This window comes from Rhizobium pantanalense (genome assembly GCF_030182525.1).
Classification (GTDB): domain Bacteria; phylum Pseudomonadota; class Alphaproteobacteria; order Rhizobiales; family Rhizobiaceae; genus Rhizobium.
Genome location: NZ_JAQJCH010000009.1, coordinates 1 through 114,011, shown reverse-complemented (window position 1 = coordinate 114,011; position 114,011 = coordinate 1). Strand labels below are relative to the sequence as shown.

General features: G+C 59.7%; 111 protein-coding genes (1 of these 111 running past the window's edge). 34 read left to right on the top strand and 77 right to left on the bottom strand.

What is annotated here, in order from left to right; genetic code table 11:
* Positions 1-1,047, top strand: partial view of a glycosyltransferase family 4 protein gene (locus tag PH558_RS22930; RefSeq protein WP_285206727.1) — the 3' portion only. It extends 96 nt beyond the left edge of the window; 1,047 of the gene's 1,143 nt are visible here — the last part of the coding sequence; its start codon lies off the left edge, out of view; the stop codon is at positions 1,045-1,047.
* Here the strand turns inward: PH558_RS22930 and PH558_RS22925 are convergent.
* Positions 1,000-2,466 carry a glucosamine inositolphosphorylceramide transferase family protein gene (locus PH558_RS22925; RefSeq protein WP_285206726.1) on the bottom strand — a complete coding sequence of 489 codons (1,467 nt, stop codon included), beginning with the start codon at positions 2,464-2,466 and terminating at the stop codon, positions 1,000-1,002. The two genes, PH558_RS22930 and PH558_RS22925, sit on opposite strands and share 48 nt — an antisense overlap.
* A 331-nt stretch (positions 2,467-2,797) precedes the next feature.
* Here PH558_RS22925 and PH558_RS22920 point away from each other — a divergent pair, with 331 nt between their 5' ends.
* Complete coding sequence (locus PH558_RS22920) at positions 2,798-3,400, top strand: hypothetical protein (protein WP_285206724.1); 603 nt, start codon at positions 2,798-2,800, stop codon at positions 3,398-3,400.
* Between the two features lie 83 nt (positions 3,401-3,483).
* On the opposite strand, the gene PH558_RS22915 is transcribed toward PH558_RS22920, so the two are convergent.
* The 13 genes from PH558_RS22915 to PH558_RS22855 all read right to left on the bottom strand — a co-directional run bounded on the left by PH558_RS22915 (position 3,484) and on the right by PH558_RS22855 (position 16,078).
* On the bottom strand, positions 3,484-4,320 hold the full coding sequence (locus PH558_RS22915) for a bifunctional allantoicase/(S)-ureidoglycine aminohydrolase (protein WP_095437330.1): 837 nt from the start codon (positions 4,318-4,320) through the stop codon (positions 3,484-3,486).
* Positions 4,321-4,409: 89 nt separating this feature from the next.
* Positions 4,410-5,000, bottom strand: a complete 591-nt coding sequence (locus PH558_RS22910) for an ankyrin repeat domain-containing protein (RefSeq protein ID WP_285206723.1) — start codon at positions 4,998-5,000, stop codon at positions 4,410-4,412.
* A 223-nt stretch (positions 5,001-5,223) separates the two neighbouring features.
* Complete coding sequence (locus PH558_RS22905) at positions 5,224-6,675, bottom strand: sensor histidine kinase (RefSeq protein WP_285206722.1); 1,452 nt, start codon at positions 6,673-6,675, stop codon at positions 5,224-5,226.
* Positions 6,672-7,346 carry a response regulator transcription factor gene (locus PH558_RS22900; RefSeq protein ID WP_285206721.1) on the bottom strand — a complete coding sequence of 225 codons (675 nt, stop codon included), beginning with the start codon at positions 7,344-7,346 and terminating at the stop codon, positions 6,672-6,674. The genes PH558_RS22905 and PH558_RS22900 overlap by 4 nt, the downstream gene beginning before the upstream one ends.
* Before the next feature lie 177 nt (positions 7,347-7,523).
* Positions 7,524-7,868, bottom strand: a complete 345-nt coding sequence (locus PH558_RS22895) for a type II toxin-antitoxin system RelE/ParE family toxin (protein ID WP_285206719.1) — start codon at positions 7,866-7,868, stop codon at positions 7,524-7,526.
* Positions 7,855-8,130 (bottom strand): ribbon-helix-helix domain-containing protein, encoded by a 276-nt coding sequence (locus tag PH558_RS22890; protein ID WP_285206717.1) that lies wholly within the window; start codon positions 8,128-8,130, stop codon positions 7,855-7,857. The genes PH558_RS22895 and PH558_RS22890 overlap by 14 nt, the downstream gene beginning before the upstream one ends.
* 87 nt (positions 8,131-8,217) lie before the next feature.
* Positions 8,218-8,874 carry a class II aldolase/adducin family protein gene (locus tag PH558_RS22885; RefSeq protein ID WP_285206918.1) on the bottom strand — a complete coding sequence of 219 codons (657 nt, stop codon included), beginning with the start codon at positions 8,872-8,874 and terminating at the stop codon, positions 8,218-8,220.
* A 40-nt stretch (positions 8,875-8,914) separates the two neighbouring features.
* A complete protein-coding gene (locus PH558_RS22880; RefSeq protein ID WP_285206716.1) occupies positions 8,915-10,294 on the bottom strand; it encodes an FGGY-family carbohydrate kinase in 1,380 nt (459 codons plus the stop codon).
* Entirely contained in the window at positions 10,291-11,349 is a 1,059-nt protein-coding gene (locus PH558_RS22875) for an ABC transporter permease (RefSeq protein ID WP_285206714.1), read from the bottom strand. The genes PH558_RS22880 and PH558_RS22875 overlap by 4 nt, the downstream gene beginning before the upstream one ends.
* Positions 11,342-12,376: an ABC transporter permease gene (locus PH558_RS22870; RefSeq protein ID WP_113409494.1), complete on the bottom strand. Its 1,035-nt coding sequence runs from the start codon at positions 12,374-12,376 to the stop codon at positions 11,342-11,344. The genes PH558_RS22875 and PH558_RS22870 overlap by 8 nt, the downstream gene beginning before the upstream one ends.
* Positions 12,369-13,862 (bottom strand): sugar ABC transporter ATP-binding protein, encoded by a 1,494-nt coding sequence (locus PH558_RS22865; RefSeq protein ID WP_285206710.1) that lies wholly within the window; start codon positions 13,860-13,862, stop codon positions 12,369-12,371. Before PH558_RS22865 ends, PH558_RS22870 begins: the two co-directional genes overlap by 8 nt.
* Positions 13,863-14,036: 174 nt before the next feature.
* Complete coding sequence (locus tag PH558_RS22860) at positions 14,037-15,044, bottom strand: substrate-binding domain-containing protein (RefSeq protein WP_285206709.1); 1,008 nt, start codon at positions 15,042-15,044, stop codon at positions 14,037-14,039.
* Positions 15,008-16,078 (bottom strand): LacI family DNA-binding transcriptional regulator, encoded by a 1,071-nt coding sequence (locus PH558_RS22855; protein ID WP_285206708.1) that lies wholly within the window; start codon positions 16,076-16,078, stop codon positions 15,008-15,010. The genes PH558_RS22860 and PH558_RS22855 overlap by 37 nt, the downstream gene beginning before the upstream one ends.
* Positions 16,079-16,254: 176 nt before the next feature.
* Here PH558_RS22855 and PH558_RS22850 point away from each other — a divergent pair, with 176 nt between their 5' ends.
* Entirely contained in the window at positions 16,255-17,151 is an 897-nt protein-coding gene (locus PH558_RS22850) for a sugar phosphate isomerase/epimerase family protein (RefSeq protein ID WP_095437319.1), read from the top strand.
* 61 nt (positions 17,152-17,212) lie between these two features.
* Here the strand turns inward: PH558_RS22850 and PH558_RS22845 are convergent, their stop codons facing one another.
* From PH558_RS22845 to PH558_RS22825, 5 genes are all read right to left on the bottom strand, one after another.
* Positions 17,213-17,935 carry a L,D-transpeptidase gene (locus PH558_RS22845; RefSeq protein ID WP_483314180.1) on the bottom strand — a complete coding sequence of 241 codons (723 nt, stop codon included), beginning with the start codon at positions 17,933-17,935 and terminating at the stop codon, positions 17,213-17,215.
* Positions 17,936-18,343: 408 nt separating this feature from the next.
* Positions 18,344-19,684: an SAM-dependent methyltransferase gene (locus PH558_RS22840; RefSeq protein WP_285206706.1), complete on the bottom strand. Its 1,341-nt coding sequence runs from the start codon at positions 19,682-19,684 to the stop codon at positions 18,344-18,346.
* 325 nt (positions 19,685-20,009) lie between these two features.
* Complete coding sequence (locus tag PH558_RS22835) at positions 20,010-20,783, bottom strand: SDR family NAD(P)-dependent oxidoreductase (protein ID WP_285206704.1); 774 nt, start codon at positions 20,781-20,783, stop codon at positions 20,010-20,012.
* Positions 20,784-20,794: 11 nt separating this feature from the next.
* Positions 20,795-21,520, bottom strand: a complete 726-nt coding sequence (locus tag PH558_RS22830; RefSeq protein ID WP_113409485.1) for an SDR family oxidoreductase — start codon at positions 21,518-21,520, stop codon at positions 20,795-20,797.
* A 182-nt stretch (positions 21,521-21,702) separates the two neighbouring features.
* Complete coding sequence (locus PH558_RS22825) at positions 21,703-22,680, bottom strand: tagatose kinase (RefSeq protein WP_285206703.1); 978 nt, start codon at positions 22,678-22,680, stop codon at positions 21,703-21,705.
* Positions 22,681-23,085: 405 nt separating this feature from the next.
* Between PH558_RS22825 and PH558_RS22820 the strand changes: the two genes are divergently transcribed.
* Positions 23,086-23,811 (top strand): SDR family oxidoreductase, encoded by a 726-nt coding sequence (locus tag PH558_RS22820; RefSeq protein ID WP_285206702.1) that lies wholly within the window; start codon positions 23,086-23,088, stop codon positions 23,809-23,811.
* Positions 23,812-23,921: 110 nt separating this feature from the next.
* On the opposite strand, the gene PH558_RS22815 is transcribed toward PH558_RS22820, so the two are convergent.
* Positions 23,922-24,161 (bottom strand): hypothetical protein, encoded by a 240-nt coding sequence (locus tag PH558_RS22815; protein ID WP_069610098.1) that lies wholly within the window; start codon positions 24,159-24,161, stop codon positions 23,922-23,924.
* A 184-nt stretch (positions 24,162-24,345) separates the two neighbouring features.
* Positions 24,346-25,116 (bottom strand): hydratase, encoded by a 771-nt coding sequence (locus PH558_RS22810; protein ID WP_285206701.1) that lies wholly within the window; start codon positions 25,114-25,116, stop codon positions 24,346-24,348.
* Between the two features lie 795 nt (positions 25,117-25,911).
* Here PH558_RS22810 and PH558_RS22805 point away from each other — a divergent pair.
* The 3 genes from PH558_RS22805 (at position 25,912) to PH558_RS22795 (ending at position 28,545) form a co-directional block, all read left to right on the top strand.
* On the top strand, positions 25,912-26,955 hold the full coding sequence (locus PH558_RS22805; RefSeq protein ID WP_113409563.1) for a helix-turn-helix domain-containing protein: 1,044 nt from the start codon (positions 25,912-25,914) through the stop codon (positions 26,953-26,955).
* Between the two features lie 155 nt (positions 26,956-27,110).
* The gene (locus PH558_RS22800; RefSeq protein WP_285206700.1) at positions 27,111-27,932 is read left to right on the top strand and encodes a sterol desaturase family protein; all 822 of its coding nucleotides are present in this window, start codon (positions 27,111-27,113) and stop codon (positions 27,930-27,932) included.
* Between the two features lie 295 nt (positions 27,933-28,227).
* Positions 28,228-28,545, top strand: coding sequence for a chemotaxis protein CheW (locus tag PH558_RS22795; RefSeq protein WP_285206699.1), 318 nt, complete (start codon positions 28,228-28,230; stop codon positions 28,543-28,545).
* A gap of 284 nt (positions 28,546-28,829) precedes the next feature.
* Here PH558_RS22795 and PH558_RS22790 read toward each other — a convergent pair whose 3' ends face one another.
* On the bottom strand, positions 28,830-29,279 hold the full coding sequence (locus PH558_RS22790; protein WP_285206698.1) for a hypothetical protein: 450 nt from the start codon (positions 29,277-29,279) through the stop codon (positions 28,830-28,832).
* A gap of 215 nt (positions 29,280-29,494) precedes the next feature.
* Here PH558_RS22790 and PH558_RS22785 point away from each other — a divergent pair, with 215 nt between their 5' ends.
* A complete protein-coding gene (locus PH558_RS22785) occupies positions 29,495-29,893 on the top strand; it encodes a DUF1236 domain-containing protein (protein ID WP_095437309.1) in 399 nt (132 codons plus the stop codon).
* Between the two features lie 394 nt (positions 29,894-30,287).
* Here PH558_RS22785 and PH558_RS22780 read toward each other — a convergent pair whose 3' ends face one another.
* A complete protein-coding gene (locus tag PH558_RS22780) occupies positions 30,288-30,947 on the bottom strand; it encodes a hypothetical protein (RefSeq protein WP_285206697.1) in 660 nt (219 codons plus the stop codon).
* Between the two features lie 281 nt (positions 30,948-31,228).
* Between PH558_RS22780 and PH558_RS22775 the strand changes: the two genes are divergently transcribed.
* Together PH558_RS22775 and PH558_RS22770 are read left to right on the top strand one after the other, a co-directional pair.
* The gene (locus PH558_RS22775; protein ID WP_285206695.1) at positions 31,229-32,662 is read left to right on the top strand and encodes a sensor histidine kinase; all 1,434 of its coding nucleotides are present in this window, start codon (positions 31,229-31,231) and stop codon (positions 32,660-32,662) included.
* On the top strand, positions 32,659-33,303 hold the full coding sequence (locus PH558_RS22770) for a response regulator (RefSeq protein ID WP_095437306.1): 645 nt from the start codon (positions 32,659-32,661) through the stop codon (positions 33,301-33,303). The genes PH558_RS22775 and PH558_RS22770 overlap by 4 nt, the downstream gene beginning before the upstream one ends.
* Here the strand turns inward: PH558_RS22770 and PH558_RS22765 are convergent.
* Entirely contained in the window at positions 33,297-33,776 is a 480-nt protein-coding gene (locus tag PH558_RS22765; protein ID WP_285206694.1) for a hypothetical protein, read from the bottom strand. The genes PH558_RS22770 and PH558_RS22765 overlap by 7 nt on opposite strands.
* A gap of 163 nt (positions 33,777-33,939) precedes the next feature.
* Between PH558_RS22765 and PH558_RS22760 the strand changes: the two genes are divergently transcribed.
* On the top strand, positions 33,940-34,524 hold the full coding sequence (locus PH558_RS22760) for a hypothetical protein (protein WP_285206693.1): 585 nt from the start codon (positions 33,940-33,942) through the stop codon (positions 34,522-34,524).
* Between the two features lie 281 nt (positions 34,525-34,805).
* On the opposite strand, the gene PH558_RS22755 is transcribed toward PH558_RS22760, so the two are convergent.
* The 10 genes from PH558_RS22755 to PH558_RS22710 all read right to left on the bottom strand — a co-directional run bounded on the left by PH558_RS22755 (position 34,806) and on the right by PH558_RS22710 (position 42,798).
* Complete coding sequence (locus PH558_RS22755) at positions 34,806-34,952, bottom strand: DUF1127 domain-containing protein (protein ID WP_083258017.1); 147 nt, start codon at positions 34,950-34,952, stop codon at positions 34,806-34,808.
* Positions 34,953-35,133: 181 nt separating this feature from the next.
* The gene (locus PH558_RS22750) at positions 35,134-35,604 is read right to left on the bottom strand and encodes an MEKHLA domain-containing protein (protein ID WP_285206692.1); all 471 of its coding nucleotides are present in this window, start codon (positions 35,602-35,604) and stop codon (positions 35,134-35,136) included.
* A 215-nt stretch (positions 35,605-35,819) separates the two neighbouring features.
* Positions 35,820-36,623, bottom strand: coding sequence for a phosphonoacetaldehyde hydrolase (phnX, locus tag PH558_RS22745; protein ID WP_285206691.1), 804 nt, complete (start codon positions 36,621-36,623; stop codon positions 35,820-35,822).
* 5 nt (positions 36,624-36,628) lie between these two features.
* Positions 36,629-37,774 carry a TIGR03364 family FAD-dependent oxidoreductase gene (locus PH558_RS22740; protein WP_285206690.1) on the bottom strand — a complete coding sequence of 382 codons (1,146 nt, stop codon included), beginning with the start codon at positions 37,772-37,774 and terminating at the stop codon, positions 36,629-36,631.
* 122 nt (positions 37,775-37,896) lie between these two features.
* On the bottom strand, positions 37,897-38,799 hold the full coding sequence (locus PH558_RS22735; protein ID WP_113409478.1) for a LysR family transcriptional regulator: 903 nt from the start codon (positions 38,797-38,799) through the stop codon (positions 37,897-37,899).
* Between the two features lie 295 nt (positions 38,800-39,094).
* Positions 39,095-39,268: a hypothetical protein gene (locus PH558_RS22730; protein ID WP_158225450.1), complete on the bottom strand. Its 174-nt coding sequence runs from the start codon at positions 39,266-39,268 to the stop codon at positions 39,095-39,097.
* Positions 39,269-39,360: 92 nt separating this feature from the next.
* Positions 39,361-40,320 carry an acyltransferase family protein gene (locus tag PH558_RS22725; RefSeq protein WP_285206688.1) on the bottom strand — a complete coding sequence of 320 codons (960 nt, stop codon included), beginning with the start codon at positions 40,318-40,320 and terminating at the stop codon, positions 39,361-39,363.
* A 993-nt stretch (positions 40,321-41,313) separates the two neighbouring features.
* Positions 41,314-41,913, bottom strand: coding sequence for a TetR/AcrR family transcriptional regulator (locus tag PH558_RS22720; RefSeq protein WP_285206687.1), 600 nt, complete (start codon positions 41,911-41,913; stop codon positions 41,314-41,316).
* 16 nt (positions 41,914-41,929) lie between these two features.
* A complete protein-coding gene (locus tag PH558_RS22715; protein WP_285206685.1) occupies positions 41,930-42,358 on the bottom strand; it encodes a hypothetical protein in 429 nt (142 codons plus the stop codon).
* Complete coding sequence (locus PH558_RS22710; protein ID WP_285206684.1) at positions 42,355-42,798, bottom strand: hypothetical protein; 444 nt, start codon at positions 42,796-42,798, stop codon at positions 42,355-42,357. The genes PH558_RS22715 and PH558_RS22710 overlap by 4 nt, the downstream gene beginning before the upstream one ends.
* Positions 42,799-43,417: 619 nt before the next feature.
* On the opposite strand from PH558_RS22710, the gene PH558_RS22705 reads away from it, so the two are divergent.
* Positions 43,418-44,149, top strand: a complete 732-nt coding sequence (locus PH558_RS22705) for a helix-turn-helix transcriptional regulator (protein WP_285206683.1) — start codon at positions 43,418-43,420, stop codon at positions 44,147-44,149.
* Here the strand turns inward: PH558_RS22705 and PH558_RS22700 are convergent.
* A complete protein-coding gene (locus PH558_RS22700; protein WP_095437295.1) occupies positions 44,139-44,798 on the bottom strand; it encodes an acyl-homoserine-lactone synthase in 660 nt (219 codons plus the stop codon). The genes PH558_RS22705 and PH558_RS22700 overlap by 11 nt on opposite strands.
* Before the next feature lie 431 nt (positions 44,799-45,229).
* Here PH558_RS22700 and paaG point away from each other — a divergent pair, with 431 nt between their 5' ends.
* The 4 genes from paaG to PH558_RS22680 all read left to right on the top strand — a co-directional run bounded on the left by paaG (position 45,230) and on the right by PH558_RS22680 (position 48,574).
* The gene (gene paaG / locus PH558_RS22695) at positions 45,230-46,018 is read left to right on the top strand and encodes a 2-(1,2-epoxy-1,2-dihydrophenyl)acetyl-CoA isomerase PaaG (protein ID WP_285206681.1); all 789 of its coding nucleotides are present in this window, start codon (positions 45,230-45,232) and stop codon (positions 46,016-46,018) included.
* Positions 46,015-46,458 carry a hydroxyphenylacetyl-CoA thioesterase PaaI gene (paaI, locus tag PH558_RS22690; protein ID WP_285206679.1) on the top strand — a complete coding sequence of 148 codons (444 nt, stop codon included), beginning with the start codon at positions 46,015-46,017 and terminating at the stop codon, positions 46,456-46,458. Before paaG ends, paaI begins: the two co-directional genes overlap by 4 nt.
* A gap of 105 nt (positions 46,459-46,563) precedes the next feature.
* Positions 46,564-47,874 carry a phenylacetate--CoA ligase PaaK gene (gene paaK / locus PH558_RS22685; protein WP_285206678.1) on the top strand — a complete coding sequence of 437 codons (1,311 nt, stop codon included), beginning with the start codon at positions 46,564-46,566 and terminating at the stop codon, positions 47,872-47,874.
* Between the two features lie 103 nt (positions 47,875-47,977).
* Positions 47,978-48,574, top strand: coding sequence for a TetR/AcrR family transcriptional regulator (locus PH558_RS22680; protein ID WP_095437291.1), 597 nt, complete (start codon positions 47,978-47,980; stop codon positions 48,572-48,574).
* Positions 48,575-48,597: 23 nt separating this feature from the next.
* On the opposite strand, the gene PH558_RS22675 is transcribed toward PH558_RS22680, so the two are convergent.
* The 11 genes from PH558_RS22675 to PH558_RS22625 form a co-directional block, all read right to left on the bottom strand.
* Positions 48,598-49,212 (bottom strand): acyltransferase, encoded by a 615-nt coding sequence (locus tag PH558_RS22675; protein WP_285206677.1) that lies wholly within the window; start codon positions 49,210-49,212, stop codon positions 48,598-48,600.
* Positions 49,213-49,731 carry an acyl-CoA thioesterase gene (locus tag PH558_RS22670; protein WP_285206676.1) on the bottom strand — a complete coding sequence of 173 codons (519 nt, stop codon included), beginning with the start codon at positions 49,729-49,731 and terminating at the stop codon, positions 49,213-49,215.
* A gap of 4 nt (positions 49,732-49,735) precedes the next feature.
* Positions 49,736-51,793 (bottom strand): phenylacetic acid degradation bifunctional protein PaaZ, encoded by a 2,058-nt coding sequence (gene paaZ / locus PH558_RS22665; protein ID WP_095437289.1) that lies wholly within the window; start codon positions 51,791-51,793, stop codon positions 49,736-49,738.
* Between the two features lie 69 nt (positions 51,794-51,862).
* Complete coding sequence (locus PH558_RS22660) at positions 51,863-52,618, bottom strand: Phenylacetic acid catabolic protein (protein WP_095437288.1); 756 nt, start codon at positions 52,616-52,618, stop codon at positions 51,863-51,865.
* A gap of 24 nt (positions 52,619-52,642) precedes the next feature.
* On the bottom strand, positions 52,643-53,719 hold the full coding sequence (gene paaE, locus PH558_RS22655) for a 1,2-phenylacetyl-CoA epoxidase subunit PaaE (RefSeq protein ID WP_095437287.1): 1,077 nt from the start codon (positions 53,717-53,719) through the stop codon (positions 52,643-52,645).
* A gap of 25 nt (positions 53,720-53,744) precedes the next feature.
* The gene (paaD, locus tag PH558_RS22650; protein WP_095437286.1) at positions 53,745-54,269 is read right to left on the bottom strand and encodes a 1,2-phenylacetyl-CoA epoxidase subunit PaaD; all 525 of its coding nucleotides are present in this window, start codon (positions 54,267-54,269) and stop codon (positions 53,745-53,747) included.
* A gap of 9 nt (positions 54,270-54,278) precedes the next feature.
* Positions 54,279-55,061, bottom strand: a complete 783-nt coding sequence (gene paaC / locus PH558_RS22645; RefSeq protein ID WP_113409467.1) for a 1,2-phenylacetyl-CoA epoxidase subunit PaaC — start codon at positions 55,059-55,061, stop codon at positions 54,279-54,281.
* The gene (paaB, locus tag PH558_RS22640; RefSeq protein ID WP_028745698.1) at positions 55,061-55,345 is read right to left on the bottom strand and encodes a 1,2-phenylacetyl-CoA epoxidase subunit PaaB; all 285 of its coding nucleotides are present in this window, start codon (positions 55,343-55,345) and stop codon (positions 55,061-55,063) included. Before paaB ends, paaC begins: the two co-directional genes overlap by 1 nt.
* Before the next feature lie 30 nt (positions 55,346-55,375).
* Entirely contained in the window at positions 55,376-56,380 is a 1,005-nt protein-coding gene (gene paaA, locus PH558_RS22635) for a 1,2-phenylacetyl-CoA epoxidase subunit PaaA (RefSeq protein ID WP_095437284.1), read from the bottom strand.
* 298 nt (positions 56,381-56,678) lie between these two features.
* Positions 56,679-57,569 carry a phenylacetic acid degradation operon negative regulatory protein PaaX gene (paaX, locus tag PH558_RS22630; protein WP_095437283.1) on the bottom strand — a complete coding sequence of 297 codons (891 nt, stop codon included), beginning with the start codon at positions 57,567-57,569 and terminating at the stop codon, positions 56,679-56,681.
* Between the two features lie 94 nt (positions 57,570-57,663).
* Positions 57,664-58,143 carry an Lrp/AsnC family transcriptional regulator gene (locus PH558_RS22625; RefSeq protein WP_095437282.1) on the bottom strand — a complete coding sequence of 160 codons (480 nt, stop codon included), beginning with the start codon at positions 58,141-58,143 and terminating at the stop codon, positions 57,664-57,666.
* Positions 58,144-58,261: 118 nt separating this feature from the next.
* On the opposite strand from PH558_RS22625, the gene PH558_RS22620 reads away from it, so the two are divergent.
* From PH558_RS22620 to PH558_RS22605, 4 genes are all read left to right on the top strand, one after another.
* Positions 58,262-60,340 (top strand): alpha-ketoacid dehydrogenase subunit alpha/beta, encoded by a 2,079-nt coding sequence (locus PH558_RS22620; protein WP_285206669.1) that lies wholly within the window; start codon positions 58,262-58,264, stop codon positions 60,338-60,340.
* A gap of 1 nt (position 60,341) precedes the next feature.
* On the top strand, positions 60,342-61,559 hold the full coding sequence (locus PH558_RS22615) for a dihydrolipoamide acetyltransferase family protein (RefSeq protein ID WP_285206668.1): 1,218 nt from the start codon (positions 60,342-60,344) through the stop codon (positions 61,557-61,559).
* A gap of 16 nt (positions 61,560-61,575) precedes the next feature.
* Positions 61,576-62,766 (top strand): aromatic amino acid transaminase, encoded by a 1,191-nt coding sequence (locus PH558_RS22610; RefSeq protein ID WP_285206667.1) that lies wholly within the window; start codon positions 61,576-61,578, stop codon positions 62,764-62,766.
* Positions 62,767-63,100: 334 nt separating this feature from the next.
* On the top strand, positions 63,101-64,426 hold the full coding sequence (locus PH558_RS22605; RefSeq protein WP_285206666.1) for an MFS transporter: 1,326 nt from the start codon (positions 63,101-63,103) through the stop codon (positions 64,424-64,426).
* Positions 64,427-64,502: 76 nt separating this feature from the next.
* Here PH558_RS22605 and PH558_RS22600 read toward each other — a convergent pair whose 3' ends face one another.
* From PH558_RS22600 to PH558_RS22545, 12 genes are all read right to left on the bottom strand, one after another.
* The gene (locus PH558_RS22600; RefSeq protein WP_285206664.1) at positions 64,503-65,867 is read right to left on the bottom strand and encodes an amidase; all 1,365 of its coding nucleotides are present in this window, start codon (positions 65,865-65,867) and stop codon (positions 64,503-64,505) included.
* A gap of 17 nt (positions 65,868-65,884) precedes the next feature.
* Positions 65,885-67,102 (bottom strand): ABC transporter substrate-binding protein, encoded by a 1,218-nt coding sequence (locus PH558_RS22595; protein ID WP_113409461.1) that lies wholly within the window; start codon positions 67,100-67,102, stop codon positions 65,885-65,887.
* Between the two features lie 16 nt (positions 67,103-67,118).
* A complete protein-coding gene (locus PH558_RS22590) occupies positions 67,119-68,168 on the bottom strand; it encodes a CobW family GTP-binding protein (protein WP_113409460.1) in 1,050 nt (349 codons plus the stop codon).
* Positions 68,158-68,490 (bottom strand): hypothetical protein, encoded by a 333-nt coding sequence (locus PH558_RS22585; protein WP_285206663.1) that lies wholly within the window; start codon positions 68,488-68,490, stop codon positions 68,158-68,160. Before PH558_RS22585 ends, PH558_RS22590 begins: the two co-directional genes overlap by 11 nt.
* Before the next feature lie 45 nt (positions 68,491-68,535).
* Positions 68,536-69,417, bottom strand: a complete 882-nt coding sequence (locus PH558_RS22580; RefSeq protein WP_285206661.1) for a polysaccharide deacetylase family protein — start codon at positions 69,415-69,417, stop codon at positions 68,536-68,538.
* Between the two features lie 33 nt (positions 69,418-69,450).
* Positions 69,451-70,554, bottom strand: a complete 1,104-nt coding sequence (locus PH558_RS22575; protein WP_285206660.1) for an ABC transporter ATP-binding protein — start codon at positions 70,552-70,554, stop codon at positions 69,451-69,453.
* Between the two features lie 78 nt (positions 70,555-70,632).
* Complete coding sequence (locus PH558_RS22570; protein WP_113409456.1) at positions 70,633-71,865, bottom strand: ABC transporter substrate-binding protein; 1,233 nt, start codon at positions 71,863-71,865, stop codon at positions 70,633-70,635.
* A 98-nt stretch (positions 71,866-71,963) separates the two neighbouring features.
* On the bottom strand, positions 71,964-72,731 hold the full coding sequence (locus PH558_RS22565; RefSeq protein ID WP_095437270.1) for an SDR family NAD(P)-dependent oxidoreductase: 768 nt from the start codon (positions 72,729-72,731) through the stop codon (positions 71,964-71,966).
* Between the two features lie 13 nt (positions 72,732-72,744).
* Positions 72,745-73,485: an SDR family NAD(P)-dependent oxidoreductase gene (locus tag PH558_RS22560; protein ID WP_285206914.1), complete on the bottom strand. Its 741-nt coding sequence runs from the start codon at positions 73,483-73,485 to the stop codon at positions 72,745-72,747.
* Entirely contained in the window at positions 73,485-74,330 is an 846-nt protein-coding gene (locus tag PH558_RS22555) for an ABC transporter permease (protein WP_285206644.1), read from the bottom strand. Before PH558_RS22555 ends, PH558_RS22560 begins: the two co-directional genes overlap by 1 nt.
* Positions 74,331-74,332: 2 nt before the next feature.
* The gene (locus tag PH558_RS22550) at positions 74,333-75,232 is read right to left on the bottom strand and encodes an ABC transporter permease (RefSeq protein ID WP_285206639.1); all 900 of its coding nucleotides are present in this window, start codon (positions 75,230-75,232) and stop codon (positions 74,333-74,335) included.
* A 48-nt stretch (positions 75,233-75,280) separates the two neighbouring features.
* Complete coding sequence (locus PH558_RS22545; protein ID WP_285206635.1) at positions 75,281-76,354, bottom strand: ABC transporter ATP-binding protein; 1,074 nt, start codon at positions 76,352-76,354, stop codon at positions 75,281-75,283.
* A gap of 553 nt (positions 76,355-76,907) precedes the next feature.
* Between PH558_RS22545 and PH558_RS22540 the strand changes: the two genes are divergently transcribed.
* Entirely contained in the window at positions 76,908-77,918 is a 1,011-nt protein-coding gene (locus PH558_RS22540; RefSeq protein ID WP_095437685.1) for a GntR family transcriptional regulator, read from the top strand.
* Between the two features lie 75 nt (positions 77,919-77,993).
* On the opposite strand, the gene PH558_RS22535 is transcribed toward PH558_RS22540, so the two are convergent.
* From PH558_RS22535 to PH558_RS22515, 5 genes are read right to left on the bottom strand one after another with little or no spacing between them, the layout of a single operon-like run.
* Positions 77,994-78,965 carry a 5-oxoprolinase subunit C family protein gene (locus PH558_RS22535; RefSeq protein WP_285206629.1) on the bottom strand — a complete coding sequence of 324 codons (972 nt, stop codon included), beginning with the start codon at positions 78,963-78,965 and terminating at the stop codon, positions 77,994-77,996.
* Positions 78,955-79,830: a 5-oxoprolinase subunit B family protein gene (locus PH558_RS22530; protein WP_285206627.1), complete on the bottom strand. Its 876-nt coding sequence runs from the start codon at positions 79,828-79,830 to the stop codon at positions 78,955-78,957. The genes PH558_RS22535 and PH558_RS22530 overlap by 11 nt, the downstream gene beginning before the upstream one ends.
* Entirely contained in the window at positions 79,830-81,215 is a 1,386-nt protein-coding gene (locus PH558_RS22525) for an acetyl-CoA carboxylase biotin carboxylase subunit (RefSeq protein WP_285206622.1), read from the bottom strand. The genes PH558_RS22530 and PH558_RS22525 overlap by 1 nt, the downstream gene beginning before the upstream one ends.
* Entirely contained in the window at positions 81,212-81,454 is a 243-nt protein-coding gene (locus tag PH558_RS22520; protein ID WP_113409448.1) for an acetyl-CoA carboxylase, read from the bottom strand. Before PH558_RS22520 ends, PH558_RS22525 begins: the two co-directional genes overlap by 4 nt.
* The gene (locus tag PH558_RS22515) at positions 81,441-82,247 is read right to left on the bottom strand and encodes a 5-oxoprolinase subunit PxpA (RefSeq protein WP_113409447.1); all 807 of its coding nucleotides are present in this window, start codon (positions 82,245-82,247) and stop codon (positions 81,441-81,443) included. The genes PH558_RS22520 and PH558_RS22515 overlap by 14 nt, the downstream gene beginning before the upstream one ends.
* A 259-nt stretch (positions 82,248-82,506) precedes the next feature.
* On the opposite strand from PH558_RS22515, the gene PH558_RS22510 reads away from it, so the two are divergent.
* On the top strand, positions 82,507-83,415 hold the full coding sequence (locus PH558_RS22510; protein WP_113409446.1) for a LysR family transcriptional regulator: 909 nt from the start codon (positions 82,507-82,509) through the stop codon (positions 83,413-83,415).
* An 84-nt stretch (positions 83,416-83,499) separates the two neighbouring features.
* On the opposite strand, the gene PH558_RS22505 is transcribed toward PH558_RS22510, so the two are convergent.
* From PH558_RS22505 to PH558_RS22455, 11 genes are all read right to left on the bottom strand, one after another.
* Positions 83,500-85,236, bottom strand: a complete 1,737-nt coding sequence (locus tag PH558_RS22505; RefSeq protein ID WP_285206621.1) for a pilus assembly protein TadG-related protein — start codon at positions 85,234-85,236, stop codon at positions 83,500-83,502.
* Positions 85,236-85,658, bottom strand: coding sequence for a TadE/TadG family type IV pilus assembly protein (locus PH558_RS22500; RefSeq protein WP_113409444.1), 423 nt, complete (start codon positions 85,656-85,658; stop codon positions 85,236-85,238). The genes PH558_RS22505 and PH558_RS22500 overlap by 1 nt, the downstream gene beginning before the upstream one ends.
* Positions 85,659-85,801: 143 nt before the next feature.
* The gene (locus PH558_RS22495) at positions 85,802-85,987 is read right to left on the bottom strand and encodes a hypothetical protein (protein ID WP_285206620.1); all 186 of its coding nucleotides are present in this window, start codon (positions 85,985-85,987) and stop codon (positions 85,802-85,804) included.
* Positions 85,988-86,197: a hypothetical protein gene (locus PH558_RS22490; protein WP_095437258.1), complete on the bottom strand. Its 210-nt coding sequence runs from the start codon at positions 86,195-86,197 to the stop codon at positions 85,988-85,990.
* 73 nt (positions 86,198-86,270) lie between these two features.
* Positions 86,271-87,071 carry an ABC transporter permease gene (locus PH558_RS22485; RefSeq protein WP_285206617.1) on the bottom strand — a complete coding sequence of 267 codons (801 nt, stop codon included), beginning with the start codon at positions 87,069-87,071 and terminating at the stop codon, positions 86,271-86,273.
* On the bottom strand, positions 87,068-87,922 hold the full coding sequence (locus PH558_RS22480) for an ABC transporter permease (RefSeq protein ID WP_285206615.1): 855 nt from the start codon (positions 87,920-87,922) through the stop codon (positions 87,068-87,070). The genes PH558_RS22485 and PH558_RS22480 overlap by 4 nt, the downstream gene beginning before the upstream one ends.
* Before the next feature lie 93 nt (positions 87,923-88,015).
* Positions 88,016-89,188 carry an ABC transporter substrate-binding protein gene (locus PH558_RS22475; protein WP_285206614.1) on the bottom strand — a complete coding sequence of 391 codons (1,173 nt, stop codon included), beginning with the start codon at positions 89,186-89,188 and terminating at the stop codon, positions 88,016-88,018.
* Positions 89,189-89,236: 48 nt separating this feature from the next.
* On the bottom strand, positions 89,237-90,334 hold the full coding sequence (locus tag PH558_RS22470) for an ABC transporter ATP-binding protein (protein ID WP_285206611.1): 1,098 nt from the start codon (positions 90,332-90,334) through the stop codon (positions 89,237-89,239).
* A gap of 1 nt (position 90,335) precedes the next feature.
* Positions 90,336-92,399, bottom strand: coding sequence for a hydantoinase/oxoprolinase family protein (locus PH558_RS22465; protein ID WP_285206606.1), 2,064 nt, complete (start codon positions 92,397-92,399; stop codon positions 90,336-90,338).
* A complete protein-coding gene (locus tag PH558_RS22460; protein WP_285206602.1) occupies positions 92,396-94,090 on the bottom strand; it encodes a hydantoinase B/oxoprolinase family protein in 1,695 nt (564 codons plus the stop codon). The genes PH558_RS22465 and PH558_RS22460 overlap by 4 nt, the downstream gene beginning before the upstream one ends.
* 98 nt (positions 94,091-94,188) lie before the next feature.
* Positions 94,189-96,756, bottom strand: a complete 2,568-nt coding sequence (locus PH558_RS22455; protein WP_285206599.1) for a winged helix-turn-helix domain-containing protein — start codon at positions 96,754-96,756, stop codon at positions 94,189-94,191.
* A gap of 469 nt (positions 96,757-97,225) precedes the next feature.
* Here PH558_RS22455 and PH558_RS22450 point away from each other — a divergent pair, with 469 nt between their 5' ends.
* Complete coding sequence (locus tag PH558_RS22450) at positions 97,226-98,524, top strand: peptidoglycan L,D-endopeptidase MepK (RefSeq protein ID WP_285206912.1); 1,299 nt, start codon at positions 97,226-97,228, stop codon at positions 98,522-98,524.
* Positions 98,525-98,551: 27 nt separating this feature from the next.
* Here the strand turns inward: PH558_RS22450 and PH558_RS22445 are convergent, their stop codons facing one another.
* Positions 98,552-99,250, bottom strand: coding sequence for a TetR/AcrR family transcriptional regulator (locus PH558_RS22445; RefSeq protein ID WP_285206597.1), 699 nt, complete (start codon positions 99,248-99,250; stop codon positions 98,552-98,554).
* A 133-nt stretch (positions 99,251-99,383) separates the two neighbouring features.
* On the opposite strand from PH558_RS22445, the gene PH558_RS22440 reads away from it, so the two are divergent.
* The 4 genes from PH558_RS22440 to PH558_RS22425 are packed head-to-tail and all read left to right on the top strand — an operon-like array spanning position 99,384 to position 104,439.
* Entirely contained in the window at positions 99,384-100,391 is a 1,008-nt protein-coding gene (locus PH558_RS22440) for an HlyD family secretion protein (RefSeq protein ID WP_095437249.1), read from the top strand.
* Between the two features lie 15 nt (positions 100,392-100,406).
* Positions 100,407-102,167 carry an ATP-binding cassette domain-containing protein gene (locus PH558_RS22435; protein WP_285206594.1) on the top strand — a complete coding sequence of 587 codons (1,761 nt, stop codon included), beginning with the start codon at positions 100,407-100,409 and terminating at the stop codon, positions 102,165-102,167.
* Positions 102,164-103,315 (top strand): ABC transporter permease, encoded by a 1,152-nt coding sequence (locus PH558_RS22430; RefSeq protein WP_285206593.1) that lies wholly within the window; start codon positions 102,164-102,166, stop codon positions 103,313-103,315. The genes PH558_RS22435 and PH558_RS22430 overlap by 4 nt, the downstream gene beginning before the upstream one ends.
* Positions 103,316-103,317: 2 nt before the next feature.
* The gene (locus PH558_RS22425) at positions 103,318-104,439 is read left to right on the top strand and encodes an ABC transporter permease (protein ID WP_285206591.1); all 1,122 of its coding nucleotides are present in this window, start codon (positions 103,318-103,320) and stop codon (positions 104,437-104,439) included.
* 162 nt (positions 104,440-104,601) lie between these two features.
* Here PH558_RS22425 and PH558_RS22420 read toward each other — a convergent pair whose 3' ends face one another.
* Positions 104,602-105,696 (bottom strand): GGDEF domain-containing protein, encoded by a 1,095-nt coding sequence (locus PH558_RS22420; RefSeq protein ID WP_095437245.1) that lies wholly within the window; start codon positions 105,694-105,696, stop codon positions 104,602-104,604.
* A gap of 576 nt (positions 105,697-106,272) precedes the next feature.
* Here PH558_RS22420 and PH558_RS22415 point away from each other — a divergent pair.
* The 5 genes from PH558_RS22415 (at position 106,273) to copC (ending at position 109,914) form a co-directional block, all read left to right on the top strand.
* Positions 106,273-106,677, top strand: coding sequence for a hypothetical protein (locus tag PH558_RS22415; RefSeq protein WP_285206584.1), 405 nt, complete (start codon positions 106,273-106,275; stop codon positions 106,675-106,677).
* A gap of 229 nt (positions 106,678-106,906) precedes the next feature.
* Positions 106,907-108,280, top strand: coding sequence for a PepSY-associated TM helix domain-containing protein (locus PH558_RS22410; RefSeq protein WP_285206583.1), 1,374 nt, complete (start codon positions 106,907-106,909; stop codon positions 108,278-108,280).
* 64 nt (positions 108,281-108,344) lie between these two features.
* Complete coding sequence (locus tag PH558_RS22405; protein WP_285206581.1) at positions 108,345-108,824, top strand: copper chaperone PCu(A)C; 480 nt, start codon at positions 108,345-108,347, stop codon at positions 108,822-108,824.
* The gene (locus PH558_RS22400) at positions 108,814-109,410 is read left to right on the top strand and encodes an SCO family protein (RefSeq protein ID WP_285206580.1); all 597 of its coding nucleotides are present in this window, start codon (positions 108,814-108,816) and stop codon (positions 109,408-109,410) included. Before PH558_RS22405 ends, PH558_RS22400 begins: the two co-directional genes overlap by 11 nt.
* Before the next feature lie 135 nt (positions 109,411-109,545).
* Positions 109,546-109,914 (top strand): copper homeostasis periplasmic binding protein CopC, encoded by a 369-nt coding sequence (gene copC, locus PH558_RS22395; RefSeq protein WP_285206579.1) that lies wholly within the window; start codon positions 109,546-109,548, stop codon positions 109,912-109,914.
* A gap of 56 nt (positions 109,915-109,970) precedes the next feature.
* Here the strand turns inward: copC and PH558_RS22390 are convergent, their stop codons facing one another.
* Entirely contained in the window at positions 109,971-110,627 is a 657-nt protein-coding gene (locus tag PH558_RS22390) for a TetR/AcrR family transcriptional regulator (RefSeq protein WP_095437239.1), read from the bottom strand.
* A gap of 122 nt (positions 110,628-110,749) precedes the next feature.
* On the opposite strand from PH558_RS22390, the gene PH558_RS22385 reads away from it, so the two are divergent.
* Both PH558_RS22385 and PH558_RS22380 read left to right on the top strand, forming a co-directional pair.
* Positions 110,750-111,949 (top strand): HlyD family secretion protein, encoded by a 1,200-nt coding sequence (locus tag PH558_RS22385; protein ID WP_285206575.1) that lies wholly within the window; start codon positions 110,750-110,752, stop codon positions 111,947-111,949.
* A 17-nt stretch (positions 111,950-111,966) separates the two neighbouring features.
* Positions 111,967-113,562, top strand: a complete 1,596-nt coding sequence (locus PH558_RS22380; protein WP_095437237.1) for a DHA2 family efflux MFS transporter permease subunit — start codon at positions 111,967-111,969, stop codon at positions 113,560-113,562.
* Positions 113,563-114,011 lie beyond the last annotated feature (449 nt).

Here is a 114,011-nt window from a genome sequence, read left to right as displayed (position 1 = left end):
GTGCGAACCGTCTTCATGTATCGGAAGACCGATGTCTACGACCGCGATCCGCACGCTGATTTCATCCTCACCAAACCGCCGCGCGGCCTGCCTGGCCAGATGCGTGCGGCGATTGGACTTGCCGGTTATCTGCGCAAAGCTCGACCGGATGCCGTCATCACCTTCCAGCACTACGGCAATATTTTCGGCACCATCGGCGCGCGGTTCGCCGGTGCAGACCTCATCATCGCAAACCAGAGCGGCGCGCCGCAGACTCGAGGCGTCAGAGGGATCCTGACGCAGATCGACAAGCTGATGGGCACGCTCGGCGCCTATCATGCCAATGTCGTCAATTCGCGCTGGACGGAAGCGCAATTCGAAAGCTTTCCGAAAGCCTATCGGCGCCGAATGTCACGCATCGACCATGGCGTTCCCGCGCTCTCGGTCGCTTTCGACAAGGTGGCGGCGCGCGCGGCCTTCGGTCTTCCTCAAGAAGCCTGGCTCGCCGTCTCTTCCGGCCGCATGGCGCCATCGAAAAACCAGATCGCGCTCGTCGGCGCCCTCGTCCATCTGCCCGATATTCATATCGCCATAGCCGGCACCGGCCCCGAACAAGAGTCGATCGTCGCTTTTGCTAAGGACAACGGCGTCGACGACAGGCTGCATCTCGTCGGCGAAGTGCCTCCCTCCCGCATCTTCGAATTCCTCGCGGCGGGAGACGCCTACGCCTTTTCGTCGTTGACGGAAACCTTTGGCCTTGCCGCCGTCGAAGCGGCCATTTCCGGACTACCGGTGGTCACAAGCAAGCTCGATGTCCTTCGGGAAGTCCTGACGACGGATGATGGTGAGGCTGCAGCACTCTTCGTCGAAGCCGATGCCAAGAGCATGGCTGATGGACTTGCTGAACTTATTGCCAGACCCGAGCTTGCAGCTCAGCTTGCCGCTGCCGGACGGCAGCTGAAGGAACAATATTCGCCGGCGCGCATGTGCGCCGGCTACGAAGCTCTGCTTCTATCCCGCTCACTTCCGCACGGCTGCAATCCCGTCGATAACCTCCAGTCGGCCTGAGCGATTGAGCGTATGGATTTTCGGATAGGGCCAATCGCCATGCGCCGCAATCGGTCGGGGCGGTGATAGACGAACCGTCTTTTCATCCAGCTCCAGCAATTGCGAGATACCGAGCCCGCCGCCGTAGCCGAGCGTTCCGTCCTGGACCGGCAGATAGATATTACCCCGCTCGCGGACGAAGGCGCCGCCCGGGCGCGCCATGCGGCGATCGATGAGAACCGGGTTCAGTATATGCGGCTTCCAGGGGCCGGCAAGCCGGGGTGCATGGAAGACCATGAGCGTATCGGAGGTGCTGCCATAGCCGTCGCGGTCAGTCGCAAAAAGCCAAAGCTGCCCCCCATGCTCGAGCATTGTCGCATCGGAAATCTCGCCTTCGATGAGCACGGCTTCGGGAACCCAGCGATCCGGAAATTGGATGGAGCGATAGAGGACGAGTTTTCCGCCCGAACTTGCTTCAGGAAGCATCCAGATTGCACCGCCGCGCTCGAAGACTTGCGGATAAGAGAGATGGTAAGGCTCTTCCAGCACGCATCGCGGCTCTCCGGGCTTCCCGGCTGCATCGAACGGCACGACGGAGATGACTGCCTTGCCTGTCGCGTGCGGATAATCCTCCACGAACAGGAAGGAACGATCCTCCCATTGAAAGGGAAAGGGATCGGCATAGAAATGGTCTCCCGCATCCGGCAGCTCCGACCAGCCGTTGCCAAGCTCGTAGGTGCTTGCCACACCCGGCTCATCGATAAAGCGATAGCCGACGCGCCAATGCGCATGACGAAAACGTGCGCGCCGCATCACCTCCCGGCCCAGGCGTGGCAGGGCGCTGGCCGCATATGAAGATGCAAACTCCAGCATTCCAGCAGCAGGATTTTCAGGCGCTGTGGATACGGGTTCGTTCACAGCAAGCCGGTTTTCGGCAAGGGCACGAACGGTGGAAACGGCAAGCGTGATAGCACGCGCCAAGACATCTTCGACACCAAGCGAGGCGGACTCCCGCTTGTCGATCATCGGCGAGGCTCGGCCTATCACCGTCTTTCCATCCAGGACGGTTTCGATGACGGGCAAGGCGCCGGCGGCGACGGATATCGGGACCGAGAGGTCCGACCGCGATCCGTCGAACCGCAACGTCATTGTTGGAATATCCGATGGCGCAGCATTGCCGGCAAGATCCAGCCGAAGTGCAGCAGGCCTGCTGCGAATGCTGGTGGGGATTTCCGATAAGGGAGCGGCAAGCGCCGGATCGCGCCGGCGGAAGATTGTTCGCTCAAGAGCCAAAGCAGCATTGACCGCTACCGGCCATGCGTCCGACCTAGACTCATGCAAAACGGCAATGTCGTGTCCCTCCGCTTGCAGACGCGTGATCAAAATCTCCTGCCAACGGCGCGGCGCGGATTTCGGCACGATGATATCGATCGATGGCATGACGCTCCCATCCGCCGCAGCATCGGCGAACCTTCTGAGGCATGGGAACTACATTTATTCGGGAAAGCTTACTTTCCCGTTATTCTAAGGTTGTATCGAAGAATTGCGCGTCAGTACCGGTCATGAAGAATTTCCGTAAGTAAATTCGGATGCTCGCAGCACCCATGGTGGAGCGCCGCGATCGCCTGTCGCCTAAAGCGCGTCGCAGGCAGAAGCCACACGCTTCATCACCGCCTACGCGGACACGACACCTGCCAACCTCAGCTATATTATCACGGCAAACGGACGCATCCTTTCGGTCAATTTGACCGGAGCGGTGCCGACAAACCTGATGCGCATCGTCGATATCAACAGCTTCGACATCGGCGTGAACTCCCAAGCCACGGCGCCGGCAAAGCCTGTGACCATCACCCCGACACAGGCGCAGGGGTGGTACTACAAAGTCATCACGATCCGTGTCGTCAGACCCAATGCAACGGCCGAAACCGTGGTCGGCACCGTAACCTATCAGCCGACAACCCATAACAACGATGGCCAGGGCACCATGACGGCCGTCCCGTCCGGCCCGATTACGCTAGGCCAATATACCAAGCTCGTACTGCAGATGGACGTCAAAGATGATGGCTGTCCGCTTGGCAAGGCCGCGTCCATCTCGAACAACAACGCCGTAAACTGCAACAGCAAGAACTCGGCCGGCACAAAATACGATCTGGCCCTGCGGACGGATGATCCGAATACGTCGAATTATCTCTTCGTCGACGGTAGCCAACTTCCAAAGGGCGTCACCTTGCCGATCGAGAACTATTTCGGCTGCCGGGCCGCACAAAAGCACGCCTGGGAAGATGGCGGCGGTTGGGATCGACAGGACTTTTTCTATACGATCTCGTCGCAATGCTCCTCGGCCGACGGCGATGCCGTGCCCCTCACGAACTGATGCGACGGCAAGCTGACGACCGGCCGTATCGATGACCCTAAGCCGGCGCCATAGGCGCCGAGCTTGCCGCAAAAACGCGTGGCTTAACGGCGCGCACCGAAGGGACGAAGCGCCATATGGCGATTGACGTCCTTGTAGAGCAGGTAGCGGAACGGACCTGGACCGCCAGCATAGCACGCCTGCGGGCAAAAGGCGCGCAACCACATGAAGTCGCCGGCCTCGACTTCGACCCAATCCTGGTTCAAGCGATAGACGGCCTTGCCTTCCAGCACATAGAGGCCGTGCTCCATGACATGGGTCTCCGCGAAGGGAATGACGGCACCGGGTTGGAGAGTGACGATCGTCACGTGCATGTCGTGCCGCAGATCGGACGGATCGACGAAGCGGGTCGTTGCCCAGCCGCCTCCCGTGCCCGGCATGGCGGACGGCGCAATATCCTTCTCGTTCAAGATGAGCGCCTCCGGATGAGCCAGCCCCTCGACAGCCTCATACGCCTTGCGTACCCAATGGAAGCGGGCGTGAGCTCCGGAGCGGTTGTGCAGCGACCATTTCAGGCCTGGCGGCAGGAAAGCATAGCCGCCCGGCTGGAGAAGATGCTTGCCGGAAGGCAAGGTGAGTTCGATCTCGCCGTCGACAACGAACAACACGCCTTCGGCCTCGGCATCCTGCTCCGGACGATCACTGCCACCGCCCGGCGCCACTTCCATGACATATTGCGAAAAGGTCTCGGCAAACCCCGAGAGCGGCCTTGCGATCACCCAGCAGCGCGTATCGTTCCAGAAGGGCAGATAGCTCGTGACGATGTCCTGCATCACTCCCTTGGGGATGACCGCATAGGCCTCCGTGAATACGGCGCGCCCCGTCAGCAAGTCGCTCTGCGGCGGATGGCCGCCAAGAGAGGAGTAGTATTTTCTTTCCATTGTCCAAGCCCTTCATTCTCATCGTTTCGGGAGGCTGAGGCATACGCCTCCCCGTGGTATTGCATAGTGCCGGAAGTCGGAACACCTCGTTACGTCGCCCCCACCGCCTCCAGTAATTTCACGATCTCGGCATGACCGCGACTGCGGGCATGCTGCAGCGGTGTCACGCCATCATTGTCGGCCAGATTGACGTTTGCGCCGGCATCTATCAACAGCCCGACGATCTCAACATGACGCGAACCGCCATCGCCGAGAATGACGGCCTCGATCAGGGCCGTCCACCCCAACCGGTTGACGTGATCGACATCGATACCCGCCTTGATCAACGTGTCGACGGTTTCGACGTGACCGCGTTCGGAGGCGGGAATAAGCGCCGTGCCGCCGTAGCGGTTGATGCTCTTGAGATCCGCCCCATGGGCAAGCGTCAGCTTGAGAATATCCAGATGGCTGCGAGCGCCGGCATAAAGATAAGGGCTGTCCTCGATATTGTCCTTGGCGTTGACGTCGGCACCCGCCTCTATCAGCGCTCGCGCGGCCTCCACCCTATTGCCGTGTGTCGCGACCAGCAGCGGCGTCGCGCCTTTTGCATCCCGCGCCTCGATGGCGGCGCCGCTATCGAGCAATTGTTGAATGGCCGCAACGTCACCCGTTGCGGCAGCCTTGTGCAGTCGAAGGTCCATTGTATCGCCGAAGGCAAGAAAAGAGGTGCAGACAGCCGTCAGTAAAAACAAAGCCGATAACAGAAGTTTCAATATGCCTTATCCCGTTGGTGTCTCTCCCGGACCCTATCAGGGAACCCGGCTTCGGAAAATCGAATATCCAATCCCCGACCGCTTGTGAAAATGAAAACAGTTTCAGGATTTTGCGCGGCAATAGCTGGCACATGCCGTTTCAGCTCGGCACTTACGGCTTCTGCCGCCAGCCCATGTCTGCGACTACGACAGTCGGCGGGATGGAACTGATCTGCAGGCGGACGCAAAAACCGCAACCGGTGTCTGGGAACGAAACTCGCCCGCCGTGGAGCTCGGCCGCCTTTTTTACCAGGTTCAATCCCAGACCGGCACCGGACGAGCTGGCGTTGATGCGGCGGAAAGGCTCGAAGACGCGATCGCGCTCCGCCAGCGGTATGCCGGGACCTTCGTCGCAGACATCGATCGCGCCATCGGCGCTGACGCGGACGATGATCGAGCCCTTTCCACCGGCGTGATCGATCGCGTTCCGGATCAGGTTGACAACCGCCATTTCGATTGTCGAGGTCTGGATCACGAAGACTGCTTCTTCGGAGCTCGGCTCGAAGTCGAAATCATAGCCGGCATCCATCACAATCGGGGCGAGATCGGCGGCGATGTTTTCGACCAGCACATTCAGATCCTTCTTCTCCGCACGCAATTCTACCGCGCCGATCGCCTGCATCTCCAGGAGTTGATGGGCGACGCGGGATAGCCGGTCGATATCATCACGCACCTGCTGGCTGACTTCGGCCTCGGGGAGAAGGTCCGCTCGCGTCCGTGCAATCGCGATCGGCGTCCGCAGCTCATGGGCGGCATCGGCAAGAAAGCGATTGTGCCTGTTATACCCTTCATCCAGCTTTGAGAGGGCATGGTTGAACGCATCGACCAGAGGGATGATCTCGGTCGGCACCTTCGACCGCTCGAGGCGGGCCGAACGGCTGTCGAAGTCGATCGCCTGCGCCTGGGTTGCCGTCTCCACCAGCCCGCTCAGCGACCGGCCGACGGCACGCGGCGTGACGAGAAGCGTCGCCACGCCGGTCACCGCCAGTATGGGAAAGACGCCGATGAAGATCAGGAATGCCAGAGCCGGCAAGACGTTGAGCCAATGGATTTCGCCATTGGGACCTTTGGCAACGTCGACCCGCATATTGATCCACACGTTCAAGCCGTCATTGTCAAAGCCGCGCTCAGTGGCCGCGACAATCTGCAGCTTGCCGACCGAGGTCTCCCGGTTCTCCACGGTAGCATGTGCTCCATTGCCAGCCTCCACCCTTGCCCGATCTATCGTCCACGGGAAGTTCTCATCGAACGCGGCCGCCGGTATCTCTCCATATTGAAAGAGTATTCCCTTGCTGTCCCGGATCATGAACCAGAGTTCGGGATAACGCTGCTTCAGCTCTACTACCTGCTGCGTCTCCGCCACCTGCAGTTGGCCGTCATCATCCCTTGTAATCTGCTGGGCGACAACGCGGACAGCCTCTTCATTGGCATCTTCCAGCTCCGGATTGATGATCCAGAGCCAGGCGACGAGAAGGACGAAGAAGAGAACGAGGAGGAAGGCCTGCAAGGCGATCAGGCGCTTTATCAGCCCCCAGCGTAACGATCGGCTGCGTTCCGCGTTCATGCCTTGGCCCGGATCAGATAGCCGATGTTCCGCACCGCTCTTATCTCGGCCGTGGCCTCGGCCAGAAGCAGCTTCTTTCGAATGCGTGAGATGTGGGCATCCAGGGCGTTCGATCCGATCTCGTCCTCGAGGGCATAAACGGCCTCGGTCAGGCTCGGCCTCGTCACGATGCGGTTCGGACGGCGCATCAGCGTCTCCAGCACCAGATATTCGCGGCGCGGAAACTCGATAAGCGCGCTGCCGACGAAGATCTCATTGGTCCTCGGATCGACGCTCAGATTGCCGAAAGTCAGATATCTGTCGGAAACTGTCGGCCCCCGTCTCTGGAGAGCTCTCAAGCGCGCCAGCAACTCCTCGATCGCGAAAGGCTTGGCAAGATAGTCGTCGGCACCGCTGTCGAGCCCGTCGACGCGGTGATCGACGCTGCCAAGCGCTGTCAGCACGAGGATCGGGATGGGATGCTTGCGCTGACGCAGCGCCGCCACGAGATCCAGTCCTTCGCCGTCAGGCAGTCGACGATCCAGCACAAGGACGTCATAGGTTCCGACGCGGGCCATGGCATCGGCATCCGCAATCGTGCGGACATGGTCGGCGAGCACATCGCGGCGCCGCAACGCTTCAAGCAGCGCGCGGGCCATTTCGGGCTCATCCTCAAGCAGCAGAATTCGCAATGACTTTTCCCCAAAGAACGGCGGTTGCCATCCTTCGCCCCCACTGACAGCCGAAGATTGCGGCTACATTACACACAGATTGCGCAAGTGACATCAGGACGCTGTCAATGGGTCGCAACCGATAAGAGATGGCTTGGCTCGAAGTCGGAAACCCCATTCGAGCGGACGATTGGAGCATTATCGCTGCAGCATGCGCGCCAGCATCCGCCTGATATGATCCTGACCGCCAAAGAAAATCGCCGCAACGACGATCGTTTTGTGTTCCTCGATCGGCAGAAACCAGACGGCCGCCTTGTCGCGTCGCAGGAAACGGATGCCAGGATAGATATCCGGCCGCAATGTTCCGATATATTGGGTCTCGACCAACCGATCGATTTCCAGACGGAGTTCGCGAATACGGCTGGCCGCGCGCTCCAGAGCTTCCTCAGATGCGTCTCCAAGATCGAGATAGGCCGCAAACAGATGATCGAATGTCAGTTCGAAATCGAAATCGGCATCCCTGGAATATTCAAGGCTCCACACGAAGAGCTCGCCGTTTGCGCTCTATCATGCTATCGATCCGCTCTTCCATGTCCTGAGCCGGGATCTTCGGTCCGTCGACGCGGCGCTGAATGAGCCTGCGCAGCCCTTCCGTCTCGGCCGCTTCCGCTTCCGTTTTTTGCCGCAGCAGTTCCAGGCCCTGCTGGAGAACCGAACTCAGGCTGGAATAGCGGCCCGTCTCGACAAGCGAGCGGGCAAATGCATCCTGCTGATCGGTCAACGATATCGACGATTTCACGCTCACGGGACAATCTCCTTCAGGCGCCCAGGGTGCTACTCAGTCGCACACATGTCAAGACTTGGCGGCGAGACGGTTGAAAGCTGTGAGGGATTATTGCCGCCGCTTTGCCACGTCGTTGACCCCATCCAAATCCGGCGCCTGCCCATAGCTCATGTTTTTCATCTGCTGGATGACGCGTGTCATCTCCTCGTCATCGAGAATGGGCGGCTCGCCAAGCGTCAGCGCCTGCACATAAAGGCGCGAGAGGGTTTCGACCTCGATGGCAAGCGCAAGGGCGGCGGCCGGCGTCTTGCCGAGCGAGATCTGCCCGTGCTGGCCGAGCAGGCAGGCAAGCCTGTCCTGCAGCGCTTCGATCGCCGCATCGGAAAGAGCCTGCGTGCCGAAGGTGGCGTAACGCGCGCAGCGGATCGTCGTGCCGCCCGCGACGCCCGTCATATAATGAAAGCTCGGAATGGTTTTGTGGTGTACCGCAAGCGTGGTCGCATAGACCGAGTGGCAATGAAGCACGCATTCGATATCCTTGCGAGATGCGAGAATATCGCGATGGAACCGCCACTCGGACGATGGCCGGCGCTCGCCCTCGTAGCTGCCATCGAAATACATCTGCACCAGATCCTTTGGCTGCATCATGTCGTAAGGCAGAGAGGTTGGCGTGACCAGAAATCCCTTGGGATTTCGCACCGACACGTTGCCGGCCGTTCCCTGGTTGATGCCGGATGCATTCATGCGGCGGCAGATCGCCACCATGTCTTCGCGCAGGGTACTGTCGTCATAAGTCGTCACGATCTCACTCCATTGTCTTGATCAGGATTTGCCAGCGTTGCCGGTAGGATGAAAGTTCGGGAAGGCCGGAGATATCAGGTGCTTCGGCCGCCAGCGTTGCAGGCGAAGCACGCCTTTCATGAGACGCCAGCATGGCGGCGCCCGTCGCCGTTCCGGTCGTGCTGCGGCTGACGAGCACGCGTCGATCACGCAGGAAGGCCGCAACGATGGCGCCATAAAGGGGATCGACGACGAAATTGCCGTCCAGCACCACCGTCTCTGTGGGCGGAAGGTCCTGAATGCAGGCCGCGGTCAGCAGCGCCGAATAGAGCACTGCGAGCGTGAACCGGACGGCCTCCTCCTCCGCAAGCGGGCCTTCGAGACGGCCGCGATGGGCCGTGCCGGGAAATAGCCCGTCATCCGAGCCGAATGTCGGCAGTGCAAAGGTACCTGACGCCACGATCATCCGAAGGGCCTGCAACGAGGCGGGGCCTGAAGCTTTTGCGGCGACGGTCGAAAATTCCCGGCCGCCCATGGTCAGCATACCCGGCGTGGGGTTGCCGAAGACATCGGCATTGCAGGAATGGCCGGGTCGCTCGACGCTGAAATCGACATCGCCGCGGTCGCTCAATGCAACGATCCAGGTACCTGTGGAGACAACGGTAAAATCGGAAAGATCGGCCGCCTGATAGCGGTATAGATTGGCCGAGGAATCGTGCACGCCGCACAGGATGCGCGTCGTCGCCTTCAGGCCGCTGCGTCTGGCGAGCTCGGGCTTCAACAGACCAAGTGCTTCCCACGCTCGCCGCATTGGCGGCATGAGACGCTGCCATCCGCGGTTTGCAACGAGCGAGGCCGGCCGGCTGTCGGCCGATGCCCACAGATGAGACTGCGCCGCCAGGCTCGTCACTTCGCTCGCCAGCACGCCAGACAGGCGGAACGCCCAATATTGCGGCGTGGCGAGATAGGCGCTGGCTGCGGCAAAAGGCTCCGGCCAGTACATTTCCTGCCACAACATCTGCCGTGCCAGATGCGCCGCACCCAGCATGATGGCGCTTGCCCTCTCGCGATAGGAGCCGGCAATTGCCCTGTACTGCGCATCGACATCTGCGGGGATCGGCTGCTCATAGTCGATCATCGGCATTGCAGCACCCTGTCGGTCGACCAGCACACCGCCGGACCCATGTGCGCAGGTAATGATCGCGCCTATGTCGTGCCTGCGTCCCAGCTCCCTCAGGCTATCGATGAGCCAGTCTTCCAGACCGCCGAGATCGTGATGGCGGTAGGGCGGACCATCCTTCACGATATTCGGCGTCGACAGGGTTTCCAGTACGCGGCCGTCATCCGTTGCCGCCGACAGCTTCACATTCGTCTTGCCGATGTCGAAAACCGCAACGATGCTCATTTGGGACCGAAGAAACGTGTCGGCAGCAGCCACATCAGGTAGGGTCGCGCCGTCTGAACCGCAGCGACGAAGATGAGGATGCCGCCCCATATCGCGACGGTCAGGTAATTGCTGAGACCGAACTGGTTGAAGCCCGAGGAGATGATCTGCAGGATGGCCAGCGCCAGCATCAACCCGCCGGCCGTGCCGAAGCCGCCGAAGGGATCGACGCCGCCAAGCACAGCTGCAAGGATCGTCACCAGCAGATAGGATTGCGCATAGTCCGCGCTCGCCGAGTTGAAGGTCGCCAGCATGACCAGCGCGGCGAAGAAGCAGATCAGGCTCGACATGACATAGACACCGACCAGCACTCGGCGCGTGTCAATGGCGGAATAGCGCGCCGCCTCGATATTGGAGCCGATCATGGCGCAGGCGACGCCGAAGGCGGTACGTCGCAATATGAGGCTTACGATAACAGCAACCACGATCAGTAGCAGGAAGATCAGCGGCACCCCCACTATCGTCGTCGTCCCGATGCGGCTGAAGCCGTCCGGTATGCCTGACAGTGCCATGCCGCGGGTCAGATAGATGCTGATGCCGTCGATCAGCGATTTCGTGCCGAGCGTGATGAGGATCGGGTGAACGCCGGTATAGGCAATGAGCGCGCCGGTGATAAGGCCGATGAGCAGGCAGAGCACAAGGCCGGCCAGAAGCGCCAGTATGATCACGGCGGGCGCCGCTCCCGTGCCGCTATCGGGCGTGATCAGGCTCTGCATGATGAAGGCCATCAGCAGCGCGCACTGGTTGGTCGTCGCGATGATCGCCAGATTGAGGCCGCCCGTGATCAACGGCGCCATCATCGCGAGAGACAGGAGCCCGAGCAGCGGCAGCTGGTACATGAAGGATTGCAGCGTGCCGAGCGAAGCAAAATTTGGAATGAACAGAGAGAAGCCGGCAACCAGAAAGACCAGAAGGACGACAAGCCCGGTATGGGCGCCGGGAATACCTGTCCGCATACGCGTCATCAGGTCTGCCAGACTGCTGTTGATGTTATAGAGAAGCGGAGGCTCAGCCATTGGACGACGCTCCCGCGATGATGCGATGGCGGCGGCCCGGCCGCGAGCTGATGACGGTGATCGAGGTCGAGACCAGAATGGTGATGCCGATGACGATCTGGAAGAAATAGGAGGAGACGCCGAGCAGATTGAGCCCGTTCTGCAGCACGGCCAGAAGCACGATGCCGAGCAGCACGCCGGGCACGGTGCCGATGCCGCCCGTCAAGCTGGCACCGCCAAGGACAGCGGCGGACAGTACCGCAAGTTCCGTATTGTACATGGCGTTGGGCACGCTTTCGCCGACCCGATGGGCCTGCAGCAGGCCGGCAACCGCCGCCATCAGCCCGAGATAGCCATAGGCGACGAATTGCAGCCGGCCGATGTTCATGCCGATGCGCCTTGCAGCCTCCGCATTGCCGCCCATTGCGTAGAGCTGCCGCCCGACGGATGAGCGCGTCATCCACGCCCAGGTGAACAGGGTCACCACCACCATGGCGACGATCGGCAACGTCACGCGGACGATGTCGCCCGATGCCGTTTCCATGCGCCAGAAGACGATGCGGTTCGTCCACCAATCCGGCAACGTATAAATCGACTTGCCACCGGAAAAATACATCAGCAGCGAGAAACTGACGCTCATCATGGCGATCGTGGCTATGATCGAGGTGATGCGCACATAATGAACCAGAAGTGCATTCAGGCAACCCAGGCCGACGCCGATCGCCAGGCCAAAACCAATGACGACGGGCGCGGAGAAGCCGAACTGCGTTGCCAGCAGCGCCGCACAATATTGCGCTACGGAGGCGGTTGCCGCGAAGGAGATGTCGATGCCGCCCGAAACCAGCACGACGAAGAGGCCCATCGCCATGATCGCCTGCACCGAATAGGTTTCGAGCAGATCGATAATATTGGCGAGCGTTAAGAAATCGCGCGCCGTCAGGGAAAAGACGATCACGACCGCGGCTATGACGGCCAGAAGCCACGCTTCGGGACGCCGCTTCAATTGCGCGACAAAGGATGGTGCGGCCGTTTGACTGTGCTCACGCATAGATGCGCTCCTTCATGTTGGCCTCGCTGACGTCACCCGGCACCGCTTCGCCGACGATGCGGCCGGCGCGCATGTGCAGGATGCGATCACAGGTCGCAAAGAGTTCGGAGACCTCGTCGGAGATGAGGATAATGGCGACGCCTTGGCGCGCCAGTTCAGCCACCACATCGTAGATGCCCTGCTTGTTCTTGATATCGACGCCCACTGTCGGGGAATCGAGGATCAGCACCTTCGGCCGCGTCGCAAGCCACTTCGCCAGCACGACACGCTGCTGATTGCCGCCTGAAAGCGTCTGCACGGCGCGATCGGCCGAGGGAACCTTGATGGCGAGCCGCTTGATCCAATCCTCGGCGAGTTGCCTGCGGGATTTATCGGGAATGAGCCCCAGCCGCTTTGCCATGCCCCGCATGATCGCGAGCATGATGTTGTCGCCGATCGACTGCTGCAGGATCACGCCGAGGCTCAGACGATCCTCGGAGACATAGGCAATGCCCGCGCGTACGGCATCACGATTGGAGCGAAGCACAAGCTCCCTGCCCTCAAGACGGATGCTGCCGCTTTCGGCCCGATGCATGCCGAACAGTGTCAGCGCAAGCTCGGTGCGGCCCGATCCCAGCAATCCGGAGATGCCGAGCACCTCGCCGCGGCGCAGCGTGAAATCGATATCAGCAAATTCACCACGGCGCGACAGACCATGGACTTCCAGAATAGGCGCCGCCTCACCCATGTTGCGGGCAACGATCGCGTGATCGATATCGAGCCCCGTCATTAGATGAGCGATCTTCTTTTCATTCATTTGATCGGCGGGCCAAGTGCCAACCTTGCGGCCGTCGCGCATGACAGTGACGCGCTCGGCGATCTCGACGACTTCGTCGAGCCGGTGGGAAACGAAGACGACGGCGATACCGTCCGCCTTGAGCCGTCCGACGATCCCCAAAAGGCGGTCGACCTCGGCCCGCGTCAGCGACGCTGTCGGTTCGTCCATGAAAATCAGTCGCGCCTCGGCTGCCAGGCCGCGTGCGATCGCGACGATCTGGCGCTCGGCCACCGAAAGATCGGAAACTACGAGATCGAGGTTGAGCGCAAAGCCGAGCCTTGCAAGGACAGCGCTTGCCTTCTCCCGCATTTGCTTCCAGTTGACCGGCTTTACCAGCCGGTCGAGATGGCTTTCAATGGCGACATTTTCGACAACGGACAGGTTGGGAAATAGGGATAGGTCCTGGAAAATCACCTGAATCCCCAGAGCCTTGGCGCGTGCGGGATCAAGCGGAAGAACCGACTCGCCCTCGATCTCGATCATCCCAGCCGACGGCGGATGCACACCGGCTACGGTCTTGATGAGGGTCGACTTGCCGCAGCCATTTTCGCCGACTAGGCAATGAATCTCGCCAGACCGCACATCCCAGTCGATCTCTTCCAATGCCCGCACGCCGCCGAACCGTTTCGACAGTCCGGTCAAACGCAGAAACGGAATTTCATCGCTCATCGATCCACTCCGATTGCCATGAATCGGCCGGCGGCGGCTTGAAGCCTGCCGCCGGCCCTCGGGAGGAACAGTCAGAACTTTTCCACTTTTCTTCGAATCGCGGGAAAGCTCTATCCTCTTGGTTCCTTACGCATTCCGGACGGAAAACCGCTGCGCACTTTTCCTGGAAATGCTTTAGAGACCAAGCGCTACGAGCCGGTCGATATTTTCCTTATCGAGCGACTCGAGCTTCTGGGCCTGGATGAGTTTCTTGTCCGGATAGACGCGCACCTTGCCGACGCCGGTCAGCTCCATATTGTCGGTCGGCTCCTTGCCGGCGGCGAGCAGAGAGGCAAGCTGGACGAAGATCTCGCCCGCCGTCATCGGATTCCAGATGAAGCCGCCGCGGATGGTGCCGGACTTGACGTATTTGACGCCCTGCCCCGGAGAAAAGCCCCCGACCAGCACGATCGACTTCGCCTTTTCGCGATCGTCGAGAACGCGCGCCGCACCGATCGGACCTTGCGAGCCGAATGTCAGGATGCCCTTGAGATCCGGATGAGCGCGAAGCTGGTCCTGCGTGGTCTTGATGCTGTCATCCAGGCTCTCGGCCACGCCGAAGCGATCGCCGAGCATTTCCATCTTCGGGTACTTCTGCTTCTGATAGGCGATCGCGGCATCGGCCCAGGCATTATGCAGGGGAACCGTCAGCGATCCGACATAGACGATATATTTGCCTTCTTCACCCATCTGCTTGGCCAGCAGGTCCATATGGGCCTGGCCGTAGCCTTCGATGGTCGTCAGCTCGAAGTCCCAATCGGCTTCCTTCTGGTTCGGCCCTTCATGGGCCAGCACCTTGATACCTGCGGCGCGTGCTCGGCCGAGAACGGGATCGAGGGCAGCGGAATCATTCGGCACGATGCCGATGACGGCGACCTTGCGGGCGATCAGATCTTCGATCGCCCGCACCTGCTGGGCAGCATCGGCCTGCGTAGGCCCGACCATCCAGGCGTTGGCCTTGTATTCCGGTGCCGCCTTCTTGATGCCGACTTCCATGGCATTGAACCATGGAATGCCGCCGATCTTGACCACGACGCCGACTTGCGGCTCGGCCGCCTGTGCGACGCCGATCGTGCCGCCCAGAGTGCCGGCGACGACAGCTCCACCTATTCCGGCGAGTAGGGTTCGTCTTGTAACTTCCATTTTTCTCCTCCCAGTTTCGTGTTACCCGCCTCCTCAAGCGGGCTCCGCGGCGTCGAACCGCGGATCTCGACGGCGCAGCGCAGGCGCCGCGTAACCGGTTTTCCGGCAGAGCCGGTCATGCGCCGCAACAGCAGCGCCCAGGCCTGTTCGGCCATTTCCTCGATGGGCTGACGCACCGCCGTAATGCCAGGCGCGACCAGCCTCATCCATTCCATATCGTCGAAGCTTGCAAAGGCGAGATCGCCGGGCACGGAAAGCCCGATCTCCGCCATGGTGCGGTACGTCAGAAGCGTCGTGCCGTGGTCGAGCGAAAACAACGCGCCAGGCAAGGGGCGCTGACGCAGACGCTCCTCAAGCCGCTGCGCGCCATTGGCGTCGTCTATGCCGATTTCCAGCATTTCGACATGCATACGGCCGGCCGCTGCGCGCACGCCTTCCCAGCGTTCGCGAACATTGGTGATCGAAAGACTGCTGCCAAGGACCAGGCAATCACCATAACCTTGCCTGTCGAGATGGGTGGCGATTGCGCCAGCGGCCGGGCCATTGTCAACCGCGATCAAATCGAAGCCCGCCGCATCCGGTATGCGGTCGGCCAGCACGACCGGCGCGAAGAAGCCATTCGGCAAGCGTTCGGCAAAGGCGCCATCACAGGGGATGACGATCAGGCCGGCCGGCCGCCATGAGCGGATCTTGCGCAGCCGGTCGGCCTCCTCCTCGACATTGTTGCGCGCGGAGACGACCACCAGATCGTAATCGTCGAGACGCGCCAGATGCTCCAGCGTGGAAACGAAGGAGGCAAACATCGGATTGGTGAGATCCGGTACCACGACACCCGCAAGCTGTGCCTTGCGCGAGCGCAACCGGGATGCGCCGAGATCGACGACATAGCCAAGTTCACGCACCGCGTCATTCACGCGCCTGGCGAAATCCGGAGAGACCGTGGGTTTGCCATTGAGGACATTCGAAACGGTCGCTACCGAGACGCCTGCCCTGTCGGCCACCATCTTGATGGAAGGGGTTCGCGATTTCGACATTCTGCCCTCCCTTCAACAATCTCAGATTGATGCTACGAAAATTCTGGTGAAACGTTTTATTGTAAGCTATACCAGCATAGATGCAGTGTCAACGTGAGCGTCTCTAAGTATAAAACGATTCACGTCTTTCGCATTGCAGCAAATGTTTTTGCATCCACGAAATCGGGAGGACGAGCATGAACAAACTGGGAGTTCACGCGCTGGTATGGGAGGCCGGCTGGAGCCGCGACGAATGCGCCCGCGCAATCGCAAACAGTGCCGAGGTGGGTTACGATTTCATTGAGGCACCGGCGCTCGACCCAAGCCTGATCGATCCGGAATTCACCCGCCGCCAGCTCGAAAAAAGCGGCATCGGCATCAACTTCTCGCTCGGTCTCGATTTTGAAACCGACATCTCAAGCGGTGATAAGGAGAAGGGCCGGCGCGGCAAGGAAAGGCTGGAACAGGCGATCGCCGTCTGCCGCGATTGCGGCGGCGAATATATCGGCGGTATCCTGCATTCGGCTTTCGGCAAATATACCGAGCCGACGACGGCTGCCGGCGTCGCGCAATCGGTCGACATCCTGCGTCAGGTGGCCGAGACGGCGGCGAAAAGCAACATCACGCTGGTTCTGGAGGTGGTAAACCGCTACGAATCCAACGTGCTGAACACGGCCGCCCAGGCGGTGGAAATGTGCAAGCGCATCGGCATGCCGAATGTGAAGGTTCATCTCGATGTCTATCACATGAATATCGAGGAATCCGATATTCAGGCCGCCATTCTCGAAACCGGCGATTATCTCGGATATTTCCACACCGGCGATTCCCATCGCGGCTATATGGGCTCGGGCACGATTGATCTTACAGGCGTTTTCAGGGCTCTCGTTCGCTCCGGCTACCAGGGACCCATCACCTTCGAATCCTTCTCCTCCCGCGTCGTTGGTCAGCCGCTCGAAGGCATCCTCGGCATCTGGCGCAACCTCTGGGATGATGGCCGCGACCTTGCCGAACATGCGCTGATGTATACGAAGGCGCAGCTCAAGGCCGCGCAGGAGGCCCAGCGTCAAAGCCAGCAGCGCAGCCGCCTTCCGTGATACGGCAGCACCCCATCGCGCCGAAGCATCGGCTCCCGCCTATCGAGGGAGCCGATTTCGCTCAGGCAGAAATCGCCTTGCTTTGAAGCGGCGTCTGATGAACGACGATGCGCGCGTGGTATGGAATGCGCTCGTAGAGGTCGATGACGTCCTGGTTGACCAGCCGAACGCAGCCAGACGACGCTGCCTTGCCGATCGAGCGCCATTCCGGTGAACCATGCAGACGGTAGAGCGTGTCCTTGCCGTTCTGGAAGATATAGAGCGCGCGGGCACCCAGCGGGTTCTTGATACCCGGGTCCATGCCGCCGTTGGCGACCGAATATTTCGCGAGTTCCGGCTTGCGGGCAATCATGTCGCCCGGCGGCTTCCAGCGCGGCCAATGCTGTCGCCAATGGATGATCCCTTCGCCCTGCCATGCAAAGCCGTCGCGGCCGATGCCGACACCATAGCGCATGGCCGTGCCGCCGCGCTCCACGACATAGAGAAATCTAGACGCCGTATCGACGACGACCGTGCCGGGTGCCTCGCCGGTCGGATCGGGAACGCGCTGACGATAAAACTTCGGGTCCAGCTTTCGGTAAGGAACCGCCGGAATGACATGACCGCCATCGACCACGGAGGCATAGCGTGCTTCGAGTTCGGGATCGGGTGTGACGATGCTCTGAGGTTCTGACGCCACGGGAACGGCGGGTGGCATACGAACCGGAGCTGCAATGGGAGTTAGAACCGGGGCCGTGGTGGCACAGCCCGCAAGCGCTGCCGTCGCAGAGATAGACCCCAGCATGAAAGCCCGCCGGGAAAGAGTCTTTTCATTCTTGGTTGAGCGCATTCCTGTCCTAACAAACCCCGCACATTGATATCGCCTCTTGGACGGATGAGGCCGAAAGAGACGACGTGTCATCATCATTAAGTGGTGATGACCTCATAGCCACTCGGGACCTGTGATGACAAGTTCGCCAATACCATGACCATACAAACTCAATCGACGAGTGTGGGCCATAAGCCACAGCGATCTTGCATTTCCGCGAGTGTATCGGGCGTTTGCAGCCTTACCGACGCGCCCCTGATTGCAGGCTCGGCGCCTGCTCGCCGCAACGCTGCTATATGTATCGGCTAGCTACTGAAGGAGTGGCCGGGTAAGACATTGTATCCCATGTCCAGCCAAATCCTCATGCGGGGCTGCAAGTGGTTTCTAAAGGTTGCGCGAGGACTCGGTCCCAGATTGATTTGGCTGGCGGGATTTGCGCTCGTCATGCAAGGTCAGATCCCGCCTTGCCCGCGCGCTCGCGGCTTCGATCGGCCCCGCCTTCCCCTGCTCGGCAATGACAGCCCGCGCCCGCTCGATATCGACCATGTAGTCACGGGCCAGCGGCAGAGCGGAAACGTTCTTCGTCAGCTGCAATTGCCAGTTCATGTGCCCCATACGCCGGAAGGCGAGCTCAGACCCGACGAGGTAGAATTCGAACATACGACAGAACCGCTCGTCATAGAGTTTTGCCAGGGTGCTCCTGTTCTTCATGAAGCGGTCGCGCCATTGCTCGAGCGTTTTGGCATAATGCAGCCGCAGGATCTCGATGTCGGTCGTCCAGAGGCCGGATTTTTCGACCACGGACAGGACTTCGGAGACCGCCGGCGAATAGCCGCCGGGGAAGATATATTTCGCAATCCACGGATTCGTGCTGCCTGGACCATCGGCCCGACCGATTGCGTGGATCAGCGCGACGCCATCCTCCTTGAGCACGGAGCGGATCTTGTCGAAGAAGGTCTTGTAGTGGTTGATGCCCACGTGCTCGAACATGCCGACCGAGACGACGCGGTCGACCGGACGCGTCCAGGAGCGATAATCCAGCAGTTCGAACGTGACCATATGCTCCAGCCCGGCATCCTTCGCGCGGGCTCGTGCGGCCAGCAATTGCTCTTCCGAAAGCGTAAGACCCGTCACCCGAGCACCGAACTCCCTGGCGAGATAGAGTGCCATGCCGCCCCATCCGCAGCCGATGTCCAGAACCTCAAGGCCCGGACGATCGAGCATCAACTTCGATGCGATATGCCGCTTCTTCTTGAGCTGAGCCTCCTCTAGGGTCTCGTCGCCTACCGGGAAATAGGCGCAGGAATATTGCCGGTCCTCATCCAGCATCAAGGAATAGAGCCGCGCATCGAGATCGTAATGATGCGCGACATTGCGCTTCGAGCGACCGGCAAAGTTCAATTGGTCGAGATTTCGGCGCAGCCAGCGAACCTTTTCCATCAGCTTCTCGAAGGGATGGCTTCCGCCTTCCATCATGTTGAGGGCGAGCAGATCCACCATTTGGAATAGGTCGCCGGATGCCGGTTCGACTTCGCCGTCCATATAGGCCTCGCCCAGCGCCAAAGCCGGATTGAGGAGCAGACGGCGTTTTGCACGGGTGGTATTGATTTTCATCGCTGCACGCGGTTCCGCCCCCGTACCGAAACTGCGTGTGGAACCATCCGGAAAAGTGACCGTGAGCGTTCCGATTTTGATCAAGCGAGAAAGAGCTGCTTCTAGGAACATGACAACTACCTGTTTATCGTTTCCTTGACGGGAATCTCGTGGCCCGAGGGTCACGAAGAATCCCGTACCGGTATCGAAAGCGTACTACTTAATCTGGTAAAATATCCAGATCATTTGCGACATCAAGGTTGAGTAAGCTCAAACGCGGCTACAAGGATGCTCACTCCCTCGGCAGAATCACTGCTCCGGCTAGATATAGTCAGCCGGCTCCCGAATCTGAGACCTCTCCCGGCGGCAAAGGGTGCGATAGCCGAATGCAAGCCGCGTAGCATCGGCTCTGCCGAGCAGCGTTACGCGAGGGAATGCGCTTCGACGCAGGACAGGCCTACCAGCAGGTGAAGCCGGCATCCACGTTGACGATCGCTCCCGTCATCAGGCTTGCAGCGCCCGATGCAAGGAAAAGAACTGCGCTGGCGACTTCCTCTGGCGTTCCCATCCGCCCCATCGGCGTATCGGCAAGCCAGACCGGAATGCGTTCACGATTGGCCTCGACCGCCATCACCATAGGCGTCTCGATATAGGTGGGAGCGACGGCATTCACGCGGACGCCATGCTCCGCCCATTCTGCCGCCATCGACCGCGTGAGATGATGGACCGCCGCTTTGGAAACGTTGTATGGCGTCTGCGGCTGCGGCCTATTGCAGATGATTCCGGACATCGAGCCGAGATTGACAATGACGCCGCGTTTCTGAGCAATCATGTAACGGCCGAAGGCGCGCGAGCACCAGAAAACGCCATTGACATTGACATCCATCATTCGCAGCCAATCGGCGTCGCTGACATCCTGCGAGGGTATGCCGCTCTGACCGATCCCGGCATTGTTCACCAGGATCGTCGCGGCATGGCCGCCATCAGCGAGTTCCGTGGCGATCGCTTCCATTCGCGCGGAGTCCGTGACATCGCCGATCCGCAGATCGATGTCGTAACCCTTGTCTCGCAAAGCGAAAGCTCCCCGTGCATCGACCTCGTCACGCTCGATGACAACGACTGCAGCGCCAGCTTCAGCCAGTGCCTCTACGCAGCAAAGGCCGATGGCGCGGCCACCGCCCGTAACCACGGCCCGCTCGCCATCGAGCCGGAATTTCTCCTGATAACCCATGGCTTTACTCCTCAGATATCGAAGGCGCTCGGCAGAACTACGACGTCGCGGATCGTCACGTTGCGCGGACGTGTCAGCATGAACATGATGGCATCTGCGACTTCCTTGGGCTCGATCAAGGCGCCAGCTTCCTTGGCCTTGCGCAGGTTTTCTTCGGGCCAGTCGGCAAGCAGGGCACTGATGACCGGGCCCGGAGAGACAGAGCCGACACGAACACCGCTCTTCAGAAGCTGGCGCCGCATGGCCTGGACGAAGCTGGTCATTGCCCATTTCGAAGGCGAATAGACCGGCTCCCAAGGGATGGCCGAATGCCCTGCGACCGAGCTCGTGACGATGATGTCACCCGTCCCACGCTCGATCATATGCGGCGCGACGGTTCGAACATTCTTGATGACGACATTGACGTTGAGGTTGAGCATCCTGTCTATGGCATCGAGATTGGCCTCCACCAAGTCGCCGCCGATATAGGTGCCGGCATTCGCGTGAAGGATATCGAGGTGATCGACCTTGGCGAGAATGCCATCCAACAGCGAGGCACATTGTTCCGGATCGAGCAGATCGACGACAAGCGGGATGGCCCCGTCACCCAGGCGCTCGCACACCGATGCCAATGCTCTCTCATCGCGATCGATCAAGACGACCTTCGCTCCCGCCGCAATCATGGCCTCGCTCGAGGCGAGCCCGATTCCCGATGCCGCGCCGGTCACCGCGGCGATTTTCGTCTTCAATTCGTCCATGATCTCCTCCTCCTTGGATTAAACAGCTATCATTTACTGGCACTGCAGACCGGGTAATCATTGGCAAAGCTCGAGATAGTCTGCGACATCCACAGTGCGATCAGGTCTATCGCGCCTATGGAGCGACCGTCATCGAACAGCCTGTACCTCCAAACACCGCCCGTCGCCGGAACGGATCCGCATCAGGAGCGTCTTTCCGTGGCTGCGATGAACGCGTCGAGTTGCTCTCGGGTGCCAGCCCCCTCCATCGGGCCGACAACGGTGACATTGCGCGCCCCTGCCGCAGCCGCATAGGTCAGGGCGGCTGCCGCCGACATGCCCAGACGGCGACAGGTGAGATAGGCGCCGCCGAAGCAATCGCCGGCGCCGGTCGGATCGATCTCCCTGACGATGAAGGCTGGCGCATCGATGCGCTCGCCTTCCCTGCTGTAATAAGTCGCGCCATCAGCCCCGCGCTTCAGAACGATTTCCTTGACTCCGATTTCGAACAGGCGGCGGATCGCATTGGTTTCGCCCTCGACGCCGGCCGCACGCTCAAGCTCCTCCCCAGAGGGCAGCAGCAGATCGGCCTTGGCCACAAGCCGGGCAAACCGCTGTTCGGTCGCCTCGTCGAGCTTGAGTTCCTTGCGAATGTTCGGATCGACGGAAAGCGTGCCGCCGCGGGCCTTGATGATATCGACTGCCTTGTCGATCACCTCACACGCGCTCGGAACGGATAGCGCCGAACCCATCACATGCAGGTGTCCCGCACGGCTGATGAGATTGCTGACGCCGTCGCTCCAGCCAAAGCGAGCAGCCGCTGACGTCGCGATATTATAGACGAAGTCGCGGGAGCCGTCCTTACGGTAGCGAACGAAGGCGCTGCCTGTCGGATAGTCCGGGTCGATGGATATTGCCGAGATATCGACGCCATCGCCCTTGAGCCTTTCGAGATTCACGCGGCCGAAATCATCGGTGCCGACAGCGCCGATCATTGCTGCGCTGCCGCCAAGCCGCCCGCACTGGGAAATGAAGATCGCCGGCGCGCCGCTGGCAAACGGTCCGACGAGCGGTTGTGCTTCCGTGAAACCATTGCCGACCGTCGTGGCGACGATTTCCACGAGGATTTCCCCGACGCAGACCGTTGGGCCAAGCTGGTCGGGTGCCAGTACTGAACTCATTGCAATCCTGCTTTCGATACCTGTTGTCCTCAATCCGCGGCGGCGTGTCGTTGCGCTCCATCCTCATCGCAAGACTGATTGTTTTCCAGTAAGAGAAACACCGGCGAAACATATATGCTGCGTTGAACATCCGACCAGAAGCATTCTTCTCTTTCATGGCGATTTCAGCATTCGCAATGAATTCAAGCATGATTCCAGCGGCTTGCGAGCGCGACCCTTCGACGCGGCAATTATGGATCGCCGGAACAGATACGTAAAATTCAGCGACTTGCGCTGCTTGCGGATGTCATCGCTTGCGAAGAAATTTGGTTCGCTTCGGATAGAACGCTGCAATTTCATATTGACCCCCGCCGCATTCGCCTCTTCGATCGGAAAACAGGCAGGAGATCGAAAGAGGAAGTTCCGATGAGTTTCGAAGGCAAGAGAGTGATCGTCACCGGCGCAGGCAAGGGCATCGGCCGAGTCACGGCGGAAATGCTGATAAAACGCGGCGCACATGTCGTGGCGCTGACCAGAAGCGCAGCAGACGTCACGTCCTTGCGTGATGAGCTGGGCTGCGAAGCCATTCAGGTCGATCTTGCCGACGCCGATAGAACACGGGAGGCAGCAATCGCTGCCCTGCCGGCAGATTATCTGGTCAACTGCGCAGGCACGACCGAGCTGCAGCCGTTCCTTGAGACCACGGTCGAAGCCTTCGACCATCTGCATGCGGTCAACACCCGGGCGCCGATGATCGTGGCCCAGGAATTCGCCCGCTCGTTGATTGGCAAAGGTCTTCCCGGCGCAATCGTCAATGTCTCCTCCATTGCCGCCTTTATCGGCATACCGGATCATGCGTCCTATTGCGCATCGAAGGGCGGCCTGGACGGCCTGACGCGCGTGATGGCCCGGGAGCTGGCTCCCAAGGGTATTCGCGTCAACGGCGTGCACCCGACGGTGACGCTGACACCGATGGCGGTCAAGGCATGGAGCGATCCCGAAAAGGCAGCACCCATGCGCGATCGCATTCCGGCCGGCCGCTTTGTCGAACCGGCGGAGGTTGCGGAAGTGATCCTTTTCTTGCTTTCCGACGCGGCGGCCATGGTGAACGGCATCTCCGTGCCGATCGATGGCGGCTATATGATCGCCTGAGATCATATCCACGGCATTCTGATCGAGATCAAACACCAGATGGAAGTCGCCGAAGAGGCTGAGATATTCGACCGGGAGCTGATGCTATGGAACGCATGTGAGGCTTGGCATCAGGCTGCCGCCTCATAGATCAGATCTGGCGCGACGATCCATTCTCCCTGCCTGAGCTTCAGAACGTCGAGCCTGCCTTCGCGATCCCGAACGGCAATGCCGACGAACCGGTAGCGGCTGCCGTTTCTGTCCACGACGGCAGCCGAAATAGGTTTGCCGTTGACATAGCCGACAACAGGGCCTTCCTCCCTTGTTGCGGAAAGCAGGAAATATTCGTGAGGAATGTTCCGACTGACCATCAGCCCCGATCCCTACGCTGAAGGGTCAGGCCCACACTCGTCCCAGCACCTTTTTGCGCGCGCGTGCTCTCATGCGTCGCTTGCTCAAGAGAGGATTTCGTGCGGGAACACCGGTTCTTCTTGATCTCGACCACGAATGGCTTTCGCTGCGGCCGCATTATCCACCCTTTCGATATGATTCATTTTAATTGAAGACGCATTCGACCTGGCCAAGCGGCCCGAAGTCGACGGCCAAATGTTGGCCGGCGCGGACCTGGAGGACCGCAGTGCAGGAGCCGGTCGCTACGATATCGCTCGGCTCGAGCCGCCTACCGTTTGCCGCAAGCGCCGCGGCAAGCCACGCAACCGCGTTCAACGGATTGCCCATGACCGCCGACGAGCTGCCGGACACCATGGTCTGCCGAAACAGAAACGCCGTGACCTCGATTGTCGAAAGAGCGCCGATGTCCACATTTGCGGCATGGTCGCCGCAGAGCGTCGCGACATGCAGGCCGAAGTCCGCAATCGCGGCGTTTGCGCCGGCGAACGCTCGCCGCGTCCGGCAGCCGACGACCCCGATTGCAGGGCGGCAGCTCATGACCGCATCCGCCACGCTATCGAGGGAGATTTGCTCGCCTTCATCGGGAAATGGCCTCAGCATCGTGAAAACGAACTCGCTTTGTATTCCGATGGTTCCCGGCGGCAGACGGAAGCTTTGCGCCCTCTTTTGCAGGGCGGAAGACGGTATTTCTGAGTAGATCGGCCCCTTGAGGCCGAGCGTTCGGCACGACAGATCGCTCGTGCCGACAATCGCATAGCCCTTGCGCTCGAAGCCGAGTGCATCCTGCGCCACGGCCTGGATCTCATAGGCCTCATCTTCGGAGACGATCAGATCGAGTGGAAGATCGCAAAGCTCTTCGTGACGGCGACACTTCGCCAGAAGATCAGCGGTGGTATCCTTCAATTCGAAATACATCTTCGCGCTCCAATCTCAACAACTGGCTGTCACGCAAAAATGGCTCGACATGCATAGCCGTTCCATTCGGCGCAATGCGCGAAAAAATTAAAATCTCATAGTGATTGCTTTTCTCGTCCAACGATATGCGGGCTCGTCGTCCGTACCTTGCCGGCGCCGCTTTGGCTGAGACCGTCGGACGGCGAAGCTGCGCTCAAAGGGGAATCCCGTATCGGTCCCGAGACTGACGCAAGGACACCGACGCCATGAAGTCGAACAGCATGACGGATACGCGGCCCGAGAGAATCGAGCCGCAGTCGCTACGGCTTCAACGCCGACATAGCCGCATTGGATGGCCCATCAGCCGCAGCGTTTCAGATCATCCTGCTGGCTATGACGCCAGGGTCCGCTCAGGATTTCTTGCGCGCGGCCTTAAGGGCAATCTATCTGCGCCGCGACCGGGCATGCGCAGGCGGATTCTGCCGGATCGTGCTATGGGACCAGCCATTATCGACCAGGGCGCCGAATGCACGATTGATGCCAACGCTAAGGAGAATCGATCCGCCTGTCTGCGTCCATTTTTGAACGCACCTATGTTGTTTCGCTCCTCAGCTCACGGCATCCGACAAAGGAAGTCACGGAAGATTGAAGCGAAGAGGATAGGGTAAAGGGATCGGCCGAAATTGACCGCCTTCGTTCCAATCGGCGCCCCTCCCCAGGATTTTGATGACCTCAAACGTGATTGAGGTCGCCGCGCGGATTATCTTTCGGCATGATCGGCTGGAAAATCGCTGCCAATCCTTCACGAACCGATCAATGCTCTTCATTCCATTTCCGTTTGTCGTCGCCATTTTGCTCGTCGTTCTCTTTGCAGCCGTAAAGGCTCGAGATGATGAAGCACCACCCAATTTGCCTTTCCAGGCACTGATCCTTCTCAGTGCGTTTCAATCCACGCTTTCCGGTGTGCGATGGGGCTACGCCGTTCAGCCCGCCATGTATGTCATGCCAGTGGCGGCCGCGATGGTGCCGCCACTTGCCTATCTCGGCGTTTCCAGACTGGTGCGCAAAAGCTCGCTTTCTCCACTTCAGCAGATCTGCCTGCATGCGCTCCCAGCCGGGGTCATTATCGTGCTGATCGCGGTGTGGCGCGACGCGATCGATATCGCCATCGTACTGACCGACGTCGGCTATGCAGCGGCGATCCTGCTTCTCATGCGCTCGGGCACGGACGCGCTTCGCCTCGCGCCATTCGAAAATGCCGGCCCGACCTATCGGGCCGTCCTCTTTGCCGCCGGCGCTCTTCTTTTGTCGGCGATAATCGATATCTTCATCTGGCTGGACTTCGCCTGGGCCGGTGGTGAATATGCGTTGAAGGTCATCAGCTTCGGAAATCTCGTGGGACTGGCCATTTTGGCCACCGCAGCCGCTGCAGCGAGCCGCAGCCACGCGCCCATCGACAAGGGAGGGGCTGTCCTGCCGGCTGAAATCCTGCAGGACACCCAGACGCTTGATGCCGTCCAAACGCTGATGAAGGAAAAGCACGCCTATCGCGATGTCGATCTCAATCTCGACCGGCTGGCGCGCAAGCTTGCGATTCCCGCCCGGCAGATTTCCACAGCCATCAACCGCGCGACCGGCAAGAACGTCTCGCAATATGTCAACGAGTACCGGATCGCGGAGGCTTGCACGCTCCTGGCCGAAACCGAAAAGCCGGTGACGGAAATCATGTTCGATGTCGGCTTTCAGACCAAGTCGAACTTCAATCGCGAGTTCCGGCGCGTCACTGATACGACGCCGCTCGAATGGCGCGACAGGTCGCGCAGATCCGTCAAGTCCACAGCCGCACCACAGGCTGATTGAATCGTGATCGGGCACGATCCGGAACGTGTTTAACGTCTCTCCAATCCGGCCAGCATGGCTTTAACCAGTTTTTAATCATCAAGTTGAAGCAACCGCCATTCCCGGATAAAGGGAGGATATCGCCTCTCCGTCGTTCCGTGGATAGCAAATTGACAATGGAAAATTTGCTTCAATTGCTTGATTTCATGGAAGAGTACACCGATCGCATTCTTCCGGTCGCATTCCTGTTGCTCGCCGCAGAGATCATCTTTCCAAAGTCTCGCTATACCTATGTATCGAGACTTCGCGGCGCCATCTTCTGCATGACGAACATCCTCATAACTAAGACCAGCCTGACAGTCTTCTACTGGTTTTGGGCGGCCATCGGCATAAAGCCGCTGTTTGCGATTGACCTGACATTCCTCTCGAAATTTTCGAATGCGTGGCCACTGCATCTGCTGGGCGCCATAGCTGCTTCTTTTCTCGTTCTGCAGGTCAGCGAGTTCTTCTACTATTGGTTCCACAGGCTGCAGCATAGCAACAGCTTCTTCTGGCGCTTCCATGCCGAGCATCATTCGCTCGAGGAAATGAGCGCCTTCAACAGCAACCACCATTTCAGCGAGGAGATCTTCAGGATTCCGTTTCTGATCATTCCCGTCTCGCTGCTCTTCGATTTCAAACAGGACTATGTTCCCTGGATCTGGGTGTTCTTCGTACGCTGGCAAGGCTATTTCGAGCATAGCTCAACGCGACTGAATCTGGGCTGGGTTCGTTACGTCTTTCCCGACAATCGCTTTCACCGTATTCACCATTCGGTCGAGCGACAGCACTTCAACAAGAATTTCGGCAGCGGCTCGGCAATCTGGGATATTCTGTTCGGGACCGCCTATTATCCGAAGGCCACGGAATGGCCCGATGTCGGCCTGCCCAATATCCGGGAACCGCAAAACTTGACCGAATTTCTCGTCCGACCCTTTCGACGCGGCAGGCACAGCTAGAACGCCGGCTGTTTCAATTCCCGGATTTTCATCATCCTTTCAGCCCGATGCTCGGCCGAAAAACGTACGTTCGTTAGAATTTTAGACAAACCTAAAAGCGGTCATCAAGACGACGGCTCTATCATCGACGTGTCTGGCTGAACAAGGTTCGGCGGCACCATGACAGTGCCGAGGCATCCTAGAATGGGTTTTCGCCTCAGACGATTGCACTTTTGAACGGGGAGTCCCAGAGGGGACAAAGTGCTCAATGCCTCTATCAGCATTTCTTCGGCGCCGTGCAGCGACGGTGGTCCGCGTGCACGACACCTTATGCACGTTCATCGACGGCACGATTGTCGCTCGGGCAGATAATTGGCGCCCGCTTCGCAATAGTGACGATACGCGCCGCGCGCTCGGTCATACCTCATATCGTGGCGAATTGGTGCCGGTCTATGATCTGGCGGCGAAGATGGGCAACAAGCCCTCAAGGAGCTGTGAAATCGCCATCATCAAGATGACTGGCGGCTACGTGGCGTTTCTGATCGACGAATTCATCGGCAGCACGTCGGCGGCGAGCAAAGCCATCCGCCTTTCAGAACTCGACATTTTCGGCCGCGAGCGTGTAGCCGTATAGCGTCGCTTTCCCGATACCGATCAAGGCGGCCGGGAACGCGCTTCCGCAATCCATGCAGAAAGTCATCTTTTCGCAGCAGCCACCTACCGCGCCTTCTGTACACTGTGACCAGCCGCGCCCGAATTCCGGAACAGATTTTCAGCATGGCGCCCGACCGAAGCATACGCGCCCTCAAGCCGCATCAATGGCGGCCAATCTCGGAAATATTTTCTCCATACTTCACTTAAATTGGCAGATCCAGCAATCGCAAGGGGCTTCGTTACCAGATATTGTCGATCAAGGTACTAGACATTCGGGATTCGGCGGACATAAACTTGACAGATGAACGCGTGCCAGAAAAAGAGAGTGATCAAAGCCTTGATCTCAACCGGAACGGCCACGTCGATGCTGACGGCTCTCCCTTGGATATGGAGGCGATGAATGCTGTATGATCCAAACATGTCCAGATCGCGCTGGCCGCTGCCGTTTCGCCGGCAGTCATGGGAGACATTGGTTGGTCTGGTCTCCATAATCCTGCTGGTCGGGATCATATGTGCAAACCTGCCGAGCACCTGGATCACGGAGCGAAACGTATCGGTGGCTTCGAGCCGCGCCGCACATTGACGGATTGAGATCGCACCGCCGTGAATGCGCGGCGATCGCAAGCCTTTGTCGGATTGGCTTCTTGTATCCGCCCACATCAGGTGGCCGGTTTCAACGGTTGCGAATGCGAGAGCTGCGTTGAGGCAAACCAACCCATTGTTTCATCACTGGAATCAACCTCCAGCGCGGTGAATTCTCCATATTTTGATGAGGGTCGTTGGCGTAAGGCTTTGGTCCGACGCATCGTGCGACCCCCGCCCCAATGTCACTCGACCGAAGCCCAAGGAAAGGAACCGACTGCGCCGAAGCTCTGTTTTACCGACAGCTCCGTCAATGACGGACGAAGAGAAGGTGAAAGGAGATTCTGATGAAAACGAAAGTACTTAGTGTTGCGGCACTCGCGCTTGGCCTGACCGCCGGATGTGCCTTTGCCCAATCGTCGACCGTCACCGGCGCTGCAGGTGGTGCGGTTACCGGAGCCGTTGTCGGTGGTCCGGTCGGGGCCGCCGTGGGCGGCGTGGCTGGCGCCATTGTCGGCACCGCCATCGATCCGCCGCCTCAGAAGGTGGTCACCTATGTCCGCGAACAGCCCTTGCCTGAAGACGGCACGGTTGTCCACGAGAGAGTGGTCGTCGGCAGGCCTCTGCCGGATACGGTCGTTGTTCGCACAGTTCCGCAGAATCCGCGATATGCCTACGCAGTCGTCAACCACGAACGCGTGATCGTCGAGCCTTCCTCACGCAAGGTTATCCAGATTCTGAACTAACCGTCGTGGGGAGCGGGAAGCCGCTCTCCACCCTTCCGCTGTGCGTAATGGGCGTATCCATCCCGACCGAAACGAGAAGGCGGCCGGCCTGCAGCGCTTCCCAAAGCTTCGAGGTTTTCGCAGTGGCTTCTGCAGGCAGCACCCTCTTGCGCCCCATATTCTATACTTGGTCGCCTGCATCATGCAGTAAATTGCCTATCGCCGGATCGAGCAGCGTCTGGGGCGGAAGGCCCGACCCGGCGATAGAGCCGGTGGGCGGACCGGCTAGGGAAAGGCGTGCATCGACGCCAAACTCGTGAACCCAAACTTGTGAACGATGATCGCAGAAAACCTCGTGTCGCAAAGTGCCCGGCGATCGGCATGCTCACCTTAAAGCGCGGCTATTACAGCGCCTTCAATCGACAGTCGGCGCACTGCTCTCGGATGGCGCCACGGTTTCGGATTTCCTTTCCAGGGCATCACGGACTTCGGCGATTTTTCCGCTGTTTGTTCCGACGCCGAGAATGCTCTTTGCTTCGGCAAGTGTCTGGTCCGTCACCGGCTTGTTCGACAGCTGGGCGAGCGCCGAGCGCAGGGCGTTGTCGCTGAGGGCGGGATCCGTCGGCACAGCCGTCGTTCCATATTGCATTTCGAATTCCGCATATGCCTTCACATAGGCCGAGAGCGCCGCCATCTTGGGATCTTTCGAGTTCAAGTAAGCGTGATAGTCGCGCTTGAGCGAGCTCAGGCTACCTGCACCAGGCTTTGAGACATGGCTCTTCGAACTTGCACTATGGGCTTTGGAGTGTTTATCCGCATGATGCCCCAGCAGCGACGATGAAGCGCCCTGCGTTGTCGCCGCATTGGTCGAAGGGCTGCTTGCATCGTCGCTTCCGGACTTTTCATGACCGGAGTTTCCCTCACCATGACCGCCGCCATTGCCATTACCATTGCCGCCACCGTTTCCGCCCTTGGCGAATGCCGCCTGCATGAAGCCGACAGAAGCTCCTCCGATGGGCGCAAGTGCGAGCACCAGGCCGAGGCTTGTTGCACCAATCATGGAACGGATTTTCATGCGCACTTCCTTCATAACATGTCCGCCGCCTGTGGCAGGGGCCATATCCAGCAAATCATGCGCACTAGAATATTGCCGAAATCTCAGCTTTCTATCCCGGTCCGACCTATGCCTTGATGGTTAGGACCATAGTCTGATTGATCCAACTCTATGGTCGCATAAATTGCACACGCCAGACGGCAATACCCCGCTCGGGACAACGCGGCGGATGTCGACACCCCAACAGTTGACACTCCATCCTGCTGAGATAGCTATAGAGGGTTGGGAGATCAGTGCCGATTATGCCAGTTCTGCGAGCAAACCATAAATACAAGCGATCTCTGGCAAGTCTTATCGAACGCTGGAACTCCCAATCTTTGGCTAGACAGTTCCTGCTCGCCGGCGGCCTCGTCGCGCTCTGTGCGATGCTCGTTGTCGGCGCTTTCGTTGCCGGCCTCATCGAGAATGCAGTGACGCGCAATTCCGCGGCGACGACAGCGCTGTACGTCGACAGCGTCATCGCCCCGCTTCTGCCGGATATGCAAACCACTCAGGCTCTCGACGATACCGTTACCCGCGCTCTTGACGAAACGCTCGGTCAGGGCGCGCTTGGCACACGGCTGTTTTCGTTCCGATTATGGCGCAATGACGGGACGATCCTCTACTCCAACAACAAGGATCTTTCCGGAAAGCGATTTCCACTGTCAAATAGTTTGAAGACGGCTTTTTCAGGCCGAATGGTCGCCAAATTCAACCAGATCGATGATGTGGAAAGCGTCGCCGAACGCAATAGCGGCAAACCGCTCCTGGAAATCTACAATCCCGTACTGCAGCCATGGTCGGGCAAGGTCGTCGCTGTCTCCGAATTCTACGAGATTGCCAACGATTTCGAATGGAGCCTTACTCAGGCCCGCCTGCTGAGCTGGCTTGTCGTTGCTTTGTTCACTCTGACATTCTTCGCTCTTCTGTCGATCATCGTCCTGCGTGGCAGCCGCACCATCGACAGTCAGCGCAAGGCGCTCAACGGCCGCATCGGCGAACTGTCGACGCTTCTTCAGCAGAATGAAGCGTTGCGAGCCCGCGTTCAACGCGCGACCCAGCGTGCGGCAGCGCTTAACGAGAGCTATTTGCGCCGTATCGGCGCCGACCTGCATGACGGCCCGGCCCAATTGGTCGCTTATGCCTCCTTGCGGCTGGACAGCCAGACCCTCATCAGCCCCACCGCCTCGGTAGAGGAGCGCGAGGCGTCACTTCAGACAATCAAATCCAGCCTTGACGACGCCATGACCGAAATCAGGAGCGTCTGCAGCGGCCTGATGCTTCCTCATATCGAGACGGACAATCTGACCGATCTTTTGAAACGGGCAATTCGAGCCCACGAACAGCGCACCGGCGTCACCGTTGCGCTTCTGGCGGGCGCGGCACCGGCAGACCTTTCGACCTCGGCGAAGATATGCGTCTATCGCTTTGTCCAGGAAGCCTTGAACAATGGCTATCGTCACGCCGGCGGTATCGGACAAAAGGTCGTGCAGACCTTGGAAGACGGCCAGATCGTGATCGAGGTTGCCGATGAGGGACCGGGATTTGATCCGAAAGAAGTCGGCCCGCAAAAGCTTGGCCTTGCCGGCCTCAGGGATAGGGTCGAAAGTCTCGGCGGTATTTTTCAACTTTTGTCGTCGAACCGGGGAACCATCGTTCGCATGTCCCTGAACATCGAGGAAATGGAGCAGGCATGACAGCTGCAATCAGTTTGGCGGTCGTAGACGACCACCCTCTCTTCAGGGAGGGCGTTATCCGGAGCCTGACCGAAATGGATGGGTTCAGCATTGTCGGCGAAGGCAGTAGCAGGGAGGATGCGCTGCGCATAGCAGCGGAACATCGCCCGGATATCCTGCTGCTCGACATTTCCATGCCGGGAGGAGGGCTGGATGCCATATCTCTCATCCTCGAGCAGATACCCGATCAGAAGATCGTGATGCTGACGGTCTCCGAGGCAAGCGACGATGTCATGGCAGCGCTCAAGAGCGGCGCGAAAGGCTATGTTCTCAAAGGCGTTGGATCACGAACACTCGCCGATATCCTTCGCAGCATTGCTGCGGGTGACAGCTATGTCGCACCGACACTATCGGCGCGTCTGATCTCGGACAACGGATCTGGTGCCCAGATCAATCCCTTCAGCGCATTGACGGATCGCGAGCGGGAGGTCCTCGAACTGGCTTCTGCCGGATTGAGCAACAAACATATCGGGCTGAAGCTCGATCTGCATGAAAAGACCATCAAGCATCACATGACCCAGATCTTTGCCAAGCTGGAAGTGAGCAACAGAACGGAAGCTGCGATGGCGTTCCGGGATGAACTCGAAAGGCGCCGTCAGTGAAGGAGTGCTTTGAGCCGCTGCTCGTCGGCGATCGTAGCATTGCGGTTGACGATGGTGCGGCCCTTTGAATCCTTCATCACATAACGTCCGCTCTGTATATTTTCACTCATGCCGTCCTTGTGGTGAACGGTAATCGATCCGTCGCCATCATCGGAGGATTGGTCGGAATCGACCTGGCTTTGAGTAGCGCTCTTGGTTGCGGATGATCGGCCATTGGCATTCCCGTTGCCGTTGTTGCCGTTCCCACCCCCATTGCCGCTGTTGCCACCGCCGTTCCCGTTGCCTCCCCCATTGCCATTTCCGCCGCCGTTACCATTGCCGCCGCCATTGCCGTTACCCCCTTTGGCCTCCACTATTTGCTGCGCAAATATCGCGGAAGCGCCGTGAATTTTAATGGTGTAGGGGAGTGCTGTGCTGACCATGGTCAACAACAGGCACGGCAAAGCAGCAATGAGCTTTCGACGCAATGACACCTACAGCCTCCTGAGGCTCCGGTTGGCTTCGGCGACGAGCGGTCGTCGCTCTCTGGCCCGAAAGCGCCGCCATTTATCGCCGACTGGCAAATATCTCTGATCCCATATCAAATCGCCGCAACACCGCGAGGGGTCAAGTCTTATCGAACGAAGAGACCTCTACTTGGACTTCAGCAATCGAAGCCAAGACCTTTCGCCGGAATATCGTCAGACTAACGTCCAAGAAGGAGCTGGACCGAAGCCCAATTGCATGATTGCATTATTGAAAACGATTTCGTCCGGTCGATATGACTGCGGATACGCCGACGCCTTGCCAATGCAAAATGCCATGGTTGGGAACCCAATAGTGCCTCTGCAAAAGTTGGCACTTAATATGTCGATATATCGATGCTCGCGCGATCGATCCGAAAAGAGGGGTACTGCGATGACCCAACACTGGAGGATATTTCTAGCCCGCTCCGCGCCGCCAGGCGCGATATTGGATTTCTCGGCAGCCGAGTTCGCTCTCCAGGTCGCAATCAATTTGCGATATTGCCTGAACCTTGTCCGACCAACGCCGGAATGCATCGCTTTGGCTGACCTCGTTTTGCTGCGAGCCAGAAACTACGGCGAAGCGAGAATGGGGCATAAGCCACAGCTATTCGCAGAGGCCGAGGATGCACTTGCCAAGGCAACAAGGCTGCTCGAGATCGAACTCGAATATTGCGCAAAGCAGAACATAAAAGGCAGCTGCGAACAAGCCGCCTGAAATCTTCGCCATGGTATCCGCGACGATAACAGCGAAAAACCTTGGCAATCAGTTGCGTTCCGGATCGTCTGCCAACTTGGCTGCTGGCATGATCTGCCAATGCCGCGTCAAGAGGAAGTGCTGGTCAGGAAGCCGGGGCGATTGCCTTCGATGCCACCAGGGATCACGGCACGAGCTGCGGCTTCTACTGGCTATTGCTTGTCAAATAGAGGCAATGATGGTGCTCGCCGGAGGCCTCTTGCGGCGGCGCATACCTTAGGGTATGCGCTCGAAAAGATGGCTTAGTTGCCGCGGGCACCGCTAACGGCGTAGGGGATATGCGAGCGGGCAATGCCGAGGTCACGAAGGACATGATCGTCGAGGGCGGAAAGCTCGCGTATGGCTCTGCGCTGTTCGCTAAAGCGCTTGATTTTCTCAAATACTCTCATTTTTACGGTCTCCTTTGCTGATGCGCAGGAGATAGGCATTTATCCGCCTAAATAAAATGCACATGCCTGCACGATAGCCATGCCGGTTTTGCACGGCTCATGACCGTAAGATTGGCGGGATGAACACGTGCTGGTTCTTACCACCATATTCGAGAATGCGATCGGCTCTGGTTTCTACGGCCTATGCATCCTGCCATTTGGAAAACGTTGCAGCCTGCCCGCGCAAATTGCCATCTCGGTCCACGAGCTGCCAGACGATACCGGCCTCGATCCAGAAACGCCGTCCGGATTTCGCAATCCTCAGACCGCGATAATCGGAGATGAAACCGTTACGGGTCACCGCGTCCAGCAATTGCTGACGCTCCGCCCGATTGGGAAGCTCGGCCGAAAGCCGCGAGGGCAGCGTTATGAACTCGTCCCATGAGTATCCGAAACAATTCTGCGCGGCCTTGTTGGCGTAGACGAAACGCGGATCGGCATCCGTATTATGGGCGAGGACCACAAACGGCGCGTCGCGATAGAGCCAATCTGGCCCCGCGCCCTCGCCAATCAAGGAAGAGCCGACAATGCGTTGAAAACTGCCGGTCAGAAGTTCGAAAAAGGCTTCGTCAACCGATAAATCGACAGCGTTGCTTTCAGGCCTATCAGTCATCTCTTCCCTTCCTCGCATTCTGGGTATCGACGGAAGCGATACCTATCAAATTGCGTGGGAGACCAAAAGCAGGGCAAGCGGGAAGACGCGAATATCCATCATCAACCACGCCGCGAAGCCAGGGTCTCCAGAGTAAGCACGAACAAGTTACCGATGGCGTGCCCAAGGACGAGATTGCCTCGACGGAGACCTGCCAGCTCTGAACACCAACCAAATTACGGCCGTTCGCCGTCGGCCAGCCGACGTTCGATATCATCGATGACAGGCAGCAGATCGGCAACCGTATCGATGACATAATGCGCACCCCGTGCCCTCAGAACGCCGGCTGCACGCTCACGAACCTTGGCAAGCGCATCCGGCGCCATAGCGGCGATCTCTTGCGGGGTGAGACCCGCCTCATTGCCGCTCAGCGCGACGCCGGCCGTCCAGCAGCCGGCCGCAACGCCTTCATCGATGCCGACGCCGGTATCGTCGACCTTGACCACCGCATGCGCCGGCCAGACATCGAGATCGAGGAAGCACTTGTACATGTTCATCGGCGTCGGCCGGCCATGCGGCAGGTCGCCGGCGCAGACGAGATTGTCGACCTCATAGCCCTGCTCTTTCGCAAGCGGCAGGACGCGCTCCATGATCGAGCGTGTGTAACCCGTCGTGGAACCGATCTTCATTCCACACTGGCGGAGCGTCCCGACAACTTCGGTCGTGCCCGGCACGAGATCGGCGAACTTATGCACCACCTCCTCGTTCATCGGCACGAAGACCTCGTAAACGGCGTCGACATCGGCTGCCGTCGGTGCCTTGCCGTGACGCGTGGCCCACAGCTCGCGGATGCGAGGCTGCTTCAGCATGGCGTCAATGTGATCCCATTTCGGTCGCCCCATCGGCTCACGCGCTTCCGCGATGGTGACCTCGATGCCGAAGCGGCTGAAGGCTTCGACGAAGACGCCCATGGGGGCGAAGGATCCGAAGTCGATGACCGTTCCAGCCCAGTCGAATACAACGGCTTTCAATTGGCTCACTGATTTCACTCCCAAGACCGAGATATCGAAGCGTAGAGATCGTCGATGACCTGTTCACCGAGGGCGAAGCCGGTCGAGGCGCCGGTTCCCCCCGTCACCATCACGAGGCGGATGTGATCGGCGGGGCGCTCGACCAGCACCGTCCGCTCCTTCGACGAGGCATAAGTGCCGATCCAGCGGTTGACGACGGTGCGGCCCGGCAGATCGAACACGCGATCGAACTCTTCGAGGATTAGCCGATCGAAGCGCTCGCTGGCGAATGGCTGCTGCGCATTGCCGTAGACGTGGCTGTCCCCGACGACGAGAGAACCGTCGGTCGACTGGACCGCGATCAGATGAATGCCGGCGGCGCGGCTTTCGGCCTCCTCAAGATCGAGCCGCTTTCCAAGCGCTTCCGCTTCCGGCAGGTGGGCAAAGCCTTCGTAACGGGCAAGGCTCATATCCGACATGACCGCGGCGCCGAACCGGCTCGGCTGAGCGGGGGCCACCCGCAGCATCTGCAATGTGCAGATCGTGAGATTATGCTTGGCGATGACATCCGGGAAAAGCGTCGAGAAATCGTCGCCGGGGCAGACGACGACGGCTTGCGCTTCGATTGCGCCGTGGCTGGTCTCGATCCGCGTTCCCTCAATGGCGCGCACGGCCGTGTTCCAGCGAAAATCGACCTTATGCCGAGCCTCGAGCCAGACTGCGAGCTTTGGCAGCGCCTCGGAAGATTCGACACGCAGCTCGTGCGGGCTATAAAGAATGGCCTCGACGCCATCCAGACGCAGGCTGGGCACGAGATCGCCAGCCTCGGCCTTCGTCATCAGGCGGCACTTCTCGCCCATCGGCGTCTTCAAAAAGGCGTCAACAATCACGGCGGCTTCCGAGCGACGCGCCGGCGTGACCAGGCCCCGATGGATGACCGCTATGCCAGCCTCGTCGACAATCTCGGACCAGATGTCACGCGCCCGCATGGCGCGCTCCCAATGGGCGCCCCCCTTCTGTCCGCTGATGGTCACGAAGCCGAAATTGCGAATGGAGGCACCGACCGCCTTGGCATTGCGCTCGATGACGACGACCTTCTTGCCCTGACGCACAGCCGCCAATGCCACGCCGATGCCGACAATACCCGCACCGACAACCGCAAGATCGTATCCATTCGCCATATCGTTACCCTTTCCTCGACCGGCATCGAGCCTGACCGTCGACCTATAGGGCAAACGCTAGCAAAACGATATGGAAGAATTATAAATTCTAAAAAATTATATGATTTACATATATTTTGAAATCAAGTCGAAGGCATCCCGCCATCGACTTCGCGCGCATGCTCCTTGGCGACATCGAAAAACGCCTGGATAGCGGCGTGATCGCGACATTCCGGCAGGGTCACGAGGTAATGGCCGATAGCCAGCTCCGGCTCGACCAGCGGGACGACCTCGATATGGTCATCGGGCGGAACCTCGCCTTCGATAGAAATCGCCAGCCCAATTCCGGCAGCCGCCGCGGCATAGGCAACATCAAGTGTCGCGACTTCAAGCACCGGCTTCAGGCGTATGCCACGCTTGTTCGCCGCATCCTCCAGCAGCGTGCGAGTGCCGGACGCCTTGTTCCAGAGTACCATGTCGCGGCCATCCAGATCGCCAAGCGTCAGCCGGCCTTTGGCCAGCATCGGATCGCCCTTGCGGCCATAGATCGCCACGCGCGATTCGTGCAGACGCAGGGAGGAAAAACGGCTGTCGGGTGCCACCTGCGAGATGGCGGCGACGTCGAGCTCGCCGCGCAGCACGGCGTCGGCGAGATCGAGCGAAGGCCCGCCCCGCGTCGTCAGACGCAGCGAAGGATATTCGCGGACGAAGGCCGTCAGGACCGGCATGATGAGGCGATGCGCACTGAAGCCGATCGAGATCGTACCCGAGTTCAGCGATGTGGTATCGGTGATCGCGCGGTCGACCTCGCTCAGGCATTTCAGCGTGATCCGGATCTTGGCGATCAGATCGACTGCCGATGGCGCGACGCTGACATTATGACCATCCCGAATGAAGACGCGCGTGCGGCACAGCTCTTCGAATGATTGGATCTGCGTCGAAACCGAGGGCTGGCTGATGCCCAGATCCTCGGCTGCACGGGAAAACTTTCCCGTGCGCGCCAAAGCTTCGACGGCCTTCATTTGCGCAAGCGTGACAGACGGCATTCTACAAAGCCTCACCTTGAGAAATCGCACAGCTGTCCGTTTCAATAAGTCGCGTATCCCGAGGAGGCAACCGGCTTTGGGCTGGATCCTCCATACGAAATAGCTTCAGCGCAGCACCGACCTGTTGGAAAGCCGCGACAGTCCCCATAGTGCGATCAATGTCGCCGCATCGAGGATCATCGTCGCCAAAAGGCCCGGAGCGCATCAATTCTAGCGGAGATCATATCCGCATGCAGCGAGGCGATTTCGCGTATTCGCTTGGCTGAAAGGTTATGATGGAAGCCTGAGCAATATCCTAGTCGTCTTTGTTCCGGGTTTGCCGCACCTCTTCCACAATCGCGTCGGTATTATCCTTACGCTCCCGTGTCTCCTTTCTGCGGCGGCTTGGATCCGCCAATTGCCACAGGACGATACCGGCAGCACCGAGGCTGCCGATGATGGCCACAATGACTTCGAAATTCCAAATCATTGCCCTCCCCATTTATTCAGGCGCATCCGCGCGTCGTGCTTGGCTGTGCAGCACAGGCTATCAGGCGATCCGCCTTCAGTTCGCCTTCGTCATCAGCCCACGCTTCTTTCTGCGAAAGTGCGGTAGCGGTCATTCCAAAACGCCACCATGTGGGCGGTAGCGAGAAGACCCACCGTACCGACCATCTGCGCAATTGGCCCTGCGGCCCCGATCTCTCGACAGAGGAACTGAAAAGCTGAAAGCAACGGATAGTGTACGATGTAGAGTGGATAGGAAATGTCACCGAGCCAACGCGACAACGCTCGCAATTTCTCGGGCACTTCGAGCGCGATGGACCAGACGAGCAACATGGGCAGGGTCAATAGCGCAACATCCGCGTCAACTCGCGAGTGATAGAAAATCACCATGAGCCAGACGGGCGGCAATAAAGCGAGCCATGTCCGCCAACAGGGCCTGACACCAAGTCGCGCCAGCAATACACCGAAGGGAAAGGTAAAGCCAAGCCGTGCGACGCCGATATGGATTGTGTCCCACGTGCTGCCGACGTTCAAATCATCGCCCCACGACAGCAACGTGATGCCCGAAACCACCGTCATTATCAGCAATATCGGTGCCGTCAGGTAACGTCGAAACGCAGCATAAAGAAAGTAGGCGGTGAATTCGAGAAAGAGCGTCCAGCACGGAACATTTACAGGGAAATAATCCCCGGTGACGGGTGCGGGCAGAACCGCCAGATTAAGCGGAACCACCCACGCCGGCGGGCTGTCGATACCCGCAAACACCTTGGCTGCTATTACCAACGCACCGAGGAGAATGCCGATGAGGAAAACCGGATAGAGCCGCCTCAGTCGAGCGGCAAAGAAACCTGGCGTCGTCATGCCGGCTATGAACCTTGGACCATAGACAGTTTCGGTGACAAAGCCGGATAGAGCGAAGAAGAAATCGACCGCCAGATAACCAAACGGTGCGACGTGCCAGATCAATCCCATATGAAAATGCACAACAGCGATCGCAGCGAGACCGCGTATCGCGTCTAGCGAATAGTAGCGCATCTTGGAAAACCTCTCCAAATTTTCCGCAGCTATTTTTCTTGCGAGACAAGCATCTTTCGATAAGACGCGACCAGAAAGTCAGCGCACGCTCGAGCGAGCCAACCCGCGCGTCTACTCCGGTACAAGACTGTCAGACTTCATTGAGGATGAAATTGCGTTGAATGGCGTATCGTTGCTGACGATGCCACGCCCATAAAATGATCTCGAGAAGAGCAATAGATCGTTTAAAGCGCCCTCCGCTCGCTCCGCCTCCTTCGAGTGGGCGGGAGAATAATATAATGCAAATGCTTTGCCAATATAATAAGTACGATTTTAATCTAAATGCCTCTTTTCGTACACAAGATTAAGTTTATTCGCCGATAAATTTAAATATAGATCGAAATAATAGATTTATTCAATTATTGGTGAGGCTACGTATTAATTTCCCTCTGGGCGAGAAGCCATAGCTCCCTGTGCTGTCTATAGATTCTCGACTTGAAGAAGTAGTTTCTACTTAAACTTATGAAAGCCCGCCTCATGTGCGTTCATAAGTGATCAGAGCCGCTTTTTCTCCAACGAACCGCCGAGGCAAGGGTTTGTTTGAACTTAACAAAGCGGCAGGTGAGACTTTTGGAAGGCGACTGCCAGACTCTTTCATCGCCGGCCTGTCGAACTGCAGGATTCAGCCTGCACTTGCTGACCGTCACGGTCGCAATCCGCCGCATCGAGGTCACGAATGTTCCACCGAAATCATCGCTCGCGCCGTGTGAATTCGTATCCGCTTCCCTCTTAGCCTGTGGATACTGAGGGACATGTCGACAGCCTCGGGGATCAGTGTCCCGTATCATGCAATCAGACTTTAGATAGGGAAATTTGGCGCGGATCTTCGCCAGCAGCATAAATCGTCGCCTATTCTCTCAAGATACCGACCGAGGCAGACATCATACGCGCTGTTTTTTCCGAAGGGGTATGCTTCCATTGGTCCAACGTCCCCTAGCCGCCATTTCTTTCGCCCTAGGGGCTGACGGCGCGTCGGCAGAAGTCGGTAACGGCTGCCACCAGCCTCCGCCGGTCGACATCCGATCCATCGGCCAGACAGTCATCGACGGCGCTGTGCATGGAATTGAACAGCATGACGGCCGTGAGCCGGGCATCGACGAAGGCGAACGCGCCAGCGGCACGCCCTTCAACAAGGAAGGATGTGAGGCGACTGACAAGAGGATTGGCACGTTTCATATCCCGCTTCGTCGGCTGAAACTGATGAAATACCAGATCGTGAAGCGCGACCTCGTCGAGATAGCCGAAAACGCAGGCCTCCATCAAAACGTCGAGCCGCCGCACCCAACTGTCAGAGGCGGACGCTCTGGCGACGGCATCGATCCTCTCGCAAAAGAGCTCGACGAACCGCGCTTGCAGGGCTTTAAGGACATCGTCCTTGGTCTGAAAATAAAGGTAGAAAGTACCCTTGGCGACGTCTGCGGCATCGACGATTTCCGCAACACTGGTCGCGGCAAACCCCTTCTCCAGAAACAGTCTCTGCGCGGCATCCATCAATTCCTCACGGCGAATTTCCGGCGGCTTGGTGCGCGGACGCGGACGATCTGTAACGGTCACGAGTTCTCCTCGCTGTTCATACGCTGTCGATGATAATACCCGCTGGCGAGAGAGCGGATGCGCACAACCACCTTACCGCAAGCGAACCCTTTTCAAAGACTCCTAACGGCATATCGAGCGGAAGACGAGCAAGACTGCGTGAAGCGTTATCGACCGTCAATGCGGGGGCAACGACCGCGACCCCAAGAAGGGAGCGGCAAAGCGTCTCGCGAAGAAGATCCAGCCGCTGCGCCAGCACGGGCAGCACAGCCACATCTCTTTGAAACGCGAATCCGCAAGCCGCGACCAGGAGGAGAGCAAAAGGTTGTTCGCGCCTCAGCCAGCACTCGATTATATCGAGACCTGCGCGCACGCCGTCGACATCAAGCGGCGTTTCCGCGACCAGTATCGCGAGCGGCCAATGAGTCTCATCACCCTCAGGCAACATCGATAAATGCTCGCTCATGACAGCCCGCGCAAAGCTGCCAGACCTCGCAGCGCCCCACCGACGTCCAGTGGTCTTCCTTGCGCTGCCGAAAGGGAAGCAAGCCACATCGCCGCTTCGTTGACATCATCGAACATCTGCGCAGGGATTCCGAACAGCTTTTCGGCATTCATGCGGCTCATCTCGTCGAGAGCGTCGGACGGTACAACGGTTGCCATGCCAATGACGAACTGCCTGATCCGCTCGCCATTGGCCTGAAGCCAAACCTTTGCATCCTTTGCACCGCCCTCGGGCCGCCTGAGCGCCTCGGCCTCGGTGAAGAAACGCAATGCCGAAAAGGATTCGCCGCGATCTAGCCAGGCGTTCCAGTCCGAAAAGAAGACGAGCTGCTCATCGAGCGACATCGCGCCGCGAGCGGCTGAAAGCACGAGCGGCCACTGGCTGAGATCGTGACGGATCATGACTGGACACCCCTCGATGTGACACGTCGGAAGCAGACGTCGCTCAGCATGGAGCCTCCCAAATTCTCAATGCGGACGGCCATTCGCATGCCCTTTAAAACTCGAAAGTTACAGTCCATACATATGACTGACCGTCGGTCATTTGTAAAGGAAGAATATTCTTGGAGCCTGATATGGAGCTTGCACTCTGCCCGGCCTTAAAGCCGGCATGATCGCGCCACATGTGAATTCGCCAGACGTAGCGGAGGTTTCGATTGCCCGCCAGATCGGTCATCTATTTGGATGCGGATTTCGCCTGACATGCCAGCATCGGCATGGTCTCGAAGGAAGCAGCGGGCGCATAGCGGAACGCTATATGGCGCGTATGGACACATGGCGAGGAGGTTGGGCCTGTATCTTCCGCGTGTATCCAAAGATACGTCAACACAACCCTCACATGATTGGCAGCGGCTATGTTTTCGACAATTTTAAGAGTCCAATCACGCCCTCGAAAAGTTGGCTTCTGAATAGCTGAGGGTGCGGCCGGAGCGCCAGGATGACCTTCAAACTTTGAAAGACATCCCATACGCGCTGCGCATGGCCCAAGCACCGCTTTCACTTCGGCTTCAATGGTGAGACTATGTTGACAGGATCACGCCAATCTCATTGCTTGTCCGAGATAGCTCAGGCAAATGATATCGATGAATTGCGCCAGTTCTTATTCAAGTTCTGTTCTTTATATGGCCTGGCAAACGCCGCCTTTCATGTGACGCAAATCGCCGCACTGCCGCAGCAAAACCCGCTTCTCCTGCTGACCTACCCGCCGGAATGGGTAGACACATATATAGCGCACGATTATTTCTCCATCGACCCCGTTGTTCAAGCTGGACGCAACGGATTTCTGCCCTTCGACTGGTCGACCCTCGATCTGAAGTCGCCGCAAAGCATCTCCTTTTTCCGTGAAGCCGAAGCCTTTGATGTCGGGCGGTACGGCTTGACGCTGGTCGTTCGAGGGCCTCACGGCGAGCGATCGCTTTTTACAGTTACCTCTAATCTGAAGAGCGGCGACTGGGAGCAATTGCGAAACAGTATAATAGGCGATCTGCAGGTGATCGCCTATTATCTGCATGAGCAGTCATTGATCGTGTCCGGTCTGCGAGAGCAAAGCATCGGACGCAAGCTTTCGAAGCGGGAAACCGAGTGCCTCGAACTGTTGGCGCACGGCCTGCTTCCAAAACAGATCACATCCATTCTTGGAATTTCCGAAAGCGCCGTGCGCCTGTATCTCAGCTCCGGCCGCCGCAAACTTCATGTCAGCACCACAAATCAGGCCATTGCGAAAGCAATTTCGCTCGAGCTCATCAAAAGCTGAACTGAATATTCCCCGGTGACGAAGATGCGAATTGCAAGGCGGGGGTCCTGTCATCCTTGCCGCGCATCGTCCTCAGCCGCTGCTCAAGCCGCTGATCGGACTCCTCGTTCACCTCCCAGAGGCCGACATAGAGGTTGCCGATCTCCGGCCGCGAGCGCGCAAGCGGCGTCGGCGACCATCCGATCTTTCGGTAAACTCCGATCATCGATGCATCATAGACGCCCATGATGTGCTCGATGCCCGATTTCAAGCTCAGGCGGCAAAGACCGGACAGCAGTTCGACGGCGGCTGTCTGCGACGATGGATGTCCGGTCTGGAGCGGAGGATGCACGCAAAACCGGGTGCACTCCCAGATCGAAGGGCTGCAGATATCGAGATCCTCGTTGAAAAAATGCTGGAACTCGCTCGAAAGCATCGTCTCGCTCGTTGTCGGCAACAGCCGCAGCGAGCCCGTAAGCTCATCGTCCTCTTCCTTCACGGCTAGGTAGATAGGATCGTGCTCGTCGTCGAAGCGGTCGATCTCCAAACCACCTTCGACGTTGACATCCCATCCCATTCGATCACGGAAGACAAGAGCGCGGGCGCGGAACATCTGGGTGAAATACGAGGACGCCGCATTGCGGTCTCGTCGTGTCAGTATTTGTAGCATCAGCGTCTCCAAATTTTGCCTTAACAAAGCACCTTGGAGCCAGGCTTCAATATATCGATTCCGCCAGATTGCGCGGCCGCGGGCACCCCTTAAAATCGAAGGACACGGAGTAAGGCAGAAGATTCACCCCCTCCCGCGGCCTCTCTTGTCGGCATGCAGAGGCTTGCGGACATTCGGCGCGCTAACGCCTCTCAAGCAATCGGAAGCTGCCATCTTCTGCCGCCCAACGCAGAGCCTCGCATGGCGCTCCGGCCGCACAAATCCTTCGCTGACCTCTTCCGGATCAAGATAGGACGATGACAGTGATTGCGCCTTCATGTGTGACGGTGACGGCCATGGTCCTCCTCCCAATCATTGCAATTATAATTGACTGACCGGTCGGTTTATGCGAGAGTTTTGTGGTCGTCATCGGAGGGCGGCGGGGAGGAAACATGTCCGAATCCGACACCATTCTGTCGGCGCTTGCCGATGGCGTCTTGAGCCTCACGCTCAATCGACCCGACAAACTCAATTCCTTCAACGAGGAAATGCATCTTGCGCTGCGTGCCGGCTTCGAGCGTGCACATCAGGATGGGGATGTTCGCGCGGTTCTCCTGACAGGAGCAGGTCGTGGCTTTTCGGCCGGCCAGGATCTCGGCGATCGTGATCCGCGTAAAGGCACTCCGGATCTCGGCCATACGATCGAGACTTTCTACAATCCCCTGCTGCGCCTCATTCGCAGTCTGGAAAAACCAGTAATCTGCGCGGTCAATGGCGTGGCGGCCGGCGCCGGCGCCAATATCGCATTCGCCTGCGATATCACGATCGCCGCCCGTTCCGCCCGCTTCATCCAGGCCTTCGCGAAAATCGGCCTCGTGCCGGATTCCGGCGGCACCTGGAACCTGCCGCGGCTGATCGGCGAAGCCCGCGCCAAGGCGCTGGCGCTGACGGCCGAGCCTCTGGATGCGGAAACAGCAGCCAGTTGGGGCCTGATCTGGCGTGTGGTAGACGGTGACAAGCTGATGGATGAGGCTAAGGCGCTTGCCATCAGGCTCGCCGCCGGCCCAACAAAAGGTTTCGGCCTGACGAAGCGCGCCATCCAGGCGGCAGCGACAAATTCGCTCGACGATCAGCTCGATCTTGAGCGCGACCTTCAGCGCGAAGCCGGTCGCAGCGCTGACTATGCCGAGGGCGTCACGGCTTTCCTCGAAAAGCGCAAGCCGGAGTTCAAGGGCAGATGAGCACGACCGACCCGCTTTCCCCACAGGCACTCGCCGAAGCCTGCGCAAGCGCCATGTGGGATGAGGACAATGCCAGCCGCCATCTCGGCATGGAGCTGCTTGCAGTAGCACCGGGTAAGGCTACGCTCTCGATGGCAATCACCGAGGCGATGACGAATGGTCACCGCACCTGTCATGGCGGCTACATCTTCACGCTTGCCGACTCGGCATTCGCCTTCGCTTGCAATAGCTACAACCAACGCACCGTCGCCCAGCACTGTTCGGTGACCTACATCGCACCGGCCTTCAAGGGCGACCTGCTGACGGCGACGGCACGGGAGGTGTCGCGCCGCGGTCGCGGCGGCATTTACGACATTGCGATCACCAATCAGGAGGGCGAGCAGATCGCGGAATTCCGCGGCCACTCGCGAACGGTCAAGGGCACGCTTCTGCCGGAATAAGATGCATGCCGGCAACGTCTAGCATTTCCAGCAAAGGTGCGCAGCGGCTTCCCGGCCGGAATGCGAAAAGAAACAAGAGGATAAGCATTTCTGGAGGAGACATTCATGGAAAACCTTTCCCCGCGAGCCGGCGAGCTGGAGGCGATCGAGATTGCCTCGCGCGACGAGATTTCCGCGCTGCAGCTCAAGCGCATGAAGTGGTCGCTCACTCATGCCTATGAGAATTCGCCCTTCTATAACAAACGCTTCGATGAAGCCGGCGTGCATCCCTCCGATCTGAAGACCCTGTCCGATCTCGCCAAATTCCCCTTCACCACGAAAAAGGATCTTCGCGAGACCTATCCTTTCGGCATGTTCTCGGTGCCGCGCGAAAAGCTTGCCCGTATCCACGCTTCCTCCGGCACGACGGGCAAGCCGACCGTCGTCGGCTATACCGCCAAGGACGTCGATACCTGGGCGAGCGTCGTCGCCCGTTCGATCCGCGCCGCTGGCGGCCGCGCCGGCGATCTAGTGCATATTGCCTATGGCTATGGTCTCTTCACCGGTGGCCTTGGTGCACATTACGGCGCGGAAAGGCTCGGCTGTACGGTAGTCCCCGTCTCCGGCGGCATGACGGAACGGCAGGTCACCCTGATCCAGGATTTCAAGCCGCGCGTCATCATGGTCACCCCCTCCTACATGCTGTCGATCCTCGACGAATTCCGCCGCCAGGGCCTCGACCCCAGAGAAAGCTCGCTTGCGATCGGCATCTTCGGCGCCGAACCATGGACCAATGCCATGCGCGACGAAATCGAGCACGCCTTCGATATGCACGCCGTCGACATCTATGGCCTCTCTGAGGTCATAGGTCCTGGCGTTGCCAGCGAATGCATCGAGAGCAAGGACGGGCTGCATATTTGGGAAGACCATTTCTATCCGGAGATCATCGATCCCGTCACCGGTACGATCTTGCCGGATGGCGAACTCGGCGAGCTGGTATTCACGGCGCTGACCAAGGAAGGGCTGCCGATCATCCGCTACCGCACCCGCGACCTGACGCGGCTGCTGCCAGGCACGGCACGCTCAATGCGCCGCATGGAAAAAGTAACGGGACGCTGTGACGACATGATGATCCTGCGTGGGGTCAACGTCTTCCCAACACAGATCGAGGAGCAGATCCTCAAATGCCGCGGGCTTGCGCCGCACTTCCAGATCGAGCTCACGCGCTCCGGTCGCATGGACGACATGACCGTTCATGTCGAATGCACGCTGGAGGCGGCAGACGAAGCCGCGCGCGGTCTTTCGGCAAAGGAACTCACCCATCACATCAAGAGCGTGGTCGGTGTCTCGACGAAGATCACCGTGCATCCGCCGGGCGGCGTTGTCCGCTCGGAGGGCAAGGCAAAGCGTGTGGTCGACAATCGCCCGAAAGAATGATTGGTGTCGTACCGGATAGCCCGACAAGGATTTGATCGTGTATAGGAAGCTTCGACCATCGGGCATGGGTAACGTCAATCGGCAATGAGCAGAGCAGGATCACATGGCACGCACGCGCGCAGTTGATTTCGAGGAAAAGCAGCGTGGCATCCTGGCAAGCGCTGCGGCGGTCTTTGCCGAGGTCGGCATGGAGAAAGCCTCCATGTCGATGATCGCCTCGCACAGCAATGTCTCGAAGGCCCTGCTCTATCATTACTATCCCGGCAAAGATGCGCTGATATTCGACATCGTGCAAACGCATCTGACGGAGCTGGAAGACGCGATCGAAGCAGCCGATCGCACCGATATAACGCCACAGGAACGGCTGCGCTTGCTCGTGAAAGCCGTGCTAAAGAACTATGAAGGCGCGGACAACGAACATCAGGTTCAACTTAACGGCACGCATGCACTCTCGCCGGAACAGCTTTCGGAGATCAGAACGATCGAGCGACGCATCGTCAAGCGCTTCTCCAGTGTGATCCAGGATCTCAACCCGGACCTCAACAAGAACAGGCCGTTGCTGATGCCGGTCACCATGTCGCTCTTCGGCATGATGAATTGGGTCTATATGTGGTTCCGGCCTAATGGCCCGATCAGCCGCGACGAATATGCCGATATCGCCACCACTCTCATCCTGGAAGGAGTCAAGGCCATCCGTTGATGTCACGCGTCAGTTGTCGCGCCTCAGTCGCCGAGCTTCATCCGTTCGAGAACAAGCGGATCATATTCCGGCGCGCGGATACGGCGGCGATCCGGCTCCGGCGCAGTCAGCGGCTCGACGGCCACCAGCTTCTCCTTTGCCTCCACTGCCAGGCGCTGGTAGATGGCGGTTCCCTGGCGCTTCCAGGCGATCTCTTCCGGCGTCAACTCGCGAACCACGCGAGCCGGCGCGCCCACGGCAAGACTGTTTGCTGGGATTTCGGCACCGGCCTTGACGAAAGCCATGGCGGCGACGATCGCATTCTCGCCGATAACGGCCTCGTCCATGATGACGGCATTCATGCCGACCATGGCATTGGCACCGATGCGGCAGCCATGCAGCACCGCACCATGGCCAATATGCCCCGCCTCGCCAATGACGACCTCAAGATTTGGGAAACTGTGGACGACACAGGTCTCCTGCACATTCGAGCCACGCTCGAGCACGATACATCCAAAATCGCCGCGCAGCACGGCTCCTGGCCCGACATAGCAGGCGGGGCCAATGATAACGTCTCCGATGACGGTCGCGGCCGGATGCACGAAGGCTGAGGGATCGATGACCGGGATCACGCCGTCATAGGAATAGATCTGCGCCATTCAGTCGGCTCCCAAACCTTCCATATCGCGACCGGTTTCGGCCACCGCCTCCATCCGTTGCGCGAACTCGCGACGCAAGGTGCGGCGAAGCTGGGCGGCCTTGTGCCGTCGGATATCAACCGGCGTGACCGGCACCAGTTCCGGCACGCGGACCGGGCGGCCGGTCTCGTCGACGGCGACCATGGTGAAATAACAGGAATTGGTGTGGCGGCGATCGCCGGAGCGGATATTCTCCGCCTCCACCCGGATGCCGACTTCCATGGAAGTACGGCCGGTATCGTTGATCGAGGCGCGAAAGGTGACGAGTTCGCCAACATTGATCGGCTCCTTGAACAGCACCTGATCGACCGACAGCGTCACGGCATATTGCTTGGAATAGCGCGAGGCACAGGAGAAGGCGACGCGATCGAGCAGGTTCAGAAGTGCGCCGCCATGCACCTTACCGCTGAAATTCGCCATATCTGGCGTCATCAGCACGGTCATTTCCAGGCGATGCGGGTCTTGCTCGGTCGTCGTCATGCGCTCACTCTCTCCTTTTCGCCACCATCGTCAGAACGTCATATTGCGCGACGACGGCATCCAGCTGGTTCGTTACCTTGCAATCCCAGCGCACCTCGCCATGCTCGGCATTGATGCGGGGATTGATCTCCTTGCAGGTTAACTGCACCTGGAGCGTATCACCCGGATTGACCGGTGTCAGGAAGCGGAGATTGTCGACCCCATAATTTGCGAGAACCGGCCCTGGAGCCGGATCGACGAAAAGGCCTGCCGCGAAAGAGACGATGAGATAACCATGCGCCACACGCCCCTCGAAGAACGGATTGGCCTTGGCCGCCGCCTCATCCATATGGGCATAGAAGGTATCGCCGGTGAAATGGGCGAAGTGCTCGATATCCTCCAGCGTGACCGTGCGCGTGGCGGTGACGAGCTGATCGCCGATCTTGAGCTCCGACAGCGATTTGCGGAACGGATGCTCGCTGTCGGCGTGGGCGTCCGCACCCTCCGTCCAGCGTCCCATCACGGCCGAGAGCAGACGTGGAGTGCCCTGCACGGCAGTGCGCTGCATGTAATGCTTGACGCCGCGAATGCCACCGAGCTCCTCGCCGCCGCCGGCGCGGCCGGGACCACCGTGAACGAGGCCCGGCAGCGGTGAGCCGTGCCCCGTGGAGCTCTTGGCACTCAAGCGGTTGCCGATCATCACGCGCCCATGGAACGGCGCCAGACCGAGAACAACGTCCTCGGCGAAATGCGGATCGTTGGTGAAGACGGAGGCAACGAGGCTGCCCTTGCCGCGGCGTGCCAGATCGACCGCCTCTTCCGCCGTGTCAAAGGGCATAACGGTGCTGACCGGGCCGAAGGCCTCGACATCGTGAATGGCACGCGCAGAGCCCGGCTTGTCGCAATAGAGCAGGACCGGATTGAGAAAGGCGCCGGCGCTCGCATCGCCGGACATCACGTGTGGATTATCGGGATCGCCGCCGACGATCTCGGCATCGGCAGCAAGATCCCGGATGCGCGCCCGCACCTCCTCGCGCTGGTCGAGGCTTGCAAGCGGCCCCATGCGAACCGTCTCATCGGCCGGATTGCCGATTGCCGTCTTACCGAGACGATCGTTCAAGGCCACAATGAGCGCTTCGCTATAGGAGCGGGGTGCAATGACGCGGCGGATGGCCGTGCATTTCTGGCCCGCCTTGACCGTCATCTCGCGAGCGACTTCCTTGACGAAGAGGTCGAACTCCTCCGTGCCGGGTGCCGCATCGAGTCCGAGGACGGCCGCGTTGAGGCTATCGGCCTCCATGGTGAAGCGCACGGAATTTTCGATAATCGCCTTGTGCGTCTTGAGACGCTGGCCGGTTGCGGCAGAGCCGGTAAAGGTCACCACATCCTGGCCTTCGACATGATCGAGGAGATCGCCGACCGAGCCGCAAACGAGCTGCAGCGCACCTTCCGGCAGCAGGCCCGTTTCGATGATGCGGCGAACCATCAGCTCGGTGAGATAGGCTGTCTGGCTCGCCGGTTTCACGATGGCGGGAACGCCGGCGAGCAATGTCGGCGCAACCTTTTCCAGCATGCCCCAGCAGGGGAAATTGAAGGCATTGATGTGAACGGCGACGCCCTGCAGCGGGCTTAGGATATGTTGTGCCGAAAAACTCTGGTCCTTAGAGAGCTGCTCCGCATCGCCATCGAGCAGCACGCGTGCATTCGGCAGCTCGCGCCGACCTTTGGAGGCATAGGACAGCAGGGTTCCGATGCCACCTTCGATATCGACCCAGCTGTCCGCACGCGTGGCACCCGTCGCCGTCGAGAGCGCGTAGAACTCTTCTTTCCTCTCGAGCAGCGCCTGCCCAAGCGTCTTCAGCATTGCGGCGCGCTCGTGGAATGACATGCGCCGCAGTGCCGGTCCTCCCTTGTTACGGCCATGAGCCAATGTCTGCTTGAAATCGATACCAGAGGAATCGATGAACGCGACAGGCACGCCGGTCGACGCATCAAGCAATGGCACGCCTTCCTTGGCGCCGGCGACCCAGTTGCCCCCGACATAGCTTTCAAGCCGGCGCGGCTGGTTTGCCATGATGTTCATCCGTGCTTCCTTCCTTCATCTTTTCCGGCAATCCCGACCGAAACCGCCATGCGGCTTTCCCGGATTCACCTAGATCAAGCCGAGCGCAGAGAGCTGCGCATCGACATCAGCCCGCCATTCGGCAAGCAAAGTTTCGTTGGGCTGATGTCGCAGGCCGAAACGCGACAATGTTTCGAAGCGTGCCGAGCCGGCATGACCAAAGCTCGCGGCAACACGAGGGTACCAGTAGGCGACCGAAGTCTGCGCTGTGGCCCGACCCTCATCGTCGGCGACGATGCGGGCAAGACCGGCGGCACCGAGTTCGGCGTGCCGTCTTTCGCGCGGCAGGATGGCACGGAAGGTTTCGGCCAGCGGCTGGTAGGAGATACGCGACACCTCCTTCAGCTGCACGACACTGGCAGCACCCATGAGCACATTCATGACGACAGCATCCTCCCAGCCTTCAAGCGGGTAATGGAAGACGGCAAGCCGCATATCGCCGCCGTGCCTCACAGCACCTATATCGGCGTCGCGGGCAAGCCGCGCCGCCCAGGGGTGGTGGGCGGCATAACGGCCGCCATCGACACCGAAGGTCTCCATGATCTTGAGGACCTGCCCGGCATGATCGGTCTTTTCCAGCACGATGCGTGCCGCAGAAATGCGCTCCTGAATGCCAGGCGCGTCGTTGATGATATCGGCAAAGCCGGCGGAACCGGCCAGCTCGCTATCGACAAAGCTCGCCGTCAGCCGCAAGAGTTCACCGCGATAGCGAGGAGGCACATTGTCCGGCGAGGACAGCATGCCGCCCTGCTGCAGATATTCTTCGATCGGCATCGTCTCGGACATCTTATTCCTCCCTTCGATGCGACCCTATTGGTCGTAGCTGACAACGATGCGGTCGGTGAGCGGGTAACACTGACAGGTCAGCACGTAGCCTTGGCGCACCTCGTAATCTTCGAGCGCGTGATTGGCCTCCATCTCGACCTCGCCTTCGAGAACCTTGGCCCGGCAGGTGGAACAGACACCGGCCTTGCAGGCGTAGGGAACATCCATCGTGTTTTCGAGCGCCGCATCGAGCAGAGACTTGCCGTGCTTGGGAAACTTGAAGATGCGCGTTGCACCATCGAGCGTAACCGTCGCCTCGCAGCTCGCTCCCTGATCGGCGGCGGCAGCACTCTCCACCTTCAGGCGAGCTCGACCGGGCTGCGCGGAGGCGAAAAGTTCGAATTTGATTTGGTCGTCGCGCATGCCGTGCTCGCGCAGCGCTGCGGCGATCGCCAGCATCATCGGCTCCGGACCGCAGATGAAGGCTGTCGCAACCGACTTGATGTCGATCCAGCTCTTGAAGAGCGCTTTGCACTTCTCCGCGTCTATCCGACCGGTGAAAAGGTCGATCTCCTGCGCCTCGCTTTCAAGAATATGCAGCACCGACAGGCGACCGAGATAAAGGTTCTTCAGGTCGTCGAGCTCCTCGCGGAACATGATCGAGCTGATCTGCCGGTTGGCATAGACGAGTGTGAAGACCGAGCGGGGCTCGCGCGCGAGCACGGTCTTGATGATGGAGAGCACCGGCGTGATGCCGCTGCCGCCAGCAAAGCCTAGATAGTGTCTTGCGACATCGGGTTCGATGACGGTGAAGAAAGCGCCCATCGGCGGCATGGCTTCCAACGTGTCGCCGGCTTTCAGGTTCTCATTGATCCATGTGGAGAAGCAGCCGCCATCCACGCGCTTGATGCCGACCTTCAGCACGCCCTCGTCCTTGCCGGCGCAGATCGAATAAGAGCGGCGCAGCTCCTCATCATCGAACTTGTGGCGAAAGGTAAGATACTGGCCCTGCGTGAAATCGAAGATGCCCCGATCCTCCTCCGCAGGCGCAAGCGTGACGACGACTGCATCGCGCGTCTCACGGCGAACATCGGTGACAGTCAGCGGATGAAAACGTGCCATGGATGCGGATCTCGTCCTTTGGCGGTCAAATACATTTGAAGTAATCGAAGGGTTCCAGACACTCGGTGCAGCGATAGCTCGCCTTGCACGGCGTCGAGCCGAACTGGCTGATCTTTTCCGTAGCTGTAGATCCACAGCGCGGGCAGGCGATGGTGAGGTTGGAACGGCCTGACAGTCGGTCGATCCGCTTCATCAAGATGCCGTCTGCAGCAGTGCCATCGGTCGGCGGGGCGATGCCGTAGGCGCGCAGCTTTTCACGGCCTTCTGGACTGATCCAGTCGGTCGTCCAGGCGGGCGACAGCTGCCGCTCGAGGCGTACGCGGTCGAGGCCCTTTTCGGCCAGCGCCCGCTCAATATCGAGATTGATCACCGTCGTGGCAGGGCAGCCCGAATAGGTCGGCGTCACCGTGACGACAAGCGTATCGTCTCGCCAGCCGACGTCGCGGATGACGCCGAGATCGGTCAGCGAGATCACCGGGATTTCCGGGTCCGGCACTTTCGACAGCCAGTGCCAGACCTCGTCGACCGAAGGATGCAGCGCGGTCGCCATATCAGCCTCCTACCAGGTCGCGCCCGGATAGGCGCGCTGCAGGAACTGCATCTCGGCCAGGAGATAGCCGAGATGTTCGCTGTGAACGCCGCGCCGGCCGCCCTTGTGCATGTAACCATCTGCCGGAGGTTTCAGCGTCGCTTCGGTAAGTGTATCGGAGACGATCTCGTCCCAGCCAACCTTGAGACTTTGCGGTTCCGGAATCACGCCAGCCTCTGCAAGTGCCGCATCGGCGGCATCGCCCACGAACATTTCGCCCGTGAAAGCCCAGAGATCGTCAAGCGCTTCCTGCATGCGGCGGTGGCTTTCGGCCGTGCCGTCGCCGAGGCGGATGACGAGATCACGGCTGCGGTCGAGATGATAGGAGACTTCTTTGAAGGCCTTCTCCGCGATCTCGGCAATGCGCCGGTCGGCCGAACCTTTCAAGGCTTTCAGCAACAGATAGTGCCAGGCGTCGAAGACAAATTGCCGCATCAGTGTCATGCCGAAATCGCCGTTGGGACGTTCGACCAACAGGATATTGCGGAACTCATAGCCATCGCGCAAATAGGCGAGATCGTCGGCCGAGCGGCCTTGGCCCTCGACTTCACCTGCGAGACCGAGCCAGAGCTGCGTCTGGCCGATGAGATCAAGCGCCGTATTGGCAAGCGCGATATCCTCTTCCAGCGCCGGCCCACGGCCGCACCATTCGGAAAGGCGGTGGCCTAAGATCAGCGTGTTGTCGCCGATGCGCAGCAGGAATTCGACGAGAGCGGCCTGAGCGACCGTCGGCTCAAGGGTAGCGGTCGCCATCACATGTGCCCCACTTCATCCGGAATGTCGAAGAAGGTCGGATGACGATAAACCTTGGAATTGGAGGGATCGAAGAGTGGACCCTTTTCCGATGGCGCGCTGGCGGTGATGTCGGAAGACCGCACCACCCAGATGCTGACGCCTTCGTTGCGGCGGGTATAGACATCGCGGGCATTGTTGATGGCCATCTCGGCATCGGGCGCATGCAGGCTGCCGACGTGGCGATGGTTGAGGCCATGCTGACCACGGATGAAAACTTCCCAAAGCGGCCATTCGCTGGACATGTTTCTCACTCCCTGAATTTTCGAGCCGCCTTATTCGGCGGAAATCGTTGCGGCAGCGCGACGCTCGGCCACCTTTTCGGCATGCGCCGTCAGACCGTCGCGGAACCAGGCGCCATCCTCCCAAGCCTGCTTGCGCGCATTCAGCCGCTCCGCATTGCAGGGGCCGTTGCCGGCGATCACGTTGAAGAATTCTTCCCAGTCCGGCTCGCCGAAATCGTAGCCGCCCTTCTCATCGTTCCACTTCAGATCGGGATCGGGGACGGTTAGGCCGAGGTACTCCGCCTGCGGTACGGTTTGGTCGACGAATTTTTGCCGCAGCTCGTCATTGGAATTCTGCTTGATCTTCCAGGCCATGGATTGGGCGGAATGCACCGAGGCATCGTCCGAAGGACCGAACATCATCAGCGACGGCCACCACCAGCGGTTCAGCGCATCCTGTACCATGGCCTTCTGTGCCGGTGTTCCCTTCACCATTTTCATCAGGATGTCGAAGCCTTGGCGCTGGTGGAAGCTTTCTTCCTTGCAGATCCGGATCATGGCCCGCGAATAGGGACCGTAGGAACAGCGCTGCAGCGGAACCTGGTTCATGATGGCCGCGCCATCGACGAGCCAGCCGATCGCGCCGATATCGGCCCAGGTCAGCGTAGGATAGTTGAAGATCGAGGAATATTTGGCCTTGCCGGAGTGCAGCTGCTCATACATCTCGTCGCGGCTGATGCCGAGCGTCTCGGCAGCGCAGTAGAGATAGAGGCCGTGGCCGGCTTCATCCTGCACCTTGGCAAGCAGGATCGCCTTGCGTTCCAGCGTCGGAGCACGGGTGATCCAGTTGCCCTCCGGAAGCTGGCCGACAATTTCCGAATGCGCGTGCTGGCTGATCTGGCGGATCAGCGTCTTGCGGTAGCCTTCCGGCATCCATTCCTTCGGCTCGATCTTCTGGCCGGCATCGACACGCTCCTGAAAGGCGCGTTCCTGGGGATCCATCTCGTCAAGGGAACGGATGCGGGCGCCATCGGTTTTCACCATCTGTGCATACATTGATCTTCCTCCGTCCCGGCACGTCCGGCGCGCTAAAGAGTGATCGCAGGCCTGCGGACGCCTTGAGGATCTGAGCCAAGCTGACGCTTCATGGCTTCACCAGTATAGGCCTGTTTCACGCTCTCCTCCACGAAACATCGATCCGACAGCGAGCGCATTAGTCGACCGATCGGTCATCGTATTAGCATGCGACATGTCACAGCACAAATGAATTTTTGGAGATTTCTGTGACATTCAATGCCGTGAAAGCTTGCTACGAAGAGAACTCACACGCTATGTGACTGAGTGGATTGATCTTTCAGCGGGACTTGAGGCGATCGAGCCGAGCCTGGCTTACCGGCGTCGTTTCTCGAAGCTTGCCCGACTCGTTCACGAAACGGCGACCGACATAGGCGTCAGCCTTGTTTGACAGACGCAAATAAAGTTCGGCAAACAGGCGCCGCGCCTCCTCGCCGGGCCAATCGGCCGGCAAGGCGGACTTGGGAAGATGCGGCTCGCGCAACATGATCAGGCGATATTGATGGACGAGGAGCAATCGCGCGATCAGACAATCGAACGGTGACAGGGCCACACAATCGCCGACTCCTCGCGAAAATGTGCCGAAGCGGGCAGTAAATTCGCTATAAGCTTCCGCAAAGTGCCGGAGGTTCCAGGCCTCTTCCGCGAGCTCCTTCAAGGCGCCGTTCTCGGTTGCAAGCTCGGCGTTGAAGACAACGACGCGACCCGGCAGCGGTGGCGCGGGATGCGTACCCATCGCAAGCCGGGGGCTGAGCCTAGCGAAGCCGTCCCGCTCCAGTCCCTGCATGATCTCCTCCGGAGCGGGTCCATTGATAAGGACGAATTGCCATCGGACGGCAGGTTCCGGCCCATAGAAGAGACTGGCGGCCTCGGCGAATTCTGCCTGGGCCGCGTCCGTCAGCCGATAGTAGCTGCGGCGCCCTTCCCGCTCTCCGGCAAGCTGGCCGGCGGTCACCAGTCGCGACACGGCAGTGCGCACCAGCGTTTCGGTAATGCCGACGCTCTTGCACGTCTCGATGAGGTTGCCGATCCACACGACGCCGCCCCGCGGCTCGATGACATCGCCATAAATCGTGACGATGAAACTCGCCGCCTTGATTGGCAGACCGGCGAGAAGCGCCGCGACTGGCTCGCTCAAATCATGGCCGAGTTTGACGTTATCAGCCGACACTCCAACCCTGCTCCGCATCTGCAATCGTTAGGGTCTATTAGCGTGAGATACTACCGGTATTCAAGCGAACGTAGTCAAAGGACACGCTCGTCGCCTATCTCGACACATTCATCGGCAACGCCGTGGTGTATTTGACGCATTTCAGGGAGAAGTGCGACGATGAGCTCAGCACCGCTTCGTGGGTCAGGATACCTCGCATCAAAAGGCCTTCATATTCCCGGACATCGGCAACCACGGCACGGATCAGGTAATCCCACTCACCGGACATGGAATAGCATTCCAATACCTCGCGATAGCTGGCGATGAACTGTTCGAAATCGCGGCGGGTCGCGGGATCATGGGTCTTCATCTTGACCTGGCAGAAGACGTTCAGCCCCTTGCCGATCTTGTCGGGATCGACAAGGCGGACCGTCCTGCCCAGCACGCCGGCGCTTTCCAGCGCCTTGATCCTTCGCCAGCAGGACGCAGGCGATGCGCCCACTTTTTCTGACAGCGCCGCCTGGCTGATATCGCCTTCCTCCTGCAGCACGCGCAGAATCGTCCTGTCGATGTGATCAAGATCGAAATCTTCCATTCAGAAACCCTTTATTGATGAAGCACTTCTTTCAAAGACTATTGCAAAACCTGCCAAATTGAAAGGAATAGAGCTGACGCTTGAATTAAAATGGTTGGGCCATCTGTAGGAGGATCACATGGCCCAGCTAGCCTTCAAAAGCCACGAGCGGAACTCGCCCGACGATCATATCGATTGGCGCCGGGTTGCCTATCTCGTTCACCTCTCCCGGGCACTCGACGAGATGGAGGAAAAGCGTCTCGTTCCGGAAAAGAAGGTTCTCTATCAGTTTTCCGCACGCGGCCACGACATGGCGCAGATCCTCCTTGGAACGCAGCTGACAGGCCTCCACGACGCGACGTGTGGCTATTATCGCTCGCGGCCACTTCTGCTTTCGCTTGGCGTCGATCCGGCCGATGCGCTCGGCTCGGCCATGGGCCGCGCCGGAGGCTATTCCGACGGGCGCGACATTGGTGTCGTCTTCAACTATCCGAACCGTTCCGGCGCCTCGGCCCTGCCCATGTGTGGCGGCGTTGGTGCGCAATATACCCCCACGGCCGGCTGGGCGCAGGCGATGAAATATTATACGACGACGTTGGGTCGGCCGGAGTATGCGCGGGACATCGGCGTCGCGCTCGGCGGCGATGGCTCCGTTGCCTCAAACGGCTTCTGGGCAGCATTGACGGCCGCAACGACGCAACAATTACCAATGCTGTTTTACATCGAAGACAATGGCTTCGGCATTTCGGTGCCTTCGACGGCGCAGACACCGGGAGGGAATATCGCAGCCAATCTCGCAAGCTGGAAAAATCTCGCAATCTTCGATGGCGACGGCTGCGACCCGGCGGAAGCAGCCCGGCTCGTGCAGGAAGCCGTCTCCTTTGTTCGCGAGGAGCGCAAGCCCGCTCTCCTGCGGCTGACGGTGCCGCGCCTTGAGGGCCACAGCTTCCAGGACACACAGACCTACAAGAGCGAGGAAACCGTGAGGCGCGAGTGGGAGCGCGATCCTCTGCCGCGCCTGAAAGATTTCCTCGTGCCCGCCGTGATGGCGACACAGGAATGGGATGCCTGCCAAAGCGAAGCGCGCAAAATGGCCGAAAGCGCCCGCGCCGCCGCTGAGGACCGACCAGTCGCCGACCCCTCCTCCGTGACCCGCCATGTATTCTTCAATGGCGCCATGCAGACGATGGGCGGGCAGCATCCGTCCGGATATGCGCCTCCAGCGACAATGGATGTACCGGAAACCTCCGGGCCGCGCATCAACATGGTCACAGCGATCCGCAGAACGCTCGAACACGAGATGTCGATCAACGAGCGCGTCGTCATGTTCGGCGAAGATATCGGCCCCAAGGGAGGGGTGCATGCCGTCACTCTTGGCATACAGGAAAAATTCGGCAGCGAGCGGGTTTTCGATACGTCGCTATCCGAAGAAGGCATTATCGGCCGCGCCGTTGGCATGGCGCTCGCCGGCCTCGTCCCCATTCCCGAAATCCAGTTTCGGAAATATGCCGAACCGGCGACCGAACAGCTGAACGACTGCGGCACCATCCGCTGGCGCACCAACAATCGCTTCGCAGCCCCCATCGTAGTCCGCATGCCCGGTGGCTTTTTCAAATGCGGCGATCCCTGGCACAGTCAGACCAACGAAGTGGCCTTCGTCCACCAGCCGGGCTGGAAGGTCGCGGTTCCATCGAATGCAGAGGATGCCGTCGGCCTGCTGCGAGCCTCGATCCGCGGCAACGACCCGGTCATCTTCTTCGAGCATCGGGCCATGCTCGATGATGCCTGGGCGCGGCGCCCCTATCCCGGCGACAACTTCGCGCTGCCCTTCGGCAAGGCGAAGCTGACGCGGACCGGCAGCGACATCACCATCGTCACTTGGGGCGCCATGGTGCAGCGCTGCGAGGAGGCCGCCGAAGGCATTTCTGCCGATATCATCGATCTCCGTACACTGATGCCCTGGGATCAGGAGGCCGTGCTTGCTTCGATCGCCAAGACGCATCGCTGCCTTATCGTCCACGAGGACCTCGAAGCTGCGGGCTTCGGCGCTGAGATCGCCGCCGTCATTGCAGACAAGGCATTCACGGATCTCGATGCGCCGGTCTCGCGTCTGACCATGCCCGATATCCCCAGCCCGCATAATCCCGCTCTTCTCGATTGGGCCGTGCCCTCGACCGAGCGGATCGCCAAGCGCATTGCCGAAATCCTGGAGTTTTAGGATGACTGGTATCATCGAGATCACGGCTCCGATCGAGCAGGAGGGCACGAAAGCCGTCGTCCGAAACTGGCTGAAGCAGATCGGCGATCACGTTCGAGAAGGCGATGCGCTTGTCGAACTGGAAACCGACAAGGTCACCCAGGAGATACCGGCGCCATGCGACGGCATTCTGAGCGAAATTGCGATGGAAGATGGCGATGACGCTACGCCCGGCGCGATCCTCGGACGCATGAGCATCGAAAACGCAAACGGCGGTGCAGCGCAAGTGGCCGAGGTTCCGTTGCAGATACAGCCGGCCTCACCTGCCACGGCCTTCGCCGCCGCTTATTATTCACCCGCCGTTCGCAAGGCCGCCGAGGAATACGGGATCGACCCGGCCACCCTGAAAGGCACCGGCAGGGATGGACGAGTGACACGCGCCGATATGGACCATGCGCGGGAAATCGCCAAGCCGCATGCATCTGGGCCGGTGTCGCAGCGGGCTGAGGCTGGTCAAACCCCGCCGGCAGTCGCGGCTGACGGCAACTCTCGCATCGTCCCCCATTCCGCCATGCGGCTTTCGATCGCAAGGCATATGGCCCACTCCCTGGCGACGGCACCGCAGGTCACCGCAATCTTCGAGGCCGATTTCACGGCGATCATGCGTCATCGCGAAAGCCACAAGGACCGTATGAAGGCCGAGGGCGTAAACCTCTCCTACACCGCCTATTTCGTGGCAGCATCCGTCGCAGCCATGAAACTCGTACCTGAAGTCAACAGCCAATGGCACGATGATGGCCTGGAGATATTCGAAGATATCAATATCGGCGTCGGCATCGCATTGGGCGACAAGGGCCTGGTCGCGCCGATCATTCGGCAGGCGCAGGATCTTCAGCTGGAGGCCATTGCCGCAAGGCTCCAGGATTTGACGAACCGGGCACGCTCCAACGCCCTCAAGGGCAAGGAGTTGAAAGGCGGAACCTTCACCATCTCCAATCACGGCGTTTCCGGCTCGCTGGTCGCATCCCCCATCATCATCAACCAGCCACAATCCGCCATCCTCGGCATCGGCAAGCTGGAGAAGCGCGTCGTGGTGCGGGAGATCGACGGCGTCGATACGATCCAGATCCGCCCGATGGCCTACGTGTCCCTGACGATTGACCATCGCTCCCTTGATGGGCATCAAACGAATGCCTGGCTGACGGAATTCGTGCGGATTCTGCAGAACTGGCCTCAATGAGCGAGAGGGAGGAGCAATGAACACGACTGCGTTTTTCGATAGCCTTACGGAACAGAAGCCCGATCCCCTGCTTGAACTGATTGCCAAGTTCGCGGCCGATCCGCGATCCGGAAAGATCGACCTCGGCGTCGGCGTCTATCGCGACGAGACTGGGCGTACCCCTGTCATGAGAGCCGTCAAGGCGGCCGAGTACCATCTTTGGGAAACGCAAGAGTCCAAATCCTATATCGGCCCTGAGGGCGATCATGCTTTTCTGCGCGCGCTGGCGCTCGAAACCTTCGGTGAACGCCATGGCGGCAAGCCGGTTGCGGGAATTCAGACCCTTGGCGGCACCGGCGCTCTGCGCCTGGCTGCGGAACTGCTTGCCCTCGACAAGCGACGCAAGATCTGGATCGGCACACCGACATGGGTCAACCATCAGGCGATCTTTGCTGCAGTCGGCCTTCAGGCCGGAACCTATCGCTTCTTCGATATCGGCAAGCAGGCCGTTCTCGTCGACGAGATGCTGACGACCCTGCGGAACGCAGCACCCGGCGATGCAGTGCTGCTGCAAACGAGCTGCCATAATCCGACAGGCGCAGGACTGTCATCGCAGAACTGGCGAGACATCGCCGACATCGTCGCTGCCAAGGGATTGCTGCCGCTCTTTGACAATGCCTATCAGGGCCTCGGCCACGGCCGGGTCGAGGATGCGACCGGCATGATTGATGTCATCGAAGCGGTCGGCGAGGCCATGGTTGCCGTCTCCTGCTCCAAGTCCTTCTCGCTCTATCGGGAACGCACCGGCGCGGTCTATCTCTTCGGCGATCAGCAGGCGCCGTTAAACAAGGGCATCGGCAATCTGGCGAGCTATGCCCGCACCAGCTATTCCATGCCGCCAGCGCATGGGGCTGCTATTGTTGCCGCGATCCTGCAGGACCCATCGCGGCGCCGAGCCTGGATCGATGAACTCAGCAAAATGCGCAACCGCATAGTCGAAATCCGCCAGGCCGCCGCCAAAGCCTTTGCAGAATTCTGTCCTGATCTCGCCAATATCGCTTCGCAGGAAGGCATGTTCTCCCTTCTGCCGATCTCTCCGGGAAATGTCCGGCAGCTTCGGGCCGAACACGGCATCTACATGCCGGATTCCGGCAGGATCAACGTGGCCGGGATGCGGCTCACGGATGTCGCATCCGTCGCGGAGCGCATCGGTCCATATCTTGCCTGAATATGCGCCCAACTAGTCCGGCGTTTCACGCAAGGGCCTCATCAGGACGCGCTAATCGGCTCGCTGGCCGTAGGTTTTGCTGCGCATCCAACGTGGCAAAAGCACTCTGATCCACTACTGCCTGAACGCCATGCGCGGTCCCACAAGTGGATCAAGCGCGTGCGGCTTCGCACCTATTGACCTTTTCATACATAAATATAATCTGCGTATATGCAAACTGATGGCCAGCTTGGGCTGTCACGTCAATAGCCAGATCGAGATCCGGTTCGAGCATGAAGGCAGTCTTGGCCGCGATGGTCTCGCCGCGAGGCATCTGCCTTTGGGAGGAGTGACTATGACAAACGACAATCCGGCGCTGCAAAGCGCCGTGCGCAAGGCGACGATTCGTCTTCTGCCCTTCCTGGGCTTGATGCTGATCCTGAATTTTCTCGATCGCTCCAATGTCGGCTTCGCCAAGGTGGCTTATCAGGCCGATACCGGTATTTCAGATGCTGCCTATGCCTTCGGCGCCGGCATTCTCTATCTGGGCTATGCCACCTTCGAAGTGCCGAGCAACCTCATCATGCAGCGCGTCGGCGCCCGCCTGTGGCTCAGCCGCATCATGATCACCTGGGGCATCGTCTCGGCCTGCATGGTCTTTGCCCATACACCGATGAGCTACTACATCGTTCGTTTCCTGCTCGGCGTCTGCGAAGCCGGCTTCTATCCGGGCGTCTTGCTTTACCTGACTTACTGGTTCCCGGCCAAGCATAGGGCGCGCGCTACCGGCCTCTTCTATCTCGGTGTCCCCCTATCGCTGGTGATCGGCGCACCACTTTCCGGCTGGTTGCTCACTCATCATGACGTCCTTGGCCTTACCAACTGGCAATGGATGTTCGCGGTCGAAGGCCTTGCGGCAACCGTCGTCGGCATCCTGGCCCTCTTCTTCCTGACGAGCCGCCCAACAGAAGCGAAATGGCTGACGTTGGAGGAGAAAAATGCGCTGAATGCCGTCATTGAAGCGGAAGAGCGCAGCAAGCTTTCCGAAGTGAAGCACTCCGTCTTCAGCGTGCTGAAAGATTGGCGCGTCCTCGCCTTCGTCGGCATCTATCTGTTCATCCAGATCGGTGTCGGCCCGATCACCTTTTACCTGCCGGCGCGGCTGGCACAGGCGCTCGGCGGCGGCGTCAATACCTGGGTCGGTGTGCTGCTCGGCCTACCCTGGCTTTGCGCGCTTGTCGCAACCCGCTTCTTCACCGTCTATGCCGACAAGCATGACAACCATCGCATCGTCTGCATCGCCATGCTGACGGCCGGCACCATCGCGCTAGGAACGATCGGCCTGACGATGAATCCGTGGGTGATGGTCATTGCCGCCTGCATCGCGGTTCCGGGCCTTGCCTCTTCGCAGCCGGTCTTCTGGAGCCTGCCGACCCGCTATCTCGGAGGCGTCGGTGCCGCCAGCGGCATTGCCTTCATTGTCTCGCTCGGCAATCTCGGCAGCTTCGCCTCGCCGCAGATCAAGGCCTATGTCGACGCAGCCACAGGCAATGGCGATATCGGCTTCTATATCCTCGCCGGTTGCTGCTTCCTGTCTGTCGTGCTGCTGATCGCACTCGGCCCGCACCGCCGCTGGATCGCCGACGCCGAGCCGGCCGCCAGTGGCAGCCGTTCGCATTGAAGGAAGAGAACTTTCGATCCTCGCCCACTATCGCGGAGCGAGGATCGATACGATGCGGCAAATCCACCGCGCAACGTTAGCCACTGACGATCTCTTCAAGCGCCAGCGCCGCACCCAGCAGCCGCTCGTCCTGGTTCTTCGGCGCCGACAGCAGGAAGCCGACCGGCATGCCTGCTTCACCGGCGCCGCAAGGCAGGGAGACGCCGCACCAATCGAGGAAATTGCCGATTGCCGTATTGCGCAGCGTTCTGCCATTGATCTTTACGAACAGCTCGTCATCCGCTTCCAGGGGGCCAAGCGCCGGCGCAACATGGGCAACCGTCGGATAGGCGATGAACTCGTTCGGCCCAAGCGTGCCGGCAACTTCCTTGATCAGTTGCTCACGCACTTTGAGCGTTTCCAGGTAACCGACCAGCGTCGTCTTCTCTCCGAGGCGCGTCCGCGCCACCACACGCCGGTCCATGGAATCGGCTTCCGGTCCTGCCAGACGCCGGTGATGCAGCACGAAGGCCTCGGCAGTAACCAACGGCCCATATTCCGCCATCAGCTCAAAGAGCCTTTCGAAAGCCGGAAAGGCAGCTCGCCGGATTCTAACGCCAGCGGCACTCAATCTTGCCAGCGTCGCCTCGAAAGCTGCAAGAACACCATCCTGCGCATCATCCATGACGATATTTGTCGGCACCACGATGGAAAGCCCGGCGGCTTCGGCGCGCCCCACCTCGGGGATAAAGCGCCCACGCAATGCCGCATCGACCCAGATCGCATCCTGGACGCTGCGGCACAGCGGACCGAGCGAGTCGAGGCTTGTCGACAGCGGAAAGACACCGCCCATGCTGTAGCGGCCATGGCTCGCCTTATAGCCGACAAGGCCGTTGAAAGCAGACGGTATGCGCACCGAGCCGCCCGTATCCGTGCCAATCGATACCGGCACGAGACCCGCCGCAACCGCAGCGGCAGAACCCGAAGACGAACCGCCTGGGATACGCGCGACATCCGTTGCCAGCGGGTTTAGCGGCGTGCCGTAATGCGGATTGAGGCCTAGGCCGGAAAAGGCGAACTCGCTCATATTGACTCGGCCGACGGCGATCATGCCGGCAGCCTTCAACGCCTTGACGACATCGGCATCGTCCTGCGCGGGCTCAGCGTCGGCAAGCACAATCGACCCGGCTGTGGTCGGCAGGCCAGCGATTGCAAACAAATCCTTCCAGGCGACGGGAATGCCATCCAGCAGCCCGCGCGAACGCCCCTCACGCAGCCGCTTGGACGAAGCCGCCGCCTCTTCCTTCGCGCGCGTTTCCAACAACCGCGTGAAGATCGCCTGATCCTTATAGGCCCGGATCGCGTCGAGGGTCTCCTCGGCCAGCGCGACCGGATCGAGACTGCCGGACTGGATCAGCACCGAGAGCTGCGCGATCGATTTGCCGAGATGTGTCTGCGTCATAGTCCCCGCTCTCCTTCTCAGCCGACCAGCTGCATCCAGCGGCGCACGAGATAATTGTGCTCATCCATTGTCGTATTCCAGACGGCAATGCAATTGGCACGCTGCCAATAGGATCCACCGCTGCGTACGGAATCTTTTTTGATCCGGGTCTGACCGTCGGGACCGGGCAGGTCTTCCGTCGCTGCGGCACCTTCATACCAGTAGTCCCATTCAGCCTGCGTCATAAACTGGCGCGAGCGCTGCGGCGTCGAAATGTAATAGCCCTGCCGCGCGACCACGGCACCCGGCCACCCTGAGATCCACCAGTTCAGATAATCGTAGGCGACATCGAGAAGACGACCGCTTAAGTGTTTCGAAAGGCACAAGCCGCCATGCCAGGCGCGATAGCCTTCGGCGGGCACGGCCTGCTCGACCGGCACACCCTTCGAATTCAGGATACCGATACCGGGCGACCACATGCTCTGGACGCAGGTCTCGCCAGCGATCATCAGCCGTGCCGCATCCTCGGCGGTTTTCCAGAAGTCCCGGAAAAAGCCGGCCTTCTTGCGCTCCTCCAAGAGGTCGATCAACTGGTCGATTTCCTGAATGGACATATTGCCGATATCGTCGAAGGACATGAGGCCGGCAGCCTGTGCAGCGAGCGCAGCATCAAATATGCCGATGGCAGGCTCGTCCACCAGCGCCACCCTGCTCGCCCAGCGCTCGTCGAAAAGCGCGCCCCAGGAATGCATGCCGACACCGTTCGGCGCCAGATCGGTCCGATAGGCGAAACTGTCGAAATTATGCGTCGTCGGCAGCATCGAGATGAAGCGTGACGGCGTATCGCCGAGAGCGAGGTTTGGCTGCACGAAAAGCTTTTTCGCCGGCACATCGCCAAGCCCCATTCGCGGGTTGGGGCCGATATGGCCGGTCTTCGTCAGATCGTTGACCTCATCCCACAGCACGATGCGCTGGGTGTCCACGGGCTGGATTGCGCGCCAATGCCAGACGATATCGAGATTGTGGAAGCACTGGTCGTAGATATCGTAGGTTTCCGGCTCGCGGGCCGCCTTGTACTGCGTTGTCAGGAAATCGTTGTTGTCGAAAGTGACGTCGATGCCGAGATCGTCCTGCGCTCGCAGGCGAAGTTCCTCCAGCAGCGAAATCGCGGTGCCGAGCACGCGCAGGCGCGGCCGGCCCTTCAGATGCAAGGCGGGAGCAGACACGCTTTTGGCAACGGATTCATGCTTATTCATGGAGATCCCAATCGTCTCATCGCGCCGCAGCGATCGGGTAGGACACGGCAGGCGCTTGCGCCAGTGTGAAGGCTTCGAACGAGCGTTTCAATAGCGCGCCGTCGAGCCCATCCAGGATGAAGACCAGCCGAGAGTTGCGATCTTCCGAGGGCCATCCGTCCATGTGCACCGGCGTATGAACCAGATGCTGGACACCGTGAATTGCAACCGGGCGCTCCTCGCCGCTGAGATTGAGGATGCCCTTTACCCGCAACACACGCTCCCCATGGCGATTGAGCAGCATGGTCAGCCAGAGCCCGAAAGCGGTCCAATCGACGGACCTGTCAATAATGAGGGAAATCGAAGAAATGGCGGCCTGATGCGGAGTACCGTCCGATGAGACGAGCTGCACCGGCTCCTCGCAGTAAAAACCGCTTTGCGATAGACTGCTTGTTGAGACGTTGCTCTGGGCCGCGACAAGCGAGGAGAGATCGAGATCCGGATCGGCCGCGATCAGGATCGGGGCATCGGGATTGAGCACTCGAAGGCGAGCTTGGAGGTCCTCTTCGCTACGATCCGCCTCAAGATCCGTCTTGGTCACGATCAACCGGTCCGCGACCGCCGCCTGCCTGTTGGATTCGATATAAGTGTCGAGCTGACGCAGCCCATTGACCGCGTCGACCGTCGTAATGACGTTGCCGGCGCAGAAATGATGACGAAGGACCGGATCGGCCTTGATGGTCGAGAGCACGGGGAAAGGATCGGCAAGGCCGGTGCTTTCGATGATAACGCGCCGAAATGGTGGCAGCAGCCCGCGCTCGCGGCGGGAGTAGAGTTCCTTAAGTGCTGTGGCAAGGTCGTCTCGCACCGTGCAGCAGACGCAGCCGGAGCGCAGCAGCACCATCTCGCCCTCGACGCTTTCGACGAGATCATGGTCCAGCCCGATCTCGCCGAATTCGTTGATGAGCACGGCGGTATCGGCGAAGGCCGCATCAGCCAGGATGCGCTTGAGCAGTGTCGTCTTGCCGGAACCGAGAAAGCCCGTCAGCAGATTGACCGGCAGAAAGCCACCCACCTCAATCGACATGCCGCGCCTCCATCCGGGCGATGAAGGTGACGTCGAGCGGATCGCAAGGCCGGCCGACGAGCCTCTCGGCCGCCGGCCAGAGATGACCGAGATCCTCGATGATCTCGCTCCTGCCCGTTCGTGTTGACAGAACGAAGGACGCGCCCTGCCAATCGGACAGGACAAGGCCGAAGCCTGAGAGCATCACGTTGGCGGCGCGCTCGCGCTCGACACGCTCACGCCGCCGGTCGAAGCTGGCATGATTGCGCGTGAACACACCTGGCCGTGCCGCGGCATCCGTCCAGTGCTCATCGCCGCCGAGCACGCCACACAGTGAACACATGGCAATCGCCTCCAACCTGATGCTTCGATACTTCACCCTAGCGGGCTATTTCTTGCGCGGAAAGCGGGCTGCGAAATCGTCGGCAATCTCATTCATCGTAACGAACTTGACGCCCGGATGCTTGACCATATGCGCATAGAGCCGCTCCAGCATCATCAGCACCTGCGGCCGGCCGGCGACATCGGGATGGATGGTGATCGGGAAGACGGCATAATCCATCTCGCGATAGACCCAGTCGAACTGATCGCGCCACATCTGCTCGATGTGATGCGGATTGACGAAACCATGACTGTTCGGTGATTTCTTGATGAACATCATCGGCGGCAGATCGTCGAGATACCAGGATGCCGGGATTTCAATCAGATCGGTCTCCTGCCCGCGCTTCAGCGGCACCATCCAATCCGATGGCTTGCGCGAATAGTCGATCTTCGTCCAGCTATCGCCGACACGCACATAATAGGGCGTGAAGTCATTGTGCATCAGCGAATGATCGTACTTGATGCCGCGCTCCAGGAGCAGCTCGTTCGTCACGTTGGAGAATTCCCACCACGGCGCGACATAGCCGGTCGGGCGCTTGCCGGACAGCTTGGTGACCAGCTCGATGCACTTGTCGAGGATTTCCGTCTCCTGCTCGCGCGTCATGGCGATCGGATTTTCATGGCTGTAGCCATGGATGCCGATTTCATGACCGGAATCGGCCACAGCCTGCATCTGCTCGGGAAAGGTCTCGATGGAGTGGCCGGGAATGAACCAAGTCGTCTTGATGCCGAAGCGGTCGAAGAGCTTCACCAGTCGCGGGCTGCCGACTTCGCCGGCAAAAAGGCCTCTCGAGATATCATCGGGCGAATCCTCACCACCGTAAGAGCCGAGCCAGCCGGCCACGGCGTCGACGTCGACGCCAAAACTGCACAAGATTTCCTTTGCCATGGGATGACCTCCTTCAATTTGAGTTTTCTGTAATCAATGAGCCGGGATGACGGTCGCGTCGGCCGGATCCCAGGTAAGCATGACCTCGGCGCCTAAGGGAAAGGCGCCGGGCCGGTATTTATCGACATGGGCTACCAGCGCCAGGCCTCGGCCGTCGGGCAAGCTGATGCCGATCTCCGAGATATGGCCGACCACGTCGAAACGCTCGACGCGGGCGCCGACCACATTGCCGCTGAAAGCCCGGACGAGATCTTCGCGCGCCGAGCCACCCGCCGCGTGAACCTCGATCGCCTCCGAAGGAATGACGATGTTGACCTTTCTGCTGAGGCAGCCGTTGGCGCAGCCCGACAGCGTGCCGAAGGATGTGGAGACGAATGTGCTGTCGGCCTCGGTGCCGGCAACCTCGCCTTCGAAGATGGTATTGCGGCCGATGAACTGCGCCACGAATGGCGTATTCGGACGCGTATAAAGCTGAGCCGGCGGGCTGATCTGCTCCACCCTGCCCTGGTTCATGACGACAATGCGGTCGGACAGCGCCAGCGCCTCGGACTGGGCATGGGTAACGAAGACGAAAGTCACGCCAAGCTTCTTCTGCAGCAGCTTCAGCTCATTCTGGATCGTCTTGCGCAGATTGGCATCCAAAGCACCCAGCGGCTCATCGAGAAGCAGCACATCCGGCTCGACCACGAGGCCGCGGGCAAGCGCGATGCGCTGACGCTGACCGCCCGAGAGCTTGTCCGGCTTACGCTCGGCAATATCCTCCAGCCCAAGTGTCGCGAGGATACGATCGACCCGGGCATCCCGCTCGGCCTTCGCCATGCCCTTCACCTCGAGACCATATCCGACATTCCGCCGAACGGTCATATGTGGGAACAAAGCATAGTTCTGGAAGATCATCGATGTCGGCCGCTTCTGCGGCCGGACATCGTTCATGCGTTCGCCCTTGATCATCATGTCGCCGGAGGAAATGCTTTCGAAGCCGGCGATCATGCGAAGCGTCGTCGTCTTGCCGCAGCCCGACGGACCGAGGAAGGCGATGAACTCCCCTTTTTTGATCGAAAGATTGAAGTCGATGACGGCAGGCGTGCCATTGTCGTAGACCTTGCCAACATCGATAAGTTCCAAATCATATATCATGAGAGATCTCCGGGCGTGGACGAGGAGGCGGACATCGCCTCCCCGCGCGGCATAGGATGGCCGGCAGCAGCCATCGGATCAGGCATTGAGGAATTCATCCCACTTCTGGACGAGATGGTCGTATTCATCCGGCCACTGATGCCAGTAGGCGACATTCTTGGCGCGCTCCGCCAGCGAGCCGCCATCCCGCAGGTCGCCTTCCTTGATGCCGCGCTCGGAGGCGCCGACCCATGGCTTGCCCTCGTACCAGAAGGCATATTTGTCCGGCGTCATGACCTTCTGGATATTGGTCGACGGTGAGTAGTAACCCTGTTCGGAAACGGTGATGCCGGGTTCACCCGAAAGCCAGTAATCGGCATAGGCGATCACGGCTTCCTTGTTCGGCGTGCCCGCGATCATCGACGGGCCGATTGCCCAGCCGCGATAACCTTCCTTCGGCACGGCATATTTGCATGCCTTGCCCTGGGCCTTGACCGCCATGACGGCCGGCTGCCAGGCGTCGCAGACGACCATCTCGCCCGATGCCATCAGATTGACCAGCTCGCCGAAATCGCCCCACAGCGCGCGGAACTGCCCGTCCTTCTTCTTCGAAACGAGGAACTTCGCCGCTTCGTCGATCTCGGCCGTGCTCGGATTGCCGGGATTCTTCACGTTCAGAAGGCCAAGCGTGTTCATCGCCATGATCGCCTGGCCGAAGGCGATCAGCGGATCGGTGTTGAGGCCGGACTTGCCCTTGAACTTCGGATCGAAGATCGCCGCCCAAGTATTGGCTTCCTCGGCGGAGAGAACGTCGGGATTATAGCCGATGGAATCATAATTATAGACCGCGGGCACCATGTTCAGCGTGGTCTTGGCGTCATCGGCCCAGATCTGGCCGACAATCTGCTGCTTCGGCTCCCACTTGTCGGAAGGCGTGGTGAAGGTATCGCGGATATTGGCCCAGTTCTTCAGGGAGGCGGCCGGAACCGGCTCGACATTGTTGGTCATGACGATCGACGGCAGGCGCTCGCCGATGATTTCCCAGCAATCGTAATCCTTGGAACCGGACAGGATCTTGGTCTGTGCGTCCGGAAAGGTCGCCGCAGTACCCGAGGTCTGGCCAACGCCGCTCACCTTGCGGAATTCATCGAGGATACGCTCCTGAACGGTGACCGAGAGACCAATGGTGCGCAGCTGTTCCTTGGCGAGATTGGCAGCCTGTGCGTAGGCCGCTCGCGACGACAGGAATGGCGTACCGCCACCGATCGCAAGCGCCATGACGCCGGCCGAATGCTTCAATAGAGAGCGTCTGTTCAATTCCATTTTGGACATCTTTGTTCTCCAGTGCTGATTGCTGTTCCCTTGGCCCTTGCTGGACCTGCTTCATCGCCGTATCGCCGTTCATCCGGTCGTTGCCGGAACGATGACGATCAGTACCGCCCCACGAGGAGGCCACCATCAACGACCAGAACCTGGCCGGTCATGTATCTCGCGCCGTTTGACGCGAGGAATGCGATCACGTCGGCGATGTCTTCTGGCTCACCGAGCCGGCCCATCGGGATGAACTCGGCCGCCTTTTCCGCGCCCGCAGGCCCGAGCGAATTCTCTTCCGATAGAAGCTGGGCAGTGCGGATATAGCCCGGTGCAATGCCGTTGACCCTGATGCCGTCTTTCGCCAGCTCGACGGCAAGCCCCCGCACCAGCCCGACGACGCCTGACTTCGCCGCCGAATAATGGACATGCTCGTCCCATCCATAGGCGACACCCATGATTGAGGAGAGCGCGACGATGCTGCCCGATCTGTGGGCACGCATGCCGGGTACGGCGGCGCGCACCAGCTTGAAGATGCCCTTCAGATCGACATCCATGGTCAGGTCCCACTTGTCGTCGGTGAGCTTGTCGAGCGGCGTGCGATGGGCGATGCCGGCATTGGCAACAATGACATCGATCTTGCCGAAGCGCGCCTCGACATTGGCAACGAGCTTGTTTGCGGCATCTGTCGAGCGCACGTCATAAAGATGAAACTCGGCCGAGCCGCCGGCGGTCAGAATGTCGTGAACCGTCTGCTCACCTTCCTTCTCGAGGATATCGGTGACGACGACATGGTTGCCAAGCGCTGCAAACGCCTTTGCTGTCGCCTGGCCGATACCGATGCCCGCACCCGTGACGATGACAATCCGCTTCTCTGCACAGTCCATCTTCTTGTCTCCTTCAGAGCATCACATCGCCGGAATTCGGTCCGAGCGTCTGGCCGACGAAAAGGCTCGCGGCCGGCGAGGCCAGAAACGCGACGGTCGCGGCCACCTCTTCCGGCTCGCCGAAGCGGCCGAGCGGCAATTCGCGCTTCTTGCGTTCGCGCCATTCTTCGGAAAGACCGCGCACCAGCGGCGTGTTGATCGGTCCCGGCGCTACGGCATTGACCCGCACGCCCCGGCTCGAAACCTCGCGAGCGAGTGCCTTCGTCATGCCGATGATCGCGGCCTTGGCGCCAGAATAATGAACAAGCTCGATGCCGCCGATCTGTCCCAGCTGGGAAGCGACGTTGACGATGACACCCGCGCCCCGCGCCAGCATCGACGGTAGGACGGCCTTGGTCACCAGGAAGGTGCCGCGCACATGCACCGCAAACATCCGGTCGAAATCCTCCAGCTCGAGGTTCTCGAAGGCTGCCTGATGCGCGATACCGGCATTGTTGACAAGAAGGGCGACATCGCCATGCGAGGCTTTGGCAGCGGCATGGATCGCCGCCACATCCTCGGGACTAGCAACGTCGCCGGCGATCGCCGTTGCAGCACCGCCCGCCTTGGTGATTTCCGAGGCAACAGCCTCGGCCCGCTCGCCCGAGAGGTCATTGACCAGAACCGCATAGCCGTCGGCGGCAAGGCGCAGCGCAATGGCGCGGCCGATACCCGAGCCGGCGCCGGTGACGATTGCGGAAGCCTTCTCAGCCATCATGCGTCCTCCTGAATGGGGACGCGCTTGGCGCGCCGCACCGACAGACCCATCAGGATTGCGTAGGTGCCGAGAAGCGCGAAGGAAAACAGTGTCGTCAGGACGCCGAAAGCGAAGACGTTTGGATGAACCTCGACCGAGAACGTGCCGTAGATGGCGAGCGGCAGCGTCAGCTCGCGACCGGAGGCAAACAGGGTGCGTGAGAACTCGTCATAGGAGAGCGTGAAGGCGAAGAGCATCGCCGAGAGCACGCCCGGGAAGATCAGCGGGAACGTGACCTTGCGGAAGGTGCGCGCCGGGGTAACACCGAGCGACCAGGAGGCTTCCTCCATGCTCGGATCGAACCTGTTGAAGATGGCAAGCATGACGAGGAAGGCAAAGGGGAAGGTGTAGACGACATGCAGGACGAAGGCCGTGCTCCACCAGTGACGATCGATGCCGAAGGCATTGGCGACGAGCGCCATGCCGAGGCCGACAAGCACGCCCGGCACCATCATGCCGAGAACGATCAGATAGAAGGCGACGCCCGAACCGCGGAACTTGCGGCGAAAGGCTTGGGCGGACATGACGCCGAGCACGGTCGAGACAATCATGGTCATCAGCGCCAGAAAAAGCGAGCGGATCAGCGCCTGGTCGATCGGCAGGGGCGCGATGCGCGACGGCGGCGTCAGGCCGAAGAGATGCCGATACCAATAGGTCGACCATTCGATGATCGGAAATTGCGGACCACCCTCAGGACCGGTCTGGAACGACAGGATCGCCAGGACGACGAGCGGTCCATAGAGGAAGATCAAGAAGAGGGTCGTGTAAACGCCCAGGCTGAGCTTGATGCCGCCAGCATTCATGATCAGAGTTCCTTTCTAAGGTCGACGACCTTGAGCAGGGCTGCGACAACGGCGCCCATGATGATCGTCAACACAACGCCGGCGACGGCGGCAAAGGCCCATTTCAACGAGCCGACCTGGGTGACGATGATATTGCCCAGCAGATTGACCTTGCGGCCGGATAGGGCGGCAGACGTTGCGAATTCACCAAGAACCATGACGGAAACGAAGATCGCGCCGACCACCACGCCCGGCATGGACAGCGGCAGGATGATGGTACGGAAGATGCGCCAGAAGCCGGCACCAAGATCCTGGGCAGCCTCGATGACCGAGGCGTCGATGCGACCCATCATGAAGGCGATCGGCCCGACCATGAAGACGCAGTAGATCTGGGTCATGCCGATGATGACGGATAGTTCTGAAAACAACAGTACTTCGATCGGCTGCTGCACGATGCCAAGCTTCATCAGGATCATGTTGATGGCGCCTTCGGTGCCGAGCATCGGCCGCCAGGCAAGCACGCGGATCAGGAAAGAGGTCCAGAACGGGATGACGCAGAGCACGAGCAACACGGTCTGCAGCGTCTTGTTCTTGATGAGAAGGCCGACGAAGAGCGCTGCCGGATAGCCCACGATAAGCGTCGACAGAAGCACAAGCAGCCAGATGCGGATCGTCGTCCAGAGCGCGCCGAGATAGGTGGGGCTCGTCAGGAAGGTAATCCAGCTCTGCAAAGTCAGCGTCGGCTCGATCTTGAAGGTCGTCTGCGTCCAGAAGGAAACATAGACCATCATCAGCATCGGCAGGACGAGGAAGGCGATCATCCAGATCATGCCCGGCGCCAGAAGCCAGAATGTCTTGCCCGATCTCCGGCGCACGGCTGCGCCTTCCTGCACGGCTTCCTCTGATGTCGCGACCATGGTCATCTCTCGCTCTCCTTGGAGGGTCCGGTGGAAGGGTTCGAAGGGCTCACATCAACCGAAAACAAGGGCATCCTCCTTCTTCCAGACGAGCGCATAGCGGTCCTTCTCAACAAAGACCGGCGGACGGGCGTGGCTCAGATGGGATTCAACCTCGAAGACCTGGCCGCCATCGAGCGCAAAGAAGGAATTGACTGCTGCGCCGGAATATTCGCTGGCGATGAAATCCGCCTCGATGCGCACTTCGTCATCCGATAGCATCGCATCGCGAGAGCGGATCGAAACGCGGTCATAGCGGATCGCATAAGCCGGCTGCGGCGCCTTTCGGCGCGAACCATTCAGAGGGAAACGACCGGCCGGCCCGACGAAAGCATCCGCGACGACATCGCCGGCAAAGAGGTTATAGCAATTGAGAAAGCGGGCGACCGAGGCCGTGGCCGGGCTATTGTAGAGGACATCCGAAGCGGCGGCCTGCGCGATGCGGCCGCGATCGAGCACGAGCACAAGATCCCCCATCGCCAAGGCTTCGCTCTCGCTGCCAGTAACATGCAGGAAGGTTACGCCGCAGCGTTCGCGGATGATCTTGAGTTCGCTGCGCATACGGCCACGCAGATTGGCGTCGAGCGCACCGAGCGGCTCGTCCAGCAGCACCATCTTCGGTTCGGTGATCAGCGTACGTGCCAAGGCGACGCGCTGGCGCTGACCACCTGAAATCTGCGTCACGGCGCGGTCGTCAAATCCCTTGAGACCGGCCAGCGACAGCATGTCGTGGACCCGCTTTACCAGGACGCGCGGATCGGTCACGGGATCGACTTTGCGATTGCGCAGGCCGAAGGCAACGTTCTCGGCAACGGAAAGATGCGGAAACAGAGCGAAATTCTGAAAAACGAAACCGATGCCGCGATCATGCGGCTCGACGCCATCAAGGCGCCTGCCATGGAAGAGGATCGAGCCGGCATCCGGCTCCTCGAAACCGGCAATGACGCGCAGCAGCGTCGTCTTGCCCGCACCGCTGGGGCCAAGTAGCGAGATATAGGCATTGTCGGGCAAAGAGAAATCTATCCTGTCCAATGCGGCTGACACGCCATAGGACTTGGTGACTTGGCTAAGCTGAAGAACGGTCGACACCGAATTCCCACCAGTTTCAAGGCAAGGACCATCTTCGGGCAAAGCTCCGCTTTCGCCTGGATCGCATTGATCCTGACGGTCAGACGTTAGCCTGCACTCGCGCATAATCACATGCGCGTCAAAGAGATGTTCCTTGGCGTTTCAAAGAGTTCCACCTGCGACGCTTCTGACGAGCGTCTTGATGTTCCGAGCATTACATAAATGATTTTTGTATTCAATAGACTTTTCTAGAAAATGTCGAACCGCGAAGTAACGATCGATTGAGGAACAACTGGCGAAAGGCGGCGATATCGACGGGCACCCCCTGCCCTACCCATAGAATTGGCGGCAAAATGGTTGCTGCAGCTGCCGCAACGTGGCGTGCCGCACCGGTATCATTCAGCAAATAGCGCCAATCGCTGCGCTACGCGTCAACAATCAGCGAAAAGAGATTCACTGTATCTGGGAACAGAAAACATATTTTGTATTCAATAGTCATTTATTTTTGCGCTATGTTAGAATGATAAAACGCGTAAGAGTGAGGCATCAGAACGACATGAGTCCATTGCATCAGATGACCGAAAACCATGCGCGCCCTAATGCGCAAAAGCGTTACGAGATCGCCGAGGATGTTCTGCGTGGCAATATCGAGGACAACACGCTGCCGCGCGGCGTGGTCCTGCTCGAAGGGCCGATCGCCGATATCCTGCAGATTTCGCGCGCGCCCGTGCAGAGGGCGCTGCAGACGCTGGAGAGCGAAGGGCTGGTGCATCGCTTCAACGGACGCGGCTATCTCGTCGGTCCCGCCGGCCAGGGCATCGAGCCGAAGCGCACCGATATCAAGACCCTCGGCCTGACCATTCCGCGCCACGCCGACGAGGCCTTGCAGAGCCGCGCGTCGTGGGAGCGCATCTACAATACCGTCGAGGCCGATGTCGCCGGCTGCGTCGTCTTCGGCCAGTATCGCATCATCGAGATCGAGCTCGCCGACCATTTCAACGTCAGCCGCACCGTAGTCCGTGACGTGCTGACGCGCCTGCGCGAACGCGGCCTCGTGCGCAAGAACCAATCGTCCCACTGGATCGCCGGCCCGCTGACGGCGCAGATGATCAAGGATCATTACGGCCTGCGCGGCATGCTGGAGCCGCAGGCGCTGGTCGCCGGGGCCAACCGCGTCGATCGGGAGCGCCTGGGTGATCTGTTCCAGCGCCTCTCCGATCTCGAGCGCCACGAACCGGCCGATCACCTTGGGGCGCTGGAGGCTATACATGCCGACTTCATCGACATCTGCATCCTTGCGACGCCGAACGAGCGGCTGAAGGAATCCATCCGCAACAACCTGCTGCCTGTCACGGCGACTGAGCGATTGCTGCGGCGCCTCGGCTTGCCCGGCGATCCTGCCATCATCACGGAACTGCGCCTTATCGCAGAACTGCTGCTGCGCGGCGCCGTCAAGGCGGCGGCGGCGATGATGGAGAACCATCTCGAAGCCTCGGTCGACCGCACGATCGCGCAAATGAAAATCGTCGCGATCATCCCAGGCCCCGGCGTGACGGCCGCTTATCTCACTCGCGTTCTCGAATGAGACGCGGGCGATCCCTGACCAACTCCATCTGTGCCGGAAATGGGGGATCGAAGGGCCAGCCATCTGATTGATCCCTTACGCCAGAGCAGCGCGAAGACGCGCAAGCAATGCCTGCTGGTCCGCCCGCGCCGCCAGTGCCTGATCCATGGTGACCTCCACGAATTGCGTCGGCATATGCGGCTGCAGTTGGGCGATCAGATCCATGTCGGCCGAGATCACCGTTCCCAGCATGAAATAGCCGCCGCCGGAGACGGCATCGCGATGCAGGATGATAGGCTCCGTTCCGCCCGGCACCTGGATGGAGCCATAGGGATAGCAGCTGTCCACGATATTCGACGGATCCGAACCGGCGCCGAAGGGTTGCTTGCGCTCGACGAATTCGAGCTTGCGGCCGCCGCGGAAGCGATATCCCATGCGATCGGCCTCCGGCGCCACCTTCCATTGGTCGGCAAAAAAGTTGCTCTTCGTCTGTTCAGTCAACCGATCCCAATAGAGCCCTGGTAAAACCCGGAGCTCCGCCGGTGTACCCGGCTTGCGTCGTAGCTCCTCTGCAACAGATCTGCCCGCGCTATCCAGGGAGCCGGAGCCAACGGGAAGCTCATCTCCGGTAGCGATAGCCTTGCCGTCAAGGCCACCGAGCGCGCCGATCACATAGGTCGATCGGCTACCCAGCGCTTCGGGAACGTCGATGCCGCCAGACACCGCAATGCAGATTCGCGCCCCGGATTTCAGAAAGTCAAAGCTTACGGTCTGCCCTGCCTTAACCTCGAGCGCCGTCCATCCCGGCTGCACCTCGCCGTCGATCCTGACGGGCATGTCCGCACCGGTCACGGCAATCAGCGCATCGTCGAGAAATTCGAGCTTAGGCCCCATGAAGACGGCTTCGAGCCCGGCCGCACCCTCATCGTTGCCAACGAGAAGATTTGCCGCCCGCATCGCATAGCGATCCATGGCGCCGCCAACGGGAATGCCGAGATGGAAATAGCCGGGCCGTCCGAGATCCTGAATCGTAGTGGAAAGGCCGTGATGAAGAACCTTAATGGCCATGCAGCGCGCCCTCCAGCTTGGCGTTGTAGCCGTCGATATCGGCCTGGTATTGCCTAAGATCGAAGCTGACCTCGCGGATTGGCGGCGCGAAGCGGCCCTTGTCGACATCCTCGACCGCCTGGTCGTAACCGTCGCGATCGATAGGCCGGAATTTCACAATGTCGCCGGGGCGGAAGAACACCATGAAATCGCGCAGGTAGCTTGTCGATTGCGTGGGGTCGAAGATCGGCATCGGCGTGATGCCGAACATCTGATAGCCGCCAGCCCCGCGCACCGAATAGATGCAGCCGAAGCAGCCGCCATGTCCCACAGTCAGCCGCGGCGTATCGGTGCGTGGGCGCAGATATTTCGGCACCTCGATCTGCCGCTGCCGCTCCACCATCTGATACATGAAGGGCAGGCCGGCGACGAAGCCGACCATGGAGACGAACCATGGCGATCCGGCATGGGCCGAGATGAAATCCTTCACCGCGTCATAGCCGTTGATCCTGGCGGCATAGTCCAGATCGGTCCCCGTCGGCTCCTGATGCCGCTCGCGGAAACGCATTAGCGTCTCATGGGTCCAGGGATCATTGTAGAAAACCGGGATTTCGACGATGCGGGTGGTAATGACCGGCTCCGCCTTTTCGGCGGCTCCTTCAATTGCCTTGACCTCGCGCAGGAGATCGTCCGGCTTGATTATGTCGGGATCGAACTTGATCTGGAAGGAGGCATTGGCGGGGCAGATTTCGGTGACGCCGTTGATGGCGCTCTCGCGGACACCCTTGGCCATCGACAGGCTTTTGAAGAAGGCTTCGAGAGACATCTCGTCGCTGCATTCGACGAAGAGATGCTCGTCACCTCCGAACGTAAAGCGAGCTGGCATTAGGCAACCTCCGCCGATACGCCGTCAACCGCGGCAAAATCGGTCTCCAGCCAGGATTCGAGAAAACGCGTGTGGAATGCGCCCTTGCGCACGGATGAGTCGCGCGCGAGCGCCAGGTGCAGCGGGATCGTCGTCCGCAGGCCTTCGATCGTCAGATTGGAAAGAGCGCTTGCCAACCTATCCAGGCAGGTATCGCGATCCTCGGCCCAGACGATCAGCTTGCCGAGCAGGGAATCATAGAAGGGCGGCACGGTATAGCCGGCATAGAGCATCGTATCGAAGCGGATGCCTTCACCTTCCGGAATGGAAAGCCGAGTCACGGTGCCCGGCGCCGGCAGAAAGCCCTTGGCCGGGTCCTCGGCATTGATCCGGCATTCGATGGCATGGCCGCGCGTCCGAATATCGGATTGCGACAGCGACAGGGGAGCGCCGCCGGCCACCTTGAACATCTCCTGCACCAAATCGATGCCGGTAATCATTTCGGTTATCGGGTGTTCGACCTGGATGCGCGTGTTCACTTCGATGAAATAGAACTGCCTGCTATCCTCGTCGTAGAGATATTCGACCGTGCCTGCGCCGCGATAACCGACTTCCGCCGCAAGCGCGACGGCGCTGGCGCAGAGGCGCTGCCTGATCTCATCGGGAAGCAGAAAAGCCTGCGCTTCCTCCCACACCTTCTGGCGGCGGCGCTGCAGCGAGCATTCGCGTTCGAAACAATGCACGAAATTCCGCCCGTCGCCGAAAATCTGCACCTCGATATGGCGGGCTCGGGTGATGACCTTCTCCATGTAGAGGCCGCCATCGCCGAAAGCGGCGGCCGCCTCCGCCGAGGCAAGCGGGAACTGCTCCCTGAGCTCGGCCAGCGAGTGGACGATGCGGATGCCGCGCCCGCCGCCACCGGCTGCGGCTTTGATCATGACGGGAAAACCGGTGCGCTCGGCAATCGCCTCTGCAGCCGCAATATCCGCCACGCGACCATCACTTCCCGGTACTGTCGGAACGCCGGCCCGTTTCGCAATCTCGCGGGCTGCCACCTTGTCACCGAGCAGCCGGATCGCCTCGCCGCTTGGCCCGATGAAAATCATGCCCGCCGCCTCGACGGCATCGGCGAAATCTCCATTTTCGGACAGAAACCCATAGCCCGGATGGACGGCATCGACACCAGCAGCCTGCGCGGCCGCGATGATGGCTTCGATATTCAGGTAGGATTTCTTCGGGGCCGGCGAGCCGATATTGATTGCCTCGTCCGCGAGCTTCACTGCAAGCATGTCGGCATCTGCGGCGCTGTGGACCTGCACCGTGCGGATGCCGAGCGCTTTGGCAGCCCCGATGATCCTGACGGCGATTTCGCCGCGATTGGCGATCAGAACCGAGCGGATCATCATGGATCCACCTCCGCGATGATTTGCCCGGCCATGACAGGCTCTTCATTGTCGACGAGGAAGGTGATGTTCTTGCCGTCGAGCCCGGCCGGAATCTGCTGGAAGGTTTTCATGACCTCGATGAGGCCGATCGTATCACTGGCAGCAACGGCATCGCCATCAGCTTTGAAGGGCGGCGTATCCGGAGAGGAAGCCCGGTAGAAGGTTCCCGGAAGGGGTGATCTGATCTCAAGCTTGCTCATGGGACCTCCGCGCTGCGTCGCTGTTCAAAATCTGTGAAACGGGTGCAATCCTGATACCCTCGGCAATGAGGGCTTCGCGCATGTGGCGCACGATATCGAGCGCACCCAAAGTATCAGAATGAAAACAGATGGAATCGAAGGCGATGGGGATATCTGCACCGTTGACGGTACGCACGACACCTTCGGTGCAAGCTCTCACGACCTTGCGGGCAATTGCCTTTGGATCAGGGCGACCGGCGTCCCTGGTAAAGACGATCCAGCCCATATCACCGTAGTCGCGATCGGCATAGAACTCGCGCACGATAGGCTGGGCGGCCTCCTGCGCAGCAAGGCAGGTTGCCGAGCCATCCATGCAGAACACAAACATGTTCGGCGCCACGGTGCGCATATATTGTATGAAGATCTGCGAAAGATCGGCGTTCGCCGCCAACTCCATATAGAGAGCACCATGCGGCTTTACATGCTGGACGGGCACGCCATGGCGCCTGGCGAACTCCCGTAACGCACCGACCTGATAGATCAGATCGTTGACGATCTCGCGGCTGGTTCCGTTGATCTTGCGTCGCCCGAAGCCCTGGAGATCGTTATAGCCGGGATGAGCCCCGACGCCGACGCCGTGGGCAGCTGCCAACCGCACGGTCTCATCCATCAGATTGGGATCGCCGGCGTGAAAACCGGTGGCAATATTGGCCGAACTGATGAGCGCGATAAGCTCCTCGTCATGCGTATCACCGATCCGCCATCGGCCGAAGGCCTCCCCCATGTCGCAATTGATATCGACAGCTTCCTTCAAATGCCTTCCCTCGCACCTGCGCCCCGATCGGGACCGATATGGAAACGCTAGAGGCAAAGGCTGCCTTTGAAAAATACAATTTTCAAAGGTGCGATATCTGATAAACTGATGTTTATGCTTAAAATTGCGTCAGAAAATATCTTGTAATATCAATTATATATTGAAATTGCGCACGCTTTTGTCGAAAATCAGCTCGTTTTAGATCCATGCAATCTGAATCGCAGCAGATGTTTTCAGATAAATAGATGGGAAGAACATCATGAGCTTGAGCCTGCGGCAGCTTCGCTACTTCGTCGCGACGGCGGAATATGGACAGATCTCGCACGCGGCCGTCAGCCTGTCGATCTCACAATCAGCCGTGACTGCGGCAATCAAGGATCTCGAACTCACGGTCGGCGTCTCTCTGTTCAATCGTACGCCACAGGGCATGGACCTGACGACAGCGGGCCGGCAATTCCTGTCCCATGCCTATGAGATCCTGGCGAAGGTTGACGAGGCGACCCATCTCAACCTCGTCAGCAGCGACATCGAAGGCGAACTCGTCGTCGCAGCGACCTATACCGTCATCGGCTATTTCCTGCCGATGCATATCGAGCGTATCCGCCGCCTCTATCCGAAGCTGAAAATCCAGCTCTACGAAGTCAATCGCGAGTCGATCGAGGAAGGCTTGCTGAGCAATCGCTACGACATCTCGGTCTTGCTGACTTCCAACATCCTCAATCCGATGCTGATGACCGAAACGCTTCTAAGTTCGGTCAGGCGACTCTGGCTGCCAGCCGGCCACGAACTGCAACGTCGCGACGGGATAGGTCTGCGTGAAATCGCCGAAGAACCCTACATCATGCTGACGGTCGACGAGGCGGCACATTCTTCGCTGCGCTACTGGAGCCGAAGCCCCTATCAACCGAAGGTGCTCCTGAGGACCAGTTCGATCGAAGCCGTCAGATCGATGGTGGCGAACGGCCTCGGCGTGGCCATTTTGTCGGACATGGTGCATCGCCCCTGGTCGCTGGAGGGAAGGCGCATCGAGACCGTCAATATACAGGACCCGGTTCCGCCCATGGATGTAGGGCTCGCCTGGCGAGCCAATGTCGAGTTCAGCCAGCCAATGCTTGCCTTCAGGCGCTATTTCCAGCAGGCCTACAGCCTGCCGGGCACGAATTCCTGATCCGATCGGTTGGCAATCGAGCTCCTCGTTCGAGACAAAACTGGATTTGGTGCGCGCGGCTCGGCCATAGGCGCCGCGAAGCCGTTACTGTACCAGCACAGGCTGCGTGCATCTTGCGTCGGTAACGCTCACATCAGCTTGCCCGATACCAAGACCGAGGAGGCCGAGCAGGCCGTACAGAACCTGATCGAGCGGCGCGGTCACGACCGATAGCGTATCGGCAACGGCTGAAAGCACTCCCGACGGCGTTCCGATGGTCAAGATGAGCAATTGGATGGTGATGGTCGCGTTTTTCAGGAGCGATGAGACCGTGGATGTCAGGACGGTACTCGTTGAAACCGTCTTGATCGTGCCCGCCGAGATCTCCGAAGGCTGAAAGTTCAATCGTGTCGGGCTCATGTTGGCGATATCGACCTGCGCGCTCGCAATCACTTTGAGAAGGAGGGAATCGATGATCGCTGCCGGCGTCACCCGCGGCTCGGAGCCGAAGTTTACGAAGGCAGACGTGTTGACATCGCCCAGATCTACCTCGGCAACACCGGGCACGGCGTCTATCCCGACGACCGCGTTCGGCATGGAGCCGCCGACACAGGTGATAGAGGCAAGTTTGGCTTCCGCGGGAGCAAGCTCTATATAGAGCGGCACCCTGAGCTTTAGCCCGGCGATCAGGGACAGGCCGGTGACGGCGACTTCTAGCGCGGCACGAACCTGCGGCGTGCGAACAATCGTGCCCGGGGCGCCCACCGCAAGGGCCGGCGTCTGCTGAGACATTTCCCCGATCGCCAGCGTCAGCTTTGCCGTCGCAACGCCCGGTAATGCGGCTCCGAGATCGAGTGCGATCTGCTTTTGCTGGTTGGCCGCCATTGCGGTCGTTGAAATTAGATCCAGCACATTCATATTGGCCGTCAGATTGGGGGAAGTGCCGACGATATTGCTCCCTAAAGGACCAAGGTTCACGATATCCTGCAGCTTGACGGTCAGTTTCGTCGTGCCGAGCGTCTTACCAAGATTGTTGATGAGGGTGACGACACCGCTCGAAAGATTGGTCGATTTACCGAGTGCACCAAGAATCTTGTCATAGGTGACATCGGTCGCGAGAAGCTGGTCATAGCTTACCCCTGTAAGCTTGAGATCCGTCGCCAGGAGATTGAGAAAACTCAGAAGATTGACATTCGCGCTTATGAGCGACTGATAGTCCGCGACCTTTAAGGAGATCTGCGTTCCCAGCAACGTGCCAAGGAGCTGGTTCAAAATACCGCCATTGAGGCTCGCAAGTCGCGATCCCACCGAAAAGGCAGCCAGACGCTCGCTCGACGCGGTGCCCGTCGCGCTCAGGGTCGGCGGCGTGGCAAAGGCGGAAGCGAAAGGCATCACTGCCTTTTGGGTCAATGTCACCTTGACGGAATCGTACGGCGAGGTTCCCGTAGAGGAGAAGCGGTTTGCAAGCGGGATCGATGTATCTGCCGTGTAGGTGCCGAGGACCAGATTGGCCACGGTCTCATATTGACCGGAGTTGGCCGCAGCTGCGGTGACGAGCCCGTTGCTCGTCATATAGTTGCTGCCGGAGGCAACTGCCGCGGTCGTGCCATTGCTCTGGAGATTGTTCAGAAGCGCAGTCCGCGCATTTGCGATATCGGAAGCAGCCGATATCGCGCCGATGTCGCTCAACTGCTGCAGGCGCCGTTGCTGCAGCGTCATCATGCCGTAATCAATGCCGAGGCCAAGGCAATAGAGGATGAGGGGCGAGACGAGCGCAGTCGTGACGGCGACGTTTCCTCGCCTGTCCCGCAGAGAGGCCAGCCGCCCGAGAAGCCGCTGCATCAGAGACCTCCGAGCCGAATGGTCGAATAGCGGCGGATGGTTTGATCCGGCATCGCAAAGGTATAGAGGTTCCAGATCGGAAGATCCGACGCGTCATAGCTGGCGCTGACGGTGAATTGATTGGCATTGGTCGGGTCGGTGGCGACGGTTATCGTCAACTTGCTCTTGTCGATGAAAGCGTCGTTGATCGTCGAATTGGTGACGAAGCTTTGAACCAGCTGGCTTCGCTCGTTCGCCGACAACCCGGCGATTGCTGTGCGGGCAGCATCGGCCGTTAATTGCTGCAACGAATGAGCAGCGGTAAGATAGATGGCAAAGGCAACAAGCGTGAGAAGCAGAAGGAAAAAAAGCGGCGCGATGAGAGCGAATTCGACTGCTGCGGCGCCCTCTTTCTCCCTGTTGAAATGAGAAACACGATACATGGTCCTGTCTCCTTCAATCGACCTTCATCTGCGCGATGACAGTCGAGGAGACCTTAGGCTTCGGACGTTAATTTTATATTTCTAAATAAGATATTTTCTAATATTATTTATATCTTAAAGATATCGAATACTTAACCAAATCATTATTTCACTGGGAATAATCTGCCTTGGCAAAATCCTGAGCATGAAAAACTTGCCAGATAGAATATTAGCACCATGACCTTCCGTTTGCAGTCGATGGAAATCTTTCCTTTCCAGCCGCTGCTTCTCGCCCGCGCCGTACCTTCGACAGCGCCAGCCTTTTCGATGCCCAGATCAATAGCAGACATCTACTTTTTCTTCGGCACCAGATCCCAGCCGCCCTGGATGTTTCTCACGAAACGGCAGTTTCCTTTGTAATAGGTGACGGCACCCGTCCGATCCACCTTGATAGACGTGGGCGGCAATTGCGTCGCTGCCTTCAGCCGCTCGACCATGTCAAGCGCCTCCTGCCTCTTTCCCGCGCGGATCAGCGCCATCAGTTTCGACTCTTGTTTCATCCTCTATACTCCCGTTGATGGAGGTCTAAGGGCGGGCGGAACTTGCGACTTGTCAGTCCTATTTGCATATCGATCACCCCACTCGGCGTTGCATGAGCAGCGAACGCAGTGCCACGGCCACCACGCAGACGCTGGAAACAAGGAAGATTGCGCCCGACATCGCATAGATCGTCGGCGACGCACCGGCATTCATCTTGCCGAACAGCACGACCGGCAAGGTGTTCTGGCGGCCTGCCAGATAGAAGGCGCGCGTGAATTCGTTAAGTGACAGCAGGAACGAAAAGATGAAGGCGCTGACGAGGCCGGGCCGGATCAATGGCAGGGTAATATCCCAGAACTGCCGGAAGCGTCCGGCACCGAGATCGTCCGCCGCCATCAGGTAGGTCCGCTTGACCGCGGCAAAACTTGTCAGGATGACGATGAAGGCGAAGGGCATCGCCCATAGAAGATGGCCGGCAATGACAGTCAAAGCCGATGCCTTCACGCCGGCACGGCTGATGACCGTCGATAGTGCCAGCCCCTGGATGACGCCGGGTACGAACATTGGCAGCAGCACAGTCAAAAACCACAGGCTGCGCCCGCGATGAAGCTCGCGATGCGCCAGCGCCGCACCGAGCGACAGCAGCGTTGCAATGACAGCCGTCACAAGCGCAATAACGATCGACTGGCCGAGCGCGGCGACCAGTGCGCTTTCCGAGCCGATCGCGAGGTACCATTTCAGGGTGATGTCGGAGAAATGCGGCAGTCCCGGCTGCAGCGCCGGGTTGAACGAGACACCGAGCAGGTAAAGCGGCGGCGCATAGATCACCATGAGGCCGAAAATGGTCAGCGCCCAGATGACGATGCGCGGGGTTGCTCCTTCCCTGACGATCATTGGCCTCGCTCCTCGAATAGCGAGGAGAGGCCGAACAGGGCATCCCCGATCAGCACCAGCCCAAAGACGATGACGAGCATCAGAGTCGAAATCGCAAAGGCGAGCGGAAAATTGGCGACGCGCATGACGTCGTTGATCATCACCGAGACGATTGAAGCGCCGGCACCGCCGAGCATCTGCACCTCCGTCGAGGAGCCGGCAACCATGACGAAGACGAACAGGAAGCCAGCGAAGACGCCGGAATAGGTCAGCGGTAGCAGGACGGTGCGGACCATCGTCCAGAACCCGGCGCCGAGATCGCGCGAGGCCGCAAGCGCGATCGGATCGACGCGGCGCATGGAAAGCAGGATGGGGAAGGTCGCGAACGGCAGATAGGAGGCGACCAGCCCGACGATGACAGCGAAATTGCTGAACAGCAGCCAGTCGAGCGGCGCATCGGTGATGCCAGCCTGCTGAAGGAGCGTGTTGATGACACCGGTACGGCCGAGCAGCAGCCGCCAGGAGAAGGAACGAATGAGATAGGACGTGAAAAACGGGATGGTAAGCAGGGCCGCAAGCACGACAGACAGGGTGCGGCCAGCCAGGAAATACATCGCATAGGCGGTGGGATAGGCGATGATGAGGCAGATAGCTGATGCCAGGAACGCCTTGCCAAGGGTGGACAGGAACACGCTCCACCGCCCGGCCTCCAGAATGGCGCCGTAAGCGGCGAGGCTGAATTCCGGCTTGATCCAGTAGGTGGCGGAATCCCAGGCGCAGAAGCTCCACACGATAACGAGAACGAGCGGCGCAAGGCCGAGCACGAGGATCGCCGCAAGCGGAGCAGCAAGCAATAGAACTGGTGTCTTCATGGTCTAACCCTCCTTTCTCTCGGCGTGGATACCGTTGGCTCGGGGCCGACCTGTCCTTCGGCAGATGTGCCAGCCCCGATCCATCGTGTTAAATCAGGCGTTGCGCAGCTTCTGCCACCACTCCTCGTAGAGTTGGAAATTGTCCGGGCGGCAATTCTGCCAGTAGACCTTTCCGGAGAACTTGGCCTTCACATGTTCGGCAAGCTTGGCAACGTCATCGGCCTTATATTCATCCGGATGGGCCTTGGCGTAGGCGAGGTTGTTGTCGGTCGGCACGAGATAGCCGCGCGCCTTGCCGAGCTCGCAACCGTAGAGGCCGGCAAGCAGGCCATCGACGAACTTGTGGGCGACGTCGACCTTGCCGCGCTCCGTGGCCCCCTTGAGCAGCACCGTGTTGTTGCCCCAGCCTTCGTAGCCTTCGACGGGAGCTGCATACTCCACCTGAAGTCCGCGCTTGCGACCTTCATAGACAATCGGCTCCCAGCCGGTCATGGCGTCGACTTCTTCGTTCGCCACCAGCTGCACGCCCTGTTCCCAGCCATTCCAGAAGGTGCGGAACTGGCCATCCTTCTTGTGCTTGATCAGGAACTCCATGACGAGACCGAGCTCGGATTCCGTCAGATTGCCTGGCTCCTTGATCGGCTTGTTCTCGGCTTCCTTCAGGTAGATGGCGGTAAAGATCGCGCTGTTGATCCACGCGTCCTCCATCGCGACCCGACCCTTCAACTTGGGATCGAAGATGACGCCATAGCTGTCGACCTTGCCGAGTTTGTCGGGGCGGTAGATGATGGAGTCGGCGTTGACGACGGTGGGAATGCCGTACTGCTTGCCCTCATAGGTCAAGGTCGGGATATCCTTGGCCCATTGCCAGATGCCGGCGAAATTCGAGATCTTGGAGACGTCCCAGGGGGCAATCAGACCCTGCTTGGCAAGCTCGCGCTCGGCGCCGCCCTGAAAGCCGCCGACATCGAAGAGATCGTTGGCATTGCCGGCGGCAAGGCGCGCGACCACCGGCCCGACATCGTTGCCGTTATCGGTAAACTCGGGCGAAACGCCACTCTGGCGGGTAAACTCCTGCCATTTGTCGCCGATATCGAGCGTGGCGGTGCCCCAGAATGCAACCGCAGCATCATCGGCCATGGCACTCGTTGCAGAAAGCCCGCCGACGGTGAGTGCGGCTGCACCCGCGCCCATCAGCTTGAGCATGTCACGGCGCTGCATGTTACTCCTCAAGGCGGAGGAGACGAGATTATTGCTCTTGTTCATCGTGTCATTCCCTTCCCTCATTTTTCGCTTGTGTTAGCTATTCGGGTTCTACTCATCGCCTCCAGCCAGAGCCGGTATTCCGGAACGATCAATCAGGAGCGCAGCACCCGGCTTTAGACACACGCGCACGCTTTCGCCCGGCAAGGGCGGAGTCGCGTCCGCGCTAGTCGTTAACACCACGCGCTGGCTGTCGGCGAAAGCGAGCGTAACGTCATGGCTGAGTCCGCGATAGATGCTTTCGACAACCTTAAGTTCAATTATTTCGCCCGCCTCTTCGGCAGCCGGGATCAGCTCAATTCGGTCTGGGCGGATTGCGACAAGCGCATCGGACGGAGGCGCCGCTCCGGAAAAGCTCGCACCGATGCGCTGTCCCGCAACCGTAACGAGAGCCCTGCCGCCTGAAACCGAAATGCTTTCGGGCCTGAGGAGCGTATCGATGCCGACAAAACGGGCAACGAAGGCATTGGCCGGTGCTTCGAAGAAGCGCGACGGCACATCGGTCTGCTCGATCCGCCCCTTGTGCATGACAGCCATCCGATCGGAAAGGCTGAGCGCCTCGTCCTGATTGTGGGTAACCAGGATAAAGGTCGCACCGGTACGCTTGTGAAGGCGGCCGAATTCGTCGCGCATCTGCTGGCGCAACCGCTCGTCAAGCCCGGTCAGAGGTTCGTCGAGCAGAAGAATGCCCGGTTCCATGACGAGCGCGCGAGCCAGCGCAACGCGCTGGCGCTGGCCGCCTGAGAGGAGATTGACGTCGCGATCCGCAAAACCCGAAAGTTCGACGAGGTCCAGTGCGCCATCGACCTTGCTTTTCAGGGCGGCACCGGACAACCCGCGCAACTTCAGCCCATAGCCGACATTCTGTGCGACATTCATATGCGGAAAGAGCCCGAGCGACTGGAAAACGGTATTCACCGGTCGGCGGTTGGCCGGAACATCTGCCACGTCCCTTCCATCGAAAAGCACACGGCCCGAGGTGGGCTTGTCGAAGCCGCCGATCAGCTTCAGCAGAGAACTCTTGCCGCAACCGGACGAGCCGAGCAGCGTAAAGAACTCCCCTGTCCTGATGTCGAGCGTCACGTCGTCGACGGCACGCGTCGGCCCGTAATTTCTGACGATATGGTCGAGACCGATCGCTATCGCCATACTAGACGCTTCCTCCGTCCCGTTCGCGGATGAGCAGCAAGCCCTCCTCGCTCACTTCCAGTTCCTGTCCGGCAACAACCAGCGAGGTCGCGGTTGCCTCCTCGATGATGAGCGGGCCGGCAATCCTTTCGGAAGACGGGAGTCGCGTGCGCTCGTAGACGGGGCAGGATACCCAACCGGTCGTGCCGCCGAAATAGACTTCGCGGCGCCCCTTGAAGGCTGCATCCAGCGAGCGGCCGGTGCGATCGAGTTTTGGAATGGCGATGACCGGGCCGTGGAGCACAGCCTCCAGGTGGATCATGGTAATCTCCACCGGCGAACCGAGCAGGCAGAAGGTATAGGCGCGTTCATGGGCGGCATGGAAGCGTTGTGCAAAGCTTTCGGCATCATCCTCCATTTCGAAGAGAGCGAAGACGCCATGCTCCTGTCCGCGATAGCGGGCTTCGACGCGACAGGCATAGCGTATCTCCGCCGCATCGCCTTTGGAGAAATATTTGACCGCCTCACGCTTCAGTTCGTCGAAGCGACGCTTCAGATTGCTGATGGCTTCAGGGCCAAGGGGAGAGAACCACGTGCTGCGGAAATCGGCGCGTGGCTCCGCCGCCAGCATTCCCCATGCCGAAAAGATGCCGGGATGCGGCGGCACCACAGTCATCTTCACACCGAGATCGCGCCCGAGGCGGGCGGCAAGCGCCGGCCCCGCACCCCCGGAAATGACGAAAGCGGCATCGCGCGGATCATGGCCGCGCTGGACGGTTACCAGCTTCAACGCATTGATCATCGACGCATGCGCGATCTCGACGATCGCGAGCGCCGCATCCTCGACCGATAGCCCCATCGGCTTGGCAACCGTCGCGATTGCCGTCGCAGCCTTGGACTTGTCGAGCTGCATCTGGCCGCCGGCAAAGCTTGCCGGATCGAAGATGCCGAGCGTCAGCAAAGCATCGGATAGCGTCGGCTTGTCGCCGCCACGGCCATAGCAGGCGGGCCCGGGTGTCGAGCCGGCACTTTCAGGGCCGACGCAGAGCGCGCCGCGCTCGTCGATGCGGGCAATCGAGCCGCCGCCGGCACCAATTTCGACGATATCGACCACCGGCACCTGCACCGGATAGCCCGGCGCGATGCGGGTGTGCTCGAGCTTGTATTCACTGTCGAGCGTCGGGCGGCTATCATGGATCAGCGAGCATTTCGCCGTCGTGCCACCGACGTCGAGCGACAGCACTTCGGATTCGCCAAGCACGGTGCCGATACGCGCGGCACCCGCCACACCGCCGGCCGGGCCGGATTCGACCAATGTCAGCGGGCTCATCTGCGCCTGATCGAACGTGGAGATGCCGCCGTTCGACTGCATGGCATAATAGGGGCAGGTGAGATCGCGCTCGGTCAGCGCGCTTTCAAGCCGCGCAAAGTAGCGCTTGATGATCGGCTGCACATAGGCGTTGAGCACGGCCGTATTGGAACGCTCATATTCCCGCCATTGACGGGAAACCTCGTGGCTGGCGCAAACCGTGACATCCGGCAGCGCTTCGGCGATCGCCTTGGCACAGGCAATCTCATGCTCCGGATTGGCGTAGCTGTGAAGGAAGACGACGGCGACCGCCTCGACCCTGCGGGCGCGGCATTCACGGACGATCGGCTCGATATCGCCAAGCTCGATAGGCGTCAGCACCCGACCCTTGGCATCCAGGCGTTCGCGCACCTCGAAGCGCAGGCTGCGCGGAACGAAGGCTTCCGGGCTCTTGAACTGGAGATTGTAGAGATCGGGGCGATTGCCGCGGCCGATTTCCAGCACGTCACGAAATCCTGCAGTGGTGACCAGCGCCGTCTTGACGCCCTTGCGCTCTGTAATCGCATTGATGACGGTCGTTCCGCCATGGGCGAAAAAGATCACATCGCGCGCCGAAAGCCCATCCTTCTTCTCGGCGAGCTCGATTGCCGCAAGCACACCTTCGGATTGGTCATGAACGGTCGTCAGGCTCTTGGCGGTGAAGATTTCGCCCGTGCGCTCATCATAACCGACGAGGTCGGTAAAGGTACCGCCTACATCCGTCGCCAGCCTGATCATGACGCCATACCTTCTTCATATCCATACAGGTTGCGTGCTACCTCCCGAGTGAGGTAGCCGTCTTCTACATCGCGGCGGACCTGTTCCCGTTCGCGAGCACGCGGATTGCCCCAGCCGCCTCCGCCGCCAGTGATGATCCGCACGAGATCGCCGCGATTCAGTTCGATATGCGGCTCGCGGCCGAAATTACGGACGTTCCCGCCGTTCTCTTCCACCTGCAGAAGATTGATGCTGCCGGGCTTGCCGCCGTCTATGCCCCAAGGGGGCGTGTCCGTTCGCCCGAAGCTGCAATAGGCGGAAGCGCCTTCTCCGAGGATTTCATATTCGCGAATGACACCGAAACCGCCGCGACGGCGGCCCGCGCCCGATCCCCCTTCAACGTTCAGCTCATAGCGGCGCACGAGCAAGGGAAAACGGGCTTCGATGACCTCGACGGAGTAATTATAGGTATCGCCATCGGTGAGCGCGATCACTGCATTGGCGCCGTCGCCATCCCTGCTCGCCCCCCAGCCGCCATGCTGCGGCTCGATATGGATAAATGGCTGCCCCGCCTCGTCCTTGCCGGAAACATAGACGACGCAGAGGCTCGTATAGGAACCGGCGGAGAACCGCTCCGGCATCAGCTTGGCAACGGCCTTCCAGACGAGTTCTGAAGCATGCACCGAACCCTCGTAATACCAGCCTGTCGGTGACGGCTTCTCGGCGGTGAAAACCGAGCCTTTCGGTGCAACGACGGAGAGTGGCCGGAACCAGCCCTCATTGGACGGCGCCTGCGGCGCGACCAGCGCCTTGAAGATGGTGCGCACCGCCGACTGCAGCGCGCCCGCCGCACAATTGATCGGGCCTGCGACGGCCGGCGGGCAACCGGTGAAGTCCGCCGTCAGGCGATCGCCGGCGATCGTGACAGCCACTTTGACGGAGATGGGATCGGTGGTGACACCATCCCCGTCGATGATATCTTCCGCCTCATAGGTGCCATCGGGCAGTGCGGCGATAGCGGCGCGTGCCTGCTTCTCGCTGACCGACAGGAGGTGATTAAACGCGGCTTCGATGACATCGGTGCCATATTTGTGCGCAAGCTCGGCCATACGTCTGGCGGCAACGCGGACAGTCGCAACCTGCGCAGTGAGATCGCCGATCGCGACTTCGGGCAGACGGACATTCTCACGGATGATACGCAGGACCTCCCCCGAAAAGCGATCGCTGCGCACGACTTTCACGCCCGGCAACCTCAATCCCTCCTGAAAGACGGAGGTGGCGTTCGGCGCAAGAGAACCTGGAACCGAGCCACCGACATCGAGATAATGGGCGACATTGATGGCATAGGCCAATATCCGGCCTCCGAAGAAGATCGGCTTGACGATGGCGAAATCGCAGGCATGCGTGCCCCCGGAATAGGGATCGTTCGTAAGCAGGATGTCGCCATCTTCCAGATCGTCGCCGTAGAGCGCGATCAGCGACTTGACCTGCGTGCCGAAAGTGCCGGTGAACAGGGTGATGCCGTTCATCTGCGCCACGAGCTCACCATCACGGGTGAGGAGACCGCAGGCGAAATCAAGCACTTCATAGATCACCGGGCTCATTGAGGTCCTGGCCATGACCACGCCCATCTCGTCGACCGTGGCTGCCAGCTTGCCTTCGATAATCTCCTGTGTCACCGGATCGACGACGATCACGAATCTACCTCTCATTATTATATTCGCACGAGTGCAGATTAGGTGTTTTTTTGTCCGTCGATAGCCTTCCCGATGGGTGGGCGGGCGCCTCAAAACCTACCCGAACGGGTAGGTTAGCGGTCGAGCATGCCCTTTTGACGCGCTGCGGTCACGGCCGCAGTCCGCGTCGAGACGTTGAGCTTCGCAAAGATATTGCGCAGGTGAAACTTGATCGTATTGTCGGACAAGGCCAGAATCCGGCCGATTTCCTTGTTGGAAAGCCCTGAACTCAGCAGTTCCAGCACCATCCGCTCCCGGCCGGTAAAGGCATAGCCGCCATCATCGGCGGCTGGTTCGTGCACCGTCTCACCACTCATGAGCAGAGACTGGAGACGCCTTCGAGGGACGTTTGCGACGGTTGGATGATTGGCGAGTGCGCGAAGCTCGCCGAGTCCCGCGGAGTGATCGAGATGAAGCAGTGCCCGGTAATCGTCGAGGGGGGTCGTCAGCACGAGATCGGAAAGGCTGGCGGCGGCAAGATCCGCGCGGCCTTCCGCCAGAAGGATCCCTATTTCGATGAGAGCAAGCTCAATCGCGCGCGGAACATGTGGACGTTGCGACTGACGCATCCTGAACTGATCAAAGACCTCGCGCGCATTGGCCTTCTCGCCAAGAGCCAGGTAGGCGCGTGTCCAGAAGATCGCTGGCGTGGCTCCGCGCAGATGGATAGCCAGCGCATTGGCGCGATCTGAAACGATTGCCTGCATGCCGAAGCCGTTGGCCTCCGCATGCCGGATTGCCTGATCGAGATCGCCCGATGCCATGAGCAGCATGGCACGCTCGCCGTCAATCAGTCGCGTAAGCCGATCGAAGCCGCGCCGTCGCGCCACGGCGCGAATGCGATCCATCGCCGCGTGGGCGGCAAGCAAATCCTCGCGCATGCGCAGGATTCGTTGCTCGGCCATGAAGCCCGCCGCCAGAAGGTCAAACCAGGTATCGTGAAGCTCAAGATGAGGCAGCGCCCATCCAAGCATCTCCGCCGCTGGCTCCGCCTCGCCGCGCATCGACAGAACCTCGGCCTTCAACACCTGGCCGACGGCATCGAGATCGCTGCCCGGACCGATATTGGTCTGCGCTTCGCAGATCAGCTCTTCGTAGGCCGACAGAGCGCTCGCACAATCACCGGAGAGAAAGAAGGCCTGGCCGATATGGGTATAAAGGTGCATGGCGCCGAAATCGGCGCCACCGTCGCGAAAGGCGCGAATGGCCAGATGCCCGTAGTGCAATGCCCGGTCAAGCTCGCTGCGGATCAGGAAATTGTAGGAAAGCATGTTAAGCGCGAGCGCGCGATGAATGAGCTCCATTCCATCCGGCTGCCGCAAATCATCTTCGAGTGCGGAAAGATCGGCCGCTGTCGCCCAGTGATCCGTGTAAAGCGCCAGAAGGATGCGCACGACGCGCAGGTCCTTTGCCAAGGTCGGGTCTACAGTCGCGGCCCGCTCGGCGATGACAAGATAATGATTGGCCGCAGCAAGCTGCGCCGCCTTGGCGTTGAAGATCGAGAGCCCAAGTGTCGCAAGCGGAAAGCGAACGAGATCGATTTCCGAGGCGCGTCCGCTCAAGGCCTGAAAGAGCGTCGCGCCGCCGCGCGTTGTGGCATAGACGCGCCGCCAGCCGCCGGCGGTTTCGACGATGCGCGCGGCAAGATTAGCGTCGCCCGCCGTAAGCGCATGATGCACGGCCCGATCTATGTCGCCCTGCGCCTCAAACCAGTGGGCGGCACGATTGAGTGCAAGATTGGCATCGATACCCCTGCGGCTGGCGGTCTTCTTCAGGAACTCGTTGAAGACCGGATGAAACCGCATCCAGTTGCCGGGGCCTGCCAGTAATGTGACAGGGAGTGCGTAGTCGGCCAGCCTCTCGCTGAGATCCGCCTGTTCTCTGCTTTCCAGCACAGCTTCGAGCAACGAATGATTGAAGGCCGGAAGGGCGGCCGTGCCGATGAGAAACTCACGTATGTCTTCAGGCAGATGTTCGAACACCTGCTCCGACAGGTAGGAGCCCATGTCAGCACCGCCGCCGTCGAAAGAGGCCAAAATGCTGTCGCTCTCCTCCGATTCTGATACGAGCAGGCTCACCATCTGCAGCGCGACCGCCCATCCTTCGGTCCGACGATTGAAGGAACCGACCTGTTCCTCTGTCAAATGAGTGCCCTTACCAGCGAAAAGCTCTCCCGCTTCGGCATCGGTAAAGCCAAGCTCGGCAACACCGAACTGTTTGAACTCGCCACGCAACCGCAATGCGGAGAGCGGAAAGCGCGGCGGACTGCGGCTGACCAGCACCAGCTTGACGTGTTCGAGCGAGAGGTCGGCGAGGATCTTCGCCATCAGCGCCTCGGTCGCATCCGTCTGGGCGAAATGATAGTCGTCGAGAAAGACGACGAGCGGTCCTTCGATCTTGCGCAGGCGGGTCGCTAGCACCGAAAGCAATGCTGCCGGGGGCAGGTTGCCGGCATCAGCCCCGTCCTCATGAAGCAGCGTCTGCAAGGCATCGATCAACGCGAGCAGAAAGGCTTCCTGATTGGTATGTTCGGCATCGAGCGACACCCAGCAGAGCTTGACACCATCCTCCTTCAACAGTTCGTACCATTGGACGGCAAGGGAGGTCTTGCCATACCCGGCAGGTGCGACAATGGTCGTCAAACGGCGCAGTCCGGCCCGCCGGAGCTGCCGCAACAGGTCGCTACGTCTGATTGTTTGCTGCCCACTTGATGGGGGAGCAAATCGATTCTGTCCACTCATGGGGCGGGATGATGCTGTCTTGGCCGGCAGTTTGCAACCCACGCGAAAACGTTTGCAAAGCCCGGTTTTCCCCATCTTTCGAAAGAGGGCGCCTTACAGGCACTGGTTGATGCCCTCACAAAATTGCAACGGCACAGCTGAAGCTTTCCAGAATAAGGGTCGCCAGGGCTGGAGGTGACTTCCGCCGCCCCATGAATGCGCTCGAACGGACAAAATTTTGCCGTTTCCGCCTATAAACGGTCCGTTAGGGATTTGTTGACCATAATTGGAGGGTATAGCGATGCCGCAGACGCGGCGCCTCTGATTTCTGTTTCTCTTAGCAAGGGCGAAAGTCGTATCCGTGCATCACGTGATCTTTTCCATTCCGGCGATGGTTTTCGCCACGACTTTCTCATTCGTCGCTTGCCGGGTGGCGCTGATCGCAATGCTGGTGCTCGGTGCTTTTGCCGGCACCGCGGCGGCCGAGGATCGGGCCCTCAAGCTCTTCTTCACCCATACGGGGGAAAGAGCGACCATCGTCTTCAAACGCGGCGGCAAATATGACCCACGGGGCCTTGCTCAAATCAATCGTTTTTTACGCGACTGGCGAAAGAACGAGCCGACCAGGATCGATCCGGAATTGCTCGATCTCGTCTGGGAGGTCTATCGCCGCAGCGGCGCCAACGAGGCCATTCACGTCGTCTCGGCCTACCGCTCTCCCTCGACCAACAGCATGCTGCGCAACCGCTCGCGCAGCTCCGGCGTTGCCAAACACAGCCAGCATACGCTCGGCAAGGCGATGGATTTTTACATTCCCGGCGTGAAGCTTGCGAGCCTGCGCGCGATCGCCATGCAGATGCAGATCGGCGGCGTGGGCTTTTATCCCAATTCCGGCTCGCCCTTTGTGCATCTCGATGTCGGCAGGGTGCGAGCCTGGCCGAGAATGTCGCGCCAGGAGCTCGCGCGGCTTTTCCCGAATGGGCAGACGCTGCATGTACCGGCAGATGGCAGACCGCTGCCGGGCTATGATGTGGCGGTCGCACAATCCAAAAAGCGGCCATCGCAAATGAGCAGCAGGATCGCAATCGTCATGGATGACGATGACGACGCCGGGTCATCGATAGCGTCACGCAATGACACGCCCGATCGCAGCCTTCTCACCAGCATGCTGCCGACGCCCAGGAGCCGGGCCCTGACCGGGCTGGAGCTTCAGCTCGGCAAGCAAGTGACCGAAGAAAACAAAAGCCAGCCCTTTGCCGATCTTGCGGCATATGCCGTTCCGCTGCCGGCTTGGCGGCCAACCACCAGTATCGTCGTCGTCCCGACGGCCGCACCGGAGAGACCTGCCCCTCCTGCTGTGTTCGCCAGCCTGGTCGTCGGACGCAACGACGCCGGAAAGCTCGTAGTTTCGGACAATGCGAAGAATACGGCCGATAGCGCCATGGCAAAGATGCAGCCAATGGCGCAGCTCCCGAGTTCCGCCTCGCAGGACGTATCCGGTGGCGTCGGAGCCATGTCGACCGGCGCCATCGTCGCCTGGGCCCTACAACCGCCGGGCATGGCAGTCGACATGACGCTCCCGAGCCTCGTCAGCGCGCCCATTCCGATGCATGACGACATGGCGGAGGCCCAAGCCGGAGCTTACGATGGCGACGACTTCGATGTCGAACGTTTCGGTTTCGAAGGCTGAAGCCCCCGAGGCGTGATTTGCCAGGAGTCAGCTCGGCTGTTCCGGTGATCCCGCCGCCTGTCCCGGTGGGGAGAGTTGGGCAAGCCCGCCGAGCGTGAAGCGAACAAGCCGGTCTGCCAGCTCCTCATCCGAGGTCGATTCCCGCCCGAGCGCCGGAATGATCTCGGACACGCGCTTTTCGGCCACCAACAGCATGAAGCAGGGCGCCATCGTCGAGAGCGCAGCCTGAGCGACCAGCGGATTGTCTGGTGTTACGCCGATGATCTGGGCGATGACGCCGAACAGCAAGGCTTTCTTGGGCTCTATTTCCTCGCGTCGCAGTTTATCGATATGCGGCGTCGGCGCGATCAGTTCGCGGACGATCACCTTGGCTGGCCATGAGTGCTCATTGCCAGTCCGCACGACTTTGACCAGCAACCCGATAAATCGGCGCAGCTTCTCCTTCGGCTCGATGTCCGCGCTAACCGTGCGGGCAAGCACGTCATAACTCATCAGGCGGTGATGTGCCTCGGCGAGAACGTCTTCGTACAAGGCCTCTATGCCGCCGAAATGATAGTTGACCGCCGCTGCATTCGTCCCCGCACGCAAGGCAATTTCCTTCGCGGTCGCGCGATCGAAGCCGAATTCGGCGAAAACGGCTCCGCCCGCCTCAAGCAGGCTTATTCGCGTGGCAGCCCCGTCCTGCCGATCTCGAGATCGCGCCGTTCGCCTTATGCCTCTGGCCATTGCTTTCGCCTTCCATTAATTCAAATATTAATTTGAAATTTGAATTTGACAAGCGCTATAATCACTCCGCGGATCGATATGTGTCACCGTTCGTTTCATCAAAGCTGGCATCTCTTTGGAGTTCAAATACAGCATGCAGCGCGTCATCGTCATCTTGCTCCTGTTGATCGCCGCCGCCGGCGGAGCCTGGTGGTATTTCCATCGGGATAACGGCTCGAACGAGCTTGTTCTCTATGGAAATATCGACTTCAGGCAACTTACCCTCGCCTTCAACGGCAGCGAACGTGTCGCCGAAGTCCTTGTCGAAGAGGGCGCGCAAGTCAAGAAAGGCCAGGTCGTCGCCAGGCTGGATACGAGCCGTCTTCAGCCCCAGGTCGCCCAGGCCGAGGCGCAGGCAGCAAGCCAGCGGGCCAATCTCGAGCGCCTCAAGAACGGCAATCGTCCCGAGGAGATTGCGCAGTCCCGCGCCAATCTCGAATCCGCCAAGGCGGAGGCGGTCAATGCCCGCGCCCAGTTCGAGCGCCAGAACGCGCTTGCTCCCAAGGCCGCCGTCAGCCAACAGGCTTTGGACGAGGCGCGCTCTGCCGCCGCCGTTGCCGACGCCAAGGTCGTCGCCAATCAGAAGGCGCTCGATCTGCTTGTCGTCGGTTCCCGCGTCGAGGACATTCAGGAGGCGGAAGCGCAGCTGCATGCATCGGAAGCCAATGTCACGCTCCTGCACCAGCAGCTAGCCGATGCCGAACTGAAAGCGCCGGTCGACGCGATTGTGCAGTCCAGACTGATCGAGCCAGGCGAGATGGCTTCACCCACCCGAGCGGTCTTCTCGCTTGCGACGATCAGCCCGAAATGGGTACGCGCCTACGTCTCGGAAACCCAGCTTGGAATGCTCCGTCCCGGTATGAAGGCTAACGTCAGTGTGGATTCGCTGCCCGGACGTGCGATACCCGGGTGGATCGGCTTCATCTCCTCGGTTGCCGAGTTCACGCCAAAATCGGTGCAGACGGAAGAGCTGCGCACAAGCCTCGTCTATGAAGTGAGGGTCTTTGTGGACGATCCCGATAACGCGCTGCGGCTGGGGATGCCGGCAACCGTCAGGCCACTTTCGGGCGAGCAGGCGAATGTCGCAACCGCGCAGCAGTGATAGAACGAGAATGCCATGAGCGCCGGTGATTTCTCGGTCATAGCAAAGAATGTCCGCAAGACCTTTCGCCGTGACACCGGCGAGATGGTGGAGGCACTTGCTGACGTCTCGCTCGACGTACGCAAGGGCGCACTGACCGCTCTTGTCGGCCCAGACGGCGCCGGCAAGACGACATTGCTGCGCCTGGCATGCGGCCTCATCGCGCCGGATGACGGCAGCCTGCAGGTGATCGGCGTCGATATTGCCAGGGAACCGCAGCACGTCCAGGACCGGATCGGCTATATGCCGCAGAAGTTCGGTCTCTACGAGGATCTGAGCGTTCAGGAGAACCTCGACCTTTACGCCGATCTGCATGGCGTGACGCAATCCCAGCGTGACGAGACCTACCCGCGCCTTTTCGAGATGACGCAACTCGGGCGCTTCAAGGAACGGCCGGCGGGAAAATTGTCAGGCGGCATGAAGCAGAAGCTCGGCCTTGCCTGCACGCTGGTTCGGGCGCCGGAACTGCTGCTTCTCGACGAACCCACAGTTGGCGTGGATCCCTTGTCGCGGCGCGAGCTCTGGGAAATCGTCTTCAAGCTCGTCAAAGAGGACGGGCTTTCGGTGATCGTGGCAACCTCCTATCTCGATGAGGCCGAACGCTGCGAACATGCCGTGCTCATGCATGCTGGCAAAATCCTCGATCAGGGGCCGCCGGCGGAGATTACGGCAAAGGCGGACGGCTGCTGCTTCATGGTACAGGGTCCAGAGGACATGCCGGCTAGATCGCTGCAGGCGCGTCTCTTTACGCTGCCGGGCATCGTCGATGCCGTGCCGGAAGCCGGCCGCGTCCGGATCGTGCGCAAGCGGGAGCAGAAACACGAGCCGCTGCGGCTGGATGAGACCAAGCTCGATACCGAAAGCGTCGCGCCCCGGTTCGAAGACGCCTTCATGATGCTGTTTTCCGCCGTCGTCGGTGACACCGAGCGCCAGACGAAAACCGGCCAGCCATCCGACCGTGGCAACGGCGATGAAACGGTCGTGCAGGTGCGCGATCTCGTCCGCAAATTCGGGGACTTCACGGCAGTCGACCATGTCAGCTTCAGTGTCCGAAAAGGCGAAGTCTATGGCCTGCTCGGTCCGAATGGCGCGGGGAAAAGCACGACGTTCCGGATGCTTTGCGGCCTGCTTCCGGCCACCGACGGCACCTTAATGGTCGCCGGCTCCGATCTGCTGACGGCAGGTGCGAAGGCACGAGAAAAGCTGGGTTATGTGGCGCAGAAATTCTCGCTCTACGGCCAGCTCAGCGTCGACGAAAATCTGGAATTCTTCGCGAGCGCCTATGGCTTACGCGGCCGGCGCAGAAAGGACAGGATCGGCGCCCTGAAGAGCCAGTTCGAACTCGACCAGTTCTCAAAGCTGCCGAGCGGACAATTGCCGGGCGGTTTCAAGCAGCGCCTGGCGCTTGCCGCCGCCCTGCTGCATGAGCCGGACATCCTCTTCCTGGACGAAGCGACCAGCGGCGCCGATCCGCTGGCCCGGCGGCAATTCTGGGGCCGGATCACGGCTCTGTCCGAGCAAGGCGTTACCATCATCGTGACGACGCATTTCATGGAAGAGGCCGAATATTGCGACCGGATCATCATCCTCGATGCCGGAAGGAACCTCGCCGAGGGCACGCCAGTCGAAATCCGGGCTCATGCAGGAACGCACGGCGAGGCGGCAGCGACGATGGAGGAGGCCTTCATCGCGATCGTCGAGAAGGAGCGTCATAGGAAAATGGAGAAGGCGGCATGAACCAGCCTGTCGACAGCTCCAGCCAAGGATTGCGCGCAGCCTTGCGTCGCATTCGCGCCCTCATCCGCAAGGAAACCTGGCAGCTCCTGCGCGATCCGAGCAGCATTGCGATCGGCATCGTCATGCCGGTGGCGCTGCTGATCCTCTTCGGATACGGCATCAATCTCGACGTCAAGAACGTTCCCGTCGCGATCGTCATGGAAGAAAATTCAGCCGAGGCGCGCGGCCTCGCTTCCGCCTTCGAGCTCTCCAGCTATTTCTCCCCGAAGCCCGTCAAGACGATGGCGGAGGCAGAAAGGATGCTTCTGTCCTCCGAAGTTCGGGCGATCCTGCGCATTCCCTCGGATTTCTCGCGGAAGGTCGCTCAAAGCAATGGCGAGGTTCAGGCCGTCGTCAACGGCAGCGACGCCAATACGGCGCGCATCTCCCTGAGCTATGCCGAAGCGGCCGTCGGCGTCTGGGCCGCCAAGGAAGCCTCGCGCAAAGGGACACTCGGCGGCAGCGGCGTCACGATCGAATCCCGCCTGTGGTTCAACGAGGCCAATGACAGCAGCTATTTCCTCGTCCCCGGGCTCGTCGTCCTCGTCATGACGTTGATCGGCGCGCTGCTGACCGCCCTCGTCATGGCGCGGGAATGGGAGCGCGGCACCTTCGAAGCGCTGTTCGTCACACCCGTCCGCTCGACTGAAATCCTGCTCGGCAAGACCGTTCCCTATTTTCTTCTGGGGCTTGCCGGCCTTGCGCTCTGCGTCGTTGGTAGCAGGCTTCTCTTTGGCGTGCCGCTTCGCGGATCGCTGCTGGTCCTGACCATCGTATCCATGCTTTATCTTCTCGTCGCGCTGGGACTTGGCCTTGCCATATCCTCGATCACCAAGAGCCAGTTCATCGCCAGCCAGGTCACCGTTCTCGTGACCTTCCTGCCGGCGATGATGCTCTCTGGCTTCATGTTCGATCCGCGGAGCATGCCTTGGGCCGTGCAGATCATCACCTACATCTTCCCCGGCCGATATTTCGTCACCCTGCTGCAAACCCTGTTTCTCGCCGGCAATATCTGGAGCGTCATCCTGCCCAATGCGGCGGTGCTCGCCGGCATGGCGACAGCGCTTCTGGCCCTTGCCGTGCGCATGACCCGCAAGAGGATCGCATAGCCATGTTGATCGCATCGCTTCTGCGCATCCTGACCCTGATCCGCAAGGAACTCCTCGTCATCCTGAAGGACCCGAGAAGCCGGGCAAGCATCATCGTGCCGCCGATCCTGCAATGCCTGATTTTCGGCTATGCCGCCACCTACGATCTCAATAATGTTCCCTATGCGCTCGTTGACCAGGACAGGACGACGACATCAAGAAACCTCGTCGCAAAGCTCGAGGGATCTGGCATTTTCGAAAGGGTGGCGACACTGACGCAGACGGGCCAGGCCATCCGCTTGCTCGATACCAAGCAGGCCGTGCTCATCATCGTCATCGAGCGCGATTTCGAACGGCAATTGGAAGCCGGCACCCCCGGCACGGTGCAGGTCGTCGCGGATGGCAGGAATTCCAACACCAGCGGCATCGCGCAAGGCTATGCCAACACGATTGTCAGCGACTTCACCTCCGACTGGCTGGTGCAAAAGGGGCGCTCCAACGGCAGGGTGAAGGTCACCACGCGGGCATGGTACAATCCGCAGCTGGAAACGCGCTGGAGCATGGTCCCATCGCTCATCGGCACAATCACCATGCTGATGACGATGATGTTGACCGCCATGTCCGTTGCCCGCGAACGCGAGGAAGGCACATTCGATCAATTGCTTGTGGCACCGTTCACGCCGACCGAGATCATGATCGGCAAGGCGGTTCCCTCGATGATCGTCGGCATCACCCAGGCATCGACGATCCTGCTGGTAGCCTTGTTCTGGTTCCGCATCCCGTTTGCCGGTTCGTTCCCGACGCTCTATCTCGGGCTGAGCCTCTTCCTCGCCGCAGCCATCGGCTTTGGGCTGTTCCTGTCATCGATTGCCGCCAACATGCAACAGGCGATGATCCTCTGTTTCGTCTTTCTGATGCCATTCATGCTGCTCTCCGGCCTGATGTCGCCGACCGACAACATGCCGGAAGTCCTGCAATATGCGACGATGATCAATCCGCTGAAATACGCGATCAGCATCACGCGCGGCGTCTATCTCGAAGGTGCGGGCCTCGATACGCTGTTTCCGGATATGCTCGCACTCGTCGCCATCGCCGCCGCGACGATGCCCGTTGCCGCCTGGATGTTCCGCCACCGCTTGAACTGAACCACACCGCGCTTTACCCGCAATTGCTCCGAGGGGATCGGGGCCGGCGAACTCATGCATTGTCTGCCGGGTGCTTCCTGCCGTAGATCCTCGCGCATGCGAGTTGTCGGGAAATGCGAGAAAGCACGTCGTGCTCTCATCGCCGAAGAAATGACGGCCGGCCTATGCGGCCTCCGCCAGTTCCACGCGATTTCTTCCGCTCGCCTTCGCCCGATAGAGCGCCTTATCGGCAGCCTCGAGCACATGCTTGAAATCCGTCGTCGGCTCAAGGGAGCAGGCAATACCGATACTGACGGTGACGTGGACGGCTTCCTGCTCGAACATCAGGGTTGTGCCCTCGATATCCTTGCGAATTTTCTCCGCGACGGCGGCCGCGGCCCGCGTATCGGTATTGGGCAACAGCACGACGATCTCCTCGCCGCCATAACGGGCGGCAATGTCGGTCTTGCGCACGGTTTGCCTGATGACATCGGCCAACCGCGCCAGAACGGTGTCGCCGAACGAATGGCCCCAGCTGTCGTTGATCTTCTTGAAGTGATCGATATCGAGCATGATGATCGAGAAAGGGATACGCCGCATGCCCGCTTCCTTGCTGCATCGATCGCCTTCGCGCTGCAGCACGCGGCGGTTGGGCAACCTTGTGAGGGGATCGAGGCTCGCTTCATTCTCCAGCGCGCGCTGTATGCCGATGCGATATTGCTCCCGCTGCAAGAGGTCCGACAGGAGCATGACGCCGAGGATATTGACGATCGTCACCGGAAGTGTCGCCGAGATCAGAAGGGCGCGCGCAACCGCCCACGGCAAAAGGAAGACAACCACAATGGATGAGCAGGTCGCCAGACCGAACAGGGCCGATCGCCTCCATCCCGTGCCGGTCCATTGCCGCGGCAGCAGACTGAGTACATAGCCCACGACCGCAACGATTACGATGCCGGCAACGCCAATCACGGCGCCCATGCCGCCCACCATGTACCGAAACAGGGCCATCATCGCCGCAGCGACAATGGTTCCCAGAAGCCCCCCATAGATCGGCGTAAGGACAAGGAGGATAGAACGGCCATCCTGAATGACGCCCGGCATCCATTGTATCGGATCGCCCATGGACAAGATGCCAACAAGCCCGAACAACAGCCCGACAGCCACGGATTTCAAAGCACCGCGTTCGACGATCCGAATGACCCAGGAATAGGCATAGACGATGATCGCAACCTGGCCGAGCACACGTATCAGCGAAACCAGATGTGTTTCAATTTCCATTGCTATTCCCAGTCCTCGCAACGACCCGCGACGATTGACCTTGCCTCGGCATAATCAAAGTCTGTTTGGGATACCATGCGAACTCTGCAAAATGGTTTACCAAGCCTCTCATTGATCGGCGGCGTGGCAAAATGTTCGAGCGGGAACCGGGAGTGAAGGTCATCGTCGCAATCAAACTTCTGAAGCAATGCATCTCAATATCGCTACGTCCGGAATCTGTCATCCAGGCCGGATGTAGTCATGCGTCCCTCGGAGATCATGGACCACGAGGAAAGCGAATCGTGAAAGCCGATGGATCGAGATGTCGAAGGCACCGGGCAGACGGTGAGTCATCAAAGCTGCTCATGACCACCCTTCCCAAAGCTCCACTTACGGATCCGAATGATCAGCCCTATCTGGCGCCCCGGACGGAACGATCAAGGGCTCTCCGCCAATTTGGCGCTCCCCGAGACGCGTCGCCTGACCGATACCGACGTCCGCAAACTTCGGCGCTGCACCAATTGACGCATTGCGCTTGCAATAGGCCTGTCCTATGACTGCAGCCTTATCCGCGAATTCGGGTGGGTGGGGACAAGAATGCGGAAGACGATTTCGCGAACATTTCAGTGGAGCGCGCGCATTCTTTGCGCCGTTGCATTGTTGTTTGTCGGCTTCGCCCATCAGCCTGTTGTCGCGACCGCGGACGAGATATCCCCGATCGAGCTTGCCCAGTACCGGCTCCCGGATGGATCGCTCCCCATTCTCTGCATCACCTACAAGGATGCCGACGGCAAGGTGCATGGGAAAGCCTATGCACCCGGATGCGAGGCATGCCGGATCGCGTCCGCCGCGATGCTGCCCACGCCTCCGACCGACATTTGTGAACGCCTCGCCTCCCAGCGCGGAGAGACGGTCATCGCAAGATCGGAGGCGTTCCACCGCCAGCTTTATCCGCCGAACACAGGACCGAGAGCACCACCCCTCCTCGACATCGTTGGCTGAACCGGCGTTGCGACTTTTGTTGCGATGCCTGCCGTCAACGCTGCTGCTCGCGCGACCATCACATCGCGACATCTGAGGATTGGTGTTCCCAGCTGCATCTTGCCGAACGAAGCAGGCCGATTGATCGGTGGCTCAAGGAAAGCAAGCTCACGCCAAACGGCGAACCATCTCGCCACACCCCTCCTCAGATCGACCGCTTGCGGCAGCCTGCCGATCTTCGGAGGATTTCATGTCTGCCTTTACCGCTGCAGAGCCTGCAGCCGCAGCAACCCATAATGTCTCGCTCTATCGCGCAATCTGGCGCTGGCATTTCTTCGCTGGCCTTCTCGTCATTCCCTTCATGCTCAATCTGGCGATCACCGGTTCGCTCTATCTGTTCAAGGATCAGATTGCCGATACTTTCTATTCGCATCGTTACCTCGTCGCCGAGACCGGCACGATGTTGCAGCCGCAGCAGATCGCCGATGCGGCGCTCGCAGCTTTCCCCGGCACCCGTGCGACCTCCTATCATGAGGCGTCAGCACCGAACCGCTCGGCCTGGATAACCATATCCAAGGGCGGTCAATCGACCATCGTCTACGTCAATCCCTATGACGGCAGCATCCTGGGATCGGTGGGGTCGAAACAGGAGTTCGGCTGGGTGGTCAAGCGCATCCACAGCCTCGAATATTTCGGAAAATGGGCCAATCGCCTGATCGAGATTGTCGCGGGCTTTGCCCTCGTCCTCGTGGTGACCGGCATCTATCTGTGGTGGCCGCGCCAGCAGAGCGGCGGCGTGCTGACAATTCGCGGCAATCCGTCCCGGCGCGTCTTCTGGCGCGACCTGCATGCCGTGACGGGGGCCCTTGCCGGCATCCTCATCTTCTTCCTGGCCTTCAGCGGCATGCCATGGTCCGGTTACTGGGGCGCCAATGTCAATGCCTGGCTGACGGCGAATAATCTCGGAACACCGGCAGCGGTGTGGGACGAGGTGCCGAAATCGACGAAGGTCACACAGGATGTTGTCGATCGCGCCGGCTGGGTGGTCGAGAATGCGCCCGTTCCGCCCTCCGATATCGCCCCAACGCAATCGGCGAGGCCGATCGGCCTGAACAAAGCCGTCCACATCATGCACGGCCTGAGCATGGTTGCGGGCTCCGATCTCGCGATCCCTTCAGATCCGACCGGCGTTTATACGGCAAGCCACTATTTCGGCGATCTCGGCAAGGAGCGAACGGTCCACATCGATCAATATTCCGGCAAGCCGCTCGTCGACATTTCCTATGACCAGTATCCGGCGCTCGGCAAGGCGATCGAATGGGGTATCAATGTCCATCAGGGACAGGAATGGGGCCTTTTCAACCAACTTCTGATGCTGGCCACTTGTCTCGCCATCGTTCTTTGCTGCGTGACGGCTGCGACCATGTGGTGGAAGCGAAGGCCATCGGGCCGTCTCGGCGTGCCGCCGATGCCGCCGCAAAAATCGGTCTATATCGGCCTGTGGCTCATCGCCATCATCTTCGGGGTGGCCTTCCCGCTGACGGGAGCCGCCATCGTCGCGATGCTGCTCCTCGACCAGTTCGTAGTTCGTTTCGTGCCGCCGCTCCGGCGTTTCTTTTCCTGACGAGATCGGGCGGAGCCCAAAGGCTTCGCCTGCCCGCTCCTTTTCCGGATCAAGGATATCGATCATGCTGAAACAGACTTCTGCCCTTGCCGCCTTCGGGCTGGCATTCCTGTCTTCTTCCCTCGCTTCCGCCGACGATGTCAAAATCGGCAATCTCACCATTTCAGCGCCCTATGTTCGCGCCATGGTGCCGGGAGCTCCCGTCGGTGGCGGTTATATGACCATCACGAATACCGGCGACACCGACGACCGGCTGGTGGCTGCGACCTCACCGCGCGCTGCAACGGTCCAGATTCACGAGATGAAGATGGACAAGGACGTCATGATCATGCGCGAGCTCGCCGGCGGCCTGCCGATACCGGCCGGCCAGACCGTCGAATTCAAACCCGGCGGCTATCACCTCATGTTCATGAAGGTTGCCGAGCCCTTCCTTCAGGGCCAGACGGTGAAAGCAACGCTCAAATTCGAAAAAGCCGGCTCTGTCGACGTCGATTTCCCTGTGGGATCGATAGCGGCGAACAGGGAGACGTCCCATGTCAAATAGACTACGTTTCGTCGCAGCTGCCGTCGCCGTTACGCTTGCCGCCGGTGCGGGTGTGATCGGCTACGCAACGTTCCTGGTGGTGCCTGAGGTGCAGGCCACGGGCGGTCCCGGCACAGCCTTCACGCTCACGGACGATCGCGGTGAGCCCATCACCGAAAACGCCCTGTCGGGCCATCCCTCGCTCGTCTATTTCGGCTATACGCATTGCCCCGACGTTTGTCCGACAACGCTTTACGACATGGCGGGCTGGTTCAAGACGCTCGGACCGCAGGCCGATGGGCTGAAAGCCTATTTCTTCACCGTCGACCCGGAGCGCGACACGCCGGAGATCATGCATAGCTACACCGGCAATTTTACCGACCGCATCACCGGGATCACGGGTGATCCCACCGAAATGCAGAAGGCCATTAAGGGCTGGCGCATCTATGCCAAGAAAGTGCCGAGCCCGGATGGTGGATATACCATGGATCATACCGCCTCCGTGTTGCTCGTCGATGCCGGCGGCAAACTCAGAGGCACCATCGCCTATCAGGAAAACAATGATGTCGCGCTGCAGAAGATCCGAAATCTGCTGCAGCAGGATTAATTCCGTGGCGCGTAAGCACCGTTGGGAAATGGAAATTCCGTCCGGCTCTGCCCGCAACGGATATCGGCGATCGAGCGATCGCCATCACACGATCCGCAGACCTTCTGCGGATCATCAACAGGATGAGGAAACCAAATGCCCCCGATCAAGAAATTGCTCCTCGCTGCCGGCGTCATCAGCATCGCCTTTGCCGGCCAAGCCATGGCACACGCCCATCTGAAGTCGGCCGTTCCGGCAGCCGACGGCACAGTCAAGACCGCACCATCCGAACTCGACCTAACCTTCTCGGAAGCCCTCAATCTGAAATTCAGCGGCGTCAAGGTAACCGGCCCCAACAAGGCGAGCATAAAGATCGGAGAAGGCATGCTGATGAACAGCGGCACCACGCTGATGGTGCCCGTGACCGACAAATTGCCAGCCGGCAAGTACACGGTCGAATGGCATGCGCTCTCCACGGACGGCCACAAGACCAACGGGAGCTACAATTTCACCATTGCGCCTTGACCGGTCTGAAGGCTGCCCGCAATTGCGCGGACACCATTCGCCCTTCCATTTCCGGCTCAAGCCGAGCCGGAAATGCAGCCCTGCAGGAAGATCGCCGCACATTCCGTCGCGCGGGTTCTTATTTCCTCGTCGTCAGGAGCCTGGCGCTGGCCCAGCATGACAGCCCGCTGCGGCTCCATGGTCATCATGCCCCTGAGGAAGCCGGCCGCAAGGGGGATATTGGCAATTCTAATCGCTCCCTTATCGTGCTGGCTGCGCAGCCATACCTCGAAAACCACGGTCGAGGCCTTGATCGCCCGTTCGTAGAAGGAGGCCGCGATTTCGGGAAAGCGATCAGCCTCGGCTACGGCCAGACGATTGATCGCGATGGTTTCCGGGTCCAGTGCCAGACGGCCGTAGGCAATCAGGATCTGTTCCAGCCCATGATGCAGATCCGTGTGCCTGAGCAAGCCCTGATCCACCTCGACGTTGAAGCGCGCGATGCGATCCGTAATCACGGCATTAAAGATCTCGCCCTTGCTTTCGAACAGCCGATAGACTGTTTTGGTCGATACTCCCGCATCCTGCGCGATGTCGTTGACGCATGCAGCGGCATAGCCCGCCTCCAGAAAACGCTTGCGCGCAGACGAAAGGACGATCGCCTTGGTGTCGTCATCGCAGCGGACCTGCGGCCGTCCTCGTGGTCGTTTCGTGGTTTTTTGATTTAGGACCATAGATATTTTCCAAAATCCAGTTGACTTGCATTTTATAGCGCTTATTTTGGAAAACAGCAAGTTTCTAAAATGAACTTGGCCGCTACCCCTGCCCGGCAGCGACCGTTGTCAGGAGCAAGTACATGGCTAACAATCTGCATATCGTAACGTCCGATGGCGCTTCCAGCGAGGCGCAGGGGACTGTTGAGGCGAAAGCCAAGGAAGGGATAACAGCCGAACCCCGTCCAGAGGCACAACAAGACCAGGAGGGCGGCAATGCTGCAGCAAAGCGCAGCAAGACGCCGCGCCGGCTGATGTATGGCGTGGGCGCGATCGCCATTATCGCCGCCGTGGGCTATTACGGGCACGACTATTGGCAGAACGGCCGTTTCGAGGTGTCGACCGACGACGCCTATGTCCAGGCCGACAACAGCTCGATCGCCCCGAAGATCTCAGGCTATCTGGCGGAAGTACTAGTCAAGGACAATGAGACAGTAAAGGCCGGTCAGCCGCTCGCCCGCATCGACGACCGTGACTTCCGGGCCGCACTCGATCAGGCAAGGGCCGATGTCGCCGCGGCTCTGGCGACCATAGAGGCAGAGCAGGCTTCATTGGATATTCAGCAGTCGACGATCGCCGCAGCCCGGGCAACGCTGGATGTGGACAAGGCCAATGAAACCTTCGCAGAGCAGAACAACAAGCGCTATGCCAGCCTCGCCTCCAACGGTTATGCGGCCGTGCAGACCGCGCAGCAGGCCGCATCGCAGATCGCCGCGGCGCAGGCTTCCATCGTCAGGGATACCGCAACGCTGGAAGGTGCCGTCAAACAGGTTGCACTTCTGAAAGCCCAGATCGCACAGGCAACCGCCGCCCTGCAGAAAAGCCAGGCCGTCCAGCATCAGGCCGAGCTGAACCTTTCCTATACGACCATCAAGGCTCCCGTCGACGGCACCGTCGGCAACCGTACGCTGCGCATCGGCCAATATGTCCAGGCGGGGACGCAGCTGATGTCGCTCGTGCCGACCAACCAGGCCTATGTCGTCGCCAATTACAAGGAGACGCAGCTGACGAACGTCCATGCCGGCCAACCCGTCGATATCGACGTCGACATGTTCCCCGGCAAGGTCTTCCATGGTCATGTCGACAGCCTTGCGCCGGCAAGCGGACAGGAATTCGCCTTGCTGCCGCCGGACAATGCGACCGGCAACTTCACCAAGGTCGTCCAGCGAATTCCGGTCAGGATTGCGCTTGACCCGCAGACCACGAATAGCGGTGAACTTCGCCCGGGAATGTCCGTCGAGCCGAGCATCAACACGAAAGCAGACGCCGCACGGCGGAACTGACTGCGGGAGCCCCCACAATGTCCACGATTACAATGGATGGCCGTGCGATACCGGCCGCAGCGGCAGAGCCGCGCGCATCGACAAGAGAGTGGATCGCAGTCCTGGCCGGCATGATCGGCGCGTTCATGGCGATCCTGAATATCCAGATCACCAATGCCTCCCTTCTCGATATCGAAGGGGGCATCGGCACCGGCGTTGATAATGGCGCCTGGATCTCGACCTCCTATCTGATCGGCGAGATCGTCGTCATTCCGCTCACCGCCTATCTCAGCAGCGTCTTCTCGTTTCGCCGTTATATCCTGGTGAACTCGGTGCTGTTTCCGCTGTTGTCGCTCTCCTGCGCCTTTGCCCACGATCTCGGAACGATGATCGTGCTTCGTGGCCTGCAGGGATTTGCCGGCGGCGTGCTGATCCCGATGGCCTTCACCATGGTGCTGACGAAGCTTCCGAAGCCGCAGCAGCCCTTGGGGCTGGCGATCTTCGCACTGTCCGTCACCTTCGCTCCGGCCATCGGCCCGACCATCGGCGGCTACCTGACCGAGAATTATGGCTGGCAGACCATCTTCTTCATCAATGCCGGCCCGAGCGCCATCATGGTGGTGGCGCTGGCGCTGACGCTGGACAAGCAGCCGATGCAGCTGAAATTGCTGCGCGAAGGCGACTGGGCCGGTATCGTCACGATGGCGATCGGCCTCTCCGCCCTGCAAACCGTGCTAGAAGAGGGCAACAAGGACGACTGGTTCTCCTCGCCCTTCATCGTCCGGCTCAGTATCGTCGCGGCCGTGTTCCTGACGCTCTTCATTATCATCGAGCTGAAGGTTTCCAAGCCGCTGGTGAAATTGCGGCTGCTGAAGCAAAGGAATTTCGGGCTGGGCGTGCTTGCCAATATTCTCGTCGGCGTCGCACTGTTCGGCACGGTCTATATCCTGCCGCAATATCTCGGCCAGGTGCAGAAATACAATGCCGAGCAGATCGGCAACGTCCTTGCCTGGACGGGCTTGCCGCAGCTGCTGTTGATCCCCCTGGTTCCGCTGATGATGAAGCGGGTGGATGTGCGCTGGCTTGCCTTCTTCGGCATTGCGGTCTTTGCGCTTAGCTGCTTCATGAACGTCACGCTTTCGGCCGATAATGCCGGAGACCAGTTCTTCATTCCGAACATCGTTCGCGCCATCGGCCAGGCCTTCGTCATCACGCCCGTCACCGCGATCACGACAGCAGGAATTGCTCCGGCTGACGCTGCTGCGGCCTCGGGCCTGACGAACATGCTGCGCAACCTCGGCGGCGCCGTGGGTACTGCCTCGCTTGGGACCATCCTGACCAAACGCGAGCAGTTCCACTCCAACATCATCGGCCAATCCGTAACCCTTGCCCGTGAGGAGGTTCGCGAGCGGATCGACCAGATGACCGACTACTTCCTATCGCACGGAGTTTCGGACCATCAGGCAGCCCAGCAGAAGGCGATCATCGCTCTCGGCCAGATCATCAAGAGACAAGCGCTGATCATGGGCTTCAGCGACACCTTCGCCGTCATCGGCGTGGTGCTCGCCATCGCAGCGATCACCATGCTGTTCACCAAGCGCCCGCAGGCCGGCGGCGGCGCAGGTGCCCACTGAATACCGTGCGGGTTCGGACACACGAAGCCGTATGGTTTGAAGCCGGTGAGAGCGGCCGCCTGTGCCATGACAATCATGCGATGCACTTCAACCGCGTCCGGAAACTTCCGGGCGCCGTTGTTCAATTCCCGTCGACCTGCCGAATGGAGACGCAAGGGCAACAGCAAATCGTTATGATCAGCTTTTGCCGGGCGTAAGCCGAAGCGACGCGCAATCTTGCCGAGACGACAGGGAAACGGTGAACTGAAGAAGCAAATCGCGCGGTGCTGGCTCTTCAGGCCCCCAAAGCAGCTACCTATTCATGTCCTCGACGACCCAGCGGAAAAATAACAATATAACGGCAGCAAATAGTAATAGCTGTATCAATTTAGGCAAATCAAGCATATCATAGCTCTCTAATTTAACTGCTGCATCATGCAGACGAGCCACAATATTCTAACATATATTAA

Bases quoted from the DNA above. Each gene is read 5' to 3' on its own strand.
- PH558_RS22925 (WP_285206726.1), bottom strand. From the start codon at position 2,466: ATGCCATCGATCGATATCATCGTGCCGAAATCCGCGCCGCGCCGTTGG.
- PH558_RS22920 (WP_285206724.1), top strand. From the start codon at position 2,798: ATGCGCATCGTCGATATCAACAGCTTCGACATCGGCGTGAACTCCCAA.
- PH558_RS22915 (WP_095437330.1), bottom strand. From the start codon at position 4,320: ATGGAAAGAAAATACTACTCCTCTCTTGGCGGCCATCCGCCGCAGAGC.
- PH558_RS22910 (WP_285206723.1), bottom strand. From the start codon at position 5,000: ATGGACCTTCGACTGCACAAGGCTGCCGCAACGGGTGACGTTGCGGCC.
- PH558_RS22905 (WP_285206722.1), bottom strand. From the start codon at position 6,675: ATGAACGCGGAACGCAGCCGATCGTTACGCTGGGGGCTGATAAAGCGC.
- PH558_RS22885 (WP_285206918.1), bottom strand. From the start codon at position 8,874: ATGGTGGCGATCTGCCGCCGCATGAATGCATCCGGCATCAACCAGGGA.
- PH558_RS22880 (WP_285206716.1), bottom strand. From the start codon at position 10,294: ATGAGCATCGTTGCGGTTTTCGACATCGGCAAGACGAATGTGAAGCTG.
- PH558_RS22875 (WP_285206714.1), bottom strand. From the start codon at position 11,349: ATGGCTGAGCCTCCGCTTCTCTATAACATCAACAGCAGTCTGGCAGAC.
- PH558_RS22870 (WP_113409494.1), bottom strand. From the start codon at position 12,376: ATGCGTGAGCACAGTCAAACGGCCGCACCATCCTTTGTCGCGCAATTG.
- PH558_RS22865 (WP_285206710.1), bottom strand. From the start codon at position 13,862: ATGAGCGATGAAATTCCGTTTCTGCGTTTGACCGGACTGTCGAAACGG.
- PH558_RS22860 (WP_285206709.1), bottom strand. From the start codon at position 15,044: ATGGAAGTTACAAGACGAACCCTACTCGCCGGAATAGGTGGAGCTGTC.
- PH558_RS22855 (WP_285206708.1), bottom strand. From the start codon at position 16,078: ATGTCGAAATCGCGAACCCCTTCCATCAAGATGGTGGCCGACAGGGCA.
- PH558_RS22850 (WP_095437319.1), top strand. From the start codon at position 16,255: ATGAACAAACTGGGAGTTCACGCGCTGGTATGGGAGGCCGGCTGGAGC.
- PH558_RS22845 (WP_483314180.1), bottom strand. From the start codon at position 17,935: ATGCTGGGGTCTATCTCTGCGACGGCAGCGCTTGCGGGCTGTGCCACC.
- PH558_RS22840 (WP_285206706.1), bottom strand. From the start codon at position 19,684: ATGTTCCTAGAAGCAGCTCTTTCTCGCTTGATCAAAATCGGAACGCTC.
- PH558_RS22835 (WP_285206704.1), bottom strand. From the start codon at position 20,783: ATGGGTTATCAGGAGAAATTCCGGCTCGATGGCGAGCGGGCCGTGGTT.
- PH558_RS22830 (WP_113409485.1), bottom strand. From the start codon at position 21,520: ATGGACGAATTGAAGACGAAAATCGCCGCGGTGACCGGCGCGGCATCG.
- PH558_RS22825 (WP_285206703.1), bottom strand. From the start codon at position 22,680: ATGAGTTCAGTACTGGCACCCGACCAGCTTGGCCCAACGGTCTGCGTC.
- PH558_RS22820 (WP_285206702.1), top strand. From the start codon at position 23,086: ATGAGTTTCGAAGGCAAGAGAGTGATCGTCACCGGCGCAGGCAAGGGC.
- PH558_RS22815 (WP_069610098.1), bottom strand. From the start codon at position 24,161: ATGGTCAGTCGGAACATTCCTCACGAATATTTCCTGCTTTCCGCAACA.
- PH558_RS22810 (WP_285206701.1), bottom strand. From the start codon at position 25,116: ATGTATTTCGAATTGAAGGATACCACCGCTGATCTTCTGGCGAAGTGT.
- PH558_RS22805 (WP_113409563.1), top strand. From the start codon at position 25,912: ATGCTCTTCATTCCATTTCCGTTTGTCGTCGCCATTTTGCTCGTCGTT.
- PH558_RS22800 (WP_285206700.1), top strand. From the start codon at position 27,111: ATGGAAAATTTGCTTCAATTGCTTGATTTCATGGAAGAGTACACCGAT.
- PH558_RS22785 (WP_095437309.1), top strand. From the start codon at position 29,495: ATGAAAACGAAAGTACTTAGTGTTGCGGCACTCGCGCTTGGCCTGACC.
- PH558_RS22780 (WP_285206697.1), bottom strand. From the start codon at position 30,947: ATGAAAATCCGTTCCATGATTGGTGCAACAAGCCTCGGCCTGGTGCTC.
- PH558_RS22775 (WP_285206695.1), top strand. From the start codon at position 31,229: ATGCCAGTTCTGCGAGCAAACCATAAATACAAGCGATCTCTGGCAAGT.
- PH558_RS22770 (WP_095437306.1), top strand. From the start codon at position 32,659: ATGACAGCTGCAATCAGTTTGGCGGTCGTAGACGACCACCCTCTCTTC.
- PH558_RS22755 (WP_083258017.1), bottom strand. From the start codon at position 34,952: ATGAGAGTATTTGAGAAAATCAAGCGCTTTAGCGAACAGCGCAGAGCC.
- PH558_RS22750 (WP_285206692.1), bottom strand. From the start codon at position 35,604: ATGACTGATAGGCCTGAAAGCAACGCTGTCGATTTATCGGTTGACGAA.
- PH558_RS22740 (WP_285206690.1), bottom strand. From the start codon at position 37,774: ATGGCGAATGGATACGATCTTGCGGTTGTCGGTGCGGGTATTGTCGGC.
- PH558_RS22735 (WP_113409478.1), bottom strand. From the start codon at position 38,799: ATGCCGTCTGTCACGCTTGCGCAAATGAAGGCCGTCGAAGCTTTGGCG.
- PH558_RS22730 (WP_158225450.1), bottom strand. From the start codon at position 39,268: ATGATTTGGAATTTCGAAGTCATTGTGGCCATCATCGGCAGCCTCGGT.
- PH558_RS22725 (WP_285206688.1), bottom strand. From the start codon at position 40,320: ATGCGCTACTATTCGCTAGACGCGATACGCGGTCTCGCTGCGATCGCT.
- PH558_RS22715 (WP_285206685.1), bottom strand. From the start codon at position 42,358: ATGAGCGAGCATTTATCGATGTTGCCTGAGGGTGATGAGACTCATTGG.
- PH558_RS22710 (WP_285206684.1), bottom strand. From the start codon at position 42,798: ATGATCCGTCACGATCTCAGCCAGTGGCCGCTCGTGCTTTCAGCCGCT.
- PH558_RS22705 (WP_285206683.1), top strand. From the start codon at position 43,418: ATGTTGACAGGATCACGCCAATCTCATTGCTTGTCCGAGATAGCTCAG.
- PH558_RS22700 (WP_095437295.1), bottom strand. From the start codon at position 44,798: ATGCTACAAATACTGACACGACGAGACCGCAATGCGGCGTCCTCGTAT.
- paaG (WP_285206681.1), top strand. From the start codon at position 45,230: ATGTCCGAATCCGACACCATTCTGTCGGCGCTTGCCGATGGCGTCTTG.
- paaI (WP_285206679.1), top strand. From the start codon at position 46,015: ATGAGCACGACCGACCCGCTTTCCCCACAGGCACTCGCCGAAGCCTGC.
- paaK (WP_285206678.1), top strand. From the start codon at position 46,564: ATGGAAAACCTTTCCCCGCGAGCCGGCGAGCTGGAGGCGATCGAGATT.
- PH558_RS22680 (WP_095437291.1), top strand. From the start codon at position 47,978: ATGGCACGCACGCGCGCAGTTGATTTCGAGGAAAAGCAGCGTGGCATC.
- PH558_RS22675 (WP_285206677.1), bottom strand. From the start codon at position 49,212: ATGGCGCAGATCTATTCCTATGACGGCGTGATCCCGGTCATCGATCCC.
- PH558_RS22670 (WP_285206676.1), bottom strand. From the start codon at position 49,731: ATGACGACGACCGAGCAAGACCCGCATCGCCTGGAAATGACCGTGCTG.
- paaZ (WP_095437289.1), bottom strand. From the start codon at position 51,793: ATGAACATCATGGCAAACCAGCCGCGCCGGCTTGAAAGCTATGTCGGG.
- PH558_RS22660 (WP_095437288.1), bottom strand. From the start codon at position 52,618: ATGTCCGAGACGATGCCGATCGAAGAATATCTGCAGCAGGGCGGCATG.
- paaE (WP_095437287.1), bottom strand. From the start codon at position 53,719: ATGGCACGTTTTCATCCGCTGACTGTCACCGATGTTCGCCGTGAGACG.
- paaD (WP_095437286.1), bottom strand. From the start codon at position 54,269: ATGGCGACCGCGCTGCATCCTTCGGTCGACGAGGTCTGGCACTGGCTG.
- paaC (WP_113409467.1), bottom strand. From the start codon at position 55,061: ATGGCGACCGCTACCCTTGAGCCGACGGTCGCTCAGGCCGCTCTCGTC.
- paaB (WP_028745698.1), bottom strand. From the start codon at position 55,345: ATGTCCAGCGAATGGCCGCTTTGGGAAGTTTTCATCCGTGGTCAGCAT.
- paaA (WP_095437284.1), bottom strand. From the start codon at position 56,380: ATGTATGCACAGATGGTGAAAACCGATGGCGCCCGCATCCGTTCCCTT.
- PH558_RS22625 (WP_095437282.1), bottom strand. From the start codon at position 58,143: ATGGAAGATTTCGATCTTGATCACATCGACAGGACGATTCTGCGCGTG.
- PH558_RS22620 (WP_285206669.1), top strand. From the start codon at position 58,262: ATGGCCCAGCTAGCCTTCAAAAGCCACGAGCGGAACTCGCCCGACGAT.
- PH558_RS22615 (WP_285206668.1), top strand. From the start codon at position 60,342: ATGACTGGTATCATCGAGATCACGGCTCCGATCGAGCAGGAGGGCACG.
- PH558_RS22610 (WP_285206667.1), top strand. From the start codon at position 61,576: ATGAACACGACTGCGTTTTTCGATAGCCTTACGGAACAGAAGCCCGAT.
- PH558_RS22605 (WP_285206666.1), top strand. From the start codon at position 63,101: ATGACAAACGACAATCCGGCGCTGCAAAGCGCCGTGCGCAAGGCGACG.
- PH558_RS22600 (WP_285206664.1), bottom strand. From the start codon at position 65,867: ATGACGCAGACACATCTCGGCAAATCGATCGCGCAGCTCTCGGTGCTG.
- PH558_RS22595 (WP_113409461.1), bottom strand. From the start codon at position 67,102: ATGAATAAGCATGAATCCGTTGCCAAAAGCGTGTCTGCTCCCGCCTTG.
- PH558_RS22590 (WP_113409460.1), bottom strand. From the start codon at position 68,168: ATGTCGATTGAGGTGGGTGGCTTTCTGCCGGTCAATCTGCTGACGGGC.
- PH558_RS22585 (WP_285206663.1), bottom strand. From the start codon at position 68,490: ATGTGTTCACTGTGTGGCGTGCTCGGCGGCGATGAGCACTGGACGGAT.
- PH558_RS22580 (WP_285206661.1), bottom strand. From the start codon at position 69,417: ATGGCAAAGGAAATCTTGTGCAGTTTTGGCGTCGACGTCGACGCCGTG.
- PH558_RS22575 (WP_285206660.1), bottom strand. From the start codon at position 70,554: ATGATATATGATTTGGAACTTATCGATGTTGGCAAGGTCTACGACAAT.
- PH558_RS22570 (WP_113409456.1), bottom strand. From the start codon at position 71,865: ATGTCCAAAATGGAATTGAACAGACGCTCTCTATTGAAGCATTCGGCC.
- PH558_RS22565 (WP_095437270.1), bottom strand. From the start codon at position 72,731: ATGGACTGTGCAGAGAAGCGGATTGTCATCGTCACGGGTGCGGGCATC.
- PH558_RS22560 (WP_285206914.1), bottom strand. From the start codon at position 73,485: ATGGCTGAGAAGGCTTCCGCAATCGTCACCGGCGCCGGCTCGGGTATC.
- PH558_RS22555 (WP_285206644.1), bottom strand. From the start codon at position 74,330: ATGAATGCTGGCGGCATCAAGCTCAGCCTGGGCGTTTACACGACCCTC.
- PH558_RS22550 (WP_285206639.1), bottom strand. From the start codon at position 75,232: ATGACCATGGTCGCGACATCAGAGGAAGCCGTGCAGGAAGGCGCAGCC.
- PH558_RS22540 (WP_095437685.1), top strand. From the start codon at position 76,908: ATGACCGAAAACCATGCGCGCCCTAATGCGCAAAAGCGTTACGAGATC.
- PH558_RS22535 (WP_285206629.1), bottom strand. From the start codon at position 78,965: ATGGCCATTAAGGTTCTTCATCACGGCCTTTCCACTACGATTCAGGAT.
- PH558_RS22530 (WP_285206627.1), bottom strand. From the start codon at position 79,830: ATGCCAGCTCGCTTTACGTTCGGAGGTGACGAGCATCTCTTCGTCGAA.
- PH558_RS22525 (WP_285206622.1), bottom strand. From the start codon at position 81,215: ATGATGATCCGCTCGGTTCTGATCGCCAATCGCGGCGAAATCGCCGTC.
- PH558_RS22520 (WP_113409448.1), bottom strand. From the start codon at position 81,454: ATGAGCAAGCTTGAGATCAGATCACCCCTTCCGGGAACCTTCTACCGG.
- PH558_RS22510 (WP_113409446.1), top strand. From the start codon at position 82,507: ATGAGCTTGAGCCTGCGGCAGCTTCGCTACTTCGTCGCGACGGCGGAA.
- PH558_RS22505 (WP_285206621.1), bottom strand. From the start codon at position 85,236: ATGCAGCGGCTTCTCGGGCGGCTGGCCTCTCTGCGGGACAGGCGAGGA.
- PH558_RS22500 (WP_113409444.1), bottom strand. From the start codon at position 85,658: ATGTATCGTGTTTCTCATTTCAACAGGGAGAAAGAGGGCGCCGCAGCA.
- PH558_RS22495 (WP_285206620.1), bottom strand. From the start codon at position 85,987: ATGTCTGCTATTGATCTGGGCATCGAAAAGGCTGGCGCTGTCGAAGGT.
- PH558_RS22490 (WP_095437258.1), bottom strand. From the start codon at position 86,197: ATGAAACAAGAGTCGAAACTGATGGCGCTGATCCGCGCGGGAAAGAGG.
- PH558_RS22485 (WP_285206617.1), bottom strand. From the start codon at position 87,071: ATGATCGTCAGGGAAGGAGCAACCCCGCGCATCGTCATCTGGGCGCTG.
- PH558_RS22480 (WP_285206615.1), bottom strand. From the start codon at position 87,922: ATGAAGACACCAGTTCTATTGCTTGCTGCTCCGCTTGCGGCGATCCTC.
- PH558_RS22475 (WP_285206614.1), bottom strand. From the start codon at position 89,188: ATGAACAAGAGCAATAATCTCGTCTCCTCCGCCTTGAGGAGTAACATG.
- PH558_RS22470 (WP_285206611.1), bottom strand. From the start codon at position 90,334: ATGGCGATAGCGATCGGTCTCGACCATATCGTCAGAAATTACGGGCCG.
- PH558_RS22465 (WP_285206606.1), bottom strand. From the start codon at position 92,399: ATGATCAGGCTGGCGACGGATGTAGGCGGTACCTTTACCGACCTCGTC.
- PH558_RS22460 (WP_285206602.1), bottom strand. From the start codon at position 94,090: ATGAGAGGTAGATTCGTGATCGTCGTCGATCCGGTGACACAGGAGATT.
- PH558_RS22450 (WP_285206912.1), top strand. From the start codon at position 97,226: ATGGTTTTCGCCACGACTTTCTCATTCGTCGCTTGCCGGGTGGCGCTG.
- PH558_RS22445 (WP_285206597.1), bottom strand. From the start codon at position 99,250: ATGGCCAGAGGCATAAGGCGAACGGCGCGATCTCGAGATCGGCAGGAC.
- PH558_RS22440 (WP_095437249.1), top strand. From the start codon at position 99,384: ATGCAGCGCGTCATCGTCATCTTGCTCCTGTTGATCGCCGCCGCCGGC.
- PH558_RS22435 (WP_285206594.1), top strand. From the start codon at position 100,407: ATGAGCGCCGGTGATTTCTCGGTCATAGCAAAGAATGTCCGCAAGACC.
- PH558_RS22430 (WP_285206593.1), top strand. From the start codon at position 102,164: ATGAACCAGCCTGTCGACAGCTCCAGCCAAGGATTGCGCGCAGCCTTG.
- PH558_RS22425 (WP_285206591.1), top strand. From the start codon at position 103,318: ATGTTGATCGCATCGCTTCTGCGCATCCTGACCCTGATCCGCAAGGAA.
- PH558_RS22420 (WP_095437245.1), bottom strand. From the start codon at position 105,696: ATGGAAATTGAAACACATCTGGTTTCGCTGATACGTGTGCTCGGCCAG.
- PH558_RS22415 (WP_285206584.1), top strand. From the start codon at position 106,273: ATGCGGAAGACGATTTCGCGAACATTTCAGTGGAGCGCGCGCATTCTT.
- PH558_RS22410 (WP_285206583.1), top strand. From the start codon at position 106,907: ATGTCTGCCTTTACCGCTGCAGAGCCTGCAGCCGCAGCAACCCATAAT.
- PH558_RS22405 (WP_285206581.1), top strand. From the start codon at position 108,345: ATGCTGAAACAGACTTCTGCCCTTGCCGCCTTCGGGCTGGCATTCCTG.
- PH558_RS22400 (WP_285206580.1), top strand. From the start codon at position 108,814: ATGTCAAATAGACTACGTTTCGTCGCAGCTGCCGTCGCCGTTACGCTT.
- copC (WP_285206579.1), top strand. From the start codon at position 109,546: ATGCCCCCGATCAAGAAATTGCTCCTCGCTGCCGGCGTCATCAGCATC.
- PH558_RS22390 (WP_095437239.1), bottom strand. From the start codon at position 110,627: ATGGTCCTAAATCAAAAAACCACGAAACGACCACGAGGACGGCCGCAG.
- PH558_RS22385 (WP_285206575.1), top strand. From the start codon at position 110,750: ATGGCTAACAATCTGCATATCGTAACGTCCGATGGCGCTTCCAGCGAG.
- PH558_RS22380 (WP_095437237.1), top strand. From the start codon at position 111,967: ATGTCCACGATTACAATGGATGGCCGTGCGATACCGGCCGCAGCGGCA.